Raw genomic sequence first — 94,409 nt, forward strand, 5'->3', positions numbered from 1 at the left:
CACGCGCGCCTGTCGCGGCTGCAGGCGCACATCAACGAATACTCGGCCGGCATCTCGCGGGCGATGGTGGGCAGCGTGCAGTCGGTACTGGTCACCGGGCCGTCGCGCAAGGACTCGAACGAGCTGACCGGCAAGACCGAGAACATGCGCTCGGTGAACTTCCCCGGGCACCCGCGGCTGGTCGGTCAGTTCGTCGATGTCGTCATCACCGAAGCGCTGAGCAATTCCCTGCGCGGGCGCGTGGCGATGGCCGATGGGGACGCCGCGGCGTGAACGCACCACCGCCGCGGTCGCCGTCGCTGATCCGGCGCTGCGCACTGGGCATCTGGCTGTGCGGGATCGCGCTGATGGGCGTGGTCGAGTTTCGCCGCTACGCGCTTGCCGGCGGCGAACTGTCGATGACGCCGGTGGCGTGGATGTGGCTCGTCGGCTCGACGGTGACCGGCGTGGTTGGCATCGTGTTGCTGGTGCGCGAGTTGCGGCGGCATCGCCGGTAGGCCTGGCGGGTCTTCCGGACAGAACCCCTTGTGGGGGCGGCCATGGCCGCGATGCCTTTGCAGGAAAAGCATCGCGGCCATGGCCGCTCCACAAGAGCTTCAGGCCCACGGGCACTGCACTCCACGGGTTGCCTCAATCCAGCCGCTTGCGGAAGCGCAGGATCGCCGCGGCCATCATCACGACGGTAAATACCAGCAGCGCGGCGACTTCCGGCCACAGGTCCACGAGATTAGCCCCGCGCAGCATGATCCCGCGGATCAGGCGCATGAAGTGGGTCAGCGGCAGCACCTCCGCCAGCCACTGCACCACCCGCGGCATGCCGGCGAAGGGAAACATGAAGCCCGGCAGCAGGATCGAGGGCAGGAAGAAGAAGAACGTCATCTGCATCGCCTGGAACTGCGACTGCGCGCGCGTGCTGATCAGCAGCCCGAGGGTGAGGTTGGCCACGATCAGCAGCATCGAAGCGATGTAGACATCCAGCACGCCGCCGCGCACCGGCACCTGGAACAGCCACATGCCCAGCGCCAGCACCACCGTGGTCTGCAGCAGGCCGATCGCGATGTACGGCAGCACCTTGCCGATCATCAGCTCCGAGCGGCTGAGCGGGGTGGCGATCAGCAGTTCCATGTTGCCGCGCTCGCGCTCGCGCACGATCGCCACCGCCGTGAACAGCACCATGGTCATGGTCAGGATCACGCCGATCAGGCCGGGCACGATGTTGACCGCCGAGCGCCGCTGCGGGTTGTAGAAGCTGACCACGCTGACCTGCCCGGAGCCGGTGCGTTCGCTCTTCGCGTTGCTTGCCGGCGTGCCGTCGAGCGGCAGCTGGGCGAGCTGGACCGCCGCGCTCTGCACCACGGTGTCGCTGCCGTCGACCAGCACCTGCACCGCCTCGCGGCCGTCGAAGCGGCGGCGCTCGAAGTCCGGCGGGACCACCACCCCCACGCTGATCTCGCCGCGCCGCAGCGCGTCCATCAGCTGTGCCGGCGACGTGGCGGCGAGCTTCGGCGTGATGACGCCGGTGGCCACCATGTCCATCACCAGCGCGCGCGAGGCGGCCGTGTTGGCCTGGTCGGCGATGCCGGCGTCCAGGCCGCGCAGGTTGAGGTTGATCGCGTAGCCGAACAGCACCAGCTGCATCACCGGGATGCCGAGGATCATGCCCAGCGTGACGCGGTCGCGGCGCAGCTGGCACAGTTCCTTGACCACGATGGCGAACATGCGGCGCAGGTTCATGCCGGCTCCGGCCGCTGCTCGCGCGCGTCGTCGGACTGGCCGCCGGTGGCGGACACGAACACGTCTTCCAGGTTCGGCTGCGAGGCGCCGACTTCGGCCTGCAGGCCGGCGTTCCCGAGCACGTCGCGGATGCGCACGGCGGCGTCGCCGTTGCGGTCGGTAAGCACGCGCAGGCTGTTGCCGATCTGGGCGACGCTGAGTACGCCCGGCACGTCGACCAGTGCCTTCTGCACGCGGCGCGGCTCGCGCGCGTCGACCAGCACCGTGCGGCCCTCGAGCGCCGCCGTGAGCTCGCCCGGCGTGCCGTCGGCGACCAGCGCGCCGTGGTCGAGGATGGCGATGCGATGGCAGCGTTCGGCCTCGTCCATGTAGTGGGTCGAGACCAGCAGCGTGGTGCCGGCGTCGGCGAGGTCGAACAGCTTCTCCCAGAAGTCGCGGCGCGACTCCGGATCGACCGCGCTGGTGGGCTCGTCGAGGAACAGCAGCTCCGGCGCCTGGATCACCGCGCCGGCCAGCGCCAGGCGCTGCTTCTGGCCGCCGCTCATGGTGCCGGCGAGCTGCTTCTGGCGGTCGCCGAAGTGGTACTGCTCGACCAGGTCGTCGATGCGCCTGCGCGCCTTCGCCTTCGGCACGTCCTGCACGGCGGCGAGGAATTCGAGGTTCTCGCGCACGGTCAGGTCGCCGAACAGCGAGAACTTCTGGGTCATGTAGCCGATGCGGCTGCGCAGCTGCTCGGACTGTTCCGGGATGCGCAGGCCAAGCACCTCGATCTCGCCCCCGGTGGGCGTGAGCAGGCCGCACAGCATGCGGATGGTGGTGGACTTGCCCGAGCCGTTGGGGCCGAGGAAGCCGTAGACGCAGGCCCTGGGCACCGACAGGTCGACATGATCCACCGCGAGCAGGTCGCCGAAGCGCTTGCTCAGGCCGCGCGCACGGATGGCGAGGTCGTCACGCGTCGTCGATGTTCCGCTGGTGGAAGGCATGGCAGGTCCGCGCGCTATGCACCGGCTTCGCAGCGCGCCTTGAGGCCCGCCGCCTCGAGCGCGAGGTAGCGCTCGATCGTCTTGCGGCCCATCGGCGCGGCCAGCAGCGCGAGCGGGCCTTCGAGCGAGAAAGCGAGGACGACCTCGCACCCCTCCGGTTCCGGCGTGAGCACGTGCGAGGCGATCGAGCGCAACCCGGGGCGGCGCGAGGCCCACGCGAACTCGCACTCCGGCCGCCAGCGCTCGACCATCCACTCCGCCGGGCGCAGCCGCGGCTGGTGCAGGCGCACGCGCGTGCCGATGCCCGGCTCGCCGGGATCGAGCACGTCCACCGCATCCACGGTCGGCGTCCACTCGGGCCAGCGCGCGAAGTCGGCCAGCCAGCGCCAGGCGACCGCGTGCGATGCCTGGATCCGGCACCTGCGCTCGAACCGTTTCATGGCGTGTCCTCTGCCCGCCGCTCGGCCGGCGCGAACTCCACCCGTACCGGCAATCCGGCCGGCAGGTCGACGCCGGGCGCGAGCTGGACCTCGGCCAGGTAACTCAGCCGCGCCGCGTCCTCGCCGGTCAGCGCGTAATACGGGGTGAAGGTCGGCTCGCTGCGGACCATGCGCACGGTGCCTTCGAGCGCCTGCGCGCGGCCTTCGACGAACACCCGCGCACGCTGGCCGACGGCGACGTCGGCGCGGATCGGCTCGGGCACGTACACGCGCGCATGCGGCGCCTCGCCGACCAGCATCACCACCAGCGGCGCGCCGACCGGGGCCTGGTCGCCGAGCTTGTAGGGAATGCTGTCGATGCGACCGGCGCGGGGGGCGACGAGATCGAGCTTCTGCAGCGTCGCCTGCTCGGCCTCGGCCTGCGCCTGCGCGGCCTGCAGCGCGGCCTCGCCCTGGGCGAGCTGTTCGGCGCGCGTGCCGTGCACAAGTTCGTCGAGCGCGGCCTGCGCGGCGCGCACCTGCGCCTGTGCGTTGCCGGCGGCGGCGCGGGCGCGGTCGACCTCGGCGGCGGCGACCAGCTGGTGCTGGCCCAGCGGCTGCAGGCGCGCGTAGTAGGCGCTGGCATCGCGGGCCTGCGCCTGCGCGGCATTGAGATTGGCGCGTGCCTGGTCGATGTCCTCGCGGCGCGGGCCGGCCTCCAGTTCGGCCAGCGCCTCGCGCTGGCGCAGCACCTGCGCAAGCGCTGCCTGCGTCTGTGCTTCGGTGCGGGTGCGTTCGAGCGTGAGTAGCGTCGCCCCGGCTTCGACGCGCTGGCCCTCGCGCACGTCGATGGAGACGATGCGCTCGGCCACCGGCGCCGGCAGGGCGACGCGGTCGTATTCCAGCGTGCCCAGCGCCTGCGGCGCGTCGTCGCTGCAGCCGGCCAGCAGCAGGCACAGCGCCAGCGGAAGGAAACGTTTGCGTGGCCTGGCCTTCATCGAGCGCCTCGGGGATCAGAGCGTGCAGGCGTCGCCGCAATCGCCGCAGTCGCCGGCGACATCGCGTTCGATCGCCCGGCGCAGCGCGGGAAGCGCCATCAGCGGCAACAGCGGCCAGTACGCGGGCACCTGTCGTGCGAGCAGCGCCATGCCGTCGGCGCCGGTGTGCAGGCGGTCGTCGCGCAGGTCGCGCACGACCACCTCGCCCATGCGCATCGGCCGATCGAACGGCGATTGCACGCAGTCCTCGACGCGATCCAGCCAGTCCAGCCGCTGGTGCATGCGCGCGTAGCGGGCACAGCGTGCGCAATCGGGATTGCGGTGGACGCGAACGGTCTTCTTCTTCATTCTCCGGGCTCCTTCAGTTCCAGCCCGCGGTCGAGCAGCGCGATCGCATGCCGGCGCACATCGTCCAGGCCGAGATCCTCGGCGTCGAACAGCGCGCGCCAGATCGGCGCGCCGGCCGCGGGCAGCAGGGTCAGGCCGACCAGCGAGGTCATGAGCAGGCGCGGGTCGAGGTCGGCGTTGAGCGCACCTCGCGCCTGCGCGGTGGCGAACCGGGCAACGATGGTGCGGGTGATCTGCGGCGCGATCCGGGTGACCAGCAGGTCGCGCAGCGCGCCGCCTTCGCACAGCACCTCGCGCACCCACAGCTGCGGCCACCACGGGTACACCTTCATCACTTCGGTCACGCCGCAGACGAAGGCGGCGACCGTGTCCGCGACGTCGTCGCCGGCCGCCAGCACGCGCTCGCGCAGCGTGGCGAAGCCGGCGAGCATCCGCTCCTCCACCAGGGCGTCGACCAGCTGCGCCTTGTCGCCGAAGTAGTAGTGCAGCAGCGCCGGGGTGACGCCGGCCTCGGACGCGATGGCGCGCAGGGAGGTCGCGGAAATGCCCTGGCGGACGAAGCAGGCGATCGCGGCGTCGAGCAGGCGCTCGCGCTGGTCGGCGACCTTGCCGACCGGACGGCCGGGCGCGCGTGGCCGGGCGACCCGTCCGGTACCCGGGCCGGCGTCGGCGCCCTTGCGGGCGGGTCGGCGCCCGGCGCCGGATTTCGGGGAGCGGCTGTCCATGCGCCGTAATTTAATTCAATGATTAATTAAAAATCAACCACGCATTGCCGAAAATCCGATGAGCGGCACACGCGGATCCGCCCACCCGTTCGATCCGCGCGCACGCCATCTCAAAATTTATTGTTTATCAACAAGTTGCAATCAGGCAGCGACATGGCGATCCAGCGCGGTCGCCATCGGGTTCATCGGCCCCCTGCCCGCTCCGGCTCAGCGCCCCGCAGCGAATCGAGCAGCGAGAACACCCACGGCCGCAGCGCCAGCAGCATGCCGGCGCTGCGCCTGCGCGCGGGCGGCAGGGTGGCGTCGATGGTGGCCATTTCGCGGAATTCCGCGGCCAGGTGTTCGAGCTTGCGCCGCAATACCGCGATCGAGCTGTCGCCCAGTTCGCGCACCTCCATGACCAGCAGCGCGTCGCGGCCGCCGAAGGCATCGCGCAGGAATTCGCCGGTGGCGACCTGCGCGTAGCGCCTGCGGACGGGGCCGTCCTCGCGCCACTCGAAATCGCGCGCCACGCGCAGGCGGACTCGGTCGCGGGGCAGCAGTTCGACCAGCCGCAGACGGTCGAGCCTGGCCAGCAGCAGGGTGGCCTCCGGCACGTCGAGGCCGAATTCGCGGCGGATCACGGGCACCTTCCAGTCGTTGCACAGCAGGTGGAAGACCAGCAGCAGCCGCGGATCGGCGGCGAGCGCGGCCTCCTGCGCCATGTCCAGGCGCTCGCGATGGCCGCGCGCGCCGCGCGCCAGGCGCACGAGTTCGAACAGGTCGATGTCTAGCAGTTCGCAGATGCGCTCCAGCCGCGCCAGGTCGATGCGGCCGGAGGAGAACATGCGCTTGACCGTCGGCTCGGAGACGCCGAGGCCGCCGGCGAGGTCGGCGTAACGCATGCCGCGCTGCTTCAGCACCTGCTTCAGCGCGCGCAGCAGGGTGTCGCGTTCGCTCATCGGGCGCTCCGGTGTCGGGATCGAACCCGAAAGGTATCAAATATCGATACGTTCCAGATTGATTTTGCAAATCATGATGCGCGGTTCGAGGGTAGGCCCGGTCCAGCCACGAGCGTTTGCCCATGCCCTCCACCGCCGTTCGCAGCGAACCCGCTGCGGCCCTCCCCGCCGCGACCGTCCTTAACGATGTCCACTCGCGCCTCAACCGGACGCGGGTCGACGCGGTGCTTCGTCCCTCCAGCGTCCCCGCCGCGATCGACGCGGTGCGGGCGAGCGCACGCGCCGGCGAATCGCTGGCCGTCATGGGCGCGCGCCACGCCATGGGCGGGCAGCAGTTCCTGTCCGGCGGGCGCGTGCTCGACCTGGGTGCGCTCGACCGCGTCACGGGCTTCGACGATGGCCGCGGCCTGGTGACGGTCGAGGCCGGCATCCGCTGGCCCGCCCTGCTCGCCTGGCTCGCGGCGCACCCGGGCAACACGCGCGGCTGGACCATCCGCCAGAAGCAGACCGGCGCCGACGATTTCAGCCTCGGCGGCGCGCTGGCATCGAACATCCACGGCCGCGGGCTGGCATTCGCCCCCTTCGTCGACGACGTCGAGTCGCTGACCCTCATCGACGCGGACGGCACGCTCGTGCAGGCCAGCCGGCGGGTGAATCCCGAACTGTTCGCCCTGGTGGCCGGCGGCTACGGACTGTTCGGCGCGGTGATCGGCATCACCCTGCGCCTGGTGCCGCGCACGACGCTGGTGCGCGAGGTGCGAATGACGCGCGCGACGCAGTTGATGGCGGATTTCGACGCCGCGATCGCGTCGGGTTGCACCTACGGCGATTTCCAGTTCACCGTCGACGCGGCCAGCGAGGATTTCCTCGACCTGGGCATCCTGTCCTGCTACCGCCCGACGGACGGCGACCCCGGCCACGCGCACCGGCGCGCCCTGGATGCGCGCGACTTCTCCCGCCTGCTGTCGCTGGCGCACACCGAGCCCGGGCGGGCGTTCGCCGAGTACGCCGCGTTCTACCTGGCCACCGACGGCCAGCGCTACGCCTCGGACGAACAGCAGGCCGGCGTGTACCTGGGCGACTACCACGCGCCCATCGACGCCTGCCTGGGCCATGCAGGGTCGGAGATGATCACCGAGCTCTACATGCCGCGCGCGCGGCTGGCCGATTTCCTCGGCGCCGCCGCCGACAGCCTGCGCCGCACGCGCGCGCAGGCCATCTACGGCACCGTGCGCCTGATCGAACGCGACGGCGACAGCCTGCTCGCCTGGGCGCGCGAACCCTGGGCCTGCGTGGTCTTCAACCTGCACGTGCGCCACGATGTCGCCGGCCTTGCCGCCGCGGCGCACAGTTTCCGCGCCCTGATCGACCTCGCGCTCGCGCGCGGCGGCAGCTACTACCTCACCTACCACCGCTGGGCGCAGCGGGAACAGGTCGAGGCGGCCTACCCGCGGTTCGGGGCGTTCCTGCGCGCCAAGCGCGCCTTCGACCCGGCCGGGCGCTGGTGCAGCGACTGGTATCGCCACCACTGCCGGCTGTTCGGCGAGGCGCCCGCGTGAACGCGCCGGCGCGGGTATCCACCTCGATGCTGATCGCCGCGGCCGAAATCCTCGCTGCCGGCGACCAGGCACGCGACGCGCTGCGCGCGCGGCTGGCCCGTGCCTGCCTGGCGGCCTGCGGCGATGCCGGCAGGCGGCTGCTGCGTCTCGCGGATTCCGCTGCAGGGCGGATGCTGCTGCGCCTGTCGGAATTCGCCGTCCTGCCGGGGATCGCCGCGCATTACGGCTGGCGCAAGCGCCACCTGTGGCGCTGGGTGCACGACGACGCCGTCGCCGGCACGCGGCAGTTGCTGGTGCTGGGCGCGGGGTTCGACGCGCTGGGGCCGCGCATGGCGGCAAGGCATCGGTCGCTGCGCGTGTTCGAGGTCGACCGTCCCGGCACCATCGCCATCCGTACACGCGCACTGCAGGCATGCGGCATCCCGCGGTCGCGGCTGGCGCTGCGCGCCGCAGACTTCGCGCAAGACCGGTTGCGGGACACGCTGCGAAGCCTCGGGGCGGATGGCTTCGACCGCAATGCGCCGACGACCGTGGTCGCCGAAGGGCTGCTGATGTACCTGCCGCTGCCTGCCGTCGCCGCGCTGTACGACGACCTGCGGGCGCACTGCCGCGCGCCGGCCAGCGTCGTCGCCACCGCGATGGAATGCGACGCCCGGGGCGCCCCGGGCTTCCGGCGCCAGCGGCCGTGGCTGCAGCGATGGCTCGCACGCCGCGGCGAACCGTTCGCCTGGGGCGCAGCCCGCGCGCAACTGCCGGCGGTGATGGCAGCGGCCGGCATCGCCCTCCGCGAGACCATCGACCCGGAGACGCCCCGCGACCCGGACCCGTGCCCCGGCGAGTGGCTGTTCCGCGGCACGCTGCACAGGTGAACGCGCGCCATCGACGACCGCCCCGTGGTTGGCCGCGACACGCCCGCGCGCTACGCTCGCGCCCATGCCCACACCCCACCAGCGCGACTTCACCCTCGAACCCGTCGACAACGAGCGCCTGGCCAACCTGGCCGGCCCGTTCGACGCACACCTGCGCCAGATCGAACTGCGCCTGGGCGTGGAAATCGCCAACCGCGGCAACGTGTTCCGCGTCACCGGGCGCGATGAAGCACCGGTCGCGCAGGCCGAGCGCCTGCTGCGCACGCTGTACGCCGAAGCCGGCGAGGAAACCTTCGACGGCCAGTCGATCAACCTGCGCATGAACGCGGCCGGCGTCGAGGCCGATGCCGCGACCGGCCCGCGCGATGACGGCGACTACGTCCCGCAGGACGTCGCCATCCGCGTGCGCCGCGGCACCGTCCGCGGACGCGGCCCGAACCAGCAGAAGTACCTGCATTCGATCGCCACCCACGACATCAACTTCGGGGTCGGCCCGGCCGGCACCGGCAAGACCTTCCTTGCCGTGGCCAGCGCGGTGGAAGCGCTCAACGAGTCGCGGGTGCAGCGGCTGGTGCTGGTGCGCCCGGCGGTGGAGGCCGGCGAGAAGCTCGGCTTCCTGCCCGGCGACCTGTCGCAGAAGGTCGACCCCTACCTGCGTCCGCTGTATGACGCGCTCTACGAGATGCTGGGCGTGGAGAAGGTGCTCAAGCTGCTGGAGAAGAACGTCATCGAGATCGCGCCGCTGGCCTACATGCGCGGGCGCACGCTCAACGATGCCTACGTGATCCTGGACGAGGCGCAGAACACCACCATCGAGCAGATGAAGATGTTCCTGACCCGGCTGGGCTTCGGCAGCACCGCCGTGGTCACCGGCGACCTCAGCCAGATCGACCTGCCCAAGCACGTCAAGTCCGGCCTGCGCGACGCGGTGGAAGTGCTGCACGACGTGGAGGGCGTGAGCTTCACCTTCTTCGAGTCCGGCGACGTGGTGCGGCATCCGCTGGTGGCGCGCATCGTCGGCGCCTACGACCGCCGCGACGCGCAGGATGCGTCGACCGGACCGGCGTAGACTGCGCGCATGACCCGTGGCCCGGCCCGCCTCGACGTTTCCGTCGGCTATGCCCTGCCCCGCGCCGGCCTGCCGGCGGCGGTGAGCTTCCGCCGATGGGTGGCCGCGGCGCTGTCCGGACGCATCCGCGAGGCGGACCTGGCCGTCCGCCTGGTCGACGAGGCCGAAGGCCGCGCGCTCAACCGCCACTACCGCGGCAAGGACTACGCCACCAACGTGCTGAGCTTCCCGGCCGACATCGCCGAGGGCGTCAAGCTGCCCAAGGGCGTGAAGATGCCGCTGCTCGGCGACCTGGTGCTGTGCGCGCCGGTGGTCGCCCGCGAGGCGCGCGAACAGGGCAAGCGGCTCAACGACCACTACGCCCACCTGACCGTGCACGGCGCCCTGCACCTGCTGGGCTGGGACCACGAGGACGCGCGCGAGGCCGAGTGCATGGAAGCGCTGGAGCGCGAGATCCTCGCCGCGCTGGGCATCTCCGATCCCTACCGGGACGAGCTGGACGCCTGAGCCCGGCCGGCCCGCCGGTTGACGCATGCGTGTCGCCGCGTTTCACCAGCCGGGCGAAAACCCGCGCTAGACTTCCCCCGTGGCCCAGCCGGGCGCCGACAAGACTGCAATGCCAGAGGACGACAGTAGTACCAGCCACGCCCCCGAGATCCCGGAAAAACGGCGTTCGTGGCTCGACCGCATCAGCTCGATGCTGTCCGGCGAACCTTCCACGCGCGACGACCTGGTCGAACTGCTGCGCGACGTGCAGGCCGACGGCCTGATCGCCGCCGACACGCTGAAGATGATGGAGGGCGCGCTGACCGTGTCCGAACTCAGCGTGGGCGACGTGATGATCCCGCGCTCGCAGATGGTGATGCTGTCGGCCGACGAGCCGTTCATCGAACTGATGAAGCACGTCGTCGAGTCGGGGCATTCGCGCTTTCCGGTTCACGGTGACGACAAGGACGAGATCCTCGGCGTGCTGCTGGCCAAGGACCTGCTGCGCGGCGTGGTCGCCGACAACGGCCCGGCCTCCGTGCACGAACTGCTGCGCCCGGCGGTGCTGATCCCCGAATCCAAACGCCTGGACGTGCTGCTGCGCGAGTTCCGCCAGTCGCGCAATCACATGGCCATCGTCATCGACGAGTACGGCGGCGTCGCCGGCCTGCTCACGATCGAGGACGTGCTCGAACAGATCGTCGGCGAGATCGACGACGAGCACGACGACGCCGAGGACCCCGGGGCGCTGATCGCCGCGCAGGCCGACGGCCAGTACGTGGTCGACGCGCTGACGCCGATTGCAGATTTCAACGAGCGCTTCAGCGCCGACTTCGGCGACGACGAGTACGACACCATCGGCGGCCTGGTCACCGCGGCCATCGGCCACCTGCCCGAGGCCGGCGAGGAGCTGACGCTCGGCCGCTTCGGCTTCCGCGTCGCGCGTGCCGACGCGCGCCGCCTGCATGCGCTGCTGGTCAGCATCCACGGCGATGACGCCGGCTGAGCGGGCGCCAGTGCGCCGCGGCATCCGGCTGCTGCTGGTGCTCGCGCTGTGGCTGCTGGCCTGCCAGGCCGCGCTTGCGCAGGCGGCAGGCGATGCGCCGCGGATCGGCGTGGCGACGATGCAGCCGGGCACGGTGTTCTTCGAACGCTTCGGCCACGATGCACTGGTGGTGGTGGACCCGGCCACCGGCGCGGCGACCTCGTACAACTTCGGCTTCTTCGACCCGGACGAGCCCGGCTTCATTGCCAACTTCGTCTTCGGCCGCATGCGCTACCGCCTGCAGGCGCTGCCGTTCGCCGACGACATGGCCTACTACCGCGACGTCGGCCGCGGCGTCTCGATCCAGTGGCTGAACCTCTCCGACGCGCAGGCGCGCCACCTGGCCGCGGCGCTGGCCGAGAACGCCCGCCCGGAGAACGCGCGCTACGGCTACGAGTACTTCACTGACAACTGCGCCACGCGCGTACGCGACGCCATCGACGATGCGCTAGGCGGCGCGCTCCACCGCGAGGTCGGCGGCCGTTCGCGCGGCAGCACCTACCGCAGCGAGTCGGTGCGCCTGGCCTCGCCCGCGCCGTGGATGTGGCTGGGCTTCGACATCGGGCTGGGACCTGCCGCGGACCGGCCGCTGTCGGTGTGGCAGGAATCCTTCGTGCCGATGCGCCTGGCGGACGCGCTGCGCGAAGCCACCGGCAGCAACGGCCAGCCACTGGTGCTGGCCGAGGAACAGATCCTGCCGCACCGCATCGCGCCCGAGCCGGCCGAAGCGCCGCGCCCGTGGTGGCCGTGGGCGCTGGCCGGCTTCGCGGTCGCCATCGCCACACTGCTGGCGGCGCCGCGCGCGCCACGCGTGGTCGCGGCGGCGGCGCTGCCGTTCTGGGGCCTGTGCACCGGGCTCGGTGCGCTGATGCTGTTCATCTGGATCTTCACCGCGCACCGCTTCGGCTGGAGCAACCACAACCTGCTGCTGTTCAACCCGCTGTGCCTGCTGCTGTTGCCGGGCGGCTGGCGGACCGCGCGCGGGCGCGCGGCAGGCCCGTGGTTCGATCGCTGGCTGCTGGTGGTAGCCGCCTGCACGGTGGTCGCATTGTTCCTGCTCTGGCTGCCGGTGGCCCCGCAGCGCAACGCGCCCTGGATCGCGCTGCTGCTGCCGATCCACGCCGGCCTGTGGCTGGCGCTGCGCCGACGCTGACTTGCCGCGTTCCACCGTGCGGGGCAGGATGCGCGCATGATCTCGCCCCTGCCCGACAGCGCCGCCGCAACACGTCCCGACGTGCCCGGCTGCGTGGTCAACGCCGCGCTCTACAACGCCAGCGGAAAACTGCGCGACATCTCGCTGGACGAAATCAGCGACGTCCTGTCGCACGACGACGACAGCTTCGTCTGGGTCGGCGTGTACGAGCCCGAGGACGCGGTGCTCGACAAGCTGCAGGAGGAGTTCGACCTGCACGACCTGGCGATCGAGGACGCACGCAACGCGCACCAGCGCCCCAAGCTGGAGGCTTACGGCGACTGCCTGTTCGTGGTGGTCAACACCGCGCAGGTCATCGACGAGCGCATCCGCTACGGCGAGACCCACGCCTTCCTCGGACCACGCTACCTGGTCACCGTGCGCCACGGTGCGTCGCTGTCCTACGCGCCGGTGCGCGCGCGGGTGGAACGCGAGCCGGAACTGCTCGAACTCGGCCCCTCGTACGCCCTGTACGCGGTGCTCGATGCGATCGTCGACAACTACCTGCCGATCGTCGACGAGTTCAAGCAGACCCTGCTGGTGCTGGAAAAGGACGTGTTCACCGAGGACTTCCACCGCGGCACGGTGGTGCGCCTGTACGACCTCAAGCGCGAGCTGACCTACATGCGCCTGGCGGTCACGCCGCTGCAGGACGTGCTCTCGCAGCTGGTACGCACGCCGAGCACGCTGCTGGCGCAGGAAACCCGGGTCTATTTCCGCGACGTGCTCGACCACTCGGTGCGCAGCAACGAAACCATCGATGCCCTGCGCGACATGCTCGGCACCGCGCTGGGCGTCAACCAGGCGCTGGTGACGCTGGCGCAGGGCGAAGTCGTCAAGCGCCTGGCCGGCTGGGCCGCCGTGCTCGCAGTACCCACGCTGGTGGCCAGCTGGTACGGCATGAACTTCGAACACATGCCCGAACTGGCCGGCCGCTACAGCTATCCGATCCTGATCGGGCTGCTGGCGGTCGGCTGCTTCGCGCTGTACCGGTACCTCAAGAAGGTGCACTGGCTGTAGTGCGTTCCGCCCGACCGGCGCCGCCGTGGATGCGCGCAGCGCCCTGCCCGGCGGTTGATCCGCGTCAAGGCGCGCGCGCTGCCGGCGCCCTAGCTTGGGCGCCATGCTCGCCAATCCCGCCTTCGACGCCGACCTGCTGCGCCGCTACGACCGCCCCGGGCCGCGCTACACCTCCTACCCGACCGCGCCGCAGTTCGCGTCCGGCTTCGGCGAGGCGCAGCTGCGCGCGGCGGCGCTGGCCAGCAACGGCGACCCGATCCCGCGCCGGCTGTCGCTGTACGTGCACGTGCCGTTCTGCCTGAGTCCGTGCTTCTACTGCGGCTGCAACCGCATCATCACCCGCGACAAGTCGCGCGCCGGCACCTATCTGGCACGCCTGTACCGCGAGATCGGGCTGATGGCGCAGCTGTTCGACCGCGACCGCGAGGTCATCCAGGTGCACCTGGGCGGCGGCACGCCCAACTTCCTCGACGGCGACCAGCTGCAGGAACTGATGGAGACGCTGCGCAGCCAGTTCCGCTTCTCGCGCTCGCCGCGTCGCGACATCTCGATCGAACTCGACCCGCGCTTCGTCTCGCCCGCGGACATCGCCGGCATGGCCGGGCTCGGCTTCAACCGCGCCAGCTTCGGCGTGCAGGACTTCGATCCCGCGGTGCAGGAAGCCGTCAACCGCATCCAGTCGGTGGCCGAAACCCGCGCCGTGGTCGACGCCTGCCGCGCCAACGGCTTCCGCTCGGTCAACATCGACCTGATCTACGGCCTGCCCAAACAGACACGCGAAGGCTTCGAACGCACCATCGACACCGTGCTCGGGATGCGCCCGGACCGCCTCGCGGTGTACGGCTACGCGCACCTGCCGGAGGTGTTCAAGGCACAGCGCCAGATCCACGCCGACGACCTGCCCTCGGCGCAGGACAAGCTGGGCCTGCTGCAGCTCGCGATCGAAAAACTCACCGCGGCCGGCTACGCCTACATCGGCATGGACCATTTCGCCCTGCCCGACGACGACCTCGCCCAGGCGCAGGCCCGCGGCGGACTGCACCGCAACTTCATGGGCTACACCACCCACGCCGACAGCGACCTGGTGGGCTTGGGCGTGAGCGCAATCAGCCATATCGGCGACAGCTTCAGCCAGAACCCGCGCGACCTGCCGAGCTGGCAGATCGCCATCGACGAGGGCCGCCTGCCGGTATTCCGCGGCATGCGCCTGGACGAGGACGATCTGCTGCGCGCGGACCTGATCCAGCAGCTGATGTGCCAGGCCGAAATCCCGATCGGGGCGCTGGAGCGGCGCTACGCGATCGATTTCCACGACTACTTCGCCGATGCGCTCGCGCAGCTGCGCCCGCTGCAGGACGACGGACTGGTCCGGGTCGAGGCCGGCCGCATCGCCGCAACCACGCAAGGACGGCTGTTGTTGCGTAATATCGCCATGTGCTTCGACCGCTACCTGCCATCCCCGGATTCCGCCGGCGCCACGCCGCGCTTCTCCCGCGCGATCTGACCGCGGCAAGGGCCTGCGCGTGAGCGATACCGCGTTTCCGCGCCTGAGTCCCAGCGTGCTCGCCGACGACGGCGATGCGCTGACCTTCTGCTCGACCTGCGCGTTCTCCCAGGCCTGCCTGTCGCAGGGCATGGACAAGTCGTCGCTGCAGGACCTGCACATGCTGGTCGAGCACGTCGGCCCGCTGCACGCGGGCGAGCACGTGTTCCGCGTCGGCGACCCGTTCGAGGCGATCGCCGCGGTGCGCGCCGGCACGGTCAAGACCTACGTGGTCGACCGCGACGGGCGCGAGCACGTGCTGGGCTTCCATTTCCCGGGCGAGGTGATCGGGCTGGACGCGATCGACGGCGATACCTACCCGTGCAACGCGGTCGCGCTGGACACGGTGATGCTGTGCCGGTTCTCGTTCCCGAAGATCTCGGTGCTGGCCGCGCGCCTGCCGGGGCTGCAGCAGCACCTGTTCCGCCTGCTGAGTCGCAGCATCGGCCGTGCCGCGCTGCTGGCCGGCGACTTCAGCGCCGACGAGCGCATGGCGGCGTTCCTGATCGGCATGTCCGAGCGCCTGGCCGCGCGCGGCTTCTCGCCCAACCGCTTCGCGTTGACGATGCCGCGCACCGACATCGCCAACTACCTGCGGCTGGCGCCGGAAACGGTCAGCCGCGTGCTCAAGCGCTTCCAGGAAGACGGCCTGCTGCAGGTCGACCGGCGCGAGCTGGAGCTGGTCGACCGCGGGCGGCTGGAGGCGCTGGCGGCGCCGGTGTTGCGGCACTAGGCCGTTGCGGCAAAGCCCGGGGCCTGACCCAGCGTCGATCCTTGTAGAAGCGGCTTCAGCCGCGAGCTTTTCCATCCGTGGCCAGCAGATCAAGAGCTCGCGGCTGAAGCCGCTCCTACAAGGGCGTCGTCATCGCACGCCGCATACCCCACACCTCCGATGACAGAACTGCGCAATCGCCACGCGCCCGCTTGATTCAGGTCAACATGCCACCCCCGCGGACTGGTGAAGATGTGCCCACCTGTCCGGGAGAGCGCGTCATGGAACCGAAAAGCATCCAGATCACCAAACGGCTGTGGTGGGGCCTCGGCGCCCTGCTGGTGGTCAGCTTCGGCATCATGTTGTGGATCGGCAAGGACATCTACCAGACCGCGCCGCCGATGCCGCAACAGGTCGTGACGCAGGGCGGCCAGGTCGTCTACACCCGCGCCGACATCGAGACCGGCCGCCACGTCTGGCAGAGCATCGGCGGCCAGCAGAACGGCTCGATCTGGGGCCACGGCGCGCTGATCGCGCCGGACTGGTCGGCCGAGTGGCTGCACCGCGAGGTGATGGCGATGCTGGCGCTGCGCGCGCGTTCGGAGTACGGGCTGGCCTACGACGCGCTCGACGGCAGCGAGCAGGCCAAGCTGCAGGCCGAGATCAGGCCGGAAATCCGCCGCAACACCTACGACCCCGACACGGGTTCGATCGTCATTTCCGACGAGCGCGCGCAGGCGATCGCGCAGGTGGCCGCGCACTACATGAGCGTGTTCTCCAACGATCCGGTCACCGCCGACCTGCGCGAGGCCTATGCGCTGCGCGAGGACCCGGTGCCGGACATGGAGCACCGGCGGATGATGACGGGGTTTTTCTTCTGGGCGTCCTGGGCGACGGCGACCAACCGTCCGGGCGACGTGAAGTCGTACACCAACAACTTCCCGCACGAACCGCTGGTGGGCAACGTTCCCACCGCCAGCAGTTTCATGTGGTCGATGTTCTCGATCCTGTTCATGATCGCCGGCATCGCATTGCTGGCCTGGCACTACGCGGTCTACCACGGCAAGGAGAAGCCGCTGGTGCCGCCCGCGCAGGACCCGGCACGCGCGATCGTGGTGACGCCATCGATGCGCGCCACGGCCAAGTACTTCTGGCTGGTGATGGGCCTGTTCCTGGTGCAGATCCTGATGGGCGCGACCACCGCGCACTACCAGATCGAAGGCCAGGAGGCCTACGGCTTTGCGCTCGCCGAATACCTGCCGTATGCGGTGACCCGCAGCTGGCACACGCAGCTGGCGATCCTGTGGATCGCGACCGCCTGGCTGGCGACCGGCCTGTACCTGGGGCCGGCGATTTCCGGACATGAGCCGAAGTACCAGCGGCTCGGCGTCAACTTCCTCTTCATCAGCCTGATCGTGATCGTGGTTGGTGCGTTCGCCGGCCAGTGGTTCGCGGTGATGCAGAAGCTGGGCCTGGCCCACAACTTCTGGTTCGGCCACCAGGGCTGGGAATACACCGACATCGGCCGCTTCTGGCAGATCTACCTGTTCATCGGCCTGATGCTGTGGCTGTTCCTGGTCGGCCGCGCGCTGTGGCCGGCGATGCGCAGCAAGGCCAACGAGTCGCGGCATATCGCCGGGCTGCTGTTCCTGTCCACGGTGGCGATCGGCCTGCTGTACGCGGCCGGGCTGATGTGGCGGGAAGACACGCACATTTCGATCGTCACCTACTGGCGCTTCTGGATCGTGCACCTGTGGGTGGAAGGCTTCTTCGAAGTGTTCGCGGTCGCGGTGATCAGCTTCATCTTCGTCAAGCTGGGGCTGGTGCGCGGCCGCTCGGCGACGATCAACGTGCTGTTCGCCACCATCGTGTTCATGGCCGGCGGCGTGCTGGGCATGTTCCACCACCTGTACTTCGCCGGCGTCACCACCAGCGTGATCGCGCTGGGCGCGAGCATCTCCGCGCTGGAGGTGGTACCGCTGGCGCTGATCGGGCTGGAGGCGCACGAGACCTGGAAGAGCAGCCGCGCCACGCCATGGATGGCGCGCTACCGCTGGCCGATCATGTTCTTCCTCGCGGTCAGCTTCTGGAACCTGGTCGGCGCCGGCCTGCTGGGCTTTTTGATCAACACGCCGCTGGCGCTGTTCTACATGCAGGGCACCAACCTCACCGCCGCCCACGGCCACACCGCGCTGTTCGGCGTGTACGGGATGCTCGGCATCGGCCTGATGCTGTACTGCCTGCGCGGCCTGCGGCCCGACGTGGTGTGGAAGGAAGGCCTGCTGCGCGGCGGCTTCTGGACGATGAACATCGGCCTGGCGCTGATGGCGGTCCTGACCCTGCTGCCGATGGGCGTGCTGCAGCTGGAAGCGAACCTGGAACGTGGCTACTGGTACGCGCGCTCGGCGGAGTTCATGAACCGCCCGATCATCGATCTGCTGGTGTGGCTGCGGGTGCCGGGCGACACGATCTTCGCGGTCGGCGCGCTGCTGGTGGCGCTGTTCGTGGCCCGGCTGTGGATTGCGCCCGGGCGCGAGCGGCTGCCGGCGGCAGCAGCCGAAGCCGCGGGCGCCGAGTAGCGCGAGGCGAAGGCCAGGCCGGGCCGCGGCGAACGCCGCGGTCCGGACGGACCGGCGCCGCGCGGGCCACGCTGACCTGGATCAAGGCGACGCCGCCACACCCGGCGCACACTGCACGCCATGGACAAGCATTCCGCCACTTCCCCGCAGCACGTACTCTCGCCGGCGATGCTCGCCCGCGCACCGCACCGGCTGCTGTTCTTCATCGGCGCGGCCAACGTGCTGCTGGCGATGCTCTGGTGGGCGCTGTGGCTGGTCGACGCGCGCTGGCACGTGCCCGGCCTGCCGCAGCCGCAGGTGTACGGCGGCTGGATCCACGCGATCGTGATGCAGTACCAGGTGCTGGCGCCCTTCATGTTCGGCTTCCTGTTGACCGTGTTCCCGCGCTGGATGGGCCAGGACGAACTCACCCGCTGGCACTACGTTCCGGTGGGGCTGGGCCTGTTCGGCGGCCAGCTGCTGACCCTGGCCGGCGCGCTGGGGCCGGCGCACCTGCTGCACCTGGGCGCGGTGTTCACGCTGGTCGGCTGGGGCACGGGCCTGCTGTTCCTGTTGCGCCTGCTGTGGCGCGACGGCGGCAGGACCGGGCATGCGGTGTCGTGCGCGGGCGCGCTGTTGCTGGGCTTCGCCGGGCTGCTGGCCTATGCCGCGTACCTGCACGTGGAAGACGCGCGGCTGGTGTTCGCGGCGATCAAGATCGGCACCTTCGGGCTGCTGCTGCCGGTGTATTTCACGGTCGCGCACCGGATGTTCCCGTTCTTCGCCGGCAACGTGGTGAAGGGTTACCAGCCGTGGCGGCCGATGTGGGTGCTGGGCGCGTTCTGGCCGCTGGTGCTGGCCCACCTGGCGCTGGAGCTGGTGCACGCCTACCAGTGGCTGTGGCTGGCGGACGTGCCCTTGCTGGCGCTGGCCGGCACGTGGCTGTGGCGCAACTGGCCGCGCGGGCCGGCGCCGCTGCTGCTGCGGGTGCTGTTCTGGGGCTACGCGTGGCTGCCGGTGGCGCTGGCGCTGTATGTCGCGCAGAGCCTGGCGTACCTGCTGGACGGCGACTTCATCCTCGGCCGCGCGCCGGCGCACGCGCTGTTCATCGGCTTCTTCGGCAGCCTGCTGGTGGCGATGGTCACCCGCGTCACGCAGGGCCATTCCGGCCGGCCGCTGGTGTTCGGCGGCGTGGCGACGTTCGCCTTCGCAGTGATCCAGCTGGTGAGCGTGACCCGCATCGTGGCCGAACTGGTCCCGGACCAGATGGCCTGGCAGGCGGCGGCCGCGCTCGGCTGGCTGCTGGCGTTTGCGCCGTGGGCGCTGCGTTCGCTGCGGATCTACCTGGCGCCGCGCGCGGACGGCAAGCCTGGCTGACGGGAAGGAGCAGCAACGGATGATCGAGTTCTATCCCCAGATCCGCCACGTCCACATCGGGGCGGTGATCCTCAGCGGCAGCCTGTTCGCGCTGCGCGGCGCCTTCGCGCTGGCGGGCGCGCGCTGGCCGCATGCCGCGCCGGTGCGCTACCTGAGCTACACCATCGACACCACCCTGCTGACCGCGGCGCTGATGCTGGTGTCGATCCTGCCCGGCGCGCTGTTCGCCAACGGCTGGCTGGCGACCAAGCTGGTGCTGGTGGTGGTCTACGTGGTGCTGGGCGTGCTGGCGATGAAGCGTGGGCGCACGCGCGCGATCCGCACGGGCTGCTACGTCGCCGCGCTGCTGGTGTTCGCGACCATCTACGGCATCGCGCGCATGCACCATCCGCTGGGCTGGCTGTACCCGTGGCTGGGCTGATGGACGCGGCTGGCGCAACCGCCGTCGCCGGCGACGATCGCGGCTGGATCGCCGACGCCGTTGCCGCCCTGCGCCGAGAAGCCGCGCGCTCGGCCGACACCCACCTGCTGCACGCCACCTTCCCCGGCCTGCCGGGCATCGACTTCTACTTCAAGGACGAAGCCTCGCACCCCACCGGCAGCCTCAAGCACCGGCTGGCGCGGTCGCTGTTCCTGTATGCGCTGTGCAACGGCCGGCTGCGGCCGGGACAGGCGGTGGTGGATGCCTCTTCCGGCAGCACCGCGATTTCGGAAGCGTGGTTCGCACGGTTGCTGGGGCTGTCGTTCACCGCGGTGATGCCGGCGAACACGGCGCCGGCCAAGATCGAGGCGGTGCACGCATTGGGCGGGCACTGCGACCTGACTGGCGCGGATACGTGCCCGCAGGCACGTGCGAAGGAGATCGCCGCGCAGGGCGCCTGCTTCCTCGACCAGTTCGGACTGGCCGAACGCGCGACGGACTGGCGCGGCAACAACAACATCGCCGAATCGATCGTCGGCCAGCTGCGGCACGAACGCCATCCCGAACCGGCGTGGATCGTCTGCGGCGCCGGCACCGGCGGTACGTCGGCCACGATCGGCCGCTACCTGCGCTATCGCGGCCTGCACACGCGGCTGTGCGTGGCCGAACCGACGGGCATGGCATTCGCGCGCGCCTGGCGCACGCGCGACCACGCCGCGCACGCGACACATGCGACCTGCATCGAGGGCATCGGTCGGTCGCGGGCGGAGCCTGGCTTCCTGCCCGAGGTCGTCGACAAGGTGGTCGAGGTACCGGATGCCGCCTCGATTGCCGGCATGCTCCTGCTCGAAACACAGTTCGGACGCCGCTACGGCGGTTCGTCGGGGACGAACCTGGTCGCGTGCCTGGAGCTGGCGTCGCGCATGCATCGCAACGGCGAGCACGGCAGCATCGTCAGCCTGCTGTGCGACCGCGGCGAGCGTTACGACCGGACGCTGTTCGATCCCGGCTGGCGCGGGCGCAGCGGGATCGATCCGGCACCGTGGGGCCGCGAACTGCAGTCAATCATCGAAGGCGGCGCGGCGGGTACGCAGCGGCCGGCCCGGCTGGACGCCCTTCTGTAAAGCCGCCTGGTTCCCGCTTCAATCCAGCGCGCTGAATACCAGCGTGCCGTTGGTGCCGCCGAAGCCGAAGCTGTTGGACATCACCGTACGCAATGTCGCATCGGTGGTTTCTCGCAGCACCGGGAAGCCCTCCGCGCGCGGGTCGAGTTCGGCGATGTTCGCCGACCCGGCCATGAAGCCGCCCTGCAGCATCAGCAGGCAGTAGATCGCCTCGTGCACGCTGGCCGCGCCGAGCGAGTGGCCGGTCAGCGCCTTGGTCGACGACAGCGGTGGCACCTTGCCGCCGAAGGCCTCCCCCACGGCTTCCAGCTCGACGATGTCGCCCAGCGGCGTCGAGGTGCCGTGGGTGTTCACGTAGTCGATCGGCGCGTCGACGCCTTCCATCGCCATGCGCATGCAGCGCACCGCGCCCTCGCCCGAGGGGGCGACCATGTCGACGCCGTCGGAGGTCACGCCGTAGCCGACCAGCTCGGCGTGGATGCGCGCGCCGCGCGCCTTCGCGTGTTCGTATTCCTCCAGCACCAGCATGCCGCCGCCGCCGGCGATGACGAAGCCGTCGCGGCCGGTGTCGTACGGGCGCGAGGCGCTTTCCGGCGTGTCGTTGTGGTGCGTGGACAGCGCGCCCATCGCGTCGAACTGCGCGGTCATGCCCCAGTGCAGCTCCTCGCCGCCGCCGGCGAACATCACGTCCTTGGCGCCGTGGCGGATCATGTTCGCGGCCGCGCCGATGCAGTGTGCCGACGTCGCGCAGGCGGCGGAGATCGAATAGCTGATGCCACGAATGCCGAATGCGGTCGACAGCGCCGCCGACACCGTCGAGCCCATCGTGCGCGGCACCATGTACGGCCCGACCTTGCGCACGCCGCGGTTGCGCAGCAGGTCGCCGGTCTCGATCTGCCACTGCGGCGAGCCGCCGCCGGAGCCGGCGATCAGGCCGGTGCGCTCGTCGCGCACGTCTGCGTCGGACAGCCCGGCGTCGGCGATCGCATCGCGCATCGACACGTAGGCGTAGCCTGCCGCGTCGCCCATGAAGCGCTTGAGCTTGCGGTCGATCTGCTCGCCGAGGTCGATCTCCGGCGCACCCGCGACGTGGCTGCGCAGCTCGAGTTCGGCGTACTCGGGAATGAAGCGGATGCCGGATTCGAGCGCGCGCAGCGATGCCGCAACGCTGGCCTGGTCGTTGCCGATGCACGAGACGATGCCCATGCCGGTGACGACGACGCGGCGGTTGCCATCCGGACCGTTCATCAGAACCCCTCCGTGTTGCGGAACAGCCCGACGCGCAGGCCCTCCGCAACATAGATTTCCTTGCCGTCGACCAGCGTGCGGCCGTCGGCGATCACCAGCGCCAGCTTGCCGCGCATCACGCGGCGGATGTCGATCTCGTAGCTGACCAGCTTCGCGTCGGGCAGCACCTGGCCGCTGAACTTCACCTGCCCCACGCCGAGCGCGCGGCCGCGGCCGGGTTCGCCCAGCCACGGCAGGTAGAAGCCGGTGAGCTGCCACATCGCGTCCATGCCCAGGCAGCCGGGCATCACCGGGTCGCCCTCGAAGTGGCAGCCGAAAAACCACAGGTCCGGATGCACGTCCATCTCGGCGCGGATCAGGCCCTTGCCGAATGCGCCGCCTTCGCTGGCGATCTGCGTGATGCGGTCGAACATCAGCATCGGCGGCAGCGGCAGGCGCGCGTTGCCGGGACCGAACATTTCGCCGCGTCCGCAGGCGAGCAGCTGGTCGCGATCCAGCGAGGAGGGTCTCGTCATCGATTCGAATCCGGTCGTGGAGAAAGGGGTCAATTATGGCAGCCGCGCGCGAATCCCTCGACGCCGCGTGCCCGGATTCGACCATACGACCCGGTAGGTTCAGTCGGCGTCGGCGCCCTGCGCTTCCCGCGCGCCCTCGCCTGCTGCATGTCCGGGCACGCAGCCGTCGAGACCGGCGGCGTCCAGGCACTCGACCACCATGCCCGGCGGCTGCAGTGCGAAATCCACCCACTCGAATGCTTCGCCCATGGCCCGTTCCGCACTTGGATCCGATGACGGTCATTGAAGCGCCCGGGCGCTGCGTGGCGCATTGATCCGGATCAAGCGCATCCGGCGCGCGCCGCGCACAATCGCCTGGCACCCGCTGTCGGCGGCTTGACGCAGGTCATGGGGAATCCGCCGGTGCAGGCACACCATACGCACATGAATGGTGAGCCGGTGCGGCACACCACCCGCCACGCGGCATCGACGACGCAACGGGGAGCGAATTCATGCACCTGCCACCCCTTCCGCGTACAGCGCTCGGCACATCCGGCGCGCGCAACGACCACGCCATCACTTTCGTCATGACACGTTAAGCCCCCGACGGGGAAAGGGACACAGACCATGAAACGCTTCATCGCCTGTATTGCCATCGCAACCCTCCTGGCGGCCGCCGGCTGCAAGCAGGGCGATACTCCCGCCCCGGCCGCCAAGCCGGGCGCGGCCTACGATTCCGGCGGCTCGCTCAAGGGCGACTTCGGTCCGCCGCAGGGCAAGCCGATCGAGGCAGTCCTGACATCGCCGCCACACGTGCCGCCGCCGACCGGCCGCGACTACCCGGCGAAGGTGGTCGTGGAGCTGGATGTGGTCGAAAAGGAGATGGAGATCTCCGAAGGCACCACCTACACCTTCTGGACCTTCGGCGGCACGGTGCCCGGCAGCTTCATCCGCGTGCGCCAGGGCGACACGGTGGTCTTCCACCTGCGCAACATGCCCGACAGCAAGATGCCCCATAACATCGACCTGCACGGCGTCACCGGTCCCGGCGGCGGTGCGTCGTCGAGCTTCACCGCGCCCGGCCACGTCACCCGCTTCACGTTCAAGGCGCTCAACGCCGGCCTGTTCGTGTACCACTGCGCCACGGCGCCGGTGGGCATGCACATCGCCAACGGCATGTACGGCCTGATCCTGGTCGAGCCGCCGGAGGGCATGCCGCCGGTCGACCGCGAGTACTACGTGATGCAGGGCGACTTCTACACCACGGGCAAGTACCGCGAGAAGGGCCACCAGGGCTTCGACATGCAGAAGGGCATCGACGAAAACCCGACCTACGTCGTGTTCAACGGCGCCGAGGGTTCGCTGACCGGCGACAACGCGCTGACCGCCAACACCGGCGAGAACGTGCGCCTGTACGTGGGCAACGGCGGACCCAACCTGGTGTCGAGCTTCCACGTGATCGGCGAGATCTTCGACAAGGTCTGGTTCGAGGGCGGCACGCGCTACAACGAGAACGTGCAGACCACGCTGATCCCGTCCGGCGGCGCGGCGATCATGGACTTCCACGTCGAGGTCCCCGGCAGCTACGTGCTGGTCGACCACTCGATCTTCCGCGCGTTCAACAAGGGCGCGCTGGCGATCCTCAAGGCCGACGGCGCCGAACGCCCCGACATCTATTCCGGCAAGGAAGTCGACGCGATGTACATCGGCGACCAGGCCAACGCCAACCTCGCCGCGGTCGGCGCCGCGGTCAAGGCGGAAAAGGCCGGCGAGCTGACGGTCGACGACCAGATCGAGGCCGGCAAGGCGCTGTTCGCCGGCACCTGCTCCACCTGCCACCAGGCGAGCGGCGAAGGCATGCCGGGGGTGTTCCCGCCGCTGGCGAACTCGGATTACATCGCCGCCGATCCCGCGCACGTGCCGCAGGTGATCCTGCATGGCCTGCAGGGCCCGATCAAGGTCAACGGCAAGGACTACGACTCGATCATGCCGCCGATGAGCCAGCTCACCGACGACGAGGTGGCCAACATCGCCACCTACGTGCTCAACAGCTGGGGCAACCCGGGCGGACAGGTCACCAAGGAGCAGGCCGCCGAGATCCGCAAGGTCAAGCCGGCCAATGCGTCGGAAGGCCACTAGGGCGAACGCCATGCGCCTCGCCGTCGCCCTGCCCTGCCTGCTCGCCGTCGCCGCCACGGCCGCCCTCGCGGCCGGCGGCGCGGCATGGGTGCGGCTGCCGGGCGGCGACTTCCGCTCGGCGCTGAAGTACGAGGACGCGCGCAAAGTACGGATCGCACCGTTCGAACTGCAGCAGCGGCCGGTGACGAACGCCGAGTTCCTGGCCTTCGTGCAGGCGCATCCGCAGTGGCGGCGCGACAACGTCGCCTCGGTGCTGGCCGAACCGCGCTACCTCTCGCACTGGGCCAGTCCCGACGTGCTCGGCGACAAGGCCCTGCCGCAGCAGCCGGTGGTGCAGGTGAGCTGGTTCGCGGCATCCGCCTACTGCGAGGCGCAGGGCGCGCGGCTGCCGACCTGGTCGGAGTGGGAATACGCCGCGGCCGCCGACGAAACCCGCCGCGACGCGCGCAGCGACCCGGCCTGGCGCGAACGTATCCTGGCCTGGTACTCGACGCCGTCCAACAAGGCCCTGCCGCGCGCCGGCCTGCAGACGCCCAACGCCTGGGGCGTGCAGGACCTGCACGGGCTGGTGTGGGAATGGACGGACGACTTCTCGTCGCTGCTGGTCTCGGGCGACAACCGCATGCAGGGCGACGCCGACAAGTTCAAGTTCTGCGGCGCGGGTGCGCTGTCGATGGACGACCGCGAAAACTACGCGGTGCTGATGCGGGTGGCGATGCTGTCCTCGCTGGACGCCGTCGACACCACCGCCAATCTCGGTTTCCGCTGTGCGAGGGACGTGAAATGAAGGCTTCCAGCAAGTTCGCCGCCTGCCTGTCGCTGGCGCTGCTGCTGCTCGCGGCCGCGGCCGCCGCGGTCGCGGCACCGAAGCAGGCGCCGCTGCCGCGCGATTCGGTCTACCAGCTGCCGGCCACGCTGACCGACCAGGCCGGCGAAACCCGGGACTGGCGCAGCAAGCGCGGTACGCCGCAGCTGGTGGCGATGTTCTACACCTCCTGCCAGTTCATCTGCCCGCTGATCATCGACAGCGGCAAGGCGGTCGAACACGCCCTGCCCGCCGACCAGCGCGCCAGGCTGGGCATCCTGCTGATCAGCATGGACCCCGCGCGCGACGACCCTACGGCGCTGATGTCGGTGGCGCGCAAGCGCAAGCTCGACGCCGCGCACTGGTCGCTGGCCAGTCCCGAACCCGACCAGGTCCGCGCCGTCGCCGGCGTGCTTGGCGTGCGCTACCGGCAGCTGGCCGACGGCGAGTTCAACCACACCAGCGTGCTGGTGCTGCTCGACGCCGAAGGCCGCATCGTGGCGCGCAGCGAGCAGATCGGCAGCCAGGTCGATCCGGAGTTCGTCGCCGAGGTCCGGCGCGTGCTGGCCGACTGATCCGCTGCAAGAGTGTGTCGCCACCATCTACGACCAATGTCGTAGGCCCTTTTTGCATCGCGGCATCGTTTTCGCATTGACCGTCCGCAGCGCAAGCGCGACCCTGCCGGTACCGGACGGAGGGCGAACGCATGAACGGTCTCGTGAAGAAGCTGGCCTGGGCTGCGCTGGCGATCCTTGGGGCGTTCTGCCTCGCCACCATCGCGCTGCGGCGCGGCGAGACGATCAACGCGCTGTGGATCGTGGCAGCTGCCGTTTCGATCTACCTGGTGGCCTACCGCTTCTACGCGAAGTTCATCGCCGACAAGGTGATGGGGCTCGACCCCACCCGCGCCACGCCCGCAGTGCTCAACAACGACGGCCTGGATTTCGTGCCCACCAACCGGCACGTGCTGTTCGGCCACCACTTCGCCGCGATCGCAGGCGCCGGCCCGCTCGTCGGCCCTGTACTGGCCGCGCAGATGGGCTACCTGCCCGGCACGCTGTGGCTGATCGCGGGCGTGGTGCTCGCCGGCGCGGTGCAGGACTTCATGGTGCTGGTGATCTCCAGCCGCCGCGACGCACGTTCGCTCGGCGACCTGGTGCGCGAGGAAATGGGCCAGGCGCCCGGCACGATCGCGCTGTTCGGCGCGTTCCTGATCATGATCATCATCCTCGCGGTGCTGGCGATGATCGTGGTGAAGGCGCTGCAGGGCAGCCCCTGGGGCATGTTCACGGTGATCGCGACGATCCCGATCGCGCTGCTGATGGGCGTGTACATGCGCTACATCCGGCCGGGGAAGATCGGCGAGATTTCCCTCGTCGGGCTGGTGCTGCTGCTGGCGGCGATCTGGTTCGGCGGGCGCGTGGCGGCCGATCCCGAATGGGCGGCGACGTTCACCTTCAGCGGCACCCAGATCACCTGGATGCTGATCGGCTACGGCTTCATCGCCGCGGTGCTGCCGGTGTGGCTGCTGCTGGCGCCGCGCGACTACCTGTCCACCTTCCTCAAGGTCGGCACCATCCTCGCGCTGGCGATCGGCATCGTGATCGTGATGCCGGACCTGCGCATGCCGGCGCTGACCCAGTTCACCGACGGCACCGGCCCGGTGTGGAAGGGCGACATGTTCCCGTTCCTGTTCATCACCATCGCCTGCGGCGCGGTGTCGGGCTTCCACGCGCTGATCGCCTCGGGCACCACGCCCAAGCTGCTGGCCAACGAGCGTGACGCGCGCTACATCGGCTACGGCGGCATGCTGATGGAATCGTTCGTGGCGATCATGGCGATGGTCGCGGCGTCGATCATCGACCCGGGCGTGTATTTCGCGATGAACAGCCCGGCGGCCATCGTCGGCACCGACGCGGCGACGGTCGCCCAGACCGTGTCGAGCTGGGGCTTCGTCGTCTCGCCCGACGTGCTGGTCGCAACCGCGAAGGAGATCGGCGAACCCAGCATCCTCTCGCGCGCCGGCGGCGCGCCGACACTGGCCGTCGGTATCGCCCAGATCCTGCACAGCGTGATGCCCAGCGCCGACATGATGGCGTTCTGGTACCACTTCGCGATCCTGTTCGAGGCGCTGTTCATCCTCACCGCGGTCGACGCTGGCACGCGCGCCGGCCGCTTCATGCTGCAGGACCTGCTCGGCAACTTCGTGCCGGTGATGCGCAGGACCGAATCGTGGGGCCCGAACCTGATCGCCACCGGCGGCTGCGTGGCGCTGTGGGGCTACTTCCTCTACCAGGGCGTGACCGATCCGCTGGGTGGCATCAACATGCTGTGGCCGCTGTTCGGCATCGCCAACCAGATGCTCGCCGGCATCGCGCTGCTGCTGTGCACGGTGGTGCTGTTCAAGATGAAGAAGGAGCGCTACGCGTGGGTATCGATCGTGCCGACGGTGTGGCTGCTGATCTGCACGGTGTCCGCCGGCTGGATCAAGATCTTCGACTCCGATCCCGGGGTGGGCTTCCTGGCCCAGGCCAACAAGTACCGCGCCGCGATCAACGCCGGCGAACTGATCGCGCCGTCGAAGGACATGGGAGGCATGCACCAGGTGATGTTCAACAACTACGTCAATGCCGGGCTCACCGCGCTGTTCCTGTTCGTGGTGCTGGCGGTGCTGGTGTACTCGGTCGCCGCGATCCGCCGCGCCCGCGCCAGCGACGCGCGCACCGACCGCGAACAGCCCTACGTCGCGCTGACGCCCGAGCAGCAGGCGTCGCAACCCTGATGGGTACCGCGCTGGTCCCGCTGGACTACCACCAGGCGCACAAGCGCGTCTGGCGGCGGCTGGTGCAGACCGCGCGGCTGTGCTGCGGCGTGCCGGACTACGACAACTACGTCCGGCACGTGCTCGAAAAGCACCCGGACCGGGAACCGATGGACTACCCCACGTTCTTCCGCGAACGCCAGCAGGCGCGTTTCGGCGGCAAGGGCGGATTCCGCTGCTGCTGACCGGCCATCGCCCGCTGCACTTGCAGGAGCGGCTTCAGCCGCGAGCTTTTCCCCCGATCACCAAGGATCAAGAGCTCGCGGCTGAAGCCGCTCCTGCACATGGTTGCGCGGCGCTACGCCCCCGCCATCGACTTGAGGATCAGGCCGAGCGCGTACGCCAGCCCGGTCCCGGTCGCATACCCCAGCGTGCCCAGCAGTGCGCCCACGGGCGCCAGCGAGGGGTGGAACACCGCCGCCACCACCGGCGCCGAGGCGGGGCCGCCGATGTTGCTCTGCGAGCCGATCGCGAAATAGAAGAACGGCACCCGCAACAGCCTGCCGGCCACCCACAGCAGGCCGATGTGGATCAGGATCCACACCACGCCGAGCAGGAACAGCTCCGGTCGCTGCAGCAGCGCCATGATGTCCATCTGCATGCCGATGCAGGCGATCAGGAAGTACAGCAGCAACGTGCCGATCTTCGATGCGCCGGCGCCGTCGAGCGTGCGTGCACGGGTAAAGCTCAGCAGCAGGCCGATCAGGGTCGACAGCGCCACCACCCAGACAAAGGGTTCGTGCATGCTCACCGCCCTCGCCCACGAGACGTTGGCGCCGAACCAGTTCGCCAGCGGCGTCGCCAGCGCGTGCGCCAGGCCCACCGCGCCGAAGGCGATGCCGACGATCATCATCAGGTCGCCGAGGCTGGCGATGCGCGCGTGCTGGGCCTGGAAGCTGGCCATGCGCTCCCTGAGGTCGTCCAGTGCGCGCGTGTCGGCGCCGCTGCGCTTGTCGATGTCCTGCGCGCGGCCGGCAAGAAAGATCAGCACTGCCATCCACACGTAGCCCACGCCCACGTCCACCACCGCGAACTGGCCGAAGGTGGTGGCATCGACCTCGAAGATCTCCTTCATCGCCAGCATGTTGGCGCCGCCGCCGATCCAGCTGCCGGCCAGCGCGGTCATCCCGCCCCAGGTGTCGCCGGCCACCGTGGCCGGATGCACCGCGGCGAACAGCGCGAACGCCGCGATCGCGCCGATCATCACGCTGATCGACGAGGCCGCGTACATCGCCAGCAGCTTCCAGCCGAGCCGGAGGATGCCCTTGATGTCGATGGTCAGCGTGAGCAGCACCAGCGCCGCCGGCAGCAGCACGCGGCTGGCAACCGGGTTGTAGAGGCTGTTGTTGGCGCCGTCGATCAGCCCGACCGTGTTGTAGATGCCGGGGATGAAGTAGCACAGCAGCAACGCCGGCACGTAGGTGTAGAAGCGCTTCCAGAAGCCGGCCGGGCGCGACTCGGTCCAGAAGATCAGCGCCAGCGTGGCGGCGATGACGCCGAGGATGACGATGTCGTTGGTGATCAGGGGGCCACCCGCGGTCGCGGCTGCGTCTGGATTCATCGGATCGTCTTCCGCCTGTGTCTCGTGCAGGGCATCCGCGCCGGGAACCGGCGCGGGCGACGGGACGAAGCACGTCCCGGGTCGGGCGTCATCATTCGGGCATCACCATTACTGCCCAAGGTGCTGCTTCAGCCAGCCGTTGACCGTCTCGTGCCAGAGGATGCTGTTGTCCGGCTTGAGCACCCAGTGGTTCTCGTCCGGGAAGTACAGGAACTTCGACTCGATGCCCTGGCGCTGCAGCGCGGTGAACGCGGCGATGCCCTGCGAGACCGGGATGCGGTAGTCGAGCTGGCTGTGGACGACCAGCATCGGCACGCGCCAGTCCTTGACGTGGTTGACCGGATTGAACCGCTCGTAGCCTTCCGGATTGTCGTAGGGCGTGCCCCCGTTCTCCCATTCGCTGAACCACAGCTCCTCGGTGGCGTAACCCATGATGCGGTTGTCGAACACGCCGTCATGGTCGACCAGGCACTTCCACGCGCCGGACTTCGGCGTATGCCAGTTGCCCGCGATCCAGTACACCATGTAGCCGCCATAGCTCGCGCCCAGCGCGCAGGCGTTGGCGCCGTCGAGGTAGTCGTATTGCTGCTGCGCCGCGGCCCAGCCCTTCTGCAGGTCCTCCAGTGGGCGGTCGCCCCAGTGCTGGCTGATCGCGTCGGTGAATTCCTGGCCGTAACCGGTGGAGCCGTGGAAGTCGATCATCACCACCGCGTAGCCCTGGCCTGCGTAGGTCTGCGGATTCCAGCGGTAGCTCCAGCCGTTGCCGAAGCTGCCCTGCGGGCCGCCGTGGATCAGGAACGCGACCGGGTACTTCTTGCCTTCCTCGTAGTTCCACGGCTTGACCACGTAGCCGTACACGGTGTCGTTGTTCCAGCCCTTGAAGCTGAACTGCTCGAAGTCGGCGAACGTCGCCTCCGGCACCATCTCGCCGGCGCTGGGCGTGATCGCGCGCAGCTGCGCGGCGTCGAGGCCGGTGGTGAACAGTTGGTCGCCGGTCTTCATGCTGTTGCGCGAGAAGGCGAGCGTGGGGCCGGCGATCTCGAACGAGGAGATCGTGCCGTCGCCAACCACCTTCTTCGCCTCGCCCGTGGCCATGTCGATCGCGAACAGCGGGTGCTCGCCCACGTCCTGCGCGGTGGTGTAGAGCGTGTTGCCGTCCTCGGACACGACGATGGCGTCGGCTGAGCGATCCCAATCGGGCGCGATCTCGCGGGTGTCGCCGCTGGCCAGGTCCATCGCCATCAGCGCGAAGCGGTCGGCCTCGAAGCCGGGGCGCTTCATCGCCCGGTAGTACAGCGTCTTGCCGTCATTGCCGAACACCGGGCCGGTGTCCCAGGCCTTGTTGGCCTCGGTGAGGTTCTTCGCGGCGCCGCGGCCGTCGGCGCTGACCTGGTAGAGGTCGAAGTTGGTCGACCACGGCTCGCTGCCATCGGACTTGCGCGCGCTGAGCACCAGCGACTGGCCGTCGGGCGCCCAGGCGTACTCGCCACTGTCGCCGAACGGCTTGGACGGCACGTCGCCGATCACGTCGGCGCCGACCAGCGTCGCACTGGCGACGGCCTTCGCCTTCGCCGCCGGGAGCTCGGCGACGAACACGCGGTTGAGGCGGCCGTCGTTCCAGGTGTCCCAGTGGCGGATGAACATGCGGTCGAAGACCTTGCCGCTGGACTTGTCCTTCTCCGCGGCATCCAGCTTGTCCTTCGTGCACGCGAGCACGCCCTGCCCCGCATCGGGTTTGCAGTCCGGGAACGCACCGGCGCTGAAGGCCACCTGCGAGCCGTCGGGCGAAAGCTTGAACGACTCGACGTCGACCGGGAACGCGGTCAGCTGCACCGGCGTGCCGCCGCCGGCCGGCATCGAGTACAGCTGCGACGAATCGCCCTTCGCGCTGAGGAAGTACACCGTGGCGCCATCGGGCGAGAACGCCGGCGTGTTGACGTTCCAGCCTTCCGGCGTCAGCCGCTTTGGCGGCGCCGCATCGCGCGCGAACAGGTCCTCGATCCACAGCGAGGTGCTGGCCTTGCCGCTCTTGTCGTCGAGCACGCGCTTGGCGAACACCAGCTGGCGGCCGTCGGGCGACAGCGTGGGCGACGAGTAGCGGTCGAGCTTGACCATGTCGTGCACGTCGAAGCCGCGGGTGGCGGCCAGCGCCGGCATGGCGATCAGCAGGGCGAGGGGCAGGACGAGATGGCGGGATTTCATGGCGGCTCCTGGAATACGGGTGCAGCAGTGGTTTTCTCCTTCCCTTTCAGGGGAAGGCGGGGATGGGGACGGTTGCCGCGAGTGTTGGCGAAACCCATCCCCACCCAACCCTCCCCCTGAAGGGAAGGGCTGAAAGCGATCACATCGGACCGGGTTCGGCGTCGCCCAGCACCTTGGACCTGGTGCCGCTGCGGTACAGCAGCCAGCCGACCACGACCAGCACCGCGAGGCCGACGACCTGGCCAAACTGGAACTGCTCCGGCAGCGCCAGCACGTCGGCACGTTCGCTGACCACGATCGGAATCGCGATGGCGATGCCCATCAGCGCCTCGCCGGTGATCAGGCCGGCGGAGAACAGGGTGCCCGGGCGGTGGATGCGGTCGCGCATGTCCTCGTCGCCGGCCTTCAGCCCCTTGCGGCGCTCGACGAAGTACGACAGCAGTCCGCCGAGGAAGATCGGCACCATCAGTTCCAGCGGCAGGTAGATGCCGATCGCCGCGGCCAGCACCGGCACGCGGAAGCTGGAACTGCGCGCCTTGAGCCATTCGTCGAAGGCGATGATCGCCGCGCCGATGGCGGCGCCGATGGCGATCATCGTCCACGGCAGCTCGCCGCCAAACATGCCGTTGGCCACCGAGGCCATCAGCGTGGCCTGCGGCGCCGCCAGCGAATTGGGATGCTCGGGCGTGGGCGCGCCGATGCCGTAGGCGTGGGCCAGCAGGTTCAGCACCGGCGCCATGATCAGCGCGCAGGAAAACGCGCCGATGGCCAGCATCAGCTGCTGCTTCCACGGCGTGGCACCGACGATGTAGCCGGCCTTGAGGTCCTGCAGGTTGTCGCCGCCGACCGCGGCCGCGCAGCACACCACCGCGCCGATCATGATCGCGGCGACCGCGCCGATCGGCGAGTCGCGCCCGAGCAGCAGCACCAGCACCACCGAGGCGAACAGGATGGTGGCGATGGTGATGCCGGACACGGGGTTGTTCGACGATCCCACCAGGCCGGCCAGGTACGCCGACACCGACACGAACAGGAAGCCGGCGACGATCATGATGATCGTCATCGGCACGCTCACCATCCACTGGCCGACGATGGCGTGGTAAAGCAGGCCCAGCGGGACCACGAAGGCGACCAGCGCGATCAGCATCCACTTCATCGGCAGGTCGCGCTCGGTCTCGGCGACCACCTTGCCGGCGCCCTTGCGCGCGGCGGCAAAGCCGCTCTTGATCCCTGACACCAGCGACTTGCGCAGCGAGAACAGCGTCCACACGCCGCCGATCAGCATCGTGCCCACGCCGAGGTAGCGGATCTTGGCCGACCAGATCGCACCGGCGATCTCTTCGGCGCCGGCACCGGCCACCGACGCGGCCAGCGCGGGATCGGTGCCCATGAAGAAGGCGTGGTAGATCGGGATGGCGATGTTGAACGACAGGATGCTGCCCGACACCACCACGATGCCGACGTTGAGGCCGACGATGTAGCCCACGCCCAGCAGCGCCGGCGACAGGCCGGTGCCCATGTAGCCCAGGTACTTGCCGATGAAGCCGCTGCCGATCGCGCTGTCGGGGATCATGCGCAGGCCGCTGGCCGCGGCCAGCTTGACCACCGCGCCGATCACGCCCGACAGCGCCAGGATCTTCAGGCCGGGCCCCGGGTTGTCGCCGGCCTTGAGCACCTCGGCCGCGGCCTTGCCCTCGGGGAACGGCAGCGGGTCCTCGACGATCATCGTGCGCCGCAGCGGCACCGAGAACAGCACGCCGAGCAGGCCACCGAGGCCGGCGATCGCCAGCACCCAGGAATAGCGGAAGTCGTCCCAGTAGCCGAGGATGATCAGCGCCGGGATGGTGAAGATCACGCCGGCGGCGATCGAGGAGCCGGCCGAGGCGCCGGTCTGGACGATGTTGTTCTCGAGGATCGTGCCGCCGCCCAGCAACCGCAGCACGCCCATCGAGACAACGGCGGCTGGGATGGCGGTGGCGATGGTCAGGCCGGCGAACAGCCCGAGGTAGGCGTTGGCCGCGGCCAGGATCATCGCCAGGATGACCGCCAGCAGCACGGCCCGGAAGGTCAATTGCCGCGTCGCCGGCTTGTTCATCTACAACCCCTGTCCACGAAAGCCCAACAAGCTAATCGCTGCCCCGGGGCAAGTCCAGTGCGCAGGGGCCCGGTCGCTATACTCGCGCGGATTCCATACGGAGCAGCACGTGGCCGCCAGCATCACGAGTGACATCCCCGCCGGCGAGGACTTCCTCGGCCATCCCAAGGGCGTCTACGTCTGCTTCTTCACCGAAATGTGGGAGCGCTTCTCGTTCTACGGGATGAAGGCGCTGCTGCTGCTGTACCTGACCAAGTACCACCTGTTCGGCGACGGCCCCGGGCTCGACCTGCTGGGCGCCTACGGCGGACTGGTGTACTGCATCCCGGTGATCGGCGGCCTGCTCGCCGACCGCTGGCTGGGCATGCGCAAGGCGGTGGTGTTCGGCGGCATCCTGCTGTGCCTGGGGCACCTGGGGATGGCGTTCGAGGGCCACGCGGCGGTGAACGTCGGCGGACAGGTCGTGCGCGACGAAGGCGCGCTGCGCGTCACCTACCTGTCGCTGGCGCTGATCATCATGGGCGTGGGCTTCCTCAAGCCGAACATCTCCACCATCGTCGGCAGGCTGTACGCGGAGAACGACCCGCGCCGCGATTCGGGCTTCTCGCTGTTCTATGCCGGCATCAACCTTGGCGCGCTGTTCGCATCCCTGGTGTGCGGTTTCCTCGGCGAGGTCTACGGCTGGAAATACGGCTTCGGCGCAGCCGGCATTGGCATGCTGGTGGGGCTGGGCATGTTCCTGTGGGGACAGAAGTACCTGCACGGGCACGCCGAGCCGTCCAACCCCGGCTCGCTGCGCGAACGCGTGGCGGGGTTGCCGCGAGAGTGGCTGATCTACGGCCTGGCGGTGCTGGGCGTGCTGCCGGTGGCATGGCTGATGTGGGCGGCCGGGTCCGGCGCGTTCGCGCTCGGCGGCGAGGTCTCGCTGGCGCTGATGCTGATGCTGGTCGTGCTGGGCGTCGTGCTGCTGTGGTTCTCGTGGTTCGTCGGGACCCAGTGCACGCCGGTGCAGCGCCAGCAGATGATCGCGCTGATGGCGCTGATCTTCATGGCACTGGTGTTCTTCACCCTGTACGAGCAGACCTACGGTTCGTGGGTGACGTTCACCGACCGCATGATGACCAAGGACATCATGCCGTCGCTGGTGATCCGGAACGGCACGCCGCTGCCGTGGTCGATCGCCTCGCTGCTGCTGGCGCCGCTGGGCTTCGTGGCGGCGGCGACGCTGTCGGACCGCAACCCGGCATCCAGCGCGCCGCGCGCGCTGTTCATCGGCGTGGTGGCGCTGATGCTGGTGTTCCTCATCCGCGACTGCGTGGTGCTGCCGCAGACCGCCGGCTCGCTGACCTACCTCGGCGCGCTGTTCCTGGTGCTGCTGGCGCCGATCTTCGCCGCGCTGTGGGCGTGGCTGGACAGGCGCCGCATGGATCCGTCCAAGCCGGTGAAATCGGCGCTCGGGCTGGTATTCGCCGGGCTGTCCTTCATTCCGCTGGCGTGGGCCGCGCAGCAGGTCGGCGCCACCGGCCAGATGGCGAGCGTGTGGTGGCTGGTGCTGGCCTATCTGGTGCTCGAGATCGGCGAGATGTGCCTGTCGCCGGTCGGGCTGTCCGCGGTCACCCAGCTGGCCGTGCCGCGCGTGGTGAGCCTGATGATGGGCACCTGGTTCCTGGCTACCGCGTTCTCGGAAACGCTGGCCGCGCTGTTCGGCAAGCTCGCAGCGATCGACGTGCCCGAGGGCGAAGTCATGGACATCGCCACGGCCTCGGCGAAATACGCGCACCTGTTCTGGCTGATGATGTGGATCGGCCTGGGCTGCGCGGTGGTCGCGTTCATCGCCGCACCGCTGCTGCGGCGGATGATGCACGGGGTGAAGTGATCCGCCCTGTTCCGGCGGCGCGCCAGGCGCCGCCGGAACAGGGCGTTACCGTGGTGCGCCCTCCGGCGCGGCCGTGCCGCCGCCAAGGCTCCGCGCCAGGAAGGCCAGCAGCCGGGTCTGGAAGTCCTTCCGGTTTTCCGGCTTGTAGTAGCCGTGCCCTTCGTTCCTGTAGTAGCTGGCCTCCACCTGCACGCCGGCGGCCTTGAGCGCACGCTCCATCGCCTCGGTGTGCTCGACCGGCGCGGTTTCGTCCTCCCGGCCCGCGGCAAGCAGCACCGGCACCTTGATCGCTGCGGCATGGCGGGTGGGCGAACTTGCGGCGAGCACGTCCTTGTCGCTGCCGATCCATTCGTTCGCCCAGGTCGCGATCGAGCCGTGCTTCTGGGTTTCTTCGGCGTGCAGTTGCGGCAGGTCGTAGACGCCGACGTTGCCCACCGCGCACCTGTAGAGGTCCGGTTCCCTGGCCACGCCCATCAGCGCCGCGAATGCGCCGTAGCTGGCGCCGTAGATGCAGATGCGCGCCGGATCGGCGATGCCCTGGGCAATGGCCCAGCGGGTGGCGTCGGTGACGTCGTCCTGCATCTTCAGCCCCCACTGCCGCGCGCCGAGGCGCTCGAAGTCGCGCCCCCGCCCTCCCGAACCGCGGAAGTTCACTTGCAGCACCACGTAACCCGCGTCCGCCAGCATCTGCGCCTGGCCATCGAAGCCCCAGATATCGGCGATGCCGAACGGACCGCCGTGCGGCATGACCACCATCGGCATTTTGCCCGACCCGTCGCGCGGGGTCGTGAGGTAGCCCTGCAGCTTCAGCCCGTCGCGCGCGTCGAACTCGAAGGCACGGGTCTTCGCCCGCTTCGCCGGGTCGAACCATTCGGCGCGGCTGATCACGTAGTCGGCCTTCTTCGCCTGTGCGTCGAACAGGTAGAAATCGCCGGGATTGCGGCTGCTCCATGCCCGCACGAGGCTGGTCCGCCCGTCGCGCGTGCTCGACGTCACCAGCGCGGCGTTGTCGCCGAAGGCCGCCTGCAGGCTCTTGTACAGCCGGGCGTCGTCCGAGTCCTCGTCGAAAAACCGGAACGTCGGCTTGTCACCGTCGTACATGGCGCCGATCGGGATCGATGTCCCGGGCCGGTAGAGCATGAAGGGATCCTTCTGCCCGTCGCGCAGGACCTCCGTGCGCTTCCCGCTCGCAACATCGTAGGCAAAGACCGCATCCGGTCCGCTCTTCATCTCGGTGAGCAGGTATGCGGTCTTGTCATCGGCCGAGAACCCGACCGGAACCTCGATCCTGCCGCTCGAGGCTTCGTCGTTGACGAGCGTCCAGTCGCTGCCCTCGCCGGCGCGGTAATACAGCTTGCTCACGATGTCGGTATCCGCACCGAGCGCGAAGCGCACGACGCCGGCGTTGTCGCTCGTGAAGCGGGCATTGCGGACCGGTGCCCGCGTCACCGTGTGCCGCGTGCCGCTGTAGATGTCCATCTTCTCCACCCGCGTGTACGGGTCGCTGGAGAACGGGCTGACGGACACGAGGACATGCTTGTCGTCGTCGCGCAGGCCGTCGACCAGGAACGCGGCCACGCGCTCGGCCTTCTTGGTGCGGATGCGCGACCCCAGGTTGCCGGCGACGCGCTGGCCGATCAGCATCTCGGTGCGGCCGCCATCGGCATTCATGGCGAACAGTTCGCCCGTGGGTTGCGGCGTGTCCAGGGAGCCGAACTTCTCGGCCGCCGAGATCAGTACCCGGTCGGGGCTGACCCACTCGAAGCCGTAGACAGCCGAGTTCCGGCCAAGCTGGAAGGTTCCGAGCAGCTTCTTGTCCTTCCTGCCCATGATCACCAGCGCGGTGCGGTCCTCGAACGGCACGGTCGCGGCCAGGTATTCGCCCGTCGGCGAGATCTTGATCGTCTCGAAGCGGTCGTTGCGCACATAGGCATCCACGTCGACGGCCTGCGCGTGCGCCGTGCCGACGGCGGCCGCTGCAAGCGCGAGGCACAGCGACGCCAGAATGGCGAGTCTTGAAATCATGTTTTCCCCTTGCATGGCTGGTGGAGATGCCAGCCTTTCCATTGCAACCGCGGCGGTCCGGGATGCGGCCAGTCCGGGCGACGCTCGGATTCTAGCGTGCGTGACGGACTGGTCGCCGCGGCATGGCGGCGAAGCGGCGTATCGACGCTTCCGCCAGCCAAACGGGCTGCTCAGGCCGCGCGGTCGTCCGCCAGCATGTCGAGCACGCGGGAAAGCCCGTCCCGCCAATCGACTGGCGCCATGCCGAAGTCACGCTGCAGGCGCGCGTTGTCGAGCACCGAGAAGACGGGTCGCGCGGCCGGCGTCGGGTAGTCGCTCGTGGCGATCGGCACGACGCGGGGCGCCCGCCGGAGCAGGCCGCGCGCGACGGCGCCGGACATGATGGCTTCGGCAAATCCATGCCAGCTGGTGCTGCCGTCGCAGGTGAGGTGCCACAGCCCCGACCGTTCCGGGCGCTGCCCCAGGATGGCCGCGGTGGTGTCGGCGATGTGCGCGGCCGATGTCGGGCTGCCGACCTGGTCGGCCACCACGCGCAGTTCGTCACGCTCGCCCGCCAGTCGCAGCATGGTCAGCAGGAAGTTGCGCCCCTGCGCGGCGTACACCCAGGCGGTGCGGAAGACCAGGTGACGCGCGCCGCTTTCCGCGATGGCGGTTTCGCCGGCGAGCTTGCTCGCGCCGTAGACGCCCAGCGGCGAGACGGGATCACCCTCGCGGTACGGGCGTGACGCGCTGCCGTCGAAGACGTAGTCGGTCGAGTAATGGACAAGCAGGGAATTCCGCTCTGCGCAGGCCGCGGCGATTGCCCCGGGTGCGTGCGCGTTGGCGCGGAAGGCTGCGTCCGGTTCACTTTCCGCGCGGTCGACGGCGGTGTAGGCCGCGGCATTGACGACAACGTCCGGCGCGAGCCTCGTAACCAGCGCTGCCGGCCCGGCAGGATCATCGAAGTCGGCTACCTCGCACGCGGCGTCGTCGTTCAGGCGGCCATCGCGCGTCGCCAGCACGAGCTCGCCGAGCGGTGCCAGGCTGCGCCGCAGCTCGGTGCCGACCTGCCCGTTCGCACCGAGCAGCAGGATCTTCAAGGCGTGTAGACCGGCAGGCGGTCGGCCGGCACCTCGGCAAGGAGCGGTGCGCGCGTGTCCTTGTCCGAAAGGATCGGCTCGGCCACGGGCCAGTCGATCGCCAGCGCCGGATCGTTCCAGCGGATGCCGGCATCGGCCTCGCGGTCGTAGGTCTGCGTGCACAGATAGTTGAAGGTCGCCTTCTCGCTGAGCACGGCAAAGCCGTGGGCGAAGCCTTCGGGGATCCATAGATGACGCCGGTTCTCCGCAGTCAGCAGCACCGCTTCCCACTTGCCGAACGTCGGCGATCCGCGGCGGATGTCGACGGCCACGTCCCAGACTTCGCCATCGAGCACCGAAACGTACTTGCCCTGCGCCTTTGGCCACTGGTAATGCAGTCCGCGCAGCACGCCGCGCGTCGACGTGGACACGTTGCCCTGCACGAAGTTCGGTACAAGCCCGTGCGCGGCAAGCTTGTCACTGTTGAACGACTCGAAGAACTCTCCGCGGGCGTCACCGAACACCCGTGGCTCGATCACCACGCAGCCCGGCAGTCCGGTTTCGACCAGTCTCATGCCACGTACCCGCGGCCGACCAGGTCCAGCAGGTATTGCCCGTAGCCGTTCTTGACCAGAGGCTTCGCCAGCGCCTCGAGTTGCGCGGCATCGATCCAGCCGTTGTGGAAGGCGATTTCTTCCGGGCAGCACACGCGCAGACCCTGGCGCGCTTCGATCGTCTCGATATAGTTCGAAGCCTGCAGCAGCGAACTGTGCGTGCCGGTATCGAGCCAAGCGTAGCCGCGACCGAGCTGTTCCAGGTGCAGGTCGCCTTCTTCCAGATAGCAACGGTTGAGGTCGGTGATCTCGAGCTCACCGCGCGGCGATGGCTTGAGCGCGGCCGCGAAGTCGCTGGCTCGGCCATCGTAGAAGTACAGCCCGGTCACCGCATAGTTGGAGCGTGGCTCCGTCGGCTTTTCCTCGAACCCGACCACCTTGCCGTCGCTGTCGAATTCGGCCACGCCGTAGCGCTCCGGATCGCGCACCCAGTAGCCGAAGACAGTGGCGCCATGTTCGCGCAGGTCGGCGCGCTTGAGCAGCGCCGTCAGGCCGGGCCCGTGGAAAATGTTGTCGCCCAGGACCAGGCAGCTGGGCCTGTCTTCGACGAATTCGCGGCCGATCAGATAGGCCTGCGCCAGCCCGTCCGGGTTCGGCTGCACCGCGTACTCGATCCGCATGCCCCACTGCGAGCCATCGCCAAGAAGCGCCCTGAACAGCGCCTGCTCGTGCGGCGTGTTGATGATCAGCACTTCGCGGATGCCCGCCAGCATCAGTACGCTGAGCGGGTAATAGATCATCGGCTTGTCGTAGACCGGCAGCAACTGCTTGCTGATCGCCTGGGTGATCGGATACAGCCGCGTGCCGGAGCCGCCTGCCAGGATGATGCCGCGTCTGTTTGTCATTTCGATTCCTCGCGAAACCTTCCTGGCACTTGTGGTGTCAAGCCGTCGCACCGATGCGCTCGAGCCGGTAGCTGCCGTCGAGTACGCGCTGCACCCACGGCTGGTTGTCCAGGTACCAGTCGACCGTATCGGCGATGCCCTGCTCGAAGCTGTGCGCCGGCGCCCAGCCCAGCTCCGATTTCAGCTTCGACGCGTCGATGGCGTATCGACGGTCGTGGCCGGGGCGATCCCTGACGTAGGTGATCTGCGAGTTGCGCGGCTGGCCGTCCTCGCGCGGGCGACGCTGGTCGAGCAGCGCACAGATCGTGTTGACGACATCGATATTCGGGCGCTCGGCGTCGCCGCCGACGTTGTAGGTCTCGCCCACCCGGCCGCCATCAAGTACCGCACGGATCGCGGAACAGTGATCTCCGACGTACAGCCAGTCGCGCACGTTCATGCCGTCGCCGTAGATCGGCAGCGGCTCGCCGGCGATCGCCCTGGCGATCACCAGCGGGATCAGCTTCTCGGGGAACTGGTACGGGCCGTAGTTGTTCGAGCAGTTGGTGGTCACCACCGGTAACCCGTAGGTGTGATGGAAGGCGCGCACCAGGTGGTCGGACGCGGCCTTCGAGGCCGAGTACGGCGAGTTCGGCGCATACGGCGTGGTTTCGACGAACTTGCCGCTGTCGCCGAGCGAGCCGTAGACCTCGTCGGTGGAGACGTGCAGGAACCGGAACGCATCCCTGGAAGCGCCTTCCAGCGACTTCCAGTAGTCGCGCGTGGCCTCCAGCAGCGCCAGCGTGCCGACGACGTTGGTCTGCACGAACGCGCCCGGGCCGTCGATCGAGCGGTCGACGTGGCTCTCGGCGGCGAAGTTGACCACCGCGTCCGGGCGGTGCTCGGCAAGCAGGCGGGCGACCAGGTCGCGGTCGCCGATGTCGCCGTGGACGAAAACGTGGCCCGGGTTGTCCTGCAGCGATGCCAGCGTATCGAGGTTGCCCGCATACGTCAGCGCATCAAGATTGACCACGCGGACGCCACTGGCGACCGCCTCGAGCACGAAATTGCCGCCGATGAAGCCGGCACCGCCGGTTACAAGCCAGGTTGGCACGCGCAGGCCCCTCCAGGTTCAGCCAGCCGCACATGGAGCCGATTCCCACTTCCGGTTATCGGAGACACCCGCGATCGGGGAAAGCGTGTCATGTGAATCCGATCGCAGGGGTCATTCCTGTTCACCGCCCGGGCGCGCGCCCTGATTGGCTTTAGAACGGGATATCGTCATCCGAGAACCCGTCATCCGCCGGCGGCGGCGCCGACTGGCGCTGTGGCGCCTGCCGCTGCGGCGCGGACTCCTGGCGCGGGCGCGACATGCGTTCGCCACCGCCACCGCCGCCTTCGCCACGGCCGCCGAGCATCTGCATCTCGTTGGCCACGATCTCGGTGAAGAACTTCTCGACCCCGTCCTGGCCGGTGTACTTGTCGTAGCGGATCTCGCCTTCCACGTAGACCTGCGAGCCCTTGCGCAGGTATTCGCCGGCGATCTCGCCGAGCTTGCCGAAGAAGGTCACGCGGTGCCACTGCGTGTTTTCCTGCGGGTTGCCGTCGCGGTCCTTGCGGACGCTGGTGGTCGCCAGGCTGATTTTGGTGATGGCCATGCCACCTTGGGTGTATTTGGTTTCCGGGTCGTTGCCGAGGTTGCCGACCAGGATGGCCTTGTTGATGCCGCGTGCCATGGATGACCTCTTTGAGCGTTCTGTGGGTGGCGGGCGCGTCGCCGTCCGCGGTCCGGGGACCACCAGGCGATGCCGGGGTGACGGCGCATGATACCGGGCCGACCGGATCGCCGTGCCTCGACCAAGGTACGGCCCCACCCGGGCACGGGCAACCCGAAATCCGGGTGGGGAAACCCTGACGCCCAGCTCCCTGCGCCGCTGCCGCCGGGGCCGGGCGCAGCAGGCACGCCCGGCCCCGGCCGGCATTGCTCCCTATAATCGCGCCTTTCCCCCGCCGGACCCGGCATGTCTGTCCCCGCAAGCCTGCACATCCCCGCCCTGCCCGCCATCCAGGCCTTCGCCGCCGCCGACATGGCCGCGGTCGACGCCCTGATCCGCCGCCGCCTGGCCTCGGACGTGGTGCTGATCAACCAGGTCGCCGAGCACATCGTCGCCGCCGGCGGCAAGCGCCTGCGGCCGATGCTGCTGCTGCTGGCCGCGCGGGCGCTCGGACACCAGGGCGCGGACGCGCACCAGCTGGCGGCGGTGGTCGAGTTCATCCACACCTCCACCCTGCTGCACGACGACGTGGTGGATGAATCCGATCTGCGCCGCGGCCGCCAGACCGCCAACGCGGTATGGGGCAACGCGGCCAGCGTGCTGGTGGGCGACTTCCTGTACTCGCGCAGCTTCCAGCTGATGGTGGAACTGGATTCAATGGAGGTGCAGCGGATCCTCGCCGACACCACCAACCGCATCGCCGAGGGCGAGGTGCTGCAGCTGCTGCACGTGCGCAACCCGGACGTGGACGAGGCCGCCTACCTGCGCGTGATCGAGCGCAAGACCGCCGTGCTGTTCGCCGCGGCTACGCGCCTGGGCGCACTGCTGGCGGGCGCCGACCGGGCCACGCAACAGCGCCTGCACGACTACGGCGTGGCGCTGGGCCACGCCTTCCAGATCGCCGACGACGTGCTCGACTACAGCGCCGACGAGACCGCGCTGGGCAAGCACCTGGGCGACGACCTGGCCGAGGGCAAGGCAACCCTGCCGCTGATCCACGCGATGGCGCATTCGGACGCCACCGTCCGCGAGCGGCTGCGCGCGATCGTCGAACAGGGCGACGTCGACGCGCTGCCCGAAGCCATCGCCGCGATCCGCGCGCAGGGCAGCCTCGACTACAGTCGCGCGCGCGCCGCCGAATATGCGCAGGCCGCCGAACGCATGCTCGACGGCCTCGAGGACAACGAAGCGGTGGCCGCGCTGCGCGGGCTGGCGCGCTACGCGACCGAACGCGACCACTGACGCGGACGTCGGGGCAAGGCTTGATGGGGCACGGATTACGCGGATAACCGCGGATAGCGCGTTCCATGACCGCATCAACCCGGCATTCTGCGCCCCCTGCGGATGAGCGCAGAAGCGCCGCGTCACCTCTTCGAACGTATTTGCTTCATGCGCGTTGATCCGTGGCAAAAAGCCCTCAATCCACCCCGAAGCGCTCGTCGAAAAAGTCTTCCATCATCCGGTACGCCCGCTTCGCCGCGCGCGGGTTGTAGACGCAGCCCGGCGGGCTGTTCGCGGCCTCCAGTGCGAAGCAGTGCACCGCGCCGCTGAAGTTGACGAAGGTCCAGTCGGCGCCCGCCGCGTCCATTTCCTTCTCGAAGCCGTCGATGTCCGGTGCTGTGCCACGGTCGTCGGCGCCGTTGAGCACGAGCAGCGGCGTCTTCACCGAGTCTGCCTTCGCCGGCGTGGTGGTCGACAGGCCGCCGTGGAAGGTGACGATGCCGGCCAGCCGCGCGCCGCTGCGCGCCAGCTCCAGCACCGACGATCCGCCGAAGCAGTAGCCGAAGGCGCCGATCTTCGACGCATCCAGCGGCGTCGTACCGGCTTGCGCCTCCAGCACCTCCACGGCCTTCGCCACGCGCGTGCGCATCGCATCCACATCCGCGTAGAGCGGCTTCACCTGGGCCTGCGCCTCTTCGCTGTTCTTCGGTCGCACGTCCTTGCCGTACATGTCGGCGACGAGAATGACATAGTCGTCACCGGCCACCTCCTTCGCCTGCGCGACTGCGGCGTCGGTCACGCCCAGCCAGTCGGGCACCATGACCAGCCCGGGGCGCTTGTCCGAAGACGCGTCGTCGTACACCAGCACGCCGCTGAAGGCCTGGTCGCCGACGTTCCATTCCACGGGCCTGGCCTGCATCGCGGCGAACGCGGATGCCGACAGCGGCAACAGCGCCAGCAGCAGGGCGGCGCGACGCAAGGTGTGGTGGTGCATCGGCTTCATGGCAGTCTCCGTGCAAGGCGATGCCGGCAAGCGTACCCCGATATCCCCGTCCTTGTAGGAGCGGCTTCAGCCGCGAGCTTTTCAAGCGCCGACTGGTGATTGGGCAAAAGCTCGCGGCTGAAGCCGCTCCTACAAGAGCGAGGTTTCCTGCATTCAAGCCACTCAGGCGATGCCGAGCCCCGGGATGCCGCTGATCGCCGCTGGATCGAATCCGGCCAGTTCGGCGAAATGCCGCCCGCGCCAGGTGTAGTCGCGATAGGGCCCGAAGCTCGGCGCGCCGGGCGAGAGCAGCACGACACCTTCACCGGCGAGTGCGTCGCGTGCGTGGGCGATCGCTTCGGCCATGTCCGCCGCGCTCGACAGCACGAAGCCAGCCGTACGCGACAACGGCGCGAGCAGGTCGTGGATCCGCGGTCCGTTCTGCCCCATCGTCACTATCGCCACCGGCGCGTGCGTCTTCATCGCCTCGGCGAACGCCGACCAGTCCAACCCACGGTCATGCCCCCCGGCCAGCAGCGCCACGCGGCGGTCGCGGAACACGTCCAGCGCGGCCAGGCTCGCGTGCGGCGTGGTGCTGATCGAATCGTTGACGTAGGTGATGCCGTCGCGCGTGCCGAGCGTCTGCAGGCGATGCGGCAGCGGCCGGAACGAGGCGGCATGCGACGCCAGCGCGGCGCCATCGAAGCCGAGCGCATCGACCGCGGTGAGCACGGCGCACAGGTTGCCGCGGTTGTGGCGGCCAGGCACGGGAACGTCGCGAGTGTCGAGGATGAAGTCGTCGCCACGATGCAGCGCGTCGCCGCGCATGTGCCAGCCATCCGCGCGGCCGAACCAGCGCACGTCGCTGTCGGGCAACGACAGCGCCGACAGCCGCGGATCGTTCGCGTTGAGCACCGCGACTCGCGGCTTCGCATCGGCCAGCAGCGCCAGCTTGTCCTCGACGTAGCGCTGCTCGCTGCCGTGCCAGTCCAGGTGCTCGGGGAACACGTTGGTCACCACCGCGACCTCCGGGCGAATGCCGCTGGCGGCGACATCCCGGGTCTGGTAACTCGACAGCTCGATCGCCCACAGCTCCGCGTCGCCGTCGAGCAGCTCCAGCAGCGGCATCCCGATGTTGCCGCACAGCGCCGTGCGGTGCCCGCCGGCGCGCAGCAGGTGCGCCAACAGCGCGGTCGTCGTGCTCTTGCCCTTGGTGCCGGTGACGCATACCGCGCGCGCATCCGGGCGCCCGGCGAACCACAGCGCGGTACCACCGATGAAGACGGTGCCGCTTTCGCGCGCCGCCACGGCTTCCGGACGATACGGGCTGATGCCGGGCGACTTGATCACCACGTCGAACGCAGCCAGCCGATCGGCCGTCGCTTCCGTCTCGATCGTGAGCGCCGCGTCGCCAAGCGCACGCACATCGGCCGCCTCCGTGTCATTGCAGAACAACGTCAGCGGCATCGACGCGTCCAGCCGCGCTATCGACGTTCCCGTGTCCCGAGTCCCGGGTCCCGGGTCCCGCAGCGCGCGATACGCCGCCCGCCCCTCGCGTCCCCAGCCCCACAGCGCGACGCGCCTGCCCTCAAGCTGAGAAATGCGCACGCAGCTGCTCCCAGAGCGCGGGCGGGACGCGGTGTTCGTCGTCGAGCACCAGCAACGGCGCGATATCGAGTTCCGCGGCATCGAGCTGCGGCAGGATTTCGCGCGCGAAACGCTTTACCACCGCGTCCTCGCGCCACTCCGGGCGCGCGGCCAACGCTGCCATCGCCGCGCGCGACTCGCGGCCCTCGCCGACGCATTCGAAGGGCTTGTGGTCCTGGTATTCGAGCAGCGCGTCGTAGCCGGGCACCTGCTCCGGATCATCGAGCAGGTTGCGGCCGAAGATCGCCACCAGCCGCGGCTTGGGCATGAACGGCGCCAGCGCGAGGAACACGAAATGGCACTTCGGACACACCCCGCACCACCGCCCCACCGGGCGTTCGCCCAGCAGGTGGAAGTTGCGGTTGCAGCTGGAAAAATGCGCGTCGTAGCGGTCGCTCTTCGCGAACTGCCGCGCCACCGCCAGCTCGCTCAGCGGGCGCAGCAGCGAGTAGTAATGCAGGTCGGCGGCGACTTCACGCTGCAGGTACGCACCGAAGTCGCGTTCGAACGTCCAGCCCTTCGACCACTGGTGGTTCACCTCGCCGGTGCCTTCGATCTGGCTGCCGTAGCTGGCCGAACGCTCGTTGGAAAACACGACCTGGTCCGCATCCAGCAGCACCGCGGCGAAGGCCATGATCGCCGAATTGATCGCGGTCACCGGGATATGGCCGTTCCACGCGCCCTGGCGGTTGTACTCGAACAGTTCCGGCGCCAGCTGGCGGCCGATGTTGAGCGTCGGCAGCCCGGTGCGCTCGGCGCAGGCGCGGATCAGCTGCGAACCGCCGATCCAGGTCACGGTCTGATCGACGCCGGCCCTGCGCAGGGCCTCGATGGAGACCAGGGAGTCCTTGCCGCCGCCGATGGCGACGAGGGCGTGCTGGCGGAGGCCGAGCGATTCGCCCTCCCCTTCAAGGGGGTGAGGATGGCCTGCTTGCGCGGCACCGCCGCGCAGGCCAGACGAACGCCCGGCGCGCTGCGCCAGGCCGGACGGGCCGGGGTGGGGATGGGTTTCGCCCGAGCCGGGAGGAAACCCATCCCCACCCAACCCTCCCCTTGAAGGGGAGGGCTTCAGAGCGGGGAACCGGATTCTTCCGTGCAGGTCCAGTCCGTTGCGGTAGGCGAACTCGCCCAGCCCGTTGAGGTAGACCTCCTCCAGCAGCGCCGCCGTGTCCGCGTCGATCGCGTAGGAATCGATCCGGATCTCCGCCGGCACCGCCGCCTTGTAGTAACTCACGCCGGCGATCAGGTGCAGCAGCCGCAGCGCCTGTTCAGCGGCATGCGCGCGCGAGGCGTCGAGTTCGAACGGCGCGCCGGGGACGGTGATCGTCTCGACCAGCTCCGGACCGTCGTCGAATGCGTACACCAGCCGCGCGACGCCGCTGCCGGCGTCGAATTCACAGCGCACGAAGCGGAAGCTGCGCACCGCGTCCCTGTCGAACGGCGTCATCGCGCCCCCTCCAAACCGAAACCGCGCGCCTGCCGCAGGAAGCGGCGGCACAGGAAATATTCGATGCACAGCGCCGGCAGCGCGCCCAGCAGCAGGCCGAACAGCACCGCGTAGACCGCGACCGCCGGCACCCAGGACAGCGCCTCGCGCAGGCTGCCGCCAGCGCCGGAGGCCAGGTGGCGCAGGCTTTCGACCAGCCCCAGGCACAGCGTCGCCAGCGGCGCGAACATCAGGAACGCCAGCGCCACCGTGCGCAGCGCCAGGCCGAACGCAGTCCACTTGCGCACGTCGCGGTCCACGTTCTCCCACCACGCCGTGATCCACCACGACGCCAGCCCGGCCGCCATCGCGGCGGCGGGCACGACGGCAAGCGACGCGCCGGCCGTGTCGTGCCACGACGCGAGCCCGGCCCCGCTGGCGACGCCGACCAGGAGGTAGGCCAGCACGGCAAGCACCGCCGCGATGACCGCGCCTGTCCACGCCAGACGTGCGCGCGCGCTCATTCCAGCACGTCCTCGCGCGGCAGCTCGCGCAGGTTGTAGCGGTTGGCCATGACGAACCCGTAGGCGCCGGCGTCCGCCACCAGCACCACGTCGCCCTCGGCCGTTGCCGCGGGCAGCATCCGCCCGGCGCCGAACACGTCGCCGGATTCGCAGATCGGCCCGACCACGTCGAACGCGGCCTCGCCTTCCCCGCCCGTGCGGCTGAGGTTGTGGATGCCGTGGTAGGCGTCGTACAGCGTCGGGCGCATCAGCGCGTTCATGCCCGCATCGAGGCCGACGCGGCGGATGCCCTGCTTCTCGACCACCTGGGTGACGTGCGTGAGCAGCACGCCGCACTCGGCGACCATGTAACGCCCCGGCTCCACCGCCAGCGCGAAGCGTGGGTACGCGGCCTTGATTTCCGCCAGCCCGGCCGCCCACGCCGCGAGATCGAACGCACGCGACTCGGGCTTGTACGGGATCGGCAGGCCGCCGCCGATGTCGATCGTCTCGACCGTGCCGACACTGTCGGCGAAGCCGGCCAGTTCGGCGTACACCTCGCGCCAGTGCGCGGGCGTGGAGATGCCGCTGCCCAGATGCGCGTGGATACCGCTGATGCGCGCGTCGAGCGCGCGCGCCTGCGCCACGAAGTCGTCGAATGCCGCCAGCGGCAGGCCGAACTTCGACGCCGCGCCGCCGGTGACGACCTTGGCGTGGTGGCCGTCGCCGCGGCCCAGGTCGATGCGCAGCCACAGCGTGCGTCCGCGGAAGGTCTCCGGCCAGTTGCGCAGCGCCTCGACGTTGTCGAGCGTCACCGTCACGCCCAGTGCGAACGCCGCCTCGTATTCCGCGCGCGGCGCGAAGCTCGGGGTGAACAGCACGCGCGCCGGGTCGAAGTCCGGCAGCGTCGCGAACACGTGCTCGAGCTCGCCCAGCGACACGCACTCCAGCCCGAAGCCTTCCGCCGCCAGCGTGCGCAGGATCGCCGGATGCGGATTGGCCTTGATCGCGAAGTAGCGGCGGTCGATCGCGTCGATGTCGAGCAGCGCGCGCGCGCGATCGCGCACCGTCGGCAGGTGGTAGACGTAGACCGGCGTGCCGGCGGCGGCGCGCTCGAGCAGGCGCCCGCGTTCACCCTGCCACCACGGCGCGGCGCGCTGCGGGCGGCCGTGCTCGATCTCCTGCCAGCTCGGCCCGAACACGCCGGCATCGTTCACCGGCATCGCGCCGCTGTCGATCAACTCGGCGTGCAGCACCGGCAGCAGGCCATCGGCGTCGGCCTCGTCGATCACGAAGGTCAGGTTGAGGTCGTTGGACGACTGCGAGATCAGGTGCACGCGTTCCTGGCCGAACGTGGCCCACACGTCCGACAGCTTGTGCAACAACGAACGCATGCCGCGTCCGACCAGGGTGATCGCCGCGCACGGCGCGATCACCTTGACCCGGCAGACCCTGGCGAGATCGGCCGACAGTTCGGCCAGCACGTCGGTGCTGACCAGGTTCTCGCCGGGATCCAGCGAGACGGTGACATTGGTTTCCGACGAACCGATCAGGTCCACCGACAGGCCGTGGCGCCGGAACAGCTCGAAGATTTCGGCCAGGAAGCCCACCTGCTGCCACATGCCGACGCTCTCCATCGACACCAGCACGATGCCGTTGCGTCGGCTGACCGCCTTCACCCCGGGCACGGTCTCGCCCTCGCCGTCGATGCAGGTGCCGGGCAAGTCCGGGCGCTCGGTGTCGAGGATCGCCAGCGCGACGCCGGCGTCGCGGCAGGGCTTGATCGAGCGTGGATGCAACACCTTGGCGCCGGTGGTGGCGACTTCCTGCGCCTCTGCGTAGTCAAGGCGCGTGAGCAGGCGCGCGTCCGGCACGATCCGCGGGTTGGCGCTGAACAGGCCGGGCACGTCGGTCCAGATCTCGACGCGCTGTGCGCCGAGCAGCGCACCGAAGTACGCAGCCGACGTGTCCGATCCGCCGCGACCGAGGGTCGCGGTGCCGCCGTCGGCGTGGCGGGCGATGAAGCCCTGCGTCAGCAGCATCCGCGCCGGCTGCGCGCCGAAGCGTTCGTGGAAGCCGTCCGCAGGCTCGCGCCGGCAGGACACCGACAGCCGCGTCGCCCAGGCGTTCTGGTTCGGCAGCGCGACCGCATCGAGCCAGTCGCGTGCGTCGCACCAGCCGAAATCCAGGCCCTGCGCGCGCAGGTAGGCTGCACCCAGCGTGGAGGACAGCAGTTCGCCCTGCCCCATCAGCTCGGCCTGCCAGTCCAGCGGATGCGCCGCCGCGCGCGGATCGTCGCCCAGCGCCCGCAGCGCGGACAGGCGTTCGCCAAGGACAGCGGCCGGATCGAGGTCCAGCTCTCGCGCGAACGTCTCGTGGCGCAGGGCCAGCGCGGCAATGCGCGGAGCCCGATCGGGCGCGCCCTCGGCGATCGCCTGCAGCTCGTTGGTCACGCCGGACAGCGCCGAAACCACGACCAGCACGCGCGCGTCGCCTTCGTCGGCGCGCCGTTTCGCCAGCCTGCCGATGGTGTCCCAGCGATGGCGACGCGACACCGAGGTGCCGCCGAACTTGAGCACGATCCAGCGATCGGAAGAAGAATGTGTAGGCATCGAAATGGGCGCGCGCCCGCGGTCCGGGCATGAACACGCGATTCTAGGGCCTGCGGTCGTTGGCGCACACCCTGCCGGACTTGCGGGTGCGGCCTCGGCTGCGGGCTTTTGACAGGTCACCCGTGCCTGGATGAAAGCTCGCGGCTGAAGCCGCTCCTGCAAAGGGTTCCCCTGGTCCACGTGCGACGCTGGCCGCCTACACTTCCGGTCCGCTCGCCCCTTCCCCCAAGGATCGTCAATGGCCCTTCGCCCCTACCTGCAACTCGATGTCTTCGCCGACCGCCCCGGCGCCGGCAACCCGCTCGCCGTCGTGCTCGACGCGCAGGGCCTGGACGACGACGCGATGCAGGCCATCGCCCGCTGGACGCGACTGCCCGAAACCACCTTCGTCCTGCCCGCCACCACGCCCGATGCCGACTACCGGCTGCGCATCTTCAGCCCGCGCCACGAAGTGCCCTTCGCCGGACACCCCAGCGTCGGTACGGCGCACGCAGTACTCGAAGCCGGGCTGGCCGCGCCGCGCGACGGACTGCTGGTGCAGGAAGGCGCCGCCGGCAACCTGCCGCTGCGGGTGGAAGGCCGCGGATCCACGCGCACCATCGCCGTGCGCACGCCGCGGGCGCGGCAGGTCGAAATCGCCGACGCCTCCGACCCGCGCCTGCGCGACGCGCTGGCCGGCCTGCCGCAGGGTGCGCTGCCGCCGGCGCTGATGGACGGTGGCCGCCGCTGGTGGCTGGCGGAGCTGCGCGACGAGGCGGCTTTGCGCGCGGCGCAGCCCGACTGGGAAGCGATCGGCCAGCTTGCCGAGACGACCGCCAGCATGGGCCTGTGCGTGTTCGCGCGCAGCGACGACCCGGTCTACTACCTGGCCGTGCGCGCCTTCGTTGGCGCGCCGGCGCAGTTCGAGGATGCCGCCTCGGGCGCGGCCAACGCGACCCTGGCCGCGTGGCTGGCCTCGCAGGATGCGCTGCCCAGTCGAGCCTGCCCCGAGCCCAGTCGAAGGGGCCACTACCGCATCAGCCAGGGCCGCGAGGTCGGCCACGACGCGATCATCGAGCTGTTCGTGGACGGCGACGGCGAGGTGTGGTCGGGCGGGCGGGTGCAGACGGTGGTGAGCGGCCGGATCGACTGGTGACCGATGACTTGCAGGAGCGGCTTCAGCCGCGAGCTCTTGATTTCCGGAAAACCCCGAAGAGCTCGCGGCTGAAGCCGCTCCTACACGATTACAGCTTCGCGGCCTTGTCGGCCTCGTACACCGGCTTGCCGTCGAGCCAGGTCGATTCGATCTGCAGGTCGTCGAGTTGCGACGCGGGCACGGCCAGCGGATCCGCGGCGAGGATCACGAAGTCCGCGCGCAGCCCCGGTGCCAGCCTGCCGACTTCCTTCTCGTCGAAACCGGCGTACGCGGCGTCGGCGGTGAACCCGCGCAGCGCCTCGGCCGCGCTCAGGCGCTGGTCGGGCAGCCAGCCGCCCGGTGGCTGGCCGTCGCGGTCCTGGCGCGTGACCGCGGCGTACAGGCCCAGGCGCGGATCGGGCGATTCGACCGGGAAGTCCGAACCCAGCGCCAGGTGCGCGCCGCTGTGCAGGAAGCGCTGCCAGGCGTAGGCACCGAACAGACGCTCCTTGCCGAGGCGTTCCTCGGCCCACGGCATGTCGGAGGTGGCGTGGGTCGGCTGCATCGAGGCGATGATGCCCAGCGGTGCAAAGCGCGGGATGTCCTCGGGCGAGACGATCTGCGCATGCTCGACGCGCCAGCGGTGGTCGCTCTTCGCATCGTCGCCCAGCACGCGCTCGTAGGTGTCGACCACGATGCGGTTGCCGCGGTCGCCGATGGCGTGCGTGGCAACCTGCAGGTGGCAGCCCCTGGCCTTGCGCACGATGCCTTCGTAGGTTTCGGGGTCGGTAACCAGCAGGCCGCGGTTGCCCGGCTCGTCGCTGTAGTCGGCCAGCAGCGCGGCGCCGCGGCTGCCGAGCGCGCCGTCGATGAACAGCTTCACGCCGCGCATTTCCAGGCGACCGTCCGGATGGTGGTAGGCGCCGTGCTGGCACAGGTCGTCCAGGGCCTTGCTGTCGCCATTGGCGTAGGCGTCGATGCGCAGGGTCAATTTGCCGGCATCGGCAAACTGTCGGTACAGCGCGAGGTTGTCGGCCGACACGCCCATGTCGTGCACGCCCGTCAGTCCGTCCCGCGCGGCGGCGGCGAGTGCGCGTTCCAGCGCCTGCGTGCGGTAGGCGGCGTCCGGTTCCGGCAGCACCTTGCCGACCAGGTCCATGGCGCCGTCGACGAACACGCCGGTGGCCTTGCCGTCGGCGCGCAGGATGCGACCGCCGTCGGGCTGCCAGTCGCCGGCCAGCGATTCGCCGTCGGGCATCGCCGCCTCGACCGCCTTCATCGCCGCGCTGTTGGCCCAGCCGGCGTGGCCGTCGACGCGGTCGAGCCAGACCGGGCGGTCGGGGAACGCGGCGTCGAGGTCGGCGGCGGTGGGGAAGGTTTTTTCCGGCCAGTCGTTCTGGTCCCAGCCGTTGCCGAGCAGCCACGCGTCGTCCGGCAGGGTCTTTTCGTACGCGCGCAGCCGCGCGATCACCTCGGCCTTGTCGTTCGCGCCGACCAGGTCGGCCTGCATCAGCGCGTAGCCCAGGCCCATCAGGTGCCCGTGGGCGTCGATCAGGCCGGGCACCACGGTCGCGTCGCCGGCGTCGATGTGCTCGGCATCCGGATAGCGCGCCTGGAGATCGTCTGCATCGCCCACTGCCAGCACGCGTCCTGATTCGTCCCAGGCCATCGCCTGCGCCTGCGGCTGGTCGGGGTTGGACGTGTGGATATGCGCCGCGGTCAGCAGGTGGACATCGGCGGCCTGCGCGGTGGCGGCAAGGCAGCACAGGGTGGCGATGCAAGTGATACGGCGCATGCGGGTGGCTCCGGAAGGAATCGGACCACTATGCCGCCACATCGCGGACGCGGCAATGCGCTGCCCTGCGCACGCGGCGCAGGCCATCCGCGCAAGCGTCAGGCGAGCAGTTCCGCCTCGAGCGTGATCGGCACCGCCGACAGCGCCTTGGACACCGGGCAGTTCTGCTTCGCGTCGTCGGCGATGGCGCGGAACTTCGCCTCGTCGATCCCCGGCACCTTGGCCTTCATCTGCAGGCGGATCCCGCTGATGGTGGGGCCGCCTTCCATCGACAGCTCGACGTCGGCGCGCGTATCCACCGCGTCCGGGGCGTGCCCGGCCTGCGCCAGCGCGTTCGACAGCGCCATGGTGAAGCAGGCCGCGTGCGCGGCGGCGATCAGTTCCTCCGGATTGGTGCCCTTCTTGTCGCCGAAGCGGGTGTTGAAGCCGTACGCGGTGTCGGCCATCAGTCCGCTTTGCGGTGTGCTGATGGTGCCGCCTCCGGTCTTGAGGTCGCCGGACCAGTGGGCGGTGGCGTGGCGGGTGGTGGCCATGGGTGCGTCTCCGATGCATTCGCGTGGGAACGGCAGGTTAGCCAGCGCCGCGTGATGCGCGCGTTCGCTTTGCTGCGCCGCAACGGGACGCTGCGTCCGGCGCCGCGCTATCGTCCCCGTCCCGCCATGACCGCCCGCCGAGCGCGCAGCTCGGTCGACGCGCTTCCCCAGCGGACAGCCATGACGTCGCACCCGGATCCGCGCCGGCAAGCGCCCGCGGATTCGTCCGAGGGCATCGGCCCCGCGCCGGGCCCTCCCGCACGACGGAGGAAATGGCTCATGCCGTACTCGACAGCAGACATCCGCAACGTGGCCCTCGCGGGCCATCCAGGCGCCGGCAAGACCACCCTGTTCGAAGCCCTGCTGCATGCCGGCGGCGCCATCCAGTCGGCAGGCACGGTCGAACGCGGCAATACCGTCTCCGACTTCGACCCGATGGAGAAGGCGCGCGGCCACTCCATCGACGCGGCGATCGCCGCCATCGACCACGTCGCCGCGTCGAAGCAGTCGATCCACGTCAACCTGGTCGACACCCCCGGCTATCCCGATTTCCGCGGCCCCACGCTGTCCGCGCTGGCGGCGGTGGAAACCGTGGCGATCGTCGTCGACGCCGACCGCGGCGTCGAACACGGCACCCGCCGGATGATGGAGCGCGCGCGCCAGCGCGGGCTGTGCCGGGTGGTGGTGGTCAACAAGATCGACCACGAGGCCGCCGACTGCGCGCGCGTGCTGGAAGAGCTGCGCGAGGAATTCGGCCCCGAGCTGCTGCCGCTCAACCTGCCGGCCGACAACGGCAAGGCGGTGGTGGACTGCTTCGGGCAGGAGGCCGGCGAAAGCGACCTGGGCCCTGTCGCCGACTGGCACCGCAGGATCCTCGACCAGGTGGTCGAGGTCGACGAATCGGTCATGGACCGCTATCTCGACCAGGGCGAAGGCGGCCTCTCCGGCGCCCAGCTGCACGACGCGTTCGAACAGTGCCTGCGCGAGGGACACCTGGTGCCGGTGTGCTTCACCTCGGCGCGCGACGGCACCGGCGTGCGCAAGCTGCTGGACGCGGCCGAGCGCCTGTTCCCGCATCCCGGCGAGGCCAATCCGCCGCCTTTCGTGAAGGGCACGGGCGCAGGCGCGCGGCCGGTCGAAGCGCGCCCCGATCCCGGCGCGCACGTGATCGCCGACGTGTTCCGCATCATCAACGACCCGTTCGTCGGCAAGCTCGGCATCTTCCGCGTCTACCAGGGCACGGTGCGCAAGGACTCGCAGCTGTTCATCGACGACGGGAGGAAGCCGTTCAAGGTCGCGCACCTGTTCCGGATCCAGGGCAAGGACCACGTCGAGGTCGAGCAGGCGATTCCCGGTGACATCGCCGCGGTAGCCAAGATCGAGGACGTGCACTTCGACGCGGTGCTGCACGACTCGCACGACGAGGACGCCATCCGCCTGGCGCCGCCGGACTTCCCGCGGCCGATGTTCGGGCTGGCGATCGAGGCCGGCAGCAAGGGCCAGGAGCAGAAGCTCGGCGCCGCGCTGCACAAGCTGGCCGAGGAGGACCCCTGCTTCGAGGTCGAGCACCTGGCCGACACCAACGAAACCGTGGTCCGCGGCCTGTCCGACCTGCACCTGCGCATCAACCTGGAGCGGCTGAAGGAGCGCCACGGCATCGAGGTCGCCACGCACCCGCCGCGCATCGCCTTCCGCGAGACCGTGTCGGCGAAGGCCGAAGGCCACCACCGCCACAAGAAGCAGACCGGCGGCGCCGGCCAGTTCGGCGAGGTGTTCCTGCGCATCGAACCGCTGCCGCGCGGCGCCGGCTTCGAGTTCGTCGACGAGATCAAGGGCGGGACCATCCCCGGCCAGTTCCTGCCGGCCGTGGAAAAGGGCGTGCGCCAGGTACTCGACGGCGGCGCCATCGCCGGCTATCCGATGCAGGACGTGCGCGTGGTGGTCTACGACGGCAAGCACCACCCGGTCGACAGCAAGGAGGTGGCCTTCGTCGCGGCCGGCCGCAAGGCCTTCCTCGACGCCATCGGCAAGGCCCGGCCGCAGGTGCTCGAACCGATCGTCGACCTGGACGTGAATGCGCCCGAGCAGCACATGGGCGACATCAGCGGCGGGCTGGCGAGCAAGCGCGCGCGCATCAACGGCACCGACTCGCTGCGCGGCGGCGAGATCGTGGTCAAGGCGCAGGTGCCGCTGTCGGAGCTGGAGGGCTATGCGGCGGAGCTCAAGTCCGTGACCGCCGGACGCGGGCGCTATTCACTGGATTTCAGCCATTACGCACCGGTGCCTGCGCAGGTGCAGCAGAAACTCGTGGAGGCATACAGGCCACGCCACGAGGACGATTGAGCTGCCGATGGTGGCCGCGTCACGACCTCCTGCACTACATCAACATCGTCGCCTTCGCCCCTGCCGGGAAAGGATGCGCGGCCCGCGCCGGATCGACGGATGCCTCCGGCCGACCGCCCGGTCGCTCCGACCCGCACGCCGCGACACCCGCTTCCGGGCCGCCGCGACCGCCGCGCACCCCTGAAAAAAAGCGTCTTTTTTGCCGCAAGGGACTTGGCGCCACGTATTTCTTGCCCTACATTGCGCTTGCCGACGGGTTCGGCCCATCAATCAACCAACGAATACGGAACCACACACACATGGCGAAGAAAGCGAAAAAGGCAGCCAAGAAGGCTGCACCGAAGAAGGCCGCCGCCAAGCCGGCCGCGCCGAAGCCGATCAAGGAAGCCCTGACCAAGTCGGGCCTGGTCGCCCACATCGCCAACGCTACCGGCGTTGCCGCCAAGGACGTTCGCGCCGTGATGGCCTCGCTGGAAAGCGCCGTGCACGGCTCCGTCAGCAAGAAGGGCGTGGGTGCGTTCACCCTGCCGGGCCTGCTGAAGATCACCGCCGTCAACGTGCCGGCCAAGCCGCGCCGCAAGGGCATCAACCCCTTCACCAAGGAAGAGCAGTGGTTCGCCGCCAAGCCCGCCTCGGTCAAGGTCAAGGTGCGCCCGCTCAAGAAGCTCAAGGACGCTGCCTCCTGATCCAGGCAAGCACGTGACGGAGGCGCGGCTTGCCGCGTCTCCTGCGAAAGGCCGGATGCATTCCTTCAGGATGCTCCGGCCTTTTTCATTCCGTCGGCAACAAACTGGAACGGTGCATCCGGGTACGCCCATTCACTGCGACGCGCCCCGGACGTAGACTCGCCGGTGCCGCCAGCGCCGATGGCCGATGACCCGGCGCATGCCGGCATGCCGTCGACCCGCGTCGGCATCCACAGCCGGCGCCGGAGCACACCATGACCCCACTGTTCGATGTCCCCACCCTGCTCGCCTATCTCGCGGCGGCGACGATCCTGGTGCTGATCCCCGGGCCCGGTACCGCCTGGGTCGTCGCGCAGACAGTCGCCGGTGGAACGCGTCGCGGATTGCACGCGGGGCTCGGGCTCGAAACCGCGACCCTCATCCACGCTACTGCGGCAGGCCTCGGCCTGTCGGCGTTGCTGGCGACGTCGGCGCTGGCCTTCGAACTGCTCAAGTACGCCGGCGCCGCCTATCTGGTCTGGCTCGGCATCAAGGCCTGGCGCGAGGGCGGCGACGTGCAGGCGGCGTCCGCGGCGCCGCGCGCGACCGCGCACGTCTTTCGCCGCTCGGTGGTCACGGGCGTACTCAACCCGAAGGTGGCGCTGTTCTTCCTGGCGTTCCTGCCGCAGTTCGTGCACCCCGAGCGCGGCATGGCCTGGCTGCAGTTCCTGGTGCTGGGCGCCCTGCTGTCGGCGATCGGCTTCGCCAACAGCGCGACCCTGGCATTCCTGGTCGGCCGCTTCGGCCATCGGCGCGCGGGCAGTCCGCGCCTGGCACGCTGGCGACAGCGCGCGATCGGCACCGTCTTCCTCGGCATCGGCCTGCGCCTGGCACTGCAGCAGCGCGGCTGACGTGGCCAAGGCGCGCACCGCAGGCGAGGCCAGGAAGCTGGCCGACATCCCCAACATCGGCCCGGCGATGGTCGAGGACTTCCGCAACATCGGCATCGAACAGCCCGCGCAGCTCGCCGGCAAGGATCCCTACACGCTGTACGAGCGCCTGTGCGCGGTCACCGATGTGCGCCACGATCCCTGCGTCATCGATACCTTCATCAGCGCGGTACGCTTCATGGAAGGCGCGCCGCCGCATCCGTGGTGGCACTACACGGACGAGCGCAAGCACCAGCTGGCGGCGATCCGGCGCTGACCCGGACGGGTTGCACGCCCCTGACGCATCCATCGACGCGACCCGGCGCGCGGAGTAGCATCGCCGCGACATCGTTGCCGCCGCACGATGCAATACCTGCGAGGGAGCACGCCGTGGACAAGCGCTTCTGGGTTTGTGGACTGGTCATGTCGGTCGCGGCGCTGCTGCTCGGCTTCGTCATCCACGGCCTGCTGCTGGCCCCGGATTACGCCGCGCTCGGCCCGATGTTCCGCAGCGACGATGACGGCCGCCACTACGCGCACTGGATGGTGCTGGCGCACGTGCTGATCGGCTTCGCGATGACCTGGATCTACGCACAGGGCTTTTCCGAAGGCCGCGCATCGTTGCTGCAGGGCCTGCGCTTCGGCGTCGCGATGGCGCTGTTCTCGACGATCCCCGGCTACCTGATCTACTACGCGGTGCAGCCGCTTCCGGGCGGGCTTGTCGCCAGGCAGCTGGTGCTGGGCACGATCGCGACCGTCCTGCTCGGCCTGCTCGTGGCGTGGCTGCAGCCGCGGCGCAAGGTGCTCCGGGAGCTGCCCTGACGCCGCGTTCAGGTCGCATGCGTAGGGTGCGAACCGTGCGTGCCACGGCACGCCCTCCATTCGATCCGTCGAGGTTGCTTCCATGCCCGCCACGTCGAAACCGCTCCTGACCCTGTGCGCCCTGGCTGGCGCCCTCGTGCTGTCCGCATGCGGCGAACGGCCCGCCGCAGATGCCGCGCCGTCCACCTCGCAGGACCAGGCCGAAGCCCTGCCGGGACCCGAACAGTTCGACGGCTCGATCACCGGCATGTCCGCGCGCCCGGGTCCGGGCAACGTACCGCTGTCCGGCGAACCCCCGCCGCCCGTGGTCGCCGAGCCCGCCGACGAGGTGGACCTGCTCAACCCGGAAACCGGCATGCTCCCCGGCGCGCCGGCCGACGCCGACGCGCAGACCGGCATGCCCGCCGAACCCACGCCGCAGGACGCGGTCGCGGTGGTCCGCGACTACTACGCCGCGATCGGCGCCGGCAGCTACGCGCGCGCCTATGCGATGTGGTCTGACGGCGGCCGCGCCAGCAAGCAGACGCCGCAACAGTTCGCCGACGGCTTCGCGGACACCGCGGACGTGGTTGCCACCCTGGGCGAACCAACCCGCGAGGATCCCGGCGCCGGCCAGCGCTACATCCAGGTCCCGGCCAGCATCACCGCCACCCGTACCGATGGCAGCGTGCACCGCTACGCCGGCACCTACACCCTGCATCGCACCGTGGTCGACGGCGCGACCGACGAGCAGCGCGCGTGGCGGATTGCTTCGGCGGATCTGCGTGAGGTGCGGGAGTAGGCGGGACTCGGGACTCGGGACTCGGGACTCGGGACTCGGGACTCGGGACTGCGGGATTTTAATCCTTGGTTCCCGGCCACCGCCCTGCCCTAGATCTCGAACCGGTAACTGAGCTTCACCAGCAACTGCTCGTCGTCGCGCAGGTCGAAGCTGTCGCGCAGGCCGTCGAAGGGATCCTCGGAGAACGGATTCTCGCGATAGCCGCCACGGCCGTAGACCACGTACAGGTAGGACAGCGGCGCCAGTTCGTAGCGGTAGCGGATCTGGAAGCCGAGGTTGCGCACGCTGAAGTCTTCGACCGGATCATCGCTGGGCATCGCGTTGCCCGACCCATCCACGCGCCAGCCCTGCCGCGCGCGGGCGTCGATGGCCAGCGTCTGCAGCTTCACGCGCAGCTCCTGGCGGCTGCCGATGCTCCAGTCCAGACCCGCGTTGAAGTGCCACTCGCGGCCTTCGAAGCTGCCGATCAGGTTGTCGTGCTGCCATACCAGCCAGTCCGGCGTGTGGTTCATGTAGACGCCAGCGTTGATGCTGAACGCGTCGGTGACGAAGTAGGTGGGTTCGAATTCGGCCTCGTAGCCGATCTTGTCGTTGCCGGCCAGGCCGCCGCTCATCGCGACCAGCGAAAGGTCGTACGCCCAGTTGCCCTTGCGCGGACGGTTGTACTCGAAGACCGCGTTGAAGTTCGCCGGCAGCTCCACGACGCCATGGCCGCGCGTGAGCAGGTCGTCCACGCCCGAGCTGTTGATATTGGTCGTGATGTACTCGCTGCTGCCGTTGCGCAGCTCGCTGTTGCGGCTGAGCCGCAGCTGGTCGCGCAGCAGCTGGCCGTGGTCGTTGGTGATCCGGCTGACGCGCCAGCGCCAGTCCTTGGAGGCATAGCGCGAATCCTCCGGCAGCCCGGTGAAGCGGCGCGCGACTTCCCAATGGCCGTAATTCAGGTCGTTCTGCGACAGGTAGCCGAGGTCGTTGATCTGGAGTTCGTCGCCGAAATGCATCGCGATCCACTGCTGGCGCCAGCCGCCATCCATTTCGTAGTCGGCCCAGATCGAGGCGCCGAGATCGTCCGATTCCCCACCCGCCTGGCGGATCCGGCTGCCGAACAGACGGCTGCGGATGTTCCAGCGCGGCGTCGGGCGCCAGTTGTGGTCGATGCCCAGCACGGTCGCCTCGCGGTCCAGATACGGGCGGTCCACCTGGGTGAGCATCAGCCCCAGGTTCTGGGTATCGAAGCCGCGCACCAGCCGCAGCGCGCCGAACGTGCGCCCCGCCTCGCCGGATTCATCGGCGGCGAACACACCGTACTTGGTGTCGCCGAAACTGCCGTTGAGCTTGACCGCCGCGGTGATGTCGCCGGAGCCTTCGCCATCGTCGGCCGGGCCGCCGACGCGGCGGGTGTACAGCAGCTGGCTGTAGTCCGACGGCGTGGTGTATTCGAAGATGCCCTGGTTTTCGGTGAAGAACGGGCGCTTGTCGCTGATGAAGGTCTCGGTGGCGTCGAAGTTGACCACCAGGTCGTCGCTCTCGACCTGGCCGAAATCCGGGTTGATCGTGGCGGTGAGCTGGAACTGGCCATTCGGCTTCCAGAAGATGTCGGCGCCGCCGTCAAAGTCGCTGCGGCCGCCGACGTTGTCGTACAACCCCGACACGTACGGCGTGACCGCCAGCAGCGACTGGCTGTACAGCGGCACCTCCAGCGGCTCGAACCCGGACAGGAAACGCGACTGTTTGAAGCTCACCGCCGGCCACGCCACCCGCTCGCCGGTGGAGCCGACGACACGGTCGACGTAGACCCTGATCCTGCGCTCGCCGTTGCTGCCCTCGCGCATCGGCGCGATGTACCAGGGGATCAGGATCTCCGCCGACCAGCCTTCGGCATCGTTGCTGGTGGCGTGCTTCCAGTTGCCGTCCCAGTCCTTGTTGAACTGCGTCTCGTTGGTGACCACGGCGTCGAACACGCCGTCGGTGGAGCTGACGGTGAAGTTGTAGCCGGTGCGGCCGTCGCCGTCGAAGTCGACCATCAGGTTGACCCGGTCGACCTGCTCCTCGAAGTCGCGCCTCACCCGCTGGTTGGTGCGCGGCACCGATGCCGGCTGGGTATTGCGGAAGGCGACCGCCAGCCCCTCGGGCGTGGCCAGGATCCAGGCCTCGGTCGGCAGCGAGGCCGGCTGGCCCGACAGCGGCTGCACCTTGCGGAAGTCGGTGACGTGGTGCGCGCCCTCCCACTCGGCCGGGTCGATACGGCCGTCGATGTCCACCGCGAACGCAGGCACGGACAGCAACGTCGGCAACGCAAGGGCAAGGCGGGCAACGCGCATCGGGATTTCCGTCTCGTGCGGGGCGTTCTCCCCGGTTGCACGCACGGTATCGGCGCGGTGCGGCGCAACCTACTGGCACAAGTCATGCAAACCTTTCACCCACCGACGGCATCCGCAACGCGGAAGCCCGCCGAGGCGGGCTTCCAGATCGATGAATGCGACTGGCTTCGCAGGCCCGCATCGCGCGGGCCCGGGCGATGCCTCAGCGCTTGGGCTGGAGCATCGTGCCGGTGCAGTTCTTCGACCCGCACTTGCAACCCCACAGCTTCTTCAGCTTGGCGGTGTGCGGCTCGTCGAGGGTGATGCCGTAGTTGTAGGTCAGCTCCTCGCCGGGCTTGATCTTGCGGATCGCCTCGATGAACACCTTGTCCTTGTGGCGCTTGCCCTTCGGATTTTCCTCGATCACCGCCTCGCAGTTGGGCTTGCAGCTGTGGTTGATCCAGCGCGCGATGTTGCCCCCGCTGTTGGCGTCGATGACGTAGTCGTCGTTGAGGGTGAACAGGAAGGTGTGGCCGTCCTCGTCCTGGTCGCCGTATTCCTCGTCGACCTCGTCATGGGTGCGCAGCAGGCCCTTGTAGCGGACGATGCGCTCGCCCTTCTCGATGGCCTCGGTGGCGAACACGCCGTTGCCGTGGATGGGAGAAAGGCGTGCGGCGATTTTCTTCTTGGGCATTGCGTGGTTCCGGACGACGGCGGGAAGCCACGGATTATGGCCCATCCCGCCGCCGCGCCGCCCCCTTGCGTGGACGTGCGCGCCACCGCCGCGTCAGAAGATGGCGTGCCAGGCCCCGGTCCAGTACAGCGCCATGCCCAGGCCCAGCGCGATCCACGCCATCGACTTGAGCCCGCGCCACATCCGCCATGCGACGAAAATCGCAGCGATCGCCAGCAGCCAGCGCAACAGCTGTCCGCGGCCGGCATTGCCGGGCAGCGCGGTGGCGCGTTCGACCAGCTGGCCGGCGACGCCCTGCAGGGTGGTTTCGAAGGCACTGCGGGTCCGGGTGTGCATGGCGGGCTCCTGTGTGTTCCAGGGAGGGAACACAACCCATTGTCCGCACCGCCCCGGCCCGCGCCAGGCGCGATCGTCAGCCATCGGGGATGACAGCCGTCATTGCTGGCCTTCGGACGGCCCGGCCACGCGTGCGCGGAGGCTTGAACCGGCCGCAGGCGAAAGAGTACAATTTCGGTCCTGATTGAAGACAGCCAGAAGCCGCGCGCTTCGAGCCACGCCATGCTCCGGGTCACCAAACTCACCGACTACGCAACCGTCGTCCTCACCGTCCTGGCGAGCGATCCCGACGTGGTCGCCAGCGCCGCCGGCCTGGCCGAGCGCGCCGGCCTGGAAGCGCCCACGGTCGCCAAGCTGCTCAAGCCGCTGGCCCAGGCCGGGCTGGTCGAGGCCTTCCGCGGCGCCAACGGCGGCTACCGGCTGTCGCGGCCGGCGGAAGACATCTCGCTGTTCGAGGTCGTCGAGGCGATGGAAGGCCCGCTCGGCATGACCGAATGCAGCGTCCACAGCGGCAGCTGCGGCATCGAGGACTCCTGCCACGTGCGCGCCAACTGGCGCCGCATCAACGACGTCGTCGCCGATGCGCTGCGCGGCGTGACCCTCGCGCAGATGCTGTCCCCACTCCCCATTTCCCCTTCCGGCAAGCCCTCCGGCAAGCGCGCAATCCCCGCACGCCTGACCGCCAGCTGACGCAGGACCCCACATGTCCGTCGAAAACGCAGAAATCATCGAACAGCTCGGCCGCCGCTACTCGGCCGGCTTCATCACCGACATCGAGTCGGACAGCTTCGCGCCCGGCCTGTCCGAGGATGTCGTGCGTGCGCTGTCGGCGAAGAAGGAAGAGCCCGAGTGGATGGCCGACTGGCGCGTGGCCGCCTACCGCCACTGGCTGACCATGCCGGTACCGCACTGGGCGAAGCTGAAGATCGCGCCGATCGACTTCCAGGCCATCAGCTACTACTCCGCGCCCAAGGGCCCGAAGTACAAGTCGCTCGACGACGTGCCCAAGGAGCTGCTCGACACCTACGACAAGCTCGGCGTGCCGCTGCACGAGCGGGCGAAGCTCGCCGGCGTGGCCGTGGACGCGGTGTTCGACTCGGTCTCGGTCGGCACCACCTTCCGCAAGGAACTGGCCGACAAGGGCATCATCTTCTGCTCGATGTCCGAGGCCATCAAGGACCATCCGGAGCTGGTGAAGCAGTACCTGGGCAGCGTGGTGCCGCCGGGCGACAACTACTTCGCCGCGCTGAATTCCGCAGTGTTTTCCGACGGCTCGTTCGTGTTCATCCCGGCGGGCGTGAAGTGCCCGATGGAGCTGAGCACCTACTTCCGCATCAACGCCGGCCATACCGGCCAGTTCGAGCGCACCCTGATCATCTGCGAGGACCGCGGCCACGTCTCCTACCTGGAAGGCTGCACCGCGCCGATGCGCGACGAGAACCAGCTGCACGCGGCGGTGGTGGAGCTGGTGGCGCTCGAGGATGCGGAGATCAAGTACTCGACCGTGCAGAACTGGTACCCGGGCGACGAGGAAGGCCGCGGCGGCATCTACAACTTCGTCACCAAGCGCGCCGAATGCCGCGGCGACCGCAGCAAGGTCACCTGGACCCAGGTCGAGACCGGCTCGGCGATCACCTGGAAGTACCCCAGTTGCGTGCTGCTGGGCGACGACTCGACCGGCGAATTCCATTCGGTCGCACTCACCCACCACCGCCAGCAGGCCGACACCGGCACCAAGATGATCCACGTCGGCAAGCGCACCAAGAGCAAGATCATCAGCAAGGGCATCAGCGCCGGCCGCGGCCAGAACACCTACCGCGGCCTGGTCAAGGTCGCCGCCTCGGCGGACGGCGCGCGCAATTACACCCAGTGCGACTCGTTGCTGATCGGCAAGCGCTGCGGCGCGCACACCTTCCCCTACATCGAGGTGAAGAACCCCGGCGCCACCGTCGAGCACGAGGCCACCACCTCGAAGATCTCCGACGACCAGATGTTCTATTGCCGTTCGCGCGGGATCTCGCAGGAGGACGCGGTGAGCCTGATCGTCGACGGCTTCTGCAAGCAGGTGTTCCGCGAGCTGCCGATGGAGTTCGCGGTGGAGGCGAAGAAGCTGCTGGAAGTGTCGCTGGAGGGATCGGTCGGATGATCCGTTTCCTGCTCCTGCTCACCCTTGTCGTCCCTGCCGCCATGGCGCAGGAGGCCGCATGCAACCCGGAAGGCAGCCAGGCCGAAATGAACCGGTGCGCCCTGGATGACCTCGACCAGGCCGATGCGGAGCTCAATTCCGCTTATGCGCGGATCGTGGCGACGATGAAGAACGAACCGGTGGCGCTCCAGCGCCTCAGAACCGCACAACGGCTGTGGATACAGCTGCGCGACGCCGACCTTGCCGCGCAGTTCCCTCTGGCCGACGGCCAGGACGCCCGGCTGGAGTACGGCTCGATCTACCCGCTCGAATACGCCAGCGCCAAAGCCGAGCTCACGCGCCAACGCACCGCGTACCTGCGCGGGCAGTTTTCCGCGCAGCCTGATGACGGCCGCTGATTACGCTCCCACCCCCTGTCTTCCTGAAGCCCAAGCCATGCTCAAGATCGAGAACCTCCACGCCACCGTCGCCGGCCGCGAAATCCTCAAGGGACTCACGCTCGACGTGAAGCCCGGTGAAGTCCACGCCATCATGGGCCCCAACGGCGCCGGAAAGTCGACGCTCGGCAACATCCTCGCGGGCCGCGACGGCTACGAGATCACCGAAGGCAGCGTGCAGTACGACGGCCGCGACCTGCTGGAACTGGAGCCAGAGGAACGCGCCGCCGCCGGCGTGTTCCTCGCCTTCCAGTATCCGGTCGAGATCCCGGGCGTGAACAACACCTACTTCCTGCGCAGCGCGCTCAACGCACAACGCAAGCTGCGCGGCGAGCCGGAACTGGACTCGATGCAGTTCCTCAAGATCGTCCGCGAGAAGCTCGCGGTCCTGCACCTGGACGACCAGCTGCTGCACCGTGGCGTCAACGAGGGATTCTCCGGCGGCGAGAAGAAGCGCAACGAGATCTTCCAGATGGCAGTGCTGGAGCCGAAGCTGGCGATCCTTGACGAAACCGATTCCGGCCTGGACATCGACGCACTGAAGAACGTCGCCGAAGGCGTGAACGCACTGCGCTCGCCGGATCGCGCGTTCCTGCTGATCACCCACTACCAGCGCCTGCTGGACTACATCAAGCCGGACGTCGTGCACGTGCTGGCCGATGGCCGCATCGTCGAGAGCGGCGGGCCGGAGCTGGCGCTGGAGCTCGAAGCGCACGGCTACGCGTGGATCAAGGACCGCGTCACGCCGGAAGCGGTGGCCTGATGGCTACCCTGCTCGATTCGCTCGCCGCCGGCTTCGAAGGCGACAACGCCGGCAAGGCGGCGCTGGATGCGATCGTCAGCGATGGCCTGCCGGGCCCGCGCAGCGAGGCGTGGAAGTACACTCCGCTGCGCGCGCTGGAGCGGCGTGCCTTTGCGCCCGCCGAAGCGGGTGTCGCGGCATTCGACCCGGCATTGATCGCCAGCATCCCGGCGCCGCGGCTGGTGTTCGTCAACGGCGTCCATGACCCCGCGCACTCCGACCTCGACGCACTGCCCGAGGGCGTCACGCTGTCGCCGCAAGGCGTCGGCGACGCAACGCGCGAAACCGACGCAGACGATGGCGCGCGCAACCGCAGCGACGACGTGTTCGCCCGCCTCAATGCCGCGCTGGCACGAACCGGCGCGGCAGTCCGCGTCGAGGCCGGCGTGCAGGTCGAACCCCCGCTGCACCTGGTCTTCATCGGCGCCCCTTCGGACGCCGACCGCGCATGGCACCTGCGTCACACCATCGAGATCGGCGAAGGCGCCTCGCTGGTGCTCGCCGAACACCACCTGGCCGCAGGCACGCACCGCCACCTCGACACCGCCACGCTCTCGCTGCGGCTCGGAGCGCGCGCGCACCTGCGCCATGCCCGCGTCCACGATGCCGCGGACGGCGCGACCAGCTTCCTGCGCACCGACGCCGTACTCGCCGGGGACGCCGGATACCGGCGCCTGGACCTGGAACTGGGCGCCGCGCTGTCACGCCACGAGTTCAACGTGCGCCTGCTCGGCGACCGCGCGCGCGTGGTCGCCAACGGCGTGCTGCTGGCCACCGGCAAGCGCCACCTCGACACCCGCCTGGGTATCGAGCACGTCGCCCGCGACACTGCCTGCGAGCTGACCTGGCGCGGCATCGGCGCCGGCCGCGGCCGCGCGGTGTTCCACGGCGGCATCACCATCCACGAGGGCGCGGACGGCAGCGACGCCAACCTGTCGAACAAGAACCTGCTGCTGTCCGAGGGCGCGGAGATCGACACCCAGCCGGTGCTGGTGATCCATGCCGACGAGGTCAAGGCCGCGCACGGCGCCACCGTCGGCCAGCTCGACCCGACCGCGATGTTCTACCTGCGCTCGCGCGGCCTGCCGGAAGCCGATGCGCGCCGCCTGCTGACCGCAGCCTTCGTGCGCGAGCCGCTGGGCGTGATCGCCTCCGACACCCTGCGCGACGCGCTGGAGGTCCGGCTCGATGCGGCGTTGGCGTCGCTGGTGGGCGACGCATGACGCCCGCCACCGGCGCCCGACCAGCGGACGGCGGCCCGGTCGACTGGGCGCGGGTGCGCGACGATTTCCCGCTGCTGCAGCGGCAGGTCAACGGCAAGCCGCTGGTCTATTTCGATTCCGCCAACACCGGGCAGAAGCCTGCGGCGGTGATCGAGGCGGTCAACGATTTCTATCGCCAGCACAACGCCAACGTCAGCCGCGCCGTGCACACCCTCGGCGGCGAGGCGACGGAACTCTACGAGAGCGCGCGACGCAAGCTGGCGCGCTTCACCAACGTACGCCCCGAGGAAGTCGTGCTGTGCAGCGGCACCACCTTCGCGATCAATCTGGTCGCCTACTCGTGGGCGCTGCCGCGGCTGAAGGCCGGCGACACGATCCTGCTCACGCGCATGGAGCACCACGCCAACATCGTGCCCTGGCAGCTGGTGGCACAGCGCACCGGCACGCGGATCGAGGTGGTCGAACTGCTGCCCGACGGATCGCTCGACCTCGACATGCTGCGCGCGAAGATGACCGCGGACGTGAAGCTGCTCGCCGTCGCCCACGTCAGCAACGTGCTGGGCACGGTCAATCCCGTGCGCGAGATCTGCCGCGAGGCGCACCGCCACGGCATCGTCACCGTCGTGGACGGCTCGCAGGCGATGCCGCACCGCCCGGTCGACATCGCCGCGATCGGCTGCGACTTCTACGCGCTGACCGGCCACAAGATGTGCGGCCCCACCGGCACCGGCGCGCTGTGGGCGCGCCGCCAGCACCTGGAGGCGATGCCGCCGTTCATCGGCGGCGGCGAAATGATCAAGGAGGTGCGCTTCGACGGCACCGTGTTCAACGACGCGCCGCAGAAGTTCGAGGCCGGCACGCCCAACATCGCCGGCTTCGCCGGGCTGGGCGCGGCGGTCGACTATCTCGACGCGCTGGGCATGGCCAACGTGGAAGCGCGCGAACAGGCGCTGCTGGCGCACCTGGAGGAGGAGCTGGCGAAGATCGACGGCCTGCGCGTCTACGGCACCGCGCCCGGAAAGGCGGCGGTCGTCTCGTTCCTGGTGGAAGGCGCGCACGCGCACGACCTGGCCACCCTGCTCGACATCGAAGGCGTGGCGATCCGCTCCGGCCAGCACTGCGCGCATCCGCTGCTGCAGTGGTTCGGGATCGGCACCACCTGCCGCGCGTCGCTGGCGTTCTACAACACGCACGGGGAGATCGAGGCCTTCGTCGCCGCGCTGCGCAAGGTGCGCGGGCTGCTGGGCTGAAGCCGGCCACCGTTGTAGGAGCCGCTTCAGCCGCGAGCTCTTGCCTTTGCCCCCTCTCTGTTCTTCGCAGCGTGAACAAAAGCTCGCGGCTGAAGCCGCTCCTGCAAGTGGCTGTGGAAAAATCAGGGCTGCCATGACCGAACTCACCTTCCGCAACGCCACCGCCGCCGACGTCGACGCCCTCGTCGCGCTGGTCACCTCCGCCTACCGCGGCGAGTCCAGCCGCGCCGGCTGGACCACCGAGGCCGACTTCCTCGACGGCAATCGCATCGACGCCGAGGTGCTGCGCGCCGACATCGAGCGTCCGCGCAGCCGCGTCGTACTCGCCGAACGCGATGACGCCCCCGGTCCCGGTCCCGGGCCGGGGCAGAGGCTGCTGGCCTGCGCGCATGTCGCCGACGAGGGCGGCCACGGCTATTTCGGCATGTTCGCCGTGGTGCCGGGGCTGCAGGGCGTCGGCATCGGCAAGGCGCTGCTGGCCGAATGCGAGCGCATCGCGCGCGAGGAATGGCGGCTGCCGGACATGCGCATGACCGTGATCGACATCCGCGACGAACTGATCGCCTTCTATGCGCGCCGCGGCTACCGCCGTACCGGCGTGTACAGGCCGTTCCCGCACGGCGACGAACGCTTCGGCATCCCCAGGCGCGACGACCTGCGCTTCGAGGTCCTGGAGAAGACACTGTAGGGCCGGCTCCAGTCGCGATCCTGGCTGCCATGCGGGCCTCAAAGGCTCGCGGCACGAACCGCTCCTACAATCGCCATACCCGACACGAGCTGCTGCCATGTCCGACTGGATCCGCGTCTGCGCCACCTCCGAACTGCTTCCCGGCGAAACCGCCGTGGCCTGGGACGGCGACACGCCGATCATCGTGTTCAACGTCGACGGCGACTTCTACGCGCTGGAGGACCGCTGCAGCCACGAGGACTTCGAACTCTCGGCGGGCGAGTTCAACGGCGGCGACGGCACGATCGAATGCACCCTGCACGGCGCCAGGTTCGACGTCCGCGACGGCCGTGCGCTGTGCGCGCCGGCATACGCGCCGGTGGCGAAGTTCCCGGTGAAGGTCGAGGACGGCGCGGTCTGGACGCGCGACGACCGCTAGGGCCTGCGGTCCCCTCCCCGCAATGCTGTTGTCCACTGCAGGAGCGGCTTCAGCCGCAAGCTCGGGAGACTGGCGCCGGCGCACGACGTCCCTCACGGACCATCGGGAAAAACTCGCGGCTGAAGGCGCCCCTGCAACAGCCCGCGTAATGCGACAGGGCGCACCCTGTATGCGTTGCCGATGAGAAAAGCATTGCGAATCATTATCGTTTGCGGTTGAATACGCGCACCCCGCCGCCCTCTCCGGCCGCCGGCACCCGCGAAAGACCCGGGCCGGCTCCGCAGTCCGCGTCGAAATCCAAGCCGCCCCCAGCCCGCCACAGGCCCGCTACGAGGTTCCGGATGCCCGCCACCTCCCGCCCGTTCGCGCGTGCGCGTCCGGCCGGCTCCCCCACATCGCAACGAAAGACACCATGGCCCACATCAAGAGTCGCAAGCACGCCGTTCCGTCCACGAAGTCGTCGCAATCCGTCACCGCCGCCACCCTGCTGACCGGGCTGGCGCTGGGGCTGCCGGCCAGCGCCGCGGCAGCCGATGCCGCCGCCGGTCCCGAGCCGGAGCTGCAGGCCACGACCCTCGACAAGGTCGAAGTGCACGGCCTGAACAGCTTCGTGGTCTCGCCCAAGTTCACCCAGACCCTGCAGGACACGCCGCAGACCATCGAGGTGCTCGGCAAGGAACTGCTGCAGCAGCAGGGGGCCACCACGCTGACCGAGGCGCTGCGCAACAGCCCCGGCGTGGGCACCTTCTATGCCGGCGAGAACGGCAACACCACCACCGGCGACGCGCTGTACATGCGCGGCTTCGACACTTCCAGCAGCATCTTCGTCGACGGCGCACGCGACCTCGGCGCGGTGTCGCGCGACCTGTTCAACATCGAGCAGGTGGAAGTGGTGAAGGGCCCGGCCGGCACCGACACCGGCCGTTCGGCGCCGACCGGCGCGATCAACATGGTGTCCAAGCAGGCCAACCTGCTCGGCGCGACCTCCGCCAGCGTTTCGGCCGGCAGCGACGGCCAGCAGCGCGCCACCGCCGACTGGAACACCCGGCTGGGCGACACCAGCGCGCTGCGCCTGAACGCGATGTGGCAGGACAGCGACGTCGCCGGCCGCGACCACGTCAACAACTCGCGCTGGGGCATCGCGCCGTCGCTGGGCTTCGGCCTGGGCACCGACACCCGCGTGTTCCTCAACCTGCTGTACGTGAAGCAGGACAACGTGCCCGACGGCTTCGTGCCGACCATCGGCCTGCCGAGCTGGGTGCCGCAGCCGGGCCTGGAGCAGCTCGCCGGGCACCCGGTCGACCCGGAGAACTTCTACGGCAGCCGCCTCGACCACGATGACGTGACCGCGCAAATGGCCACCGTGCGTTTCGAACATGACTTCTCCGACACGGTGAAGCTCAGCAATACCCTGCGCTGGGGCAAAACCGAGCAGGACTACCTGCTGACCGCGTTCATGACCACCGGCGGCAACGCCGACAACGAGCAGGCCGGCAACATCCGCTGGACCGACAAGGACGACCTGTCCACCTACACCCTGCTGCGCGGCAACCTCAACACCCGCGACCAGCAGAACAAGATCCTCACCGACCAGCTGAACCTGCGCGCGGACTTCAGCACCGGCGCCGTGGACCACTTCCTCAGCACCGGCCTGGAACTGACCCGCGAGGAGCAGACCGCCCACGGCATTGCCACCACCGGCAGCCTCGCTCCGACCAGCCTCTACCACCCCAGCTGGAACGACGTCGGCGACGTGGCCTACGACCGCAGCGGCGCGGTCGCCAACGGCCGCACCGACACCGCGGCGCTGTACGTGTTCGACACGCTGAAGTTCGGCGAGAACTTCCTGCTCACCGCCGGCGTCCGCGCCGACCACTACACCACCGATTACGACGCCACCGCCGTGTGCAACACGCCGGGCACCAGCGGCGGCAGTGGCCGCGGCATCGTGTACTGCGACGCCGCGCCCGTCGGCAGCCTTGTGTCCACCGCCGACCTGAAGTCCTCCGACACCCTGCTCAACTATAAGATCGGGGCGGTGTACAAGCCGGTGGAAGCGGTGAGCCTCTACGCCAACGCCGCGCTCTCGCAACAGCCTCCCGGCGGCGCCAACTTCAGCCTCAGCACCGCCGCCAACAGCGCCGACAACATCAACAACGATCCGCAGAAGGCCAGGACCTACGAGGTCGGCACCAAGTGGATGCTGGCCGAGAGCGGCCTGGCGCTGAACCTGGCCCTGTTCCAGACCAACGTGACCAACGAGATCGCCCCGGACGCCGATGCACCGGGCGGCTATTCGCAGACCGGCGAGAAGCGCGTGCAGGGCGTCGAGATCTCCGCGGTCGGCAACATCACCGACAACTGGAATCTTTCGCTGGGTTACCTGCACCAGAACGCCAAGGTCAAGGAAGGCTCCAACCTGGCCGCGGACGGCACCAATAACCTGACCTACACGCCGGACGAGGCGGTCACCAGCTGGACGACGTACCAGTTCCCGTTCGGCCTGACCATCGGCGGCGGCGTGCGCTACACCTCGCGCCTGCACAGGGGCACCGATGGCGCGGTCGGCACGCCGGAGTACACCAAGTCGTGGACGGTGTACGACGCGGTGGTCTCGTACGCCATCAACGACAACGTCAGCCTGCGCCTGAACGGGTACAACCTGTTCGACAAGCAGTACGTCACCGCGATCAACAAGAGCGGCTACCGCTACACTCCGGGGGCGCCGCGCACGTTCCTGCTCAGCGCCGACTTCCGCTTCTGATCCACTGCGCGCCGGGGCATCCGTGCCCCGGCCGCGGCCGAGGGAACACCCGCCATGCTGCTGCACGTCCCCGCCATCCTCGACGCCGCGCAGGTCGCCCGCTTCCGCAAGGCGCTCGACGGCGGCGAATGGATCGACGGCAAGGCAACGGTCGGCGCGCAGGGCGCGCAGGTCAAGCGCAACCAGCAGCTGGCCGACGGCTCGCCGCTGGCGCGCGAACTCGGCGCCGCGGTACTCGCGGCACTGGCCGCCAGCCCGCTCTACCACGCCGCGGCGCTGCCGCTGCGCACGCTGCCGCCGCGCTTCAACCGCTACCAGGGCGGCGGCACGTACGGCATGCACGTGGACGGCTCGGTAATGCACGTCGCCCGGCCCGGCCAGCCGCCGGACACGATGCGTACCGACATCTCCTGCACGCTGTTCCTGTGCGAGCCGGACGAATACGACGGCGGCGAACTGGTCATCCACGACACCTACGGCGAGCACGAAGTCAAGCTGCCGGCCGGCGACGTGATCCTCTATCCGTCCAGCAGCCTGCACCGGGTGGAGCCGGTGACCCGCGGCGCGCGACTGGCGTCGTTCTTCTGGGTCCAGAGCCTGGTCCGCGACGACGCCCGGCGAAGGATGCTGTTCGAACTCGACGCATCGATCCAGAGCCTGACCCGGTCCGGCGCCGACCGCGCGGTGCTGCTGCAGCTGACCGGCGTGTACCACAACCTGCTGCGGCAGTGGGCCGAGACCTGAGGAAAGGCAGTCCGCCACGACTGCGCGCAGGTCCGGCGAAAACCTCTTCTCCTGGTAGCTTCCAGCGCGAAAACACGGCGACGGCGAACCGCCGGTGAGGCGTCCCGGTCGGGGCATGCGTAAAGCAGGTTATGGCGGCCTGCGGCGGCGAGTCGGGCATGGATGTCTGACCGAGCCGGGGAGCATGCCCCGGCCGGGACGACGCTGCTTCCGGAGGTGGCGCGTCAACCACGGCCGCTTGCGGCCGTTCGCTCCCCCACCCTTAACAGCCAGGGGCGCTCGTACACCCGCCCCGTAAGAGACCGGCGCAATTTTGAGAATGATTCTCATCCATACCCTATAATGCCGCTCTTTGCCCCCGGAACCGCCTCCTTGCCATCCTCCGCCTCCACAGCCACGGACCCCGGCACCGGCCAGCAGCGCCGCGGCTTCTGGCTGCGCACCCTGCACCAGTGGCACTGGATCAGCTCGGCCGTCTGCCTGGTCGGGATGCTGCTGTTCGCGGTGACCGGCATCACCCTCAACCACGCGGCGAAGATCGAAGGCAATCCGCAGGTGGCCAACCAGACCGCCACCCTGCCGGCACCGCTGCTGCAGGGACTGGCAGGGCCGGAGGAAGGCAAGGCGCCCCTGCCCGCCGGCGTGTCCGGCTGGCTCGACGACACGCTGGGCACTTCGATCGGCAGCCGCGAGGCCGAGTGGTCCGGGGACGAGGTCTACCTGTCGATGCCCGGTCCCGGCGCCGACGCCTGGCTGAGCATCCAGCGCGAGGACGGCGCGGTCGAATTCGAGCGCACCGACCGCGGCTGGGTCTCGTATCTCAATGACCTGCACAAGGGCCGCAACGCCGGCCCGGCCTGGGGCTGGTTCATCGACGTGTTCGCCATCGCCTGCGTGGTGTTCACCGTCACCGGCCTGTTCCTGCTGCAGATGCACGCGCGCCAGCGCCGCATGACCTGGCCCTACGTGGGACTCGGGCTGCTGGTGCCGGTCCTGCTCGCCCTGATCTTCATCCACTGAAACCCATCCAATACCGACGAGGTCCCCATGCGCGTCACGCTCACCATCGCTCTCAGCGGCCTGCTGGCCGTGCCGGCCTATGCCGCGGAATTCGACGTCGACGTCCAGATCCCGCAGATGCGGGTCGCCGAGTACCACCGGCCCTACGTCGCGGTCTGGATCGAGGGCGCGGACAACAAGGCAGCCGCCAACCTCGCCGTCTGGTACCAGGACAAGGACACCAAGGAAGGCCACGGCACCAAGTGGCTGCCCGACCTGCGCCAGTGGTGGCGCCGCTCGGGCCGCACGCTGGACCTGCCGGTGGACGGCGTCACCGGCCCCACCCGCCCGGCCGGCGAGCACGCGCTGAACTTCGATACCTCCGACCCGCGGCTGGCCAGGCTCGCTCCCGGCAGCTACACGCTGGTGGTCGAGGCGGTCCGCGAAGTCGGCGGCCGCGAACTGCTCAAGATCCCCTTCACCTGGCCGGCGACCGCACCGCAGTCGGGCAAGGCGCAGGGCAAGACCGAACTCGGCGCCGTCGCGCTGACGATCACGCCCTGAGCGCCGCACACCTTTCCATCCACGTTCCGGAGAACACCATGAAGCGTTCCCTCGTCCTCGCGCTCGCCCTGGCCGCCGCGCTCCCCATCACCGCCTCGGCGCACAAGCAGTGGCTGGTGCCTTCCGTCACCGTGGTCGCCGGCGAAGGCGAACGCTGGGTGACGGTCGATGCCGCGGTGTCCAACGACCTGTTCTATCCGGATTTCGTGCCGGTGAAGCTGGACAACATCAGCGTCATCGCCCCGGACGGCAGCGTCGGCAAGCCCGAGAACGGCGCCACGCTGAAGACCCGCAGCGTGTTCGACGTCAACCTCGCCCAGCAGGGCACCTACCGCATCGCCAACGTCAACGAGGGCCTTTCGGCGCGCTGGGGCGAGCGCCCGGCGCCCGGCAGCAAGCCGCCTGCCGATCCCAAGGCATCCGGCTCCCTGCGCAGCGTGACGGTCGAGGAACTGCCCACGAAGATCCCGACGGGTGCGAAGAACGTCGAAATCACCGAGACCCTGTCGCGGATCGAGACGTTCATCACCAACGGCGAACCGACCCCGGTCAAGCCGACCGGCAAGGGCCTGGAACTGGTGCCTTCGACCCACCCCAACGACCTGTTCGCGGGCGAGGAGGCCAGGTTCCAGCTACAGCTCGACGGCAAGCCGGCGGCGGATCTGGATGTCTTGATCGTGCGTGGCGCCACCCGTTACCGCAACGCGCAGGACGAGATCCGGGTCACCAGCGATGCCAACGGCGAGTTCAGCGTGACCTGGCCCGAGCCGGGCATGTACTGGCTGCAGGCGCGCGCGCAGGACAAGAACACCAGCGTCAAGGAAGCCAACGCACGCCGCCTGAGCTACGTCGCCACGCTGGAAGTGCTGCCGCAGTAAGGCTTTCCGGCCGCGCCATCGTGTTCCGCTGGCGCGACCGGTTCCGAACTTGAACACCGTAACCGCCACCGGCGACCGCGTCGCCCACACCCTCTACGGCGAAACCATGGGCACCCGCTGGCGCGTGTGCCTGGTCGCCGGCGCGCGCGTGTCGCTGCCGCCGCTGCACGATGCCGTGCAGGCCACACTCGACGGCATCGTCGCGCAGATGAGCACGTGGGAAGCCGACTCGGACATCAGTCGCTACAACCGCTCCGGCGCGGGAAGCTGGCAACCGCTGCCGTGCCCGTTCTTCGACGTACTGCGCTGCGCGCTGGAGATCGCCGAAGCCAGCGGCGGCGCCTACGACCCCACCATCGGCCCGCTGGTCGATCTGTGGGGATTCGGCGCCGGTGGCCGCGGCCCGCGCGTGCCCGAAGCCGACGAGATCGAAGCGGTGCGCGCGCGCATCGGCTGGCAGCGGATCGCGCTGCGCGGCGATCCACCGGAAGTCCTGCAGCCGGGCGACGCCGCGCTCGACCTGTCGGCGATCGCCAAGGGTCACGGCGTGGACGCGGTCGCCGCGTGCCTGCGCGCGCACGGCATCGACAATGTCCTGGTCGACGTCGGAGGCGAGCTGTCCGGCTTCGGTCGCAAGCCCGACGGCATGCCCTGGCGCGTGCTGGTCGAGGCCGCGCCCGACCAGGCGGACGACGTGCCCTGCGTGCTGCCGCTGGACGGCATCGCCGTCGCTACCTCCGGCGTGCACTGGCACCGCTTCGAACGCGACGGCAGGACCTACGCGCACACGCTCGACCCGCGCACCGGCACACCGGTCGAACGCGCGCCCGCCGCCGTCACCGTGATCGCCGGCGACGCCATGCACGCCGACGCCTGGGCAACCGCGCTGACGGTGATGGGATTCGGGGAAGGCTTCGCCTTCGCCACCGCGCACGGACTGGCGGCGCGCTTCGTCGCCGCGGAAGGCGGCGACGACGCAATCCGGATGACTGCCCCGTTCCGGGAGCGGCTTGCATCGTGAGTCCGGCCGCATGACCTCGACCTCCCCCGCGCCCCGCCGCCCGTCGTACGCGACCATCGGCAACGCCCTCGCCGTGGCCGGCGTGGTCGCGCTGGCACTGGCCTTCCTGCCCCTGCACGACGACGCCTGGTGGCCGGCGATGCCGCAGCGCGCGCGCTGGGCGTGGGCAGCGGCCGCGGTCGCGGCCTACACCGCGGCATGCGGGTGGCTGCTGTGGCGTTCGCGTCCGCGCCGCGAACACGACGCAACGGCCGGCAACGGCTCGCAGCTGCTGGTGGCCTGGGCCAGCCAGACGGGCTTCGCGCAGGAGCTGGCCGAACGCACCGCGGCTACGCTCGCGGGCGCCGGCACGCCGGTGCGGCTGCGCGAACTGTCGCAGGTCGATGCGGCCACGCTGGCCGCCACGCCGCGCGCGTTGTTCGTGGTCAGCACGACCGGCGAAGGCGACCCGCCCGACCCCGCGCTGGCGTTCGTCCGCGACGTGCTCGCCGCGCCGGCCGCGCTGGGTTCGCTGCAGTTCGCGGTACTGGCGCTGGGCGACCGCGAGTACGAGCACTTCTGCGGCTTCGGCCACAGCCTCGACCAGTGGCTGCGTCGGTCCGGGGCGACGCCGCTGTTCGACCTGGTCGAGGTCGACAACGGTGATGCCGGCGCACTGCGCCACTGGCAGCACCACCTGGGCCTGCTGGCGCAGGCGCCGGAGCTGCCGGACTGGTCGCCGGTCAGCTACGAGCCCTGGCAGCTGCGCGAGCGAGTCGAGCTCAATCCCGGCAGCGCCGGTGGTCCGGTGTTCCACCTTGCGCTGGCGGCACCGCCCGGTGCGCAGCCGCAATGGCAGGCCGGCGACATCGCCGAAATCGGCCCGCGCAACGCCGCCGCTGCGGTCGACGCGCTGCTGGGCACGCTGGGCCTGGCGGGCGACACACCGGTCGCGTCCGGCCACGGGATGCGGCCGTTGTCGGAGGCACTCGCACGCGCCCACCTGCCGGAACCCGCGGACGTCGCCGGCCTCGACGCGCAGGCGCTTGCCGCTGCGCTCAAGCCGCTGCCGCACCGCGAATACTCGATCGCCTCGATGCCGGGCGAAGGCAGCCTGCAGTTGCTGGTCCGCCACATGCGCCGTCCCGACGGCCGCAGCGGCCTGGGCAGCGGCTGGCTGTGCGGGCACGCCGCCGTGGGCGACCGTATCGACCTGCGCATCCGCGGCAACGCCAACTTCCATCCGCCCGCGCCCGAGCGGCCCCTGGTGCTCATCGGCAACGGCACCGGCATCGCCGGCCTGCGCGCGCACCTGGCCGCACGCGTGGCCGCAGGCGCGCACCGCAACTGGCTGCTGTTCGGCGAACGCAACCGCGAGCGCGACTTCCACTATCGCGGCGACATCGAGCGCTGGCAGGCCGACGGCTTCATCGAACGCCTCGAACTCGCCTTCTCCCGCGACGGCGACAGGCGCCGCTACGTCCAGCACGCCCTGCGCGACGCCGCCGACGCCCTGCGTGACTGGATCGACGCGGATGCCGCGATCTACGTCTGCGGCAGCCTGCAGGGCATGGCGCCGGGCGTCGACGCGGCGCTACGCGAAGTGCTGGGGGACGCGCGGGTCGAGCAGCTCCTGCTCGAAGGCCGCTATCGCCGCGACGTGTATTGAATGGCTTGCCTGCTTCCGGGGATGCGAATGTCCCCGGCACCCGCCTGCGCGGGATGACGGATTCGAAGCTGTCAGGCGCGGTGGCGCGGACCTAGGTGCGCGCGGAAGCCGGACGGTCGATCCGGATCACCAGCAGCTCCCCTCCGCCATCGAGCAGGTACCGCGTCCGCTCCGGCGCGACCAGCAGCGCCGTGTCTCCCGCCTGCATCCCGCCCGGGCTGGCGGCCCCGTCGAACCGCGCCTGGCCCGCCAGCAGGTGCAGCGCCCACGTTGTCCCCGGTTCTGCGAAGAACACCATCGGCCCTACCAGCGGGCGGTAGAGCAACTCGGCCGCGACCGCGTCGCGCCGCCACATCAGGTTGAAGTCGTGCGTGGGTCCGTCGACCAGCTCGCCGACCAGCGACCGCTCCCCGGCGAACCGCATCCGCCCGTGCGGCGGTTCCAGCAGACGGCATTCGCCGTCCTCGAAGCGCAGCCGCAGGCCGTTGCCGCGCAGCAGCACGAGCTCGCGGTCGACGCCGGGGAACGCGGAGAACGGCGCATCGCGCTCGATCTCGGCAATCGACAGCCGCCAGTCCCAGTCCGCGTCCGGTGCAGCCCGCTGCGCATGGATTTCGCGCGTCCAGCCAAGGCCGTTGCGCCAGTGCTCGCGGCGGTACTCGTTGGCAGAGATGACGCGGGAGCGGCCAGTCATGCCGGAAGTCTAGCCGCTGGGCAGGGGACGGACACCAGGTTCCGGATGCCGGCGCCCGACGGCTGCCCCCCCCCCAAAACAGCGCCACCCCGGATTGCGATCCCTCGCAACCCGGGGTGGCCACTTCCCTGTGGGGCGTCTTGCCCGTTCCAGCGGAGCCTCCGGCTCCCGACCGCCGGCCCCGCCTTTCCGTGGCGGCACCGGTGACGACCTGTTGCTCAGCGGTTGGCGGTACGCGTCGCCGGCGTCGCGGCGCGCGGCTTGGCGGTCAGCGCCTTCGGCTGCCGGGCGACATCGCTGCCGAACGAGATTCGGTCGCGGTTCTTCTCGATCGTCTTCAGGCCGATGCCCTTGACCAGCGCCAGCTGCTCGACGCTCTTGAATGCTCCGTGCGTCTTGCGGTAGTCGACGATGGCCTGCGCCTTGGACGGGCCAATGTTGACCAGCACGCGGTCGATGGTGTCCACGTCGGCGGTGTTGATGTTGATCCGTTCGCCCGCCAGCGCAGCGCCGGCCAGCAGCAGGGACAGGAACAGCGAGGCGAGAAGCGTCTTGATGGAAGTCATGTCTGGTTCCTTCGATTCAGTGGTGGATTCCGTTCGCCGGCGTCCGTTGCGCCGGTGGAGACAGTGTCCCCGCTCCCGCGGGCCCGGCCCATCGGCGCAAGCCGCGCGCTGGCGCAGGGATTTCCCGCGCCACGGCGTAGGGAAATTCCTACACGGCCGGGAGCGTAGAATCAGGGGTTTCAAAGACTGCGAGGCCCCGCTCCATGGATGCCAGCAAGATCGAAAGCTTCGTCGCCGGCAAATGGGACGACGAAATCGTCCCCCAGCTCGTCGAGTACATCCGGATCCCCAACAAATCGCCGATGTTCGACGCCGACTGGGTCAAGAACGGCTACATGGACGACGCCGTCAAGCTGATGGAAGGCTGGGCCCGCGCGCAGTCGATCCCGGGCATGACGCTCGAGGTGGTGCGCCTGGAAGGCCGCACGCCGCTGATCTTCATCGACATCCCCGCCTCCGGCCCGGAAACCGGCGACGACTGCGTGCTGCTCTACGGCCACCTGGACAAGCAGCCGGAGATGACCGGCTGGGACGACGACCTCGGCCCGTGGAAGCCGGTGCTGCGCGGCGACAAGCTCTACGGCCGCGGCGGCGCCGACGACGGCTACGCGATCTACGGCTCGCTGACCGCGGTCCAGGCGCTGCAGGACCAGGGCGCACCACATGCGCGCTGCGTGGTGCTGATCGAGGCCTGCGAGGAGTCGGGCAGCTACGACCTGCCGGCCTACGTCGACCACCTCGCCGACCGCATCGGCAAGCCGTCGCTGGTGGTGTGCCTGGACTCGGGCTGCGGCAACTACGACCAGCTGTGGTGCACGACCTCGCTGCGCGGCCTGGCCGGCGGCAACCTCACCGTGAAGGTGCTGGAGGAAGGCGTGCATTCCGGCGACGCCTCGGGCGTGGTGCCGTCGAGCTTCCGCCTGCTGCGCCAGCTGCTCTCGCGCGTTGAGGACGCCGACACCGGCCGCATCCTGCCCGAGGGCCTGCAGGCCGAAGTGCCGGCCGACCGCATGGCGCAGGCGCGCAAGTGCGCCGAAGTGCTCGATACCGCCGTCTACGACAAGTTCCCGTTCCTGCCGGGCATGACGCCGATGGCCGACGATCTCACCGAACTGGTGCTCAACCGCACCTGGCGTCCGGCGCTGTCCGTGACTGGCGTCGACGGCATGCCGTCGCTGGCCTCGGCCGGCAACGTGCTGCGCCCGCACACCGCGGTCAAACTCTCGCTGCGGCTGCCGCCGACGCTGGACGGCAAGGCCGCCGGCGACGTGCTCAAGGACGCACTGCTGAGCGACCCGCCCAACGGCGCCGACGTCACCCTGGAACTGGAAAAGGCCTCCACCGGCTGGAATGCCCCGGCGATGTCGCCGTGGCTGGAGACGTCCATCGACGACGCCAGTCAGGCGTTCTATGGCCGCCCGGCGATGTACATGGGCGAAGGCGGCTCGATCCCGTTCATGGGCATGCTCGGCGAGAAGTTCCCGGGCGCGCAGTTCATGATCACCGGCGTGCTGGGACCGCATTCCAACGCGCACGGGCCCAACGAGTTCCTGCACATCCCGATGGGCAAGCGCGTGACTGCCTGCGTGGCACGCGTGATCGCCGACCACCACGCGGCCAGCCTGCGCGGCGAGACCAGCGGCAGCGCGGTGGCCGCCGACAGCGGCGACCGCCACGGCGACCACGGCTGCTGCTGACAGCCGGTCCGGCGAGCGCGCCGGGGGCTGTTAAGCTTCGGCGCGATCTTCCACCAGATACAAGGGGATTGGAATGGAATTGTTCGGCAGCAGCAACTGGCTCTACATCATCCTGATCGGCTTCATCGTCGGCGTGCTGGCGCGCCTGCTCAAGCCCGGCAAGGACAGCATGGGCATCATCCTGACGATCCTGCTGGGCATCGCGGGCGCGCTGCTGGCCGGCTGGATCGGCCAGGCCACCGGCTATTACCAGCCCGGCGAACCGGCAGGCTTCATCGGCGCCCTGCTTGGCGCGATCGTGATCCTGGTCGTCGTCGGCCTGTTCCGGCGCAAGCGCACCACGCTGCCGCCGCGCTGACGTGACGGCGGAACGCAAGAAGCCGGGCAATGCCCGGCTTTTTGTTGTGTCGCAAACGGAGCCGAGCCGCCCCCGGCCTCCCGGCGTCAGTCGAGCAGGCGGGCGACCACCTGGTCCGCCAGCACCTCCGGTGCCGCCGCCATCGTGTCGAGCACCAGCTCCGCCCGCTCCGGCGGCTCGTACGGCGAATCGATGCCGGTGAAGTTCGGCAGTTCGCCACGCCGCGCCTTCGCGTACAGGCCCTTGGCGTCGCGGCGCTCGGCCTCGGCCAGCGGGGTGTCGACGAACACTTCCAGGAAATCCCCCTCGGCGAACAACGCACGCGCCGCGTCCCGTTCGGCGCGGAACGGCGAGATGAAGCTGACCAGCACGATCAGGCCGGCGTCGGTCATCAGCCTGGCCACCTCGGCGACGCGGCGCTGGTTCTCGACGCGGTCCTCGTCGGTGAAGCCCAGGTCGCGGTTGAGGCCGTGGCGCACGTTGTCGCCGTCGAGCAGGTAGGTGTGGCAGCCGCGTGCGACCAGGCCGCGCTCGACCAGGTTGGCGATCGTCGACTTGCCCGCGCCGGACAGGCCGGTGAACCACACGCAGCGCGGTCGCTGGCCCTTCTGCGCGGCGCGTATGGCGCGGTCGATATCCAGCGCCTGCCAGTGGATGTTGTCGGCGCGGCGCAGGCCGTGGCGGATCATGCCCGCCGCCACGGTGGCGCGGGTCAGCGGGTCGACCAGGATGAAGCCACCCAGCGCCGGCTCCTCGCGGTACGGCGCGAAGGCCACCTCCGCATCCAGCGACAGGGTCACCTCGCCGATCTCGTTGGCCTCCAGGTGGCGCGCGGCCAGCGGCTGCAGGGTCGCGGGGTCGAGCCTGTGGCGCAGTTCGCTGATGCGCACACCGACGTCACGCGGGCCGAGCCGGAACCGGTAGCGGCGCCCGGGCAGCAGGGCCGCCTCGTCGAACCACAGCAGGTCGGCGGAGAACTGGTCGCTGGCGGCCAGTGGCGCCTGCGCCGCGGCGAGCACGTCGCCGCGGCCGGCGTCGACGTCGTCGGCCAGGCGCACGGTCACCGCGTCACCCGCACCGGCATGTCCACCGCGCGCGCCGGCAACGGTGATCGCGGCAACGCGGGCGGCGACGCCCGCAGGCTCCACCCGCACCTGGTCGCCGGGCGCGAGCGCGCCGGAGCGCAGCGTGCCCGACAGCCAGCGCGCGCCGTCCGCGTCGCGCAGCACGCCCTGCACCGGCAGGCGCGCGGGCAGTCCCGCGGCGCGCGGTTCGACCTGCACGCTTTCGAGATGGCCAAGCACGTCCGGGCCGTCGTACCAGGCGAAGTTCGACGACGGTTGCGTCACGTTCTCGCCCGTGGCCGCGGCCAGCGGGATCGCGACGACGTCGTCGATACCCAGCCGCGCGGCGTGGGCGCGATAGGCGGCGGCGATGGCGTCGAACACCGCCTGGTCGTAGCCGGTGCGGTCCATCTTGTTCACCGCCAGCAGCACGTGGCGCACGCCGAACAGTCCCGCGATCGCGGTATGCCGGAAGGTCTGCGGCAGCAGCCCGCGCGTCGCGTCCACCAGCACGATGGCAAGGTCGGCGAGCGACGCACCCGTGGCCATGTTGCGCGTGTACTGCGCGTGCCCGGGGCAGTCGGCGATCAGGAACCGGCGTCGCGGCGTCTGCAGGTGGCGCCAGGCCACGTCGATGGTGATGCCCTGCTCGCGTTCGGCCTCGAGGCCGTCGAGCAGCAGTGCGTAATCGATGTCGGTGCCGCGCGTCCCGTGCGCGGCGCTGGCGCGCACGAGCGCGGCCTTCTCGTCCTCCGGCACGCGCCCGGCTTCGAACAGCAATCGCCCGATCAGCGTGCTCTTGCCGTCGTCGACGCTGCCGCAGGCGACGACACGCAGGAGCCGGGAGCCGGGCCCCGGGGCGCGGGTCCCGGTGGAGCCCGCAGCAGCCTGCGCATGCGGGGAGGATGAGGCCGGTTCATTCATGGCAAACACATTGTCCAGTTGGATGGATCGCTCGACCGCGAGCCCCGAGTCCCGAGTCCCGAGCCTTCAGAAGTAACCCTCGCGCTTCTTCTTCTCCATCGAATCGCCCTCGGCATGGTCGATCAGCCGCCCGGAACGCTCCGACTGCGTGCCCGCCTCCATCTCGGCGATGAGCGCATCGAGGTCGGTCGCATCCGATTCCACCGCCCCGGTCAGCGGATAACAGCCCAGGGTGCGGAACCGCACGCGGCGCATCGCCGGAGATTCGCCGGGTTCGAGCCGGAAGCGGTCGTCGTCGACCATGATCAGCGCGCCGCCGCGCTCGACCACCGGCCGCGGCGCGGCGAAGTACAGCGACACCACGGGAATCCCCTCGCGGCGGATGTAGCGCCACACGTCCAGCTCGGTCCAGTTCGACAGCGGGAACACGCGCACGCTTTCGCCGGGGCCGACCTGCGCGTTGTACTGGTCCCACAGCTCCGGGCGCTGCCGGCGTGGATCCCAGCGGTGGCGCGCATCGCGGAAGGAAAACACGCGCTCCTTGGCGCGCGACTTCTCCTCGTCGCGGCGGGCACCGCCGATGGCGGCGTCGTACCCGCCCGCCTCCAGCGCCTGCTTCAGCGCCTGGGTCTTCATGATGTCGGTGTGGACGCTGGCACCGTGGGTCTGCGGCCCGACGCCGTCACGCACGCCGTCGGCGTTGACGTGCACGCGAAGCTCGACCCCGGTTTCCGCGGCGCGGCGGTCGCGGAAGGCGATCATCTCGCGGAACTTCCAGGTGGTATCGACGTGTAGCAGCGGAATCGCCGGCCTGGCCGGCGCAAAGGCCTTGAGCAGCAGGTGCAGCAGCACCGAGCTGTCCTTGCCGATCGAATACAGCAGCACCGGGTTGCGGCACTGGGCAGCGACCTCGCGCAGGATGTACAGGCTTTCGGCCTCGAGCTGGTCGAGGTCGCGGTCGTCGGGGGCGGTCATCGGCTGGCATTGTAGCCAGCACGGAGGTTGAGGGCCGGGGATCGGGGCTGGAATCAGGCCCGCCCGTACACGTCCTCGTAGCGCACGATGTCGTCCTCGCCCAGGTAGTCGCCCGACTGCACCTCGATCAGCTCCAGCATCCCGGTGCCCGGGTTCTCAAGCCGATGCCTGGCGCCCAGCGGGATATAGGCCGACTGGTTGGCGTGCAGGTCGAACACGTCGTTGTCGCGGGTCACGCGGGCCGTGCCGCGGACCACGATCCAGTGCTCGGCACGGTGCTTGTGCGATTGCAGCGACAGCCGCGCGCCGGGCTTGACCTTGATCCGCTTGACCTGGAAGCCATCGTCCTGGTCCACCGAGTCGTAACTGCCCCACGGCCGGTGCACCTCGCGGTGCAGGACGGCGTGGCTGCGCTGGTCGGCCTTCAACCTGGCAACCACGTCCTTGACCTGCTGCACCTTGTCCTTGCGCGCGACCAGCACTGCGTCGTCGGTCTCCACCACCACCAGGTCCTCGACGCCGACCAGCGCCACCAGCCGCCGCGCATACGCGTAGCTGTTGCGGCTGTCGACCGCGATCACGTCGCCGTGGCGGGCGTTGCCGTCGCCGTCCTGCTCGCTGACGTCCCACAGCGCGGACCACGAGCCGACGTCGTTCCAGCCGATGTCAACGGGCAGCACCATCGCGCGGTCGGTCTTTTCCATCACCGCGTAGTCGATCGAATCCGAAGGGCTGGCGGCAAACGCGTCCTTGTCCAGGCGCACGAAGTCGCCGTCGCGCTTGGCGGCATCGAAGGCGGCGCGCACGGCGGCAAGGATGTCGGGGCGGAAGCGGCCGAGTTCCTCGAGGTAGCGCGAGGCGCGCAGCAGGAACATGCCGCTGTTCCAGTAGTAGCCGCCGGCCTCGAGGTACTGGCGCGCGGTGTCGGCGTCGGGCTTTTCGACGAAGCGCAGGACGCGGCGCACACCCTCGCCCGGCTCGGCCTGGATGTAGCCGAAGCCGGTTTCCGGCGACTCGGGCACGATGCCGAAGGTCACCAGCGCGCCCTCCGCGGCCGCCGGGCTGGCGGCGCGCACCGCGTCGCGGAACGCGTCCGCGTCGCGCACCACGTGGTCGGACGGCAGCACCAGCAGCAGCGGGTCGTCGCCGCCCGCCATGGCCTGCAGCGCGGCCGCGGCGATCGCCGGCGCGGTGTTGCGGCCGACGGGTTCGAGCACGATGGCCGCGTGCTCCACGCCAACCTGCCGCAGCTGTTCGGCTGCAAGGAACCGGTGTTCCTCGTTCGCCACTACGAGCGGCGCGGCATCGCCGGCCAGGCCTGCCACCCGCAGCCAGGTGTCCTGCAGCATCGTGCGTTCGCCGGCCAGCGGCAGGAACTGCTTGGGATAGGCCTCGCGCGACAGCGGCCACAGGCGCGTGCCGGAGCCGCCGGAAAGCAGGACCGGTTGCAGCGGAATGGCTTGATCGGGCATCTGTCGTCTCGTCGTAGTGGGCCGTTGGAGTTTACCCTGTACCCCGAATTTTTCCGATGACCGGGGGCGGAATGCCCAACTCCAGCGAACGCGGCGGGCAACGCCGCGCGGCCACGAAGTGAAGGCGCTCGTCTTCGCCGCGGGCCTCGGCGAGCGCATGCGTCCGCTCACCGACACCACGCCCAAGCCCCTGCTGGAAGCCGGCGGCAAGCCGCTGATCGCCTGGCATTTGGAGAAACTCGCGGCGATCGGCGTGCGCGAGGTGGTCATCAATACCAGCTGGCTGGCCGCTCAGTTCCCGGAGGCGCTGGGCGACGGCAGCCGCTGGGGCCTGCACATCCACTACTCGTACGAGGGTGGAACACCCCTGGAAACAGGAGGCGGCATGCACCACGCGCTGCCGCTGCTGTGCAGCGACGGCGACGCGCCGTTCATCGCCGTCAACGGGGACATCTGGACCGACTACGACTTCTCCCGCCTGCCGCGCGAGCCCGCAGGCAACGCCCACCTGGTGATGGTCGACAATCCACCGCACCACCCCGGGGGCGATTTCGTCCTGCTGCCGGATGGCCGCCTGCACGGCGGGGACACGCAGCGCCTGACCTTCTCCGGCATCGGCGTCTACCGGCCCGCGCTGCTGCACGACTGGCGCAGCATCATCGGCGACGCACCGGGCAGCGGCGATACGCCGCCGCGATTCCCCCTCGCCCCGCTCCTGCGGGCCGCGATCCGGGACGGCGCCGCCACCGGCGAACACCACGCAGGCGCGTGGACCGACGTCGGCACCCCGCAGCGGCTGGCCCGGCTGGATGCGGCGCTCGCTGCGGCGCGGTAAAGCACTGCGACGATTTCCCGCGCTGGTCGCTGATCGCCGGAGCTCTTCCGCGGCAACGAACGGGCCGCCGCACCTTCAACTGCGCGCCGCGCCCTCCAGCACCTCGCGCAGGAATGGCACCGTGATCCGCCGCTGCGCTGCCAGCGATGCCCGGTCGAGGCGGTCGAACAGCGCGGCCAGGCTCGACAGGTCGCGGTCGACGCGCCGCAGCAGCCAGTCGATGGCCGCTTCGTCGATCGACAGCCCTCGGCGCCGGGCGCGCAGCCGCAGCACTTCGCGACGGCCGTCGTCGTCGAGCGGCGCCAGCACGATGCGGGTGCACTGCGACAGCCGCGAGCGCAGGTCGGGCAGTGCCAGCGGCAGCGCGTCGGGCGCGACGCGCGCGGTATAGAGCACCGCGGTGCCGGCATCGCGGGCGCGGTTGTGGAAGGCGAACAGCGCGACCTCGTCGTCGCGCAGGCCGGCGACGGCATCCAGCCCGTCGAGCGCGATGAAGTCGTTGTCCTGCAGCGCGTCGAGCGCCTCGCGCATCCGGCCCGCAGCCGCCGGCAGCGGCAGGTAGGCGACGCGGCGTCCCGCGGCCTCGGCCGCCGCGCACGCGGCCAGCGCGAGGTGGGTCTTGCCCGACGCCGGCGCGCCGGCCAGGTACAGCCAGTCGCCGCCCTGGCCGGTGGCCAGCGCCTCGACCTGCGCCAGCGCACCGGTCGGTGCGCCGACAAAACCATCGAGTCGCTGGTCGGGCGGATAGCGCAGCGCCAACGGCAGCTGCGCGGCCGCTGGCTCGCGCGTGCCGCTCATGCCTTGTCTTCGCCTTCGCCGTCGTCTTCGACGTCGTCGCCGACGATGACAATACCGCTTTCCGTGGCGCGCTCGGCCGGGACCACGATCGCCGGCGCCCTGCCCGCATACAGGCGGCTCTGCGTGTAGCGCTCATGCGCGTAGCGCAGCAGCACGTTGGCCACCGCCGCCACCGGCAGCGCCAGCAGCATGCCGAGGAAGCCGAACAGCTGGCCGCCGGCCAGCACCGCGAAGATCACCGCCACCGGATGCAGGCCGATGCGGTCGCCGACCAGCTTGGGCGTGAGCCAATAGCTCTCGATGACCTGGCCGATGCCGAACACGGCCAGCACGCCGGCCACGTGCTTCCAGTCGCCGTACTGCACCAGCGCGGCGATGACGCCGAAGATCAGGCCGCTGGCCGGCCCCAGGTAGGGCACGAAGGTCAGCAGGCCGGCGACGATACCGATCAACAGGCCCAGGTCCAGGCCGATCGCCCACAGGCCGATGCCGTACATCGCGCCGAGCACCAGCATCACCGTGAACTGCCCGCGCAGGAATCCGCCGAGCATCTCGCTCGACTCCTCCGCCAGCCGCGACACCACCGGCAGGTGGTCGCGCGGCACCAGCGACGCGGCGCGTTCGACGAACACGTCCCAGTCACGCAGGAAGAAGAACGTCAGCACCGGGATCAGCACGACGTTGGCCACCATCGCGAACACCGCGAACCCCGAGCGCGACAGGTAGCCCAGCGCGGTGGTGGCAAAGCCGCCGGCGCGCTCCCAGTGCACGCGCAATTGTTCGATCAGGTATTCGGGGTCGAGCCAGGTCGACAGCTCCAGCCGCGTGCGCTGCTCCAGCCACGGCACCGCCGTTTCGGCGAACCAGTCGCGGTAGTGCGGCAGCGACTGCACCAGGGTGGCGACCTGCCGCTGCAGCATCGGCATCAGGATCAGCAGCGACAGCGCCAGCAGCAGCGCCATCAGCGCGAACACCAGGATCACCGAAAGGTTGCGCGACCGCCCCGCCCGCTCCAGCCGGTCGACCAGCGGGTCACCCAGCCAGCCAAGCAGCGCGGCGACGACGAACGGCGTCAGGATCGGGCCCATCAGCCACACCAGCCAGCCGGTGGCCAGCGCCACCAGCGCCCACTGCAGGCGCCTGACGAAACGGGCGATGTCGCCCAATGCTTTGGTGTCGTTCATCAGTGGCGTCCGTCAGGCAGGCGCAATCAGAGCAGGCGGAACACCGCGGGCGCGACGACCACGTCCTGTGCAGGCTCCTCCCCGTCGGCGGGCGCACCCACCTCCAGCAGCACGTCCTTGTCGACCATGCGCCGGAAGCCTGGCAGGCCGGTGAGCAGGTCGAGGTCGACTTCCAGCGTGTCCTGGGTCGCCCGCAGCGGCGTGATCCCGCGCACCACCGACATGCCCTGCAGCAGTCCCGACAGGCGCGCGTAGTCGGCGCCGCTGTCGATGCCGGTGAAGGTCACGCGGTACTTGCCCGCCGGTCCCGACGGGCTGCGCTTGGCATAGCGCTTGGTCAGCGCGTTGGCCGCGCCGTCGGCGCCGCCGGCCATCGCGCGGCGCGCGTCGCCCTCGCTGTCGCTCCACTTCGACAGCACGCGGCCGTTGTCGACGAAGATCCAGTCCGCCGTCCAGCCGCCCTTGCTGCGGTAGAGCTTGCCGATCAGCTGCATCGGCGGGCTGTAGCGCGACGACAGGCGCGCGATCGTCGCGGTCTCGCCGCGCCAGATCGCGCCCACGGCCGCCTGTTCGGCGGCGCTGCCCGACGGCAGGCCGAGGCTGAAGCCACGCTGCTTGGCCCGCTGCAGCACCGAGCGGGCGACGTTGTTCTGCCCCAGCGCCACCAGGCGCGGGCCGGAGCCATCGTCGATCGCCAGCCACAGCACCGGCTTGGGCCGCGGGGTCGGCCATACCGGCACGCCCAGCGCCGACGCCAGCGCATCCACATCATCCTCGCGGAAGCGCACGACCAGCTTGGTGCTGAAGCTCGGCGCGCCGCTCGCCGACACGCCCTCGTCCTGCCGGTAGTCGTAGCCGTCGACGTAGTCGCCGGCGCGGCGCAGTTCGCGGCTGACGCCCGGCATGCGGGCCACGCCGCGGTCGCCGGACAGCTTGCCCAGCACTTCGGCCAGCGCACGCGAGAACGCCGCCTTGCGCTCGGCCTCGCCCTGGCTGTTGACCGTCACCTCGGCGGCATAGACGCCTTGCGCGACCGCGCGATCGCCCTCCATGCGCTGCGCCTGGGCACCGGTCGCCGCCAGCATCGTCGCCAGCAAGAGGCCGGTTGCCCAGGCCCACCGGTTCCGGATTGTTCGCTGCATTGTTCCATCCTGCCTGCACGCCAGCGGAAATGGTGCCACAAAGGCGTCCGCCTGATTTCGCGTCGGTGCTCCGCAGCGGTGCCATTCCCTGAACACCACGCCCTGGACACCAGGCGTCCCGCGGGCACGGCCGCGGCGCCCGCGGCTGTTAAAATCGCCGTTTCCCTGCCCAGGCGAGTCGTCGTGACCGGCCAGACCCCTTCCGCACCCGCTCCGATGACCTATCGCGAAGCCGGCGTCGACATCGACGCGGGCAACGAACTGGTCGAACGCATCAAGCCGCTGGTCAAGCGCAGTTTCCGCCCCGAGGTGATGGGCGGGCTGGGCGGCTTCGGCGCCCTGTTCGACCTGTCCGGCAAGTACCGCGAGCCGGTACTGGTCTCCGGCACCGACGGCGTGGGCACCAAGCTCAAGCTCGCCCAGCAGCTGGGCCGCCACGACACGATCGGCATCGACCTGGTCGGCATGTGCGTCAACGACGTGCTGGTGCAGGGCGCCGAGCCGCTGTTCTTCCTCGACTACTTCGCCACCGGCAAGCTCGACATCGACACCGCCGCCGCCGTGGTCGGCGGCATCGCCCGGGGCTGCGAACTGGCCGGCTGCGCGCTGATCGGCGGCGAGACCGCGGAAATGCCGGACATGTACGCGGCGGGCGAATACGACCTGGCCGGCTTCACCGTCGGCGCGGTCGAGAAGTCCGAACTGCGCGACGGCGGCCGCGTCGAGGCCGGCGACGTGCTCATTGGCATCGCCTCCAGCGGCCCGCATTCGAACGGCTACTCGCTGGTCCGCCGCATCTTCGACCGCGCCGGCCGACCGGGCGGGCTCGACCTCGGCGGCGTGACGCTGGAGGACGCGCTGATGGCGCCGACCGCGCTGTACGTCAAGCCGGTGCTGGCGCTGCTGCGCGGCGACAGCGGCGCGGCGATCCACGCCATGGCCCACGTCACCGGCGGCGGCCTGACCGAGAACATCATCCGCGTCGTCCCCGAGGGCCTGGGGCTGGAGATCGAAGCCTCGGCGATCGTTCTGCCGCCGGTGTTCGAATGGCTGCAGCGCGAAGGCGCGGTCGCCGACGCGGAGATGTGGCGCACTTTCAACTGCGGCATCGGCTTCGTGCTGGTGGTGCCCGCGGCGGCCCTCGCGGCGGTGGAAGCCGATCTCGACCGCCTCGCGCTGTCGCACCGGCGGATCGGCGAAGTCGTCAAGTCCAACGGTGGCGAACGTGTCCGCATCGGCTGACCGCTCTCCCGATTCCCGATTCCCGATTCCCGATTCCCGGCCTCCCTGCCGCATCGCCGCCCTCGCCTCCGGACGCGGCAGCAACCTGCAGGCACTGCTGGACGCGATCGACGGCGGATCGCTGGCGGCGCAGGTCGTCGGGGTGTTCTCGGACCGTTCGAAAGCCGCCGCCCTGCAGCGCGCGCGCGACGCCGGCATCCCGGCACGGTCGCTGTCGCCGAAGGCGTTCGCCAGCCGCGCCGCATTCGACGCCGCGCTGTTCGACGCGATCGACGAGGTGCAGCCGGACCTGATTGTCTGCGCCGGCTACATGCGCCTGATCAGCGGCGGAGCCGTCGACGCCCGCCGCGGCCGCATCATCAATATCCATCCGTCGCTGCTGCCGGCGTTCAAGGGCCTGCACACCCACCAGCAGGCGCTCGATGCCGGCGTGGCCGAGCATGGCGCCAGCGTCCACTTCGTCACCCCCGATCTCGACGGCGGCCCGGTGATCGCGCAGGCGCGGGTGCCGGTGCTGCCGGGCGACGACGCCGACACCCTTGCCGCGCGCGTGCTCGAGCGCGAACACCCGCTGCTGGTGGAAACGGTGCGCTGGCTCGCCGCCGGCCGCATCGCGCTGGCTGAAGATGCCGTTCAGGTGGACGGCGTTGCCGGGCCGCCGCTTCAGCTGGCAGCCAACCAGCGCTTTGCATGATGGCGCCCCGATGAAAACCCTCCCCACCCTCGCCCTGCTCACCGCGCTGGCCTGGCCGACGGCCCATGCGCAGGAGGCAGCCGCGCCACAGCCGGCGCAGCCGGCCGCGCAAACCGCGGAAGAAACGCCGCGGCCCGCGCTGGAACCCTTCGTCGCCACCTACGAGGCGTACAACAAGGGCGACCTGGCCGGCAACGCCACCATGCAGGTCGTGCACAACGGCGGCCAGCAGTGGCGCGTCGACCTGGGCATCAAGGGCAACCGCGGCTTCGCCGGCATCCTCGGGCTCAACATCCAGCAGAGCACGGTGTTCGACGACATCGGCGGCCAGTTCCGCCCGCTCACCCAGAGCACGGTCCGCAAGGGCCTGTTCCTGGGCAAGAAGATCAACGGCGTCTACGACTGGGACACGCACACCGCGCAGTGGCAGGGCAGCATCAAGGACGAACGCAGCAAGCCGATCGTCCTGCACGAAGGCGACATGAGCGGCCTGCTGATCAACCTCGCGGTGATCCGCGACGCCCGCCCCGGCGCGCGGCTGCAGTACCACTTCGTCGACGGCGGCCGCGTGCGCGACCATATCTACCAGGTCGCCGACGAGACCGAGACGGTCGAGGTCGCCGGGCTGAGCTATACCGCGATGCGCGTTTCACGCGTCAACGGCGGCAACGATGAGACGATCTTCTGGGTCGTCAACGGCGTGCCGACGCCGGTGCGCATGCTCCAGCGCGAAAACGGCAGGGACGGCATCGACCTGCGCCTGATCGAATACCAGGGAACCCAATGATGATGAAAACCACCGGCATCAAGAAGCCTCTCCTCCTCGGCGCGGCGCTGTTCGCGCTGGCCAGCACGTCCGCGCTGGCGGTCGAGCCGTTCTCCGCCAGCTACCAGGCCAGCTACATGGGCCTGCAGGGCAACGGCAGGATGACGCTCGAGTCGCAGGGCAACGACCGCTGGAAGTACACCCTGAGCATCGGCAGCAACGGCATCCAGCTCAACCAGAGCACCGTGTTCGAGGACCGTGACGGCAAGTGGCGCCCGCTGTCGGGCACCGACTCGTCGATGCTGCTGATCAAGAAGACCGACAAGAAAGCGACCTACGACTGGGACAAGGGCGTGGCCACCTGGAGCGGCGACGTCAAGGCCGACCGCGCCGGCCCGGTGAAGCTGCAGGCCGGCGACGTCGACGCGCTCCTGCTCAACCTGGAACTCGCGCGCGACGTGCCCGCCGGCAAGCCGCTGCAGTACCGCATGGTCGAGGACGGCCGGGTCAAGACGCTGGCCTACAAGGTCGTCGGCAAGGACGAAATCACCGTCGGCGGCAAGACCCACACCGCGACCAAGGTGTCGAACAGGAACGGCGACAAGGAAACCATCGCCTGGGTGGTCGAAGGCATCCCGGTCCCGGCGCGCATCCTGCAGCGCAAGAACGGCAAGGACGAGATCGACCTGCGGATCCAGTCGGTGCAGTAGCCCGGCCTTGGCTTCGGCCGCGTAGCGGGCGAAACGCCTTTGATCTTGCCTTGGCTGACATGCCTGGCGGGCGCAAACACCCAAAAGCCATAAGTGCAAACGTCAGAAGCTTTCGCCTTCGGCGACTTCATTTCTTTTGATGAGCGTCAAAAGAAACGGAAGCAAAGAAAAACGCTTTGCGTCCACAGCAAACCCGGCTATTCACTGGTGAAGGGATTTTTCTACGGGACATCCTGTCCCATAGAAAAACGCTGCACATCCGTGTGCAGCGCCCTCCGGGTCTGCAGGCATGCCGAGGTGCGGTGGGGCCTTCAGAAGCGAAGGGCAAGATCAAAAGCAGGATCAA

General features: G+C 69.6%; 88 protein-coding genes. 51 read left to right on the forward strand and 37 right to left on the reverse strand.

What is annotated here, in order from left to right; genetic code table 11:
* Window positions 1-273: TRAM domain-containing protein (locus ABD679_RS13825; protein WP_344760588.1), on the forward strand; the 273-nt coding region annotated here is incomplete at its 5' end.
* Window positions 270-497 carry a hypothetical protein gene (locus tag ABD679_RS13830; RefSeq protein ID WP_344760589.1) on the forward strand — a complete coding sequence of 76 codons (228 nt, stop codon included), beginning with the start codon at window positions 270-272 and terminating at the stop codon, window positions 495-497. The genes ABD679_RS13825 and ABD679_RS13830, both read left to right, overlap by 4 nt.
* A 133-nt stretch (window positions 498-630) precedes the next feature.
* Here ABD679_RS13830 and ABD679_RS13835 read toward each other — a convergent pair whose 3' ends face one another.
* From ABD679_RS13835 to ABD679_RS13865, 7 genes are all read right to left on the reverse strand, one after another.
* Complete coding sequence (locus ABD679_RS13835; RefSeq protein WP_344760590.1) at window positions 631-1,734, reverse strand: ABC transporter permease; 1,104 nt, start codon at window positions 1,732-1,734, stop codon at window positions 631-633.
* On the reverse strand, window positions 1,731-2,672 hold the full coding sequence (locus ABD679_RS13840; protein ID WP_344760867.1) for an ABC transporter ATP-binding protein: 942 nt from the start codon (window positions 2,670-2,672) through the stop codon (window positions 1,731-1,733). The genes ABD679_RS13835 and ABD679_RS13840 overlap by 4 nt, the downstream gene beginning before the upstream one ends.
* A 59-nt stretch (window positions 2,673-2,731) precedes the next feature.
* Complete coding sequence (locus ABD679_RS13845; protein ID WP_344760591.1) at window positions 2,732-3,157, reverse strand: SRPBCC family protein; 426 nt, start codon at window positions 3,155-3,157, stop codon at window positions 2,732-2,734.
* Window positions 3,154-4,134, reverse strand: a complete 981-nt coding sequence (locus ABD679_RS13850) for an HlyD family secretion protein (RefSeq protein ID WP_344760592.1) — start codon at window positions 4,132-4,134, stop codon at window positions 3,154-3,156. The genes ABD679_RS13845 and ABD679_RS13850 overlap by 4 nt, the downstream gene beginning before the upstream one ends.
* 15 nt (window positions 4,135-4,149) lie before the next feature.
* Complete coding sequence (locus tag ABD679_RS13855) at window positions 4,150-4,482, reverse strand: hypothetical protein (RefSeq protein ID WP_344760593.1); 333 nt, start codon at window positions 4,480-4,482, stop codon at window positions 4,150-4,152.
* Window positions 4,479-5,207 carry a TetR/AcrR family transcriptional regulator gene (locus tag ABD679_RS13860; protein WP_344760594.1) on the reverse strand — a complete coding sequence of 243 codons (729 nt, stop codon included), beginning with the start codon at window positions 5,205-5,207 and terminating at the stop codon, window positions 4,479-4,481. Before ABD679_RS13860 ends, ABD679_RS13855 begins: the two co-directional genes overlap by 4 nt.
* Before the next feature lie 182 nt (window positions 5,208-5,389).
* Complete coding sequence (locus ABD679_RS13865) at window positions 5,390-6,148, reverse strand: helix-turn-helix domain-containing protein (protein ID WP_344760595.1); 759 nt, start codon at window positions 6,146-6,148, stop codon at window positions 5,390-5,392.
* A gap of 122 nt (window positions 6,149-6,270) precedes the next feature.
* Here ABD679_RS13865 and ABD679_RS13870 point away from each other — a divergent pair, with 122 nt between their 5' ends.
* The 13 genes from ABD679_RS13870 (at window position 6,271) to ABD679_RS13930 (ending at window position 21,123) form a co-directional block, all read left to right on the forward strand.
* Window positions 6,271-7,707, forward strand: coding sequence for an FAD-binding oxidoreductase (locus ABD679_RS13870; protein ID WP_344760596.1), 1,437 nt, complete (start codon window positions 6,271-6,273; stop codon window positions 7,705-7,707).
* Window positions 7,704-8,576 (forward strand): class I SAM-dependent methyltransferase, encoded by an 873-nt coding sequence (locus ABD679_RS13875; protein ID WP_344760597.1) that lies wholly within the window; start codon window positions 7,704-7,706, stop codon window positions 8,574-8,576. The genes ABD679_RS13870 and ABD679_RS13875 overlap by 4 nt, the downstream gene beginning before the upstream one ends.
* A gap of 64 nt (window positions 8,577-8,640) precedes the next feature.
* The gene (locus tag ABD679_RS13880) at window positions 8,641-9,645 is read left to right on the forward strand and encodes a PhoH family protein (RefSeq protein ID WP_344760598.1); all 1,005 of its coding nucleotides are present in this window, start codon (window positions 8,641-8,643) and stop codon (window positions 9,643-9,645) included.
* A gap of 9 nt (window positions 9,646-9,654) precedes the next feature.
* Window positions 9,655-10,152 carry an rRNA maturation RNase YbeY gene (ybeY, locus tag ABD679_RS13885; protein WP_344760599.1) on the forward strand — a complete coding sequence of 166 codons (498 nt, stop codon included), beginning with the start codon at window positions 9,655-9,657 and terminating at the stop codon, window positions 10,150-10,152.
* A gap of 109 nt (window positions 10,153-10,261) precedes the next feature.
* Window positions 10,262-11,137, forward strand: coding sequence for a CorC family transporter (locus ABD679_RS13890; protein ID WP_344760600.1), 876 nt, complete (start codon window positions 10,262-10,264; stop codon window positions 11,135-11,137).
* Complete coding sequence (locus tag ABD679_RS13895; RefSeq protein ID WP_344760601.1) at window positions 11,124-12,329, forward strand: lipoprotein N-acyltransferase Lnb domain-containing protein; 1,206 nt, start codon at window positions 11,124-11,126, stop codon at window positions 12,327-12,329. Before ABD679_RS13890 ends, ABD679_RS13895 begins: the two co-directional genes overlap by 14 nt.
* Window positions 12,330-12,365: 36 nt before the next feature.
* Entirely contained in the window at window positions 12,366-13,388 is a 1,023-nt protein-coding gene (locus ABD679_RS13900) for a magnesium and cobalt transport protein CorA (protein ID WP_344760602.1), read from the forward strand.
* Between the two features lie 103 nt (window positions 13,389-13,491).
* A complete protein-coding gene (gene hemN, locus ABD679_RS13905) occupies window positions 13,492-14,892 on the forward strand; it encodes an oxygen-independent coproporphyrinogen III oxidase (RefSeq protein ID WP_344760603.1) in 1,401 nt (466 codons plus the stop codon).
* Between the two features lie 19 nt (window positions 14,893-14,911).
* Window positions 14,912-15,664 carry a helix-turn-helix domain-containing protein gene (locus ABD679_RS13910; protein ID WP_344760604.1) on the forward strand — a complete coding sequence of 251 codons (753 nt, stop codon included), beginning with the start codon at window positions 14,912-14,914 and terminating at the stop codon, window positions 15,662-15,664.
* A gap of 260 nt (window positions 15,665-15,924) precedes the next feature.
* Window positions 15,925-18,222 (forward strand): nitric-oxide reductase large subunit, encoded by a 2,298-nt coding sequence (locus ABD679_RS13915; protein WP_344760605.1) that lies wholly within the window; start codon window positions 15,925-15,927, stop codon window positions 18,220-18,222.
* 120 nt (window positions 18,223-18,342) lie between these two features.
* The gene (locus ABD679_RS13920; RefSeq protein ID WP_344760606.1) at window positions 18,343-19,578 is read left to right on the forward strand and encodes an NnrS family protein; all 1,236 of its coding nucleotides are present in this window, start codon (window positions 18,343-18,345) and stop codon (window positions 19,576-19,578) included.
* Window positions 19,579-19,597: 19 nt separating this feature from the next.
* Complete coding sequence (locus ABD679_RS13925) at window positions 19,598-19,999, forward strand: SirB2 family protein (RefSeq protein WP_344760608.1); 402 nt, start codon at window positions 19,598-19,600, stop codon at window positions 19,997-19,999.
* Window positions 19,999-21,123: a PLP-dependent cysteine synthase family protein gene (locus ABD679_RS13930; RefSeq protein ID WP_344760609.1), complete on the forward strand. Its 1,125-nt coding sequence runs from the start codon at window positions 19,999-20,001 to the stop codon at window positions 21,121-21,123. Before ABD679_RS13925 ends, ABD679_RS13930 begins: the two co-directional genes overlap by 1 nt.
* A gap of 18 nt (window positions 21,124-21,141) precedes the next feature.
* Here the strand turns inward: ABD679_RS13930 and fabB are convergent, their stop codons facing one another.
* The 3 genes from fabB to ABD679_RS13945 form a co-directional block, all read right to left on the reverse strand.
* Window positions 21,142-22,371 carry a beta-ketoacyl-ACP synthase I gene (fabB, locus tag ABD679_RS13935; protein ID WP_344760610.1) on the reverse strand — a complete coding sequence of 410 codons (1,230 nt, stop codon included), beginning with the start codon at window positions 22,369-22,371 and terminating at the stop codon, window positions 21,142-21,144.
* Window positions 22,371-22,886 (reverse strand): 3-hydroxyacyl-[acyl-carrier-protein] dehydratase FabA, encoded by a 516-nt coding sequence (gene fabA / locus ABD679_RS13940; protein WP_344760611.1) that lies wholly within the window; start codon window positions 22,884-22,886, stop codon window positions 22,371-22,373. The genes fabB and fabA overlap by 1 nt, the downstream gene beginning before the upstream one ends.
* A 99-nt stretch (window positions 22,887-22,985) precedes the next feature.
* Window positions 22,986-23,135, reverse strand: coding sequence for a hypothetical protein (locus tag ABD679_RS13945; protein WP_344760612.1), 150 nt, complete (start codon window positions 23,133-23,135; stop codon window positions 22,986-22,988).
* 357 nt (window positions 23,136-23,492) lie between these two features.
* Here ABD679_RS13945 and nirK point away from each other — a divergent pair, with 357 nt between their 5' ends.
* From nirK to ABD679_RS13970, 5 genes are all read left to right on the forward strand, one after another.
* Window positions 23,493-25,004 carry a copper-containing nitrite reductase gene (nirK, locus tag ABD679_RS13950; RefSeq protein ID WP_344760613.1) on the forward strand — a complete coding sequence of 504 codons (1,512 nt, stop codon included), beginning with the start codon at window positions 23,493-23,495 and terminating at the stop codon, window positions 25,002-25,004.
* A gap of 10 nt (window positions 25,005-25,014) precedes the next feature.
* Window positions 25,015-25,791, forward strand: coding sequence for a formylglycine-generating enzyme family protein (locus ABD679_RS13955; RefSeq protein WP_344760614.1), 777 nt, complete (start codon window positions 25,015-25,017; stop codon window positions 25,789-25,791).
* Window positions 25,788-26,384 (forward strand): SCO family protein, encoded by a 597-nt coding sequence (locus ABD679_RS13960; RefSeq protein ID WP_344760615.1) that lies wholly within the window; start codon window positions 25,788-25,790, stop codon window positions 26,382-26,384. The genes ABD679_RS13955 and ABD679_RS13960 overlap by 4 nt, the downstream gene beginning before the upstream one ends.
* A gap of 131 nt (window positions 26,385-26,515) precedes the next feature.
* A complete protein-coding gene (locus ABD679_RS13965; RefSeq protein WP_344760616.1) occupies window positions 26,516-28,591 on the forward strand; it encodes a carbon starvation CstA family protein in 2,076 nt (691 codons plus the stop codon).
* The gene (locus tag ABD679_RS13970; RefSeq protein ID WP_344760617.1) at window positions 28,591-28,815 is read left to right on the forward strand and encodes a YbdD/YjiX family protein; all 225 of its coding nucleotides are present in this window, start codon (window positions 28,591-28,593) and stop codon (window positions 28,813-28,815) included. Before ABD679_RS13965 ends, ABD679_RS13970 begins: the two co-directional genes overlap by 1 nt.
* Before the next feature lie 113 nt (window positions 28,816-28,928).
* Here ABD679_RS13970 and ABD679_RS13975 read toward each other — a convergent pair whose 3' ends face one another.
* The 3 genes from ABD679_RS13975 to ABD679_RS13985 form a co-directional block, all read right to left on the reverse strand.
* On the reverse strand, window positions 28,929-30,191 hold the full coding sequence (locus tag ABD679_RS13975) for a DUF819 family protein (RefSeq protein WP_344760618.1): 1,263 nt from the start codon (window positions 30,189-30,191) through the stop codon (window positions 28,929-28,931).
* A gap of 108 nt (window positions 30,192-30,299) precedes the next feature.
* Window positions 30,300-32,393, reverse strand: a complete 2,094-nt coding sequence (locus ABD679_RS13980; RefSeq protein WP_344760619.1) for a prolyl oligopeptidase family serine peptidase — start codon at window positions 32,391-32,393, stop codon at window positions 30,300-30,302.
* 139 nt (window positions 32,394-32,532) lie between these two features.
* The gene (locus tag ABD679_RS13985) at window positions 32,533-34,488 is read right to left on the reverse strand and encodes an OPT family oligopeptide transporter (RefSeq protein WP_344760620.1); all 1,956 of its coding nucleotides are present in this window, start codon (window positions 34,486-34,488) and stop codon (window positions 32,533-32,535) included.
* A 109-nt stretch (window positions 34,489-34,597) separates the two neighbouring features.
* On the opposite strand from ABD679_RS13985, the gene ABD679_RS13990 reads away from it, so the two are divergent.
* Window positions 34,598-36,364, forward strand: coding sequence for a peptide MFS transporter (locus ABD679_RS13990; protein WP_344760621.1), 1,767 nt, complete (start codon window positions 34,598-34,600; stop codon window positions 36,362-36,364).
* A gap of 45 nt (window positions 36,365-36,409) precedes the next feature.
* On the opposite strand, the gene ABD679_RS13995 is transcribed toward ABD679_RS13990, so the two are convergent.
* From ABD679_RS13995 to ssb, 6 genes are all read right to left on the reverse strand, one after another.
* On the reverse strand, window positions 36,410-38,389 hold the full coding sequence (locus ABD679_RS13995) for an alpha/beta hydrolase family protein (RefSeq protein WP_344760622.1): 1,980 nt from the start codon (window positions 38,387-38,389) through the stop codon (window positions 36,410-36,412).
* Window positions 38,390-38,559: 170 nt separating this feature from the next.
* Window positions 38,560-39,468 carry a dTDP-4-dehydrorhamnose reductase gene (rfbD, locus tag ABD679_RS14000; protein ID WP_344760623.1) on the reverse strand — a complete coding sequence of 303 codons (909 nt, stop codon included), beginning with the start codon at window positions 39,466-39,468 and terminating at the stop codon, window positions 38,560-38,562.
* Window positions 39,465-40,022: a dTDP-4-dehydrorhamnose 3,5-epimerase gene (gene rfbC, locus ABD679_RS14005; protein ID WP_344760624.1), complete on the reverse strand. Its 558-nt coding sequence runs from the start codon at window positions 40,020-40,022 to the stop codon at window positions 39,465-39,467. Before rfbC ends, rfbD begins: the two co-directional genes overlap by 4 nt.
* Window positions 40,019-40,906, reverse strand: a complete 888-nt coding sequence (gene rfbA / locus ABD679_RS14010; protein WP_344760625.1) for a glucose-1-phosphate thymidylyltransferase RfbA — start codon at window positions 40,904-40,906, stop codon at window positions 40,019-40,021. The genes rfbC and rfbA overlap by 4 nt, the downstream gene beginning before the upstream one ends.
* 37 nt (window positions 40,907-40,943) lie before the next feature.
* Window positions 40,944-41,999, reverse strand: a complete 1,056-nt coding sequence (gene rfbB / locus ABD679_RS14015) for a dTDP-glucose 4,6-dehydratase (RefSeq protein WP_344760626.1) — start codon at window positions 41,997-41,999, stop codon at window positions 40,944-40,946.
* Between the two features lie 151 nt (window positions 42,000-42,150).
* On the reverse strand, window positions 42,151-42,621 hold the full coding sequence (ssb, locus tag ABD679_RS14020) for a single-stranded DNA-binding protein (RefSeq protein WP_344760627.1): 471 nt from the start codon (window positions 42,619-42,621) through the stop codon (window positions 42,151-42,153).
* A gap of 285 nt (window positions 42,622-42,906) precedes the next feature.
* On the opposite strand from ssb, the gene ABD679_RS14025 reads away from it, so the two are divergent.
* Window positions 42,907-43,902 carry a polyprenyl synthetase family protein gene (locus tag ABD679_RS14025; protein ID WP_344760628.1) on the forward strand — a complete coding sequence of 332 codons (996 nt, stop codon included), beginning with the start codon at window positions 42,907-42,909 and terminating at the stop codon, window positions 43,900-43,902.
* A 175-nt stretch (window positions 43,903-44,077) separates the two neighbouring features.
* Here ABD679_RS14025 and ABD679_RS14030 read toward each other — a convergent pair whose 3' ends face one another.
* From ABD679_RS14030 to ABD679_RS14050, 5 genes are all read right to left on the reverse strand, one after another.
* Window positions 44,078-44,875: a dienelactone hydrolase family protein gene (locus ABD679_RS14030; RefSeq protein ID WP_344760868.1), complete on the reverse strand. Its 798-nt coding sequence runs from the start codon at window positions 44,873-44,875 to the stop codon at window positions 44,078-44,080.
* 171 nt (window positions 44,876-45,046) lie between these two features.
* Window positions 45,047-46,471 carry a UDP-N-acetylmuramoyl-L-alanine--D-glutamate ligase gene (gene murD / locus ABD679_RS14035; protein WP_344760629.1) on the reverse strand — a complete coding sequence of 475 codons (1,425 nt, stop codon included), beginning with the start codon at window positions 46,469-46,471 and terminating at the stop codon, window positions 45,047-45,049.
* Window positions 46,452-47,957 (reverse strand): MurL-like N-terminal domain-containing, encoded by a 1,506-nt coding sequence (locus ABD679_RS14040; protein ID WP_344760630.1) that lies wholly within the window; start codon window positions 47,955-47,957, stop codon window positions 46,452-46,454. Before ABD679_RS14040 ends, murD begins: the two co-directional genes overlap by 20 nt.
* A complete protein-coding gene (locus ABD679_RS14045) occupies window positions 47,954-48,460 on the reverse strand; it encodes a hypothetical protein (RefSeq protein ID WP_344760631.1) in 507 nt (168 codons plus the stop codon). Before ABD679_RS14045 ends, ABD679_RS14040 begins: the two co-directional genes overlap by 4 nt.
* A complete protein-coding gene (locus tag ABD679_RS14050) occupies window positions 48,457-51,051 on the reverse strand; it encodes a bifunctional aspartate kinase/diaminopimelate decarboxylase (RefSeq protein ID WP_344760632.1) in 2,595 nt (864 codons plus the stop codon). Before ABD679_RS14050 ends, ABD679_RS14045 begins: the two co-directional genes overlap by 4 nt.
* A 238-nt stretch (window positions 51,052-51,289) precedes the next feature.
* On the opposite strand from ABD679_RS14050, the gene ABD679_RS14055 reads away from it, so the two are divergent.
* Window positions 51,290-52,186: a PhzF family phenazine biosynthesis protein gene (locus tag ABD679_RS14055; RefSeq protein ID WP_344760633.1), complete on the forward strand. Its 897-nt coding sequence runs from the start codon at window positions 51,290-51,292 to the stop codon at window positions 52,184-52,186.
* 88 nt (window positions 52,187-52,274) lie between these two features.
* Here ABD679_RS14055 and ABD679_RS14060 read toward each other — a convergent pair whose 3' ends face one another.
* Together ABD679_RS14060 and ABD679_RS14065 are read right to left on the reverse strand one after the other, a co-directional pair.
* A complete protein-coding gene (locus tag ABD679_RS14060; RefSeq protein ID WP_344760634.1) occupies window positions 52,275-53,960 on the reverse strand; it encodes an amidohydrolase in 1,686 nt (561 codons plus the stop codon).
* A 98-nt stretch (window positions 53,961-54,058) separates the two neighbouring features.
* A complete protein-coding gene (locus tag ABD679_RS14065) occupies window positions 54,059-54,493 on the reverse strand; it encodes an OsmC family protein (protein ID WP_344760635.1) in 435 nt (144 codons plus the stop codon).
* 279 nt (window positions 54,494-54,772) lie between these two features.
* Here ABD679_RS14065 and fusA point away from each other — a divergent pair, with 279 nt between their 5' ends.
* The 6 genes from fusA to ABD679_RS14095 all read left to right on the forward strand — a co-directional run bounded on the left by fusA (window position 54,773) and on the right by ABD679_RS14095 (window position 60,033).
* Window positions 54,773-56,836, forward strand: a complete 2,064-nt coding sequence (fusA, locus tag ABD679_RS14070) for an elongation factor G (protein ID WP_344760636.1) — start codon at window positions 54,773-54,775, stop codon at window positions 56,834-56,836.
* Window positions 56,837-57,135: 299 nt separating this feature from the next.
* Window positions 57,136-57,522 carry an HU family DNA-binding protein gene (locus ABD679_RS14075; protein WP_344760637.1) on the forward strand — a complete coding sequence of 129 codons (387 nt, stop codon included), beginning with the start codon at window positions 57,136-57,138 and terminating at the stop codon, window positions 57,520-57,522.
* Window positions 57,523-57,776: 254 nt separating this feature from the next.
* The gene (locus ABD679_RS14080; RefSeq protein WP_344760638.1) at window positions 57,777-58,412 is read left to right on the forward strand and encodes a LysE family translocator; all 636 of its coding nucleotides are present in this window, start codon (window positions 57,777-57,779) and stop codon (window positions 58,410-58,412) included.
* A 1-nt stretch (window position 58,413) separates the two neighbouring features.
* Entirely contained in the window at window positions 58,414-58,707 is a 294-nt protein-coding gene (locus ABD679_RS14085) for a helix-hairpin-helix domain-containing protein (RefSeq protein ID WP_344760639.1), read from the forward strand.
* Window positions 58,708-58,820: 113 nt separating this feature from the next.
* Window positions 58,821-59,252: a hypothetical protein gene (locus ABD679_RS14090; protein WP_344760640.1), complete on the forward strand. Its 432-nt coding sequence runs from the start codon at window positions 58,821-58,823 to the stop codon at window positions 59,250-59,252.
* Window positions 59,253-59,334: 82 nt separating this feature from the next.
* The gene (locus ABD679_RS14095) at window positions 59,335-60,033 is read left to right on the forward strand and encodes a hypothetical protein (protein WP_344760641.1); all 699 of its coding nucleotides are present in this window, start codon (window positions 59,335-59,337) and stop codon (window positions 60,031-60,033) included.
* An 89-nt stretch (window positions 60,034-60,122) separates the two neighbouring features.
* On the opposite strand, the gene ABD679_RS14100 is transcribed toward ABD679_RS14095, so the two are convergent.
* From ABD679_RS14100 to ABD679_RS14110, 3 genes are all read right to left on the reverse strand, one after another.
* Window positions 60,123-62,351, reverse strand: a complete 2,229-nt coding sequence (locus ABD679_RS14100; RefSeq protein WP_344760643.1) for a DUF5916 domain-containing protein — start codon at window positions 62,349-62,351, stop codon at window positions 60,123-60,125.
* 202 nt (window positions 62,352-62,553) lie between these two features.
* A complete protein-coding gene (locus ABD679_RS14105; RefSeq protein WP_344760645.1) occupies window positions 62,554-63,024 on the reverse strand; it encodes an SET domain-containing protein in 471 nt (156 codons plus the stop codon).
* Between the two features lie 93 nt (window positions 63,025-63,117).
* The gene (locus tag ABD679_RS14110) at window positions 63,118-63,360 is read right to left on the reverse strand and encodes a hypothetical protein (RefSeq protein WP_344760646.1); all 243 of its coding nucleotides are present in this window, start codon (window positions 63,358-63,360) and stop codon (window positions 63,118-63,120) included.
* A 222-nt stretch (window positions 63,361-63,582) separates the two neighbouring features.
* Here ABD679_RS14110 and ABD679_RS14115 point away from each other — a divergent pair, with 222 nt between their 5' ends.
* From ABD679_RS14115 to ABD679_RS14185, 15 genes are all read left to right on the forward strand, one after another.
* A complete protein-coding gene (locus tag ABD679_RS14115; RefSeq protein ID WP_344760647.1) occupies window positions 63,583-64,050 on the forward strand; it encodes an SUF system Fe-S cluster assembly regulator in 468 nt (155 codons plus the stop codon).
* Window positions 64,051-64,063: 13 nt separating this feature from the next.
* Complete coding sequence (gene sufB, locus ABD679_RS14120; RefSeq protein ID WP_344760648.1) at window positions 64,064-65,506, forward strand: Fe-S cluster assembly protein SufB; 1,443 nt, start codon at window positions 64,064-64,066, stop codon at window positions 65,504-65,506.
* The gene (locus tag ABD679_RS14125; protein ID WP_344760649.1) at window positions 65,503-65,904 is read left to right on the forward strand and encodes a lysozyme inhibitor LprI family protein; all 402 of its coding nucleotides are present in this window, start codon (window positions 65,503-65,505) and stop codon (window positions 65,902-65,904) included. The genes sufB and ABD679_RS14125 overlap by 4 nt, the downstream gene beginning before the upstream one ends.
* 37 nt (window positions 65,905-65,941) lie before the next feature.
* Window positions 65,942-66,706 carry a Fe-S cluster assembly ATPase SufC gene (gene sufC, locus ABD679_RS14130; RefSeq protein ID WP_344760650.1) on the forward strand — a complete coding sequence of 255 codons (765 nt, stop codon included), beginning with the start codon at window positions 65,942-65,944 and terminating at the stop codon, window positions 66,704-66,706.
* The gene (gene sufD / locus ABD679_RS14135; RefSeq protein WP_344760651.1) at window positions 66,706-67,968 is read left to right on the forward strand and encodes a Fe-S cluster assembly protein SufD; all 1,263 of its coding nucleotides are present in this window, start codon (window positions 66,706-66,708) and stop codon (window positions 67,966-67,968) included. Before sufC ends, sufD begins: the two co-directional genes overlap by 1 nt.
* Window positions 67,965-69,218, forward strand: coding sequence for a cysteine desulfurase (locus ABD679_RS14140; RefSeq protein WP_344760652.1), 1,254 nt, complete (start codon window positions 67,965-67,967; stop codon window positions 69,216-69,218). Before sufD ends, ABD679_RS14140 begins: the two co-directional genes overlap by 4 nt.
* Window positions 69,219-69,351: 133 nt before the next feature.
* Window positions 69,352-69,906, forward strand: coding sequence for a GNAT family N-acetyltransferase (locus ABD679_RS14145; protein WP_344760653.1), 555 nt, complete (start codon window positions 69,352-69,354; stop codon window positions 69,904-69,906).
* 97 nt (window positions 69,907-70,003) lie between these two features.
* Window positions 70,004-70,324, forward strand: coding sequence for a non-heme iron oxygenase ferredoxin subunit (locus tag ABD679_RS14150; protein WP_344760654.1), 321 nt, complete (start codon window positions 70,004-70,006; stop codon window positions 70,322-70,324).
* Window positions 70,325-70,736: 412 nt separating this feature from the next.
* Window positions 70,737-73,088, forward strand: a complete 2,352-nt coding sequence (locus tag ABD679_RS14155) for a catecholate siderophore receptor Fiu (RefSeq protein ID WP_344760655.1) — start codon at window positions 70,737-70,739, stop codon at window positions 73,086-73,088.
* Between the two features lie 54 nt (window positions 73,089-73,142).
* Complete coding sequence (locus tag ABD679_RS14160) at window positions 73,143-73,832, forward strand: Fe2+-dependent dioxygenase (protein WP_344760656.1); 690 nt, start codon at window positions 73,143-73,145, stop codon at window positions 73,830-73,832.
* Window positions 73,833-74,204: 372 nt separating this feature from the next.
* A complete protein-coding gene (locus ABD679_RS14165; RefSeq protein WP_344760657.1) occupies window positions 74,205-74,852 on the forward strand; it encodes a PepSY-associated TM helix domain-containing protein in 648 nt (215 codons plus the stop codon).
* Window positions 74,853-74,879: 27 nt separating this feature from the next.
* On the forward strand, window positions 74,880-75,395 hold the full coding sequence (locus tag ABD679_RS14170; RefSeq protein WP_344760658.1) for a DUF2271 domain-containing protein: 516 nt from the start codon (window positions 74,880-74,882) through the stop codon (window positions 75,393-75,395).
* A 38-nt stretch (window positions 75,396-75,433) separates the two neighbouring features.
* Complete coding sequence (locus ABD679_RS14175) at window positions 75,434-76,273, forward strand: DUF4198 domain-containing protein (RefSeq protein ID WP_344760659.1); 840 nt, start codon at window positions 75,434-75,436, stop codon at window positions 76,271-76,273.
* A gap of 106 nt (window positions 76,274-76,379) precedes the next feature.
* Entirely contained in the window at window positions 76,380-77,294 is a 915-nt protein-coding gene (locus tag ABD679_RS14180) for an FAD:protein FMN transferase (RefSeq protein WP_344760869.1), read from the forward strand.
* A 10-nt stretch (window positions 77,295-77,304) separates the two neighbouring features.
* Entirely contained in the window at window positions 77,305-78,942 is a 1,638-nt protein-coding gene (locus tag ABD679_RS14185; protein ID WP_344760660.1) for a sulfite reductase subunit alpha, read from the forward strand.
* 91 nt (window positions 78,943-79,033) lie between these two features.
* Here the strand turns inward: ABD679_RS14185 and ABD679_RS14190 are convergent, their stop codons facing one another.
* Both ABD679_RS14190 and ABD679_RS14195 read right to left on the reverse strand, forming a co-directional pair.
* Window positions 79,034-79,636, reverse strand: a complete 603-nt coding sequence (locus ABD679_RS14190) for a HutD/Ves family protein (RefSeq protein ID WP_344760661.1) — start codon at window positions 79,634-79,636, stop codon at window positions 79,034-79,036.
* A gap of 218 nt (window positions 79,637-79,854) precedes the next feature.
* Window positions 79,855-80,202 (reverse strand): ComEA family DNA-binding protein, encoded by a 348-nt coding sequence (locus ABD679_RS14195; RefSeq protein WP_344760662.1) that lies wholly within the window; start codon window positions 80,200-80,202, stop codon window positions 79,855-79,857.
* A 203-nt stretch (window positions 80,203-80,405) separates the two neighbouring features.
* Here ABD679_RS14195 and ABD679_RS14200 point away from each other — a divergent pair, with 203 nt between their 5' ends.
* Together ABD679_RS14200 and ABD679_RS14205 are read left to right on the forward strand one after the other, a co-directional pair.
* A complete protein-coding gene (locus tag ABD679_RS14200; RefSeq protein ID WP_344760663.1) occupies window positions 80,406-81,899 on the forward strand; it encodes a M20 family metallopeptidase in 1,494 nt (497 codons plus the stop codon).
* A 73-nt stretch (window positions 81,900-81,972) separates the two neighbouring features.
* A complete protein-coding gene (locus tag ABD679_RS14205; protein ID WP_344760664.1) occupies window positions 81,973-82,257 on the forward strand; it encodes a GlsB/YeaQ/YmgE family stress response membrane protein in 285 nt (94 codons plus the stop codon).
* A gap of 86 nt (window positions 82,258-82,343) precedes the next feature.
* On the opposite strand, the gene cysC is transcribed toward ABD679_RS14205, so the two are convergent.
* The 3 genes from cysC to ABD679_RS14220 form a co-directional block, all read right to left on the reverse strand.
* Entirely contained in the window at window positions 82,344-84,245 is a 1,902-nt protein-coding gene (cysC, locus tag ABD679_RS14210; RefSeq protein ID WP_344760665.1) for an adenylyl-sulfate kinase, read from the reverse strand.
* A gap of 66 nt (window positions 84,246-84,311) precedes the next feature.
* Window positions 84,312-85,220 carry a sulfate adenylyltransferase subunit CysD gene (cysD, locus tag ABD679_RS14215; protein WP_344760666.1) on the reverse strand — a complete coding sequence of 303 codons (909 nt, stop codon included), beginning with the start codon at window positions 85,218-85,220 and terminating at the stop codon, window positions 84,312-84,314.
* Between the two features lie 53 nt (window positions 85,221-85,273).
* Window positions 85,274-86,692: a mannose-1-phosphate guanylyltransferase/mannose-6-phosphate isomerase gene (locus ABD679_RS14220; protein ID WP_344760667.1), complete on the reverse strand. Its 1,419-nt coding sequence runs from the start codon at window positions 86,690-86,692 to the stop codon at window positions 85,274-85,276.
* A gap of 118 nt (window positions 86,693-86,810) precedes the next feature.
* Here ABD679_RS14220 and murU point away from each other — a divergent pair, with 118 nt between their 5' ends.
* Window positions 86,811-87,527 (forward strand): N-acetylmuramate alpha-1-phosphate uridylyltransferase MurU, encoded by a 717-nt coding sequence (gene murU, locus ABD679_RS14225; RefSeq protein ID WP_344760668.1) that lies wholly within the window; start codon window positions 86,811-86,813, stop codon window positions 87,525-87,527.
* A 75-nt stretch (window positions 87,528-87,602) separates the two neighbouring features.
* On the opposite strand, the gene hda is transcribed toward murU, so the two are convergent.
* The 3 genes from hda to ABD679_RS14240 are packed head-to-tail and all read right to left on the reverse strand — an operon-like array spanning window position 87,603 to window position 90,651.
* Complete coding sequence (hda, locus tag ABD679_RS14230; protein ID WP_344760669.1) at window positions 87,603-88,325, reverse strand: DnaA regulatory inactivator Hda; 723 nt, start codon at window positions 88,323-88,325, stop codon at window positions 87,603-87,605.
* Window positions 88,322-89,509 (reverse strand): AI-2E family transporter, encoded by a 1,188-nt coding sequence (locus ABD679_RS14235; protein WP_344760670.1) that lies wholly within the window; start codon window positions 89,507-89,509, stop codon window positions 88,322-88,324. The genes hda and ABD679_RS14235 overlap by 4 nt, the downstream gene beginning before the upstream one ends.
* Before the next feature lie 26 nt (window positions 89,510-89,535).
* A complete protein-coding gene (locus ABD679_RS14240) occupies window positions 89,536-90,651 on the reverse strand; it encodes a DUF2066 domain-containing protein (RefSeq protein ID WP_344760671.1) in 1,116 nt (371 codons plus the stop codon).
* A 183-nt stretch (window positions 90,652-90,834) separates the two neighbouring features.
* Between ABD679_RS14240 and purM the strand changes: the two genes are divergently transcribed.
* Genes purM through ABD679_RS14260 form a run of 4 tightly spaced genes read left to right on the forward strand, consistent with a single transcriptional unit; the run spans window position 90,835 to window position 94,063 of the window.
* The gene (gene purM, locus ABD679_RS14245; RefSeq protein ID WP_425561908.1) at window positions 90,835-91,893 is read left to right on the forward strand and encodes a phosphoribosylformylglycinamidine cyclo-ligase; all 1,059 of its coding nucleotides are present in this window, start codon (window positions 90,835-90,837) and stop codon (window positions 91,891-91,893) included.
* Between the two features lie 25 nt (window positions 91,894-91,918).
* Window positions 91,919-92,587: a phosphoribosylglycinamide formyltransferase gene (gene purN, locus ABD679_RS14250; protein ID WP_344760870.1), complete on the forward strand. Its 669-nt coding sequence runs from the start codon at window positions 91,919-91,921 to the stop codon at window positions 92,585-92,587.
* A 10-nt stretch (window positions 92,588-92,597) separates the two neighbouring features.
* A complete protein-coding gene (locus ABD679_RS14255; RefSeq protein WP_344760673.1) occupies window positions 92,598-93,374 on the forward strand; it encodes a DUF3108 domain-containing protein in 777 nt (258 codons plus the stop codon).
* 2 nt (window positions 93,375-93,376) lie between these two features.
* Entirely contained in the window at window positions 93,377-94,063 is a 687-nt protein-coding gene (locus tag ABD679_RS14260; RefSeq protein ID WP_344760674.1) for a DUF3108 domain-containing protein, read from the forward strand.
* Window positions 94,064-94,409 lie beyond the last annotated feature (346 nt).

This window comes from Luteimonas lutimaris (assembly GCF_039537065.1).
Taxonomy (GTDB): Bacteria; Pseudomonadota; Gammaproteobacteria; order Xanthomonadales; family Xanthomonadaceae; genus Luteimonas; species Luteimonas lutimaris.

Bases quoted from the DNA above. Each gene is read 5' to 3' on its own strand.
- ABD679_RS14100 (WP_344760643.1), bottom strand. From the start codon at position 62,351: ATGCGCGTTGCCCGCCTTGCCCTTGCGTTGCCGACGTTGCTGTCCGTG.
- ABD679_RS14040 (WP_344760630.1), bottom strand. From the start codon at position 47,957: ATGACGCCGTTCGACAGGGACGCGGTGCGCAGCTTCCGCTTCGTGCGC.
- ABD679_RS13925 (WP_344760608.1), top strand. From the start codon at position 19,598: ATGATCGAGTTCTATCCCCAGATCCGCCACGTCCACATCGGGGCGGTG.
- ABD679_RS13895 (WP_344760601.1), top strand. From the start codon at position 11,124: ATGACGCCGGCTGAGCGGGCGCCAGTGCGCCGCGGCATCCGGCTGCTG.
- ABD679_RS14065 (WP_344760635.1), bottom strand. From the start codon at position 54,493: ATGGCCACCACCCGCCACGCCACCGCCCACTGGTCCGGCGACCTCAAG.
- ABD679_RS14240 (WP_344760671.1), bottom strand. From the start codon at position 90,651: ATGCAGCGAACAATCCGGAACCGGTGGGCCTGGGCAACCGGCCTCTTG.
- ABD679_RS13850 (WP_344760592.1), bottom strand. From the start codon at position 4,134: ATGAAGGCCAGGCCACGCAAACGTTTCCTTCCGCTGGCGCTGTGCCTG.
- ABD679_RS13870 (WP_344760596.1), top strand. From the start codon at position 6,271: ATGCCCTCCACCGCCGTTCGCAGCGAACCCGCTGCGGCCCTCCCCGCC.
- ABD679_RS13915 (WP_344760605.1), top strand. From the start codon at position 15,925: ATGGAACCGAAAAGCATCCAGATCACCAAACGGCTGTGGTGGGGCCTC.
- ABD679_RS14170 (WP_344760658.1), top strand. From the start codon at position 74,880: ATGCGCGTCACGCTCACCATCGCTCTCAGCGGCCTGCTGGCCGTGCCG.
- ABD679_RS14115 (WP_344760647.1), top strand. From the start codon at position 63,583: ATGCTCCGGGTCACCAAACTCACCGACTACGCAACCGTCGTCCTCACC.
- cysC (WP_344760665.1), bottom strand. From the start codon at position 84,245: ATGAATGAACCGGCCTCATCCTCCCCGCATGCGCAGGCTGCTGCGGGC.
- cysD (WP_344760666.1), bottom strand. From the start codon at position 85,220: ATGACCGCCCCCGACGACCGCGACCTCGACCAGCTCGAGGCCGAAAGC.
- ABD679_RS14220 (WP_344760667.1), bottom strand. From the start codon at position 86,692: ATGCCCGATCAAGCCATTCCGCTGCAACCGGTCCTGCTTTCCGGCGGC.
- ABD679_RS14190 (WP_344760661.1), bottom strand. From the start codon at position 79,636: ATGACTGGCCGCTCCCGCGTCATCTCTGCCAACGAGTACCGCCGCGAG.
- ssb (WP_344760627.1), bottom strand. From the start codon at position 42,621: ATGGCACGCGGCATCAACAAGGCCATCCTGGTCGGCAACCTCGGCAAC.
- ABD679_RS13955 (WP_344760614.1), top strand. From the start codon at position 25,015: ATGCGCCTCGCCGTCGCCCTGCCCTGCCTGCTCGCCGTCGCCGCCACG.
- ABD679_RS14075 (WP_344760637.1), top strand. From the start codon at position 57,136: ATGGCGAAGAAAGCGAAAAAGGCAGCCAAGAAGGCTGCACCGAAGAAG.
- ABD679_RS13985 (WP_344760620.1), bottom strand. From the start codon at position 34,488: ATGAACAAGCCGGCGACGCGGCAATTGACCTTCCGGGCCGTGCTGCTG.
- ABD679_RS13865 (WP_344760595.1), bottom strand. From the start codon at position 6,148: ATGAGCGAACGCGACACCCTGCTGCGCGCGCTGAAGCAGGTGCTGAAG.
- ABD679_RS14045 (WP_344760631.1), bottom strand. From the start codon at position 48,460: ATGAGCGCGCGCGCACGTCTGGCGTGGACAGGCGCGGTCATCGCGGCG.
- ABD679_RS13920 (WP_344760606.1), top strand. From the start codon at position 18,343: ATGGACAAGCATTCCGCCACTTCCCCGCAGCACGTACTCTCGCCGGCG.
- ABD679_RS13965 (WP_344760616.1), top strand. From the start codon at position 26,516: ATGAACGGTCTCGTGAAGAAGCTGGCCTGGGCTGCGCTGGCGATCCTT.
- ABD679_RS13930 (WP_344760609.1), top strand. From the start codon at position 19,999: ATGGACGCGGCTGGCGCAACCGCCGTCGCCGGCGACGATCGCGGCTGG.
- ABD679_RS14110 (WP_344760646.1), bottom strand. From the start codon at position 63,360: ATGCACACCCGGACCCGCAGTGCCTTCGAAACCACCCTGCAGGGCGTC.
- ABD679_RS14030 (WP_344760868.1), bottom strand. From the start codon at position 44,875: ATGCACCACCACACCTTGCGTCGCGCCGCCCTGCTGCTGGCGCTGTTG.
- ABD679_RS13890 (WP_344760600.1), top strand. From the start codon at position 10,262: ATGCCAGAGGACGACAGTAGTACCAGCCACGCCCCCGAGATCCCGGAA.
- nirK (WP_344760613.1), top strand. From the start codon at position 23,493: ATGAAACGCTTCATCGCCTGTATTGCCATCGCAACCCTCCTGGCGGCC.
- ABD679_RS13835 (WP_344760590.1), bottom strand. From the start codon at position 1,734: ATGAACCTGCGCCGCATGTTCGCCATCGTGGTCAAGGAACTGTGCCAG.
- ABD679_RS14195 (WP_344760662.1), bottom strand. From the start codon at position 80,202: ATGACTTCCATCAAGACGCTTCTCGCCTCGCTGTTCCTGTCCCTGCTG.
- ABD679_RS14205 (WP_344760664.1), top strand. From the start codon at position 81,973: ATGGAATTGTTCGGCAGCAGCAACTGGCTCTACATCATCCTGATCGGC.
- fusA (WP_344760636.1), top strand. From the start codon at position 54,773: ATGCCGTACTCGACAGCAGACATCCGCAACGTGGCCCTCGCGGGCCAT.
- ABD679_RS13945 (WP_344760612.1), bottom strand. From the start codon at position 23,135: ATGGGCGAAGCATTCGAGTGGGTGGATTTCGCACTGCAGCCGCCGGGC.
- ABD679_RS13900 (WP_344760602.1), top strand. From the start codon at position 12,366: ATGATCTCGCCCCTGCCCGACAGCGCCGCCGCAACACGTCCCGACGTG.
- ABD679_RS14095 (WP_344760641.1), top strand. From the start codon at position 59,335: ATGCCCGCCACGTCGAAACCGCTCCTGACCCTGTGCGCCCTGGCTGGC.
- ABD679_RS14180 (WP_344760869.1), top strand. From the start codon at position 76,380: ATGGGCACCCGCTGGCGCGTGTGCCTGGTCGCCGGCGCGCGCGTGTCG.
- hemN (WP_344760603.1), top strand. From the start codon at position 13,492: ATGCTCGCCAATCCCGCCTTCGACGCCGACCTGCTGCGCCGCTACGAC.
- rfbC (WP_344760624.1), bottom strand. From the start codon at position 40,022: ATGAGACTGGTCGAAACCGGACTGCCGGGCTGCGTGGTGATCGAGCCA.
- ABD679_RS14200 (WP_344760663.1), top strand. From the start codon at position 80,406: ATGGATGCCAGCAAGATCGAAAGCTTCGTCGCCGGCAAATGGGACGAC.
- ybeY (WP_344760599.1), top strand. From the start codon at position 9,655: ATGACCCGTGGCCCGGCCCGCCTCGACGTTTCCGTCGGCTATGCCCTG.
- ABD679_RS13845 (WP_344760591.1), bottom strand. From the start codon at position 3,157: ATGAAACGGTTCGAGCGCAGGTGCCGGATCCAGGCATCGCACGCGGTC.
- ABD679_RS13880 (WP_344760598.1), top strand. From the start codon at position 8,641: ATGCCCACACCCCACCAGCGCGACTTCACCCTCGAACCCGTCGACAAC.
- ABD679_RS14050 (WP_344760632.1), bottom strand. From the start codon at position 51,051: ATGCCTACACATTCTTCTTCCGATCGCTGGATCGTGCTCAAGTTCGGC.
- ABD679_RS14105 (WP_344760645.1), bottom strand. From the start codon at position 63,024: ATGCCCAAGAAGAAAATCGCCGCACGCCTTTCTCCCATCCACGGCAAC.
- ABD679_RS13995 (WP_344760622.1), bottom strand. From the start codon at position 38,389: ATGATTTCAAGACTCGCCATTCTGGCGTCGCTGTGCCTCGCGCTTGCA.
- rfbA (WP_344760625.1), bottom strand. From the start codon at position 40,906: ATGACAAACAGACGCGGCATCATCCTGGCAGGCGGCTCCGGCACGCGG.
- ABD679_RS14160 (WP_344760656.1), top strand. From the start codon at position 73,143: ATGCTGCTGCACGTCCCCGCCATCCTCGACGCCGCGCAGGTCGCCCGC.
- ABD679_RS14185 (WP_344760660.1), top strand. From the start codon at position 77,305: ATGACCTCGACCTCCCCCGCGCCCCGCCGCCCGTCGTACGCGACCATC.
- ABD679_RS14060 (WP_344760634.1), bottom strand. From the start codon at position 53,960: ATGCGCCGTATCACTTGCATCGCCACCCTGTGCTGCCTTGCCGCCACC.
- ABD679_RS14255 (WP_344760673.1), top strand. From the start codon at position 92,598: ATGAAAACCCTCCCCACCCTCGCCCTGCTCACCGCGCTGGCCTGGCCG.
- ABD679_RS14025 (WP_344760628.1), top strand. From the start codon at position 42,907: ATGTCTGTCCCCGCAAGCCTGCACATCCCCGCCCTGCCCGCCATCCAG.
- ABD679_RS14145 (WP_344760653.1), top strand. From the start codon at position 69,352: ATGACCGAACTCACCTTCCGCAACGCCACCGCCGCCGACGTCGACGCC.
- ABD679_RS13970 (WP_344760617.1), top strand. From the start codon at position 28,591: ATGGGTACCGCGCTGGTCCCGCTGGACTACCACCAGGCGCACAAGCGC.
- ABD679_RS13860 (WP_344760594.1), bottom strand. From the start codon at position 5,207: ATGGACAGCCGCTCCCCGAAATCCGGCGCCGGGCGCCGACCCGCCCGC.
- fabB (WP_344760610.1), bottom strand. From the start codon at position 22,371: ATGAACGGTCCGGATGGCAACCGCCGCGTCGTCGTCACCGGCATGGGC.
- ABD679_RS13975 (WP_344760618.1), bottom strand. From the start codon at position 30,191: ATGAATCCAGACGCAGCCGCGACCGCGGGTGGCCCCCTGATCACCAAC.
- ABD679_RS13980 (WP_344760619.1), bottom strand. From the start codon at position 32,393: ATGAAATCCCGCCATCTCGTCCTGCCCCTCGCCCTGCTGATCGCCATG.
- ABD679_RS14140 (WP_344760652.1), top strand. From the start codon at position 67,965: ATGACGCCCGCCACCGGCGCCCGACCAGCGGACGGCGGCCCGGTCGAC.
- ABD679_RS13960 (WP_344760615.1), top strand. From the start codon at position 25,788: ATGAAGGCTTCCAGCAAGTTCGCCGCCTGCCTGTCGCTGGCGCTGCTG.
- ABD679_RS14125 (WP_344760649.1), top strand. From the start codon at position 65,503: ATGATCCGTTTCCTGCTCCTGCTCACCCTTGTCGTCCCTGCCGCCATG.
- ABD679_RS14055 (WP_344760633.1), top strand. From the start codon at position 51,290: ATGGCCCTTCGCCCCTACCTGCAACTCGATGTCTTCGCCGACCGCCCC.
- ABD679_RS14260 (WP_344760674.1), top strand. From the start codon at position 93,377: ATGAAAACCACCGGCATCAAGAAGCCTCTCCTCCTCGGCGCGGCGCTG.
- ABD679_RS14080 (WP_344760638.1), top strand. From the start codon at position 57,777: ATGACCCCACTGTTCGATGTCCCCACCCTGCTCGCCTATCTCGCGGCG.
- sufB (WP_344760648.1), top strand. From the start codon at position 64,064: ATGTCCGTCGAAAACGCAGAAATCATCGAACAGCTCGGCCGCCGCTAC.
- ABD679_RS14175 (WP_344760659.1), top strand. From the start codon at position 75,434: ATGAAGCGTTCCCTCGTCCTCGCGCTCGCCCTGGCCGCCGCGCTCCCC.
- fabA (WP_344760611.1), bottom strand. From the start codon at position 22,886: ATGACGAGACCCTCCTCGCTGGATCGCGACCAGCTGCTCGCCTGCGGA.
- ABD679_RS13855 (WP_344760593.1), bottom strand. From the start codon at position 4,482: ATGAAGAAGAAGACCGTTCGCGTCCACCGCAATCCCGATTGCGCACGC.
- hda (WP_344760669.1), bottom strand. From the start codon at position 88,325: ATGAGCGGCACGCGCGAGCCAGCGGCCGCGCAGCTGCCGTTGGCGCTG.
- sufD (WP_344760651.1), top strand. From the start codon at position 66,706: ATGGCTACCCTGCTCGATTCGCTCGCCGCCGGCTTCGAAGGCGACAAC.
- ABD679_RS14235 (WP_344760670.1), bottom strand. From the start codon at position 89,509: ATGAACGACACCAAAGCATTGGGCGACATCGCCCGTTTCGTCAGGCGC.
- sufC (WP_344760650.1), top strand. From the start codon at position 65,942: ATGCTCAAGATCGAGAACCTCCACGCCACCGTCGCCGGCCGCGAAATC.
- ABD679_RS14150 (WP_344760654.1), top strand. From the start codon at position 70,004: ATGTCCGACTGGATCCGCGTCTGCGCCACCTCCGAACTGCTTCCCGGC.
- ABD679_RS14155 (WP_344760655.1), top strand. From the start codon at position 70,737: ATGGCCCACATCAAGAGTCGCAAGCACGCCGTTCCGTCCACGAAGTCG.